Origin of the sequence: Tissierella simiarum, from assembly GCF_018917865.1 — a bacterium.
Taxonomy (GTDB): Bacteria; Bacillota; Clostridia; order Tissierellales; family Tissierellaceae; genus Tissierella_C; species Tissierella_C simiarum.
Genome location: NZ_JAHLPM010000004.1, coordinates 57,672 through 173,014, shown reverse-complemented (window position 1 = coordinate 173,014; position 115,343 = coordinate 57,672). Strand labels below are relative to the sequence as shown.

The window sequence follows — 115,343 nt, the reverse complement described above, 5'->3', positions numbered from 1 at the left end:
TTGATTATAATATTTCTTCCAAAATATTGGAGGAAATAAATCAACAAATAAATATACAAAATAAGGATGAAACAACTATAAAAAATATTATTAGATATAATCTGATGGAATATTTGGGATATCCAAAATCCTTAAGTATTGATGAAAATCAAAAAGTAATATTTTTTGTAGGTCCAACAGGTGTAGGGAAAACTACTACATTAGCTAAAATTGCAGCTAAACTAGTTTTAGAAAATAAATATAAGATAGGACTAATAACTTGTGATACTTATAGAATATCTGCTGTTGATCAACTTAAAACTTATAGTGATATTTTAGAACTTCCTTTAGAAATTGCTTATAATCAAGAAGATATGATGAAATCTTTAGCGTGCTTTAAAGATAAAGATATTATACTTGTGGATACAGCAGGAAGAAATCATAAAGATGTGGACCAAAGAGAAGACCTAAAAAAAATAATAGAAACAGCTAATAAGAAAGAGATTTATTTAGTTTTAAGTGCGGCTACAGAGTTAAAAACTTTAAATTCTATAGTCAATAATTATAGCTTTATAGAAGACTTTAAGATAATATTTACTAAGGTAGATGAAACTGAAACATATGGTAATTTATTTAATATTAGATACATTACCAAAAAAGAGCTTTCTTATATTACTACAGGACAAAATGTTCCAGATGATATTGAAGTACTAGATAAGAAAGTTATTGTTGAAAAGTTGATTGGGGAGAACGAGGATGATAGATCAAGCAGATAAGTTAAGGAGATTAATGAAAAAAAGTAAGAATGAAAAATCAACTGAAAAAAATAAAAGTGAGAAAAGAGCTAAGGTATTAGCCATAACTAGTGGCAAAGGCGGTGTAGGTAAAACAAATTTTGCTTTAAATTTTTCTATATCACTACAGAAACTTGGATATGAAGTAATTATCTTTGATGCAGATGTAGGGTTAGCTAATGTGGAAATACTGTCTGGAGTAAACTTAAAAAGTTCTATATCTGATATTATTCTTTTAAATAAAGATATAAATGAAGTAATAGCCAAAGGACCTGAAGGAATAAAAATGGTTTCGGGAGGTTCGGGTCTAAAGGAACTAGCCTTACTAAATGAAGAAAATATGCTAAAAATGTTGAAAGAAATTAAAAAGCTTCAATCTACTGCTGATTTTATAATTATCGATACTGGAGCAGGTATTTCATCTGTAGTTTTAGACTTTGTTATGGCTTCTGATGAAGTTATTATAGTAACTACGCCAGATCCTACATCTATAATGGATTCATATACTTTAATAAAATCCTTATCATCTTATGGGTTCAAAGAAAAACTCAATATTATAACTAATATGGTTGATGACAAAAGTGAAGGTAAAGAAGTTTTTAATAAACTTAACAATGCTACATTTAATTTCCTAAGGATTCAGCTTAATTATTTAGGGTATATAGAAAGAACAAATATTATTAATAATGCAGTAAGAAATCAGATCCCTTTTATAGTATCTAATCCAAATTCTATAGTTTCAAAGAAGTTAAACAACATGACTATTAATTATACAAGCAATAGAGTGATTAAAGAAGATAATGAGAATAAAAGTTTTGCAGAAAAATTGCTGCATATTTTTTCTAGAAGAGGTGAGAGATAGTTATGAAAATGCAAAGTGATCTCTTCAATATTGGTAGTAAAATAGAAATAGAAAGAATAGGTGATGACAAGAACTTATTGTATCCTAGTCAGATCTTGGACATAATAGATGAAAAAAATTTTTTAATTAGCGGGCCAATCTATAAAAATAATTTAGTATTATTACATAAGGAAGAAGATATCTATCTTTTTTATATTATTGAAAATAAGGGTAAATACTCTTTTAAGGCTAAAGTTTTAGAAAGAGATTATACTTCTATATACAAATTAAAGGTTCAAAGAATTTCAAAAATAAACAGAATACAACAGAGGGAATTTTTTAGGTTTCCTGTATGTTTACAAGTAAAAAAAGAATATTTAGCTAAAGATGGTAAAAAAATCATAAACATTAAGGAAAACTGTGAAACTAAAGATATAAGTGGAAATGGGATGAAGCTATTATGTAATTTTAAACATAGTGTAGGAGATAAAGTAAGATGTTCTATAAAAATCTATCATAAAGAAATCAAAGTTGAAGGTCAAGTATTGAGAGTAGGAGAAATTGATGCTTTTAATTATAAATATAGTTTAGGCATTACCTTTACTGATATAGATGAAGATGAAAGAGAACTAATTATTAAATTTATTTTTGAACAGCAAAGAATTATGAGAGATAAAGGATTGATTTAAATGATAAAAGTATTAATTGTTGATGACTCTGCTTTAATAAGAAAAGTACTTACAGATATTCTGAAGGAAGATAAAGAAATAGACATAGTGGGTACTGCTAGAAATGGAAAAGATGCTTTAGAAAAGATTCCTTTATTAAATCCAGATATTATAACACTTGATGTTGAAATGCCAATAATGGATGGATTAACTACATTAAAAAATATTATGTCGACTTATAAATTGCCAGTAATAATGATTAGTAGTTTAACTAAAGAAGGAGCAGATTTAACTTTAAAGGCTTTAGATGAAGGAGCTGTAGATTTTATTCCGAAACCTAAAAATGTATTTAATATGAGTGAAAGTGATATTAAACGTGAGATAATAGATAAAATAAAAATTGGTGCTAAGACTAAAGTGGAAGTGACTACTAACTTATCCTCTTTGGTAAAACCAACTTTTTCATCTGATAAAAAGTTAATAAAAATAAAAAAAGATTTCAGTCATATTGTTGCTATTGGAACATCAACAGGAGGTCCTAGAGCCTTACAAAATATACTGCCTCTATTGCCTCATGATATTAATGCTTCTATAGTAGTAGTACAGCATATGCCTCCTAAGTTCACAAAGTCTTTAGCCGATAGGTTGAATTCCATGTCAAATATTAATATAAAAGAGGCAGAAGAAGGAGATATATTGAATAGAGGTTGGTGTTATATAGCTCCTGGTGATTATCATATGGAGGCGGTTAAAGAGGGAGGCAGCCTAGTTATAAGGCTTAATCAGGAACCGCCTACTATGGGGCTTAGACCTACTGTGGACATCCTTATGAAATCAGTGGCGAGTATTGAAGAATACGCTAAAACTGGAGTGATTTTAACAGGTATGGGTTCTGATGGTGCAAGGGGAATTAGTGAAATGAAGAAAAGAGACAGCTATACAATTGCACAAGATGAGTCAACTTCAGTAGTTTTTGGAATGCCAAAGTCTTCAATTGCCACTAATAATATAGATGAAATCTTGCCACTTAACAGAATAGCCAATAGAATTATTAATATAGTGGGGGTGTAACAATGGATTTAGATATAAATCAATATATTGATGTGTTTGTAGAAGAAGCTAGAGAACATTTACAAAATATGAATGATGTTTTATTAGAATTAGAAAAAAATTCTTCAAATTTAGAGCTTGTTAATGAGATTTTTAGGGTAGCTCATACAATTAAAGGTATGTCAGGTACAATGGGATTTAATAATATGGCCAACTTAACCCATGAAATGGAAAATGTTCTTCAAGCTGCTCGTAGTAATGAAATTAGTATCAATGAAGAAGTCGTTGATATTTTATTTGAGTGTTTTGACGCCCTAGACTCATCGGTAAATAGCATTATTGAAGGAGGTAAAGAAAGTCAAGATTCTAACGATAGTTTAATTGAAAAGTTGTGGAAGATATTAAATAAAGATCAGTCAAATAAATTAGACGGTAAAAGTCGTAGTGAGAGTTGCAAATTAAACGAATATACTGAAGAGATTATCTATAAAGCTTCTATGGAAGGGTTGAATGCTTTTGAAATAGATATTAAGTTAAGCGAAACTTGTATGTTAAAGTCAGCTAGAGCATTTATTATATTTAACACTTTAGAAAGTTTTGGGGAAATAATTTACTCTAATCCTTCTGTAGAAGATATTGAAGATGAAAAATTTAAATTAGAATTCTCTGTTATTTTAATCACACAGCTAGAAAAAGACATGGTCTTTAAAGAATTAAACCAAATATCAGAAATAGAAAGTATTACTATAGATCATTTGGAAAAAGGAAAGGTAGCAGCAGCTGTTACTGCTGAGGAGAATGTAGAAATTAAATTAGAATCTACTGAATCTTCAAATGAAGAAAATCATAAGACAGAGAAAAATATTCAGAACCGTAGTGGAAAAGTTGGAAAAACTGTAAGAGTAGACATAGATAGATTAGATAATTTAATGAATTTAGTTAGTGAACTCATTATAATAAAAACAAGAATGGATGATTTGAGTGGTTCCAACAATGGTGAAAATATGTCAGAAGCCATTGAATATTTAGAAAGAATTACAACTAATTTACATGATGCAGTAATGAAAGTTAGAATGGTTCCAATAGAAAGAGTTTTTAATAGATTTCCTAGAATGGTAAGAGACTTAGCTAAAGAATTGGATAAAGAAATTGATTTGCAAATGAGTGGAGAAGAAACAGAAGTTGATAGAACTGTAATTGATGAGATAGGAGATCCGCTAATACATCTTATAAGAAACTCTATAGATCATGGTATTGAGATACCATCTGAAAGGTTAGAACATGGAAAACCAGAGCAGGGAACTGTTGTACTTAAATCTTATCCAGATGGGAACAATGTTGTAATTGAAGTAGAAGATGATGGAAAAGGTATTGATTATAATAAAGTTAAGAAAAAGGCTATACAAAAAGGAATTGTTACTGAAAGAGAAGCTGATACTTTATCTAATGAGGAAATAATAAGGCTTTTATTTGCACCAGGATTTAGTACTTCTGATAAAATATCTGATATTTCAGGGAGAGGCGTGGGTTTAGATGTAGTAAAAAGTAAAATCGAATCCATTAATGGAACTATTGAAGTAGAAAGTGAACCTTATAAAGGTACTAAATTCATTATAAGAATACCTCTAACATTAGCAATAATACAGGCGCTATTGGTAAAGTTAGATGAAGAAATATTTGCAATACCTTTAAGCTCTATAAATGAGATAACTAATGTAGATAGCAGTAATATTAGGGATATACAAGGGCAAGAAATAGTTTTATATAGAGGAAAAACTTTGCCTATTATTAGATTAAATGAAATATTAGGAACTAAACCTAGGGATGATAATGAAGAACTGATAGTAGTAATAGTTAGAAAGGGAGATAAACAAGCTGGTCTAATAGTGGACAATCTATTGGGGCAACAGGAAATAGTTATAAAATCCTTGGGGAAATATTTAAGTGGCGTAAAATATCTATCTGGAGCTACTATTTTGGGTAATGGGAATATTTCGTTAATACTAGATATAAATTCATTGATATAAAAGGGGGAACCAGTATGCATTCTGAAATTGACAATAAATATGTAATTTTTAAGTTAAATAAAGAGTATTATGGAGTACCAATTAACCAAGTTATTTCCATAGAGAGAATGCAAAAATTCACTAGAATACCAAATGGACCCCATTATGTGAAAGGGGTTATTAACCTAAGGGGAGAAGTAATCCCTATTATAGATTTAAGAGATAAGCTTAATATGGAAATAAAAGAGGTTGACAACAATTCTCGCATAATAATAGTTTCTAATGAGGATATTGTAGCAGGGTTAATAGTAGACTCTTCCTCGGAAGTATTAGAAATCAGCAGAGAAAACGTTGATAAGCCACCTAATACAGCAGAAAATGATTATATGGAATATATATATGGTATAGGCAAGTCTGATGAAAAGTTGATAATTTTATTGGATTTATCAAGAATATTAGAATATTAGAGAGGTGCTGAGATGGCCATTAATGTTGATGATTTAAATACATTTATGATTGATGTTCTTAAAGAACTTGGCAACATAGGATCTGGGAATGCAGCTACTGCTCTTGCTAGTATGATATCTAAGAAAGTAGACATGGGAGTTCCTGCTGTAAAGATATTAGAATTTAAAGATGTGGCAGAGATTTTAGGTGGAGAAGAAAATTTAGTGGTAGGAATCTATTTTGAGTTAATGGAAGATATAGTTGGAAACATGATGTTTGCTCTAGATTTGGATTCTGCCATAAACTTAACAAATCTTTTATATGGCAGACAAAAGGATACCAAAGATCTAGATGAAATGGATATATCAGCTCTTTCTGAAGTAGGGAATATTTTGGCTTCTTCTTATGTTAATTCTTTGAGCGCTTTAACAGGTCTAAAAATATTTATCTCTATTCCATCTATTTCTGTAGATATGGCAGGAGCAATATTGAGCGTTCCAGCTATTCAATTTGGACATGTTTCAGACCACGCTTTAATGATAGAAACTATTTTCGAAGAAGATGCTAAAAAAGTAGTAGGTAATTTATTTTTATTACCAGATATTAATTCCTTTGGGAAAATATTAAGTGCATTAGGGGTACAGTAGTATGAGTATATTAACGATAAAAGTTGGAATGGCAGATTTGAATGTGACCAAATCACCTAATATTTTAACTACGTTAGGCTTAGGTTCATGTGTCGGAATAGCTTTATACGATAAGGTGAATAAAATAGCTGGACTTGCTCATATTATGTTGCCTTCTAGCAAGGAGATTAAAAATAATCAAAATAGAGCTAAATTTGCGGATACTGGTATAGAAGAACTAGTAAAAATCATGTTAAAAGAAGGTGCTAATAAAAATAATTTAGTAGCAAAAATTGCTGGCGGTTCACAAATGTTTTCCTTTAGTTCAAACAATGATATATTAAAGATAGGAGAGCGAAATGTTATAGCTACTAAAAATATATTAAAAGAAATGAATATAAAAATTATCTCTGAAGATACAGGCGGAAACTACGGAAGAACTATAGAACTAAACTCTTTAGATGGTTCGTTATTTATAAGAACTATCGGCCATGGAGAGAAGACTATATAGATTCCATGGGAGGTAATTAATGTGAATGTAGAAGATCTGTGGATAAAATATAATGAAACAAAAGATAAAAAAATTAAACAAAGCTTAATTGAAAACTATATAAGTTTAGTAAGGATTGTTGCAGGAAGAATGTATAATTACTATGGAAGTAAAATTGAATATGATGATTTAGTTAGTTTTGGAGTTATGGGTCTTATAGATAGCATTGATAAATTTGATATTGAAAAGAATATTAAATTTGAAACTTATGCACAAATAAGGGTAAAGGGAGCTATGATTGATAATATCAGAAAATTAGACTGGATTCCTAGATCTTTAAGAAAAAAATCAAAAGATGTACAAAATGCTATTTATAAATTAGAAAATCAGCTTGGAAGAAGTCCAACTAATGAAGAAACTGCCAAGTACCTAGAGATGCCATTAGAAGAATTAGAAATATTATTATCAGACATTGCAACCTTCAATGTATCTTCATTAGAAGAAATGTTAATCAATAGAGGAGATTACTCTTTTGATATAAAGCAAGACAGCAATACACCAGAAGAAATTTATGAAAGCAAGGAAATAAAAAGACTCTTAGCCGTAGCCATTGATTCACTACTTGAAAATGAAAAAATGGTTATTTCTTTATACTATTATGATGAATTAACTTACAAAGAAATTGGACATGTTATGGAACTTTCTGAATCAAGAATTTCACAAATACATAGCAAAGCAATATTAAAAATGAAAAATTTTCTTATAAAGGAAGGCATAAGAGAAAGCTAGTAGGGGGTGTAATATGAAAAAGAGAGAATCAAATATTTTATTAGATATTACAAAAGATGGCTTATATGCTTATATTACTTTGTTAGATAGTAATGATGAAACTGAAGAGGCACAATTTGACTACTCATTAATATTAGAAGAAGTAAAGGAAACGGTAAAGTATGGACTTAAAGAAGAACTTTTAAAATCTTTTTTAGAACACAAGTTTTTTAATGAACAAGTATGTATCGCAGAAGGAGTTGCTCCAATCCCTGGTGAAGATGGTTCTTTAAAATATTATTTTGATACTAACAAGCAGCTTCTACCTAAACTAAATGAAGATGGTACCGTGGATTATAGAGAATTAGATGCTATTAATAGTGTAAAAAAAGGAGATAAGTTAGTTGAAATTATTCCACCAAAGGAAGGAAAGGATGGAGTACGAGTTACAGGGGAAAGAATACAGCATTTAAAAGGAAAGGAGCCACGACTTAAATTTGGGAATAATGTAAAACTTTCAGAGGATGGCAGCTTCTTGTTGGCGGAAGAAAGTGGTTTAGTAGAAATAAAAGATGGAAGAATAAGTGTTTCTAAGGTTTTAGAGATACCAAATGTAGATACTAGTATAGGCAATGTATACTTCGATGGAAATGTTATAATTAAAGGACATGTATTAAATGGTTTCCAAGTAAAGGCTCACGGCTCTATAGAAGTAAGGGGTGTTGTTGAAGGCGGTTGCATTAATTGTACAGGGGATATTTTGGTAAGACAGGGAGTTCAGGGCTATAATAGACAGACTATTTTTACAGAGGGTAATTTAGCAACAAAATTTATAGAAAATTCTATTATTCAAGTTAATAAGAATATTACTTCTGAAGCCATAATGCATAGCCAAGTAACTTCAAAAGGTAATATATTAGTTTTGGGTAAAAAAGGGTTAATAGTTGGGGGTGTATGTAGAGCTCAAAGGGAAATAAGGGCAAGAATCGTAGGTTCTACTATGGCTACAAATACAGTATTAGAGGTTGGTGTTGATCCGGATATAAAGTTAAGACATGAAGAATTAGGTGAAGAACTTAAAAATGTAAAAGAAAACTTAGAAAAGATTACTCAATCTTTGAGTATGCTTGAAGTGTTAAAGCGATCTAATAAGCTGGATAGCAACAAAAGTGAACTTTACAGTAAGTTAACTAAGACTCAATTAACCTTAAGTTTAGAGCTAAGAAAAATAGAAAGACAGTATAAAGAAGTAGCGGAACAAATTGAAAATTTATCTAAAGGACAAATTAAAATAGCAGATACTATTTATCCAGGTGTAAAAATAGTTATTGGTAACAGTGTCATGTATGTAAGAGATGAAATGAAGCGTTGTACCTTTTATAAAGAGAATAGAGATATTCGAGTGGGACCTTATTAAGAGGTGAATTAAATGGCCATAAAACCTATAGATTATAATGTTTTACTTCCAAAGACTCAAGAAGTCTCCAATATGAAACAGGTAGAGAATTTTAAAAACAGAAATTTACTACACAATGGATTTGTACAACAGAAAAAGCTCATAAAGAATAATAGTAAAAAGGTTATAGATCCTAATAAAAGTGAAAATACTAAAATTAACATAAATAATAGGTCGAAAAATCAAGATAATTCAAAGAATAATAAGAAAAATAGATCAAAACAATCAAAGGAAGACGAAAATAAAGAGACATTAAAAAAAGGTCTGGGAAGTAATGTAGATATTCGAATATAACTGAGGTGTGAAATGTTAAGTATTATTTTAAATATATGTGGATTATTTTTAATTGTTTTTTCTATTTATATGATTAATAAGGATTTAAAAAGAGAAAATACTACTATAGAAGAATTGATATCTATAGAAGGAAGAATAAAAGATTACTATGGCTTAATAGAAAATACTATTGAAGACTTTGGGGAATTTATAGATCTAACCTTAAATAAAATAAATAATATAGATAATAAAGTTAATAAAAAAAGTGAGTCTTCTTATATTGAAGAATTTGGAGATAATACTAATAATGAGAATGATAATTCCTTATATATAAAAATAATAGAGTTGAAAAGAATAGGTTTGACGAAGGAAGAGATAGCCAAAAAATTAAATAAAGGTGTAAGAGAAGTTGATATAATATTAAAAATGTATAGTAATAATAAAAAAATAGATAATAATATAAAAAATATTGATTAAAAAGTACCCTTATGTTATACTACTATAGTGATTACACACATTCTCTGATATTTAAGGTTGTGCCTTAAGGTTCCTTAAGTATATGAAGGGGATGGAGGAAAAAAACGCGGAGGTGAATAGTATGTCAGTAATTACAATGAAAGGTTTATTAGAAGCTGGAGTTCATTTTGGACATCAAACAAGAAGATGGAATCCTAAAATGGCACAGTATATTTTTACAGAGAGAAATGGAATCTACATTATTGACTTACAAAAAACAGTTAAAAAAGTAGAAGAAGCTTATGACTTCATGAAAGAAGTATCTGCTAATGGAGGAGAAATTTTGTTTGTAGGTACTAAGAAACAAGCACAAGAGGCCATTGAGGGTGAAGCAAAAAGATGTAATATGCATTATGTAAATCAAAGATGGCTTGGTGGAATGCTTACAAACTATAAAACTATTAGAAAGAGAATTGACAGACTACATGAATTAGTTAAAATGGAAGAGGAAGGTTTGTTTGAAGTCTTACCGAAGAAAGAAGTTATTCAATTGAGACATGAGGCAGAAAGACTTGAAAAATTCCTTGGTGGAATTAAAACTATGAATAGAATTCCAGATGCTCTATTTGTAGTGGATCCAAGAAAAGAAAGAATTGCTGTAAAAGAAGCTCAAATACTTGGAATACCAGTAGTCGCTATAGTGGATACTAACTGTGATCCAGATGAAGTTGATTATGTTATACCAGGAAATGATGATGCAATTAGAGCCGTAAAATTATTGACTGAAACCATTGCTAATGCTGTTTTAGAAGGCAAGCAAGGGGAACAAATAGAGAGCAGAGAAGAGTAATTTAGAAGGGTAAGGGCTTCTAAGGGATAAGTCGTCCCTTATGCTCTTACCATTTTTAACAATTCGAGGAGGGATAGAATGAATATAAGTGCTGCACAAGTTAAGGAATTAAGAGAAAGATCTGGAGCAGGTATGTTAGATTGCAAAAATGCATTAATTGAAACTAATGGTGATGTTGAAAAGGCTATTGACTTATTAAGAGAAAAAGGATTGTCAAAGGCTGCTAAGAAATCAGGAAGAATTGCCGCTGAAGGTTTAGTAGATGCTTACATACATGGTGGCAGAATTGGTGTTCTTATAGAAGTTAACTCAGAGACTGACTTTGTTGCTAAGACTGATGAGTTTAAGCAATTTGTTAGAGATATGGCTATGCAAGTGGCGGCTGCTAGTCCAAAGTATGTAAGCAAAGAAGAAGTTCCAGCTGAAGAAGTTGAAAGAGAAAAAGAAGTTTTAATGCAACAAGTTGTTAATGAGGGTAAACCAGAACATGTAGCTTCTAAAATAGTTGAAGGTAGATTAGAAAAGTTCTATGAACAAATATGCTTGTTAGAACAACCTTTTATTAAAGAGCCAAGTGTTAAGGTAAATGAATTATTAAATGAAAAGATTGCTAAAATAGGTGAAAACATTAAAATTAGAAGATTTGTTAGATTTGAAGTTGGAGAAGGTCTAGAAAAGAAAGAAGAAAACTTTGCAGAAGAAGTAGCGAAGCAAATGGGTATGTAATTAAATGGAGAACACTTGTTGTTCTCCATTTAAATAAGAGTATATTTGGATATAGACAAGGGAGTGTATAAGATGGAGCCCATATTTAAACGAGTAGTTTTAAAACTTAGTGGAGAAGCTTTGGCTGGAGACAAAGGTTTAGGGATAGATGGAGATACTGTAGTTAGAATATCTGAAGAAGTTAAAAAACTGCATGAAAAAGGCGTAGAGGTAGCTATAGTGGTCGGTGGAGGTAATTTCTGGCGAGGGCGAAGTGCAAAAGAAATGGACAGAACTACGTCAGATTATATGGGTATGCTAGGAACGGTTATGAATGCTTTAGCACTACAAGATGCCTTAGAAAACATTGGAGTAATTACAAGAGTTCAAAGTGCTATTGAAATGAGACAAGTTGCCGAGCCATACATAAGAAGACGAGCTATAAGGCACTTAGAAAAAGGCAGAGTTGTAATATTTGCAGCTGGTTCAGGAAACCCTTATTTTTCAACAGATACAGCTGCTGCATTAAGGGCTGCTGAAATTGAAGCAGAGGTAATATTATTAGCTAAAAAGGGTGTAGATGGTGTTTATGACTCGGATCCTCAAATAAATTCTGAAGCTAAGAAGTTTGAGTCGTTAAAGTATATAGATATATTAAATTTAGGACTTGGGATAATGGACTCAACAGCCACTTCTCTGTGTATGGATAATAAAATTCCATTAATAGTATTTGGTATTGATGAACCAAATAATATTATAAATGTTGTTTTAGGAAAAAAAATAGGTACACATGTAAAGGAGGATTAAGTATGAATTTGGATCTTCATAAAGAAGCTGAGGAGAAAATGATTAAGACTATATCAGTTTACAGAGAGGAATTACTAAGTATACGTGCAGGAAGAGCTAATCCAGCATTACTTGATAAGATAACAGTAGATTATTACGGTCAAATGACTCCTCTTAAACAGGTAGCTAGTGTTTCAGCGCCAGAACCGAGATTGCTGGTTATTCAGCCTTGGGATGCAAAATTAATACCTGTAATTGAAAAGGAAATTTTAAAATCTGATCTAGGATTAAATCCTTCAAATGATGGAAAATTAATAAGATTAGCAATTCCTCAATTAACAGAAGAGAGAAGAAAAGATTTAGTAAAATTGGTAAGAAAAAATGGTGAAAATGCTAAAATAGCTATAAGAAATACTAGAAGAGATGCAAATGAAAAATTGAAAAAAATGGAAAAAAATAAAGAAATTAGCGAAGATGATAAAAAATTAGCAGAAGATGAAATGCAGAAGCTAACTGATAAATTCATTGAAGAAGTTGATGAAATAACAAAGAAAAAAGAAGAAGAGTTAATGGAAATATAAATGGAACCCCTTCTTAAGTAGGAAGGGGTTTTTAATGATGGGAGGAAATATTATGGGAAATCAAGAATTAAGTATAGAAGAGCTTAAAAATGAAATTGATATAAAAAAACTTCCTAAACATATAGCTATAATCATGGATGGTAATGGAAGATGGGCAAAAAAGAGATTTCTTCCCAGAAATGCAGGGCATCAAGAAGGAATGGAAAGAGTAGTAGAGATTGTAGAGGTGGCAGCAGACTTAGGTATAGAATATTTATCTCTTTACGCTTTTTCCACAGAAAATTGGAAGAGGCCTATGGAAGAAATTGAAGGTCTTATGAAAATACTTGTATTTTATATAAAGAGAGAATTGGATAAACTTCATAAAAATAATATAAAGATTCAAATAATGGGTGATATTAGCAAACTTCCGACAAAACCCAGAGAAGAAGTACTTAGAGCTGTTGAAAAGACTAAAAATAATACAAGAATGATACTTAATATAGGATTAAATTATGGTGGCAGAGATGAAATTATATATGGGATTAAAAATATTTTAAAAGATATAGAATTGGGTAAAATGGATATAGAAGAATTAAATCCAAATAGTTTTTCTAATTATCTATATACAAAAGGACAACCGGATCCAGATCTCCTTATTAGACCAAGTGGAGAATTAAGGCTTAGCAACTTTATGTTATATCAAATAGCATATGCTGAATTTTGGTTTTCAGATATTAATTGGCCAGATTTTAAAGAAAAGCAATTTTATCAAGCTATACTAGACTATCAAAAAAGAAACAGAAGATTTGGGGGAATATAGGTGAAAGACTTTGGAAAGAGGACTTTAAGTGGAATAGTAGGAATTATTCTATTAATCATTGTGGTTGCTAAAGGGGGAGGATATTTATCTTTTGCCATATATTTATTATCAATAATTGGATTAAGGGAATTTTATAAAGCTTTTGAAAATATTAATATTATACCAGTTGAAATTGTAGGATATATTGGATGTACTGGATTGTATCTAAATTTATTAGGATTAAAATTTATATCTATGGATTTTGTTCTTACGGCAATAATTGTTTCATTGATGATTCTTCTGATAACAAAAAAGGAAGTTACGATAGAAGGCATATCTGTAACAGTATTAAGTTTAATTTATATTCCATTTTTATTTTTTCATATTGTTTATTTAGATAAAAGTAAGTATATTTGGCTAATTTTTATTATTGCTTTTGGTACTGATACCTTTGCTTATTTATCAGGTAATTTATTTGGAAAGAGAAAACTATGCCCTAAATTAAGTCCTAACAAGACCATAGAGGGATCTTTAGGAGGAATAATTGGTAGTATAATATTAACAGTCCTTTATTCTATGTATTTTGGACTAGAGCCTATTTGGAAATTAATTATATTATCTATTGTTTGTTCTGTGATTGCTCAGTTAGGTGATTTAGCGGCTTCAAAGATAAAAAGAATTTCAGGAATAAAAGATTATGGTTTTATTATGCCAGGACATGGTGGCGTATTAGATCGTTTTGATAGTATACTATTCACTGCTCCAGTTGTATACTATTACGTTAGCTGCTTTTTACTTTAAATTGAATAGGTGGTGTTTAAATTGTTAACATTAATAGCTGCAATATTTGTATTCCTAATGGTTATTTTATTCCATGAATTTGGGCATTTTGCCGTAGCGAAAATGGTAGGAATACGAGTTAATGAGTTTTCCATAGGAATGGGTCCTAAACTATACCAAAAGAAAAAGGGTGAAACTGACTATACCCTAAGATTACTTCCTATTGGAGGGTATGTTAGAATGGAGGGGGAAGACGAAGCATCTAATGATCCTAGAAGCTTCAATAAAGTGCCAGCAACATCTAGAATAGCTGTAGTTGCCGCTGGAGCTATAATGAATTTTGTTTTAGCTATATTGGTGCTTACTATAGTTTCCTATGGTGCAGGTATGCCTACAAATGTAATTCAAGAAACTATAATTGAATCTCCAGCACAACAAGCAGGAATAAAGTCTGGAGATGCTATTATAAGCATAAATGATGAGAATACTAGTAGTTGGAATAAAATAGTTAAATCTATTAATGCATCTGATCCGAATGAAGAAATGAAGATCACGGTTTTAAGAGATCACGAAAAAATAAATTTTAAAGTTAAGCCTGTTGTAGAAGAAAACAAAACAATTATAGGCATTGTGCCGAAATCTGTTCAATCCATTGGTTATGCTATAAGAGGTGGTTTTGAAAAGACTGGAATGTTCTTAAAATTGATGTTTCAATTTGTTGGTATGATTTTTAAAGGTCAAGTCAGCACAAAAGATTTATCAGGTCCAGTAGGAGTAATCCATGAAGTAGGGCAGGCGGCAAAATATGGATTTTTAAATTTATTGTATATAATGGGCTTTATAAGTGTTAACTTAGGATTTTTTAATTTACTTCCTATACCAGCTTTAGATGGTAGTAGAATAATGTTTCTTTTAATTGAAATTATTAGAGGAAAGCCAATAGATCCCGAAAAGGAAGGATTTTTCCATTTCGTAGGTTTTGTACTTCTTATATTATTGATGATAGTAGTAACTTATAGAGATATTATAAAATTTCAATTATTTAGAGGATGATATTATGGAAAGAAGAAAAACTAGAGTAATTAAATTAGGGAATGTTCTTATTGGGGGGGATAACCCAATTACTATTCAATCTATGACGAATACATTTACAAAGGACATAGAATCTACTGTAAACCAAATAAAAACTTTAGAAGATGAGGGTTGCAATATAATTAGAGTAGCTATTACAGATTTTGATGATGCTAAGGCTATTAAGGAAATAAAAAATCAAATTAGTATTCCGATTATAGCTGATATTCAATTCGATTATAGGTTGGCTCTTGAATCCATAAAATATGGTGTAGATGGATTGAGAATTAACCCAGGTAATATAGGCTCTCTAAATAGGGTAAGGGAAGTTGTGAATTCTTGTAAGGAACATCAAGTCCCTATTAGAATAGGCGTAAATTCTGGGTCTATTAAAAAGGAATATTTGGAAAAATATAATGGAGTAAATGAAGATTCTATGGTATATAGTGCTTTAGAGCAAGTAAGACTTTTAGAAGATATGGACTTTTATGATATAAAAATATCTCTAAAAGCTAGTAGTGTTCCTTTAACTATTAAATCCTATGAAAAAATATCTAATATGGTGAATTATCCTCTTCATTTAGGTATTACTGAAGCTGGGCCGATTTGGAAAGGCACTATCAAATCTTCTGCTGGTATTGGTGCTTTATTATCTATGGGTATTGGTGATACATTACGAATATCTTTAACAGGAGATCCTATAGAGGAAATAAAAGTTGCTAAAGAAATATTAAAATCTTTTGGATTACTTAAAGAAGGAATCGAGATTATTTCTTGTCCAACCTGTGGAAGAACAAATATAGATCTTATTAAATTAGTGGAGCAAGCGGAAGAAAGACTAGAAGGCATTACTAAACCTATAAAAGTTGCTATTATGGGATGTGCAGTAAATGGTCCTGGTGAGGCCAGGGAAGCAGATATTGGAATCGCAGGAGGAAAAGGAGAAGGCTTGATTTTTAAGAAAGGTGAGATAATTAAGAAGGTAAAAGAAGAAGATTTATTAGATGAATTGATAAATGAAATAAGAAAGGATTTTATATAATTATTTTAAATCAATGAAATCTTTTTGAAATAAACTTTAGTCAAATTATATCCTAGATAAATTTATACTCTCTTATATATTACAAAAAATATGAAATAGATTGGAGTTGTATAATTGAATTATAAAAAGGTGATATTCAGACTTTTATTGTCTCTTATATTATCAAGTCTTATAGGCATGGATAGAGAAAGTACTAAAAAGCCTGCAGGACTTAGAACGCACATTCTTGTTTCATTAGGATCAACTTTGGTTATGCTTCTATCCATATACTTACATGAAATGTTTGCAGAAGGTTCCACTTATTATTCTGATCGGTTGACGGCTCAAGTAATAAGCGGCATTGGTTTTTTAGGGGCTGGAACTATTTTACATAGAGATGGAGGAATAGTTACGGGTTTAACTACTGCTGCTAGTCTATGGGTTGTTGCTTGTATAGGGCTGGCTGTTGGTGCAGGTTTTTATCTAGGAGCTGTAATAACAACTTTGTTAGTTATTATTACTTTAATATCCTTTTATAGAGTAAGTAAAAAAATAAAGATAAAAGGACAGATTGTTTTTATAACAATAATTTCTTTAGATCAACCTGGGCAAGTAGGAAAGATAGGGCAGGTTATTGGTGACTATGGGGTTAATATAATAAATATTGACTTAGAGCATAAAGAAGAAGGACTGATAAAAATCAATCTTGAATTGAGTATTATAAATCCTATTATCAAATATGAACTATTAAGTACATTATCTAAAATAGATAATGTACTAGAAATATCTCAACAAGGATAAGGGGGTATAACTTTTAATGATAAATAATGGAATTAAATTAGCTGAACTAAATATTGATAAAGAATATACTCATCTTAAAAAATTGGATTTAGTTATATCTAAGGTTGAAGTAGTAAAAGAAAAAATGGATTTAAATGTTTATTTAACATCTAATAGAATTGTAGAGTACTTAGATTTAGAACTTATAAGTAAAATGTTCAATGAGATTTTCAAGGAATTTAATGTGAAAATTATGATTAGCTATTCTATATCAGGAACGAATAAGGAATTAATTGATTCATATAAGGAAAATTTATACTATATTATTGAAAAAGAAATTCAATCTAGCAGTTCTTGGATTAAAGAACTGGAGTGGGAGGTTGCTGGCGATTCTCTTAATATTTTCCCACCTAATCAAATAGCGTTGTTTTCTTTAGAGAAATATAATATAGTTGATGAAATTAGAAATAGACTTTTTTATGAGCTAGGTCTAAATGTAAGTGTGAATCTTTGTGATTCTAAGTATAAGATAGATGAAATGGATTTCATGGAGCAAACTTTAAACGAAGAAAAGCAAATATCTATAGAAACCCTAAACAATGTTGCCACTAATGATAAAAAGTCTCCAAAATCTGATTTACAAGTGTCAAATAATTATATATATGGTAAAAGAATCGTTGAACTTCCGATGAAAATTAAGGATATAGATCTTCAAACAGGGTTAACTGTTATTGTTGGTGAGGTTTTTCAATTAGAATCTAGACCAATTAAAGGAAATAAGAAACTTATCACATTTCATGTATCAGATTTAACTGATGCAATGACAATAAAAGTTTTCTTAACAGATAAACAAGCGGAAGAGTTTGAAACTAATGTTGTTAATGGAGCTTATGTAAAAATAGAAGGGGATGTTGTGTTTGATAATTACTCTAAACATTTAGTTGTTATGTTAAAATCTTTAAATAAATTAGAAAAGGAAGAAAAAATAGATAATGCCCGTGAAAAGAGAGTAGAACTTCATTTACATACCCAAATGAGTTCTATGGATGGAATTTCTACTCTGAAGAAATTAGTAGAAAGAGCAAAAAAATGGGATCATAAAGCAATTGCAATTACGGACCATGGAATTGTTCAAAGTTTCCCAGAGGGCATGGAATTAGGTAAAAAATTGGGGATAAAAATCATATATGGTCTAGAAGGCTATTTGATTAATGACAAGAAGGGAATAATAACAAATTATGATCCAAGTAAAGAATATGATACTTTTGTAGTTTTTGATTTAGAAACTACAGGATTATCAGCTATAAACGATATGATAACAGAAATTGGTGCTGTAAAAGTAAAGGATGGAGTTATTATAGATACATTTAGCCAGCTCATTAACCCAGAAAGATTAATTCCAGAAAAGATAACTAGTATTACTGGTATTACTAATGAGATGGTAAGAGATAAACCTACAATTAAAGAGGTATTACCGGATTTTAATAAATTTATTGAAGATTCTGTGCTGGTTGCTCATAATGCTACTTTTGATATTGGTTTCATGAGAGAAAAAATGAGATTGAGTAATCTAAGTCTCCATAATCCTATTTTAGACACATTAGAATTATCTAGAGCAGTATTTCCAGAGCTAAAGAGTCATAAGCTAAATATAGTAGCAAAACATTTAAATGTATCTTTAATAAATCATCATAGAGCTGTTGATGATGCTACTGCTACAGCTGAAATATTTTTAAAGACAATGGATTTATTAAAAGAAAATGGAGTAACTAGTTTTAAGCAAATTAATAGCTTAAATTCTAGAAAAGATATGACAAAGGATGAAACTTTTCATATTGTTATTTTAGCTAAAAATTTAGTCGGATTAAAAAACTTATATAAACTAGTGTCAGAATCACATATAAACTATTTTCATAGAAGACCAAGGATACCAAAATCTTTATTAGAAGCAAATAGAGAAGGATTAATTATTGGAACTGCTTGTGAAGCTGGCGAATTATATAAAGCTATATTAAAAAGTAAAAGTGCTAATGAAATAAGAGATATAGTTAAATTTTACGATTATTTAGAAATTCAGCCAATTGGTAATAATATGCACTTAGTTAGGAATGGACTAGTAAAAGATGAAAATGAACTTAGAGAAATAAATAAGAAAATATATAACTTAGGTCAAAAGTATAATAAGTTAGTAGTTGCTACTGGAGATGTACATTTTCTAGATCCAGAGGATGAAATTTATCGAAGAATATTAATGTCGGGACAAGGTTTCTCAGATGCAGATTTACAGCCGCCTTTGTATTTTAAGAGTACGGAAGAAATGTTGGAAGAATTTAAATATCTAGGTGAAGAAAAAGCAAAAGAGGTAGTAATAACAAATACTAATATAATAAGTGATATGATTGAAGATATAAAACCTATTCCTGAAGGAACTTTTCCCCCAATTATAGAGGGAGCTGATGAAGAGTTAAAGAAAATAACTTATAGTAAAGCTGTAGAGATATATGGGGATCCATTGCCGGATATAGTACAAAAAAGGTTGGATAGAGAATTAACCTCCATTATTAGTAATGGGTATGCTGTTATGTATATTATTGCTCAAAAACTAGTGTGGAAGTCGTTAGAAGATGGATATTTAGTTGGTTCAAGGGGATCTGTAGGATCTTCTTTTGTTGCAACTATGAGTGGAATAACTGAAGTAAATCCTTTGATGCCTCATTACGTCTGTCCAAGTTGTAAATATAGTGAATTTATTGAGGATGGTTCTATTGGATCAGGGACAGATTTACCTGATAAATTATGTCCTAAATGTGGAGATAAGTTTAATAAAGATGGGCAGGACATACCTTTTGAAGTATTCTTGGGTTTTGAGGGGGATAAGGAACCAGATATAGATTTAAATTTTGCAGGAGAATATCAACCAACGGCTCATAAATATACTGAGGAGTTATTTGGAGAAGGTTATGTATTTAGAGCAGGAACTATAGGTACTATTGCTGAAAAAACTGCGTATGGGTTTGTAAAAAAATATTTTGAAGAAAGAGATATTACTGTTCATCCTGCAGAAATTAACAGGTTAGTACAGGGATGTACTGGAATTAAAAGAACTTCTGGACAGCATCCTGGTGGAGTTATGATAGTTCCTAAACACAAAGATATATTGGATTTTACTCCAATACAATATCCAGCTGATGATAAGACTTCTGGAGTTATTACTACCCACTTTGATTATCATTCAATAAGTGGTAGAATACTAAAGTTAGATATATTAGGCCATGATGTTCCTAGTATTATAAGAATGTTAGAAGATATTACAGGTATTGATCCAAGAAGTATTCCTTTGGATGAAGAAGAAACAATGAAAATATTTACAAGTACTGAACCTTTGGGTATTACTAAAGAAGATATTAATTGTGAAGTTGGGACTTTGGGGATACCGGAGTTTGGAACAAAATTTGTTAGACAAATGCTAGTAGATACTAAACCTACAACTTTTTCAGAACTAGTAAGAATTAGTGGACTTTCTCATGGTACCGATGTATGGCTTAATAATGCACAGAACTTAGTTAGGAATAATGTAGCACCTTTAAGTAAAGTAATATCTACAAGAGATGATATAATGCTTTATTTAATATATGCCGGTCTTGATAAAAAGAGATCTTTTAAAATCATGGAAAAGGTACGAAAAGGAAAAGGACTATCGCCAGAAGATGAGGAATATATGAGGAGTTTTAATATACCAGAATGGTATATTGATTCTTGTAACAAAATTAAGTATATGTTTCCTAAAGCTCATGCTGCAGCATACGTTATGATGTCCTTTAGAATAGCATATTTTAAGGTCCACTATCCTGAAGCTTTTTACGCCACTTATTTTACAACAAAAGCTGCAGATTTTGATGCTAATTTAGTTTTACAAGGAAAAGAAGTTGTAAAAAATAAAATTAAAGAGCTAGAAAGTTTATCTAACAATATGACGGCTAAGGAGAAAAATTTATTGACAGTTTTAGAAGTGGTTTTTGAAATGTATGCTAGAGGCTATAATTTTGAGAAGGTAGATTTATATAAATCTGATAGTGATAAATTTTTAATTGGTGAAGAAGGAATACTACCACCATTAAAGGGGCTGGAAGGTGTTGGAGAAACTGTGGCAAGGAAAATAGTTGAAGAAAGAAATATATCTAAGTTTATTTCAGTTGAGGATTTAGTAAACAGAGGGAAAGTTAGTAAACCAGTTTTAGAAGCTTTAAGACAGCATGGATGTTTAGATGGATTACCTGAGAGTAATCAAATAAGCCTTTTTACTATTTGATTTTTTGTAAATTTATGATATAATTATTATGACAATAATAAGGATTTTCTTGGCAAAGAGTGGGTTTCCCCACTCTTCATTTATTTAAGTAGAAAGAATTATTAATTAGTATAATTATTCTTCAATTATAAAAAAATACATATAAGCTATGGGGGTGATATCAATGAACAAAAAAGAAATACTCAAGGTTATTAACAATCTCTGTGAACCAATTACTAAAGAAATTGGCTATGATTTAGTAGATGTTGAGTTTGTTAAAGAGGGCTCAAGCTATTTTTTGAGAGTATATATAGATAAACCAGGGGGAATAAATTTAGATGATTGCCAAAAAATGAGTGAGTTACTTAGTGATAAACTAGATGAGGTTGACCCTATCAGTGTAAGCTATTATCTGGAAGTTTCATCTCCTGGATTAGATAGGCCTCTAAAAACTGATAAAGATTTAAAGAGAAATATTGGTAAAGATATAGAAGTCAAGTTATATAATAACTGGAATGGTAAAAAAATTTTTGTAGGTGTATTAGAAAATTTCAATGAAAAAGAAGTTATTATTATGGAAGAAGAAATGGGAGAGGTCAATATTCCTAAGGAATCCATATCTATAATAAGATTGGCAGTTAAATTTTAAGGGAGGTTTAATTAATGAATGCAGAGTTTATTGAGGCCCTTCTAGAGATAGAAAAAGAAAAAGGGATATCAAAGGATGTTATTTTTGATGCTCTCGAATCTGCACTTATCTCAAGCTATAAGAAAAACTTTGGGTCATCACAAAATGTAGAAGTGGAAATTGATAAGGTAACGGGTAAAGTAGGAGTATATGCTAATAAAACTGTAGTAGAAGATGTAGAGAATGAGTATTTAGAAATAAGCTTAGATGATGCTAAACATATAGATAATAAATACCAAATAGATGATATTGCAAAAGTAGAAATAACTCCTAAGAATTTTGGACGTATTGCTGCCCAAACAGCAAAGCAAGTTGTTATTCAAAGGATAAAGGATGCTGAAAGAGAAGTAATATATGATGAATTTATTAATAGAGAAAATGAAATCATAACTGGTATGATTCAAAGAATTAGCAAAAATAATGTTTATATAGATTTAGGAAAAACAGAAGCTGTTCTACCTCCCACTGAGCAAATTGAAGGGGAAGAATATGAGCAAGGGGATAGATTGAAATTATTCATATTAGAGGTTAAAAAAACCACTAAAGGACCTCAAATAGTGCTTTCTAGATCTCACCCTGGATTAGTGAAAAGACTATTTGAATTGGAAGTTCCTGAGATAAACGATGGTATCGTTGACATTTATGCTATATCGAGGGAGGCTGGATCTAGAACTAAAATTGCAGTACACTCAAAGGACCCAAATGTAGATCCTCTAGGAGCTTGTGTTGGTTTTAAGGGAAGTAGGGTAAAAGCTATTGTAGATGAGTTAAATGGAGAAAAAATAGATATAGTAATATGGAGCAAAAACATTGCAGAATTTATAGCTAATAGTTTGAGTCCTTCCAAGGTATTAAAAGTAGAAGTAAATGAAAAAGAAAAATCTGCTTTAGTAGTAGTTCCAGATTATCAACTATCTTTAGCAATAGGTAAAGAGGGACAAAATGCTAGATTAGCAGCTAAGTTAACTAATTGGAAGATTGACATTAAGTGTGAGAGTCAATATGAAGGAGAAATTTAACTATAGAGGGGTGATATAGTGAAAGTTAAAAAGATTCCTCTAAGGAAATGTATAGCTTGTGGAGAAAGCAGACCTAAAAAAGAACTAATTAGGATTGTTAGGAATAAAGAAAATGAAATTAATGTAGACCTTACAGGTAAAATGAATGGTCGTGGAGCTTATATTTGTTTTAAAAATCAGTGTTTTGAATTAGCAAAGAAGAATAAAAAGTTATCAAAAGCTTTAGAAACTGAAATCACCGATGAGGTATATGAAAGACTAGAAGATGCTATTAAGTTAAATCAAGAACAATGATAGCAAATATCACCTGTAAATAATATAGGGGGTGTATAATTTGACAAAAATTAGGATTTATGAATTAGCAAAGGAATTAAAAATGAGCAGTAAAGAATTAATTCAAAAAATAGAGGAATTGAATATAGATGTAAGCAGCCACATGAGTTCTATAGAAGGTGAAGAGGCAGAACTTATAAAAGAAATTATTGAAGAGGAAAAGAAAGGACCAAAGAAGGAAAATAAACATAATAATAAACAAGAAAAAAAGAAAGAAGAAATCATAAAAATTGAAAAAGAAGAAACACTAATAAAACCAGAAGGGAATGAAGAAATTATAGAAATCGAAAATAATATTATTGTAAAAGACTTGGCTGATAAAATAGGAGTAAACGCTTCTCAAGTAATTACTAAATTAATTGGTTTAGGTGTTATGGTAAATCAAAATCAATCTATTGATTTTGATATTGCTAGCATTGTAGCTGACGAATTTGGAGTAACTGTTACTGCAAAGGAAGAGGATATTGAAGAAGAAATAGATGAATTTGATTTAGACTTTGAGGATAAATCTGAGGATTTAAAATCTAGACCTCCTGTAGTAACTGTTATGGGACACGTTGATCACGGTAAAACTTCTTTATTGGATGCCATTAGAAAAACTAGTGTAACAAAGCAAGAAGCAGGTGGAATTACTCAGCACATAGGAGCCTATACAATTAATGTTAATAATAAGAAGGTTGTTTTTTTAGATACACCTGGTCATGAGGCTTTTACTTCTATGCGTGCTAGAGGGGCTCAAGTTACTGATATTGCCATATTAGTTGTTGCGGCTGATGATGGTGTTATGCCACAAACTATAGAAGCTATTAATCATGCCAAAGCAGCTCAAGTACCTATTATAGTTGCTATTAATAAAATAGATAAACCTACTGCTAATATTGATAGAATAAAGCAAGAACTAACAGAATATGGATTAATTCCTGAAGATTGGGGTGGCGATACTATTACTGTGCCAGTATCTGCACTGAACCATGAAGGTATTGATGAACTACTTGAAATGATACTTTTAGTTGCAGAGATGCAAGAACTAAAAGCAAATCCAAATAGAAATGCTATTGGTACTATAGTAGAAGCTCAACTAGACAAAGGTAAGGGACCCCTTGCAACGGTATTAGTACAGAAGGGGACGTTACACGTAGGCGACATGGTTGTATCTGGTACATCTAGTGGTAGAGTGAGAGCTATGCTAGACGATAAGGGAAAAAGAGTTAAAAAAGCTGGACCTTCTATACCAGTTGTTATATTGGGATTATCTGAAGTTCCAAATTCTGGAGATTTTCTATATGCTGTAGAAGATGAAAAAACAGGAAGAGCTTATGCAGAGAAGAAAAGAGATGTTATTAGAGAAGAGCAAATGAAATCCAATCAAAAGGTTTCTTTAGATGATTTGTTTGAAAAAATAAAATTAGGAGAAATAAAAGATTTAAATATTATAATTAAGGCTGATGTTAGAGGATCTATAGAAGCTTTAAAACAATCTTTAGAAAAACTAAATACAGAAGAAGTTCAGACTAATGTGATTCATGGCGGAGTTGGTGGAATTACAGAAAGCGATATAATGTTAGCTTCTGCTTCTAATGCTATAGTTATTGGATTTAATGTAAGACCAAATTTAAATGCTTTGGATGTTGCTAAGAGAGAAAAGGTAGATGTAAGAACTTATAGAGTCATTTACGAAGCAATAGAAGATGTTCAAGCAGCTATAAAGGGTATGCATGCTCCTACTATAGTTGAAGAAGTTATTGGTAGGGCTCAAGTAAGAGCAACTTTTAAAGTTCCAAATGCAGGTACGGTGGCTGGAATTTATGTATTAAACGGAAAGCTTACTAGAAATGGAAAAATAAGACTCCTTAGAGATGATGTAGTAATTTTTGAAGGTGGAGTTTCCTCGTTAAAGAGATTTAAGGATGATGCAAAAGAAGTGTTGGCAGGATATGAAGCAGGATTAGGCCTTGAAAATTATAATGATATTAAAGAAGGGGATGTTTTAGAGGCTTATATTTTGAAAGAAGTAGAAAGATAAGAGGTGATCCATTATGGATAATAAAAGATTGAATAGAATTTCTGAAGAAGTAAGAAAAGTAATTTCGGAATTAATTTATAATGGACTAAAAGATCCGAGGGTTAATCCTATGACTAGTGTTACTAAAGTAGAAGTAACTAGGGATTTAAGATTTGCAAAGGTTTATATATCGGTATTAGGAGATAAGGAAGAAAAAGACGAAACACTAAAAGGATTAGAAAGTGCCAAAGGATATATAAGAAAGGAAATCGGGAGTAGAATTGATTTAAGGTATGTTCCAGAGCCAATATTTACTTTAGATGAATCTATAGAGCAAGCTATATATATGTCTAAATTAATTGACAAAGTAAATAAAGTAGATGAAGATAAAAGAGGTAATGATGATGAATAATGATTCACTAGATAATCAAATGGATCTATCTATTGAGCTTATTAAGCAAAGTAAAAAAATATATATTGGATCTCATATTCAACCTGATGGCGATAATATAGGATCTATTTTAGCATTGGGATTAGCTTTAAAGAAGATAGAAAAAGAGGTTTTCATTGTGAAAACTGATGAAATACCTTCAGATTATACTTTTCTTCCTAATATAGATATGATTAAAGATTATGATGAAAAGGATAATATCATAGATTTATTTATTGCACTAGATGCTAGTGATTTAGATAGATTAGGTTCTAAGAAGACTATGGTTTTGAAAGCCAATAAAGTTTTAAATATTGATCATCATAAAAGCAATACCTATTTTGGAGATGTAAATGTTGTATCAGAAAACTCATCAGCAACTGGAGAATTAGTTTATAGATTAATAGAGAAGATGGGAATTGAATTAGATAAAGACATAGCTGCCTGTATTTATACTGCCATAAGTACAGATACAGGTAGCTTTATGTATGATAGCACTACTTATGAAACTCATGAAATCGTAGCAAAATTATTGAAAACAGGTATAGACAAGAATAATATTAATATTAACCTTTATCAAAATAGAAGTTTAGAAAGAACCAAACTTTTCATTAAGGCTCTAGACGGTTTAGAAACCTGCTTTGATAATAAAGTTGCTATTGTGAAAGTTACTCAGGAATTATTGAAAGAGAGTAAGGCTAAGATGGAAGATACAGAAGGCATAGTTTCCTTTATTAGGGATATTGCTCCAGTAGAAGTGGCTTGCCTTCTAAAGGAATTTGAGAAAAATCAAATTAAAATAAGTGTAAGAAGTAAAAGGTATATTGATGTTTCTCAGATATGTGAGAAATTTAATGGTGGCGGACACAAAAGAGCTGCTGGTTGTACAATATATGAAGATGTGGAAAAGGCCAAAGAATTGATTTTAGAAGAGATAAAGGAATCTTTTAGGTGATTATATGGATGGAGTAATAAATTTATTTAAACCAAAAGGTATGACTTCTCATGATGCAGTAAGTATTATGAGAAGAATTTTAGGGACTAGAAGAATTGGTCATACTGGGACTTTGGATCCTAATGCAGCAGGTGTATTGCCTCTGTGTATTGGAAAGGGGACTAGAATAAGTGAATACTTGCTTGATGTAGATAAGGAGTATATTGGAGAACTTACTCTTGGTTTAGAGACTGATACACAAGATGAAGAAGGAAGAGTAATTAATACTTCTTCTATTAAGGTAAATGAACAAGAGATAATTGAAACCTTTTCCAAATTTACGGGAACTATAAGCCAAGTTCCACCAATGTACTCTGCTTTAAAATATAAAGGTAAAAAGCTTTATGAATTAGCTAGGGAAGGCAAAATTATAGAAAGAGAACCTAGAAGCATAAATATTTATGATATTAAAGTTATGAATATTGAAGATAATAAAAAGATTCTATTTTATACTAAATGTTCTAGGGGTACCTATGTAAGAACTTTATGTAATGATATAGGCAGAACTTTAAATACCTATGGATATATGTCATATCTGCTTAGAGTAGGTGTTGGTAATTTTAAAATTGAGGACGCTCTTAGTGTTGATTACATAGTCTCTCTAGATAAAGATAATATTAAAAGTTTTATAACTCCAATGGATAAAGCTTTAACTCATTTTAGTACTATAAATGTTCCTGATTCATTTTTTTCAAAGATAGTCAATGGAGTTCACCTGCCTGTTAATTATAATGATGAGAATAAGAACAGTAGTTTATTGCGAGTGTATTGTAAAGATAAATTCATTGGAATTGGAAGAATAATAAATAAGGATAATGAACAATACTTAAAGATGGATAAAGTATTAATATAGGGTGGTATATATGGAAACTATAGATATATCAAAATATGAAGAAAATAGATTTAATACGGCTGTTGCCTTAGGAAACTTTGATGGAATTCATATAGGTCATCAACAATTAATTAAAACTATGGTAGAGAGATCTAAAGAGTTAAGCTTAAATAATTCCCTTTTGTTGTTTAGAAATCATACTAAAACTGTTATTGATCATAATAGGCCTAAAGTAATAACAAATAATGATCAAAAGCTTAAAATTGCTAAAGATTTAGGAGTAAATTTAATTTATACAATGGATTTTAATGAGGAAGTTATGAAATTATCTGGAGAAGAATTTGTGAAGAATATTCTTCTAGATAGAATAAAGGCAAAGCTTTTAGTAGTTGGTTTTGATTATAGATTTGGATATAAGGCTTCTGGTAATGCAGATTATTTGAAAGAGTTGGGAAACAAGTTTAATTTTCAAGTTGAAGTAGTTAGGCCAGTTTATGAGAATGACCAAATAGTTAGTAGCACTACTATTAGAAACCTTATTTCTGAAGGACGTATCAGAGAAGCAAACAACATGCTTGGAAGAGACTATACATTAATCGGAACTGTAATTTCAGGTAAAAACAGAGGAAACAAGTTAGGATTTCCTACTGCAAATATAGATCCTATAGATAATTATGTACTTCCTAAAACAGGGGTATATAAAACAAATACTATAATTGATGGATGTAAATATTTAAGTGTTACAAATATAGGATATAATCCAACTTTTAATGAGGATATATTAAAAATTGAAAGTCATATACTAGAGTTTTCTGACAACATATATGGGAAAAAGTTGGAAATAGAACTTATAGATTATATTAGAGAAGACATTAAATTTACCAACAAAGATGAATTGATTTATCAAATTAATAAAGATATAGAGTTGGCAAAAAAAACATATTAATATTTACATTTTAAATTTATTGTGTTAAAATGGTAATGATAAAGATTACCTTTTGCTACGTTTAGCCGTATCCTCGGCGGTTTACTTAGCTAATGGTGTATTTAAAATTAATAGGAGGTGTATTTAGATGTCTTTAACTAAAGAACAAAAGAATCAAATTATTGAAGAGTACAAATTACATGAAGGTGATACAGGTTCACCAGAAGTTCAAATTGCACTTTTAACTTATAGAATCAATTTGGTAAATGAGCATTTAAAAGCTCATAAGAAAGACCATCATTCCAGAAGAGGGTTACTTAAGATGGTAGGACAAAGAAGAGGTCTTTTAAAATATTTAGAAAACAATGATATTGAAAGATATCGTTCTTTAATTGAAAAATTAGGAATCAGAGGTTAATAAGAGCGGGGTAATCCCGCTCTATTGATTTATTCTAGTGTTTTTAATTTAAAATAGGATATAATAAGTATTATATATAAAAAATAAGGAGGTATTGCATGGAAAAAAAATTCCAGTATAAACTTGCTGGTAGAAACCTTACTGTAACTACGGGAAAAGTAGCAGAGCAAGCTAGTGGTTCCTGTCTAATCCAATATGGAGATACTGTGGTTTTAGTAACTGCGACAGCATCAAAACAGCCAAGAGATGGAATAGATTTTTTCCCATTGAGTGTTGATTACGAGGAAAAATTATATTCAGTAGGCAAAATACCAGGTGGTTTTATTAAAAGAGAAGGAAGACCTAGTGAAAAAGCGATTCTAACATCTAGACTTATTGATAGACCAATTAGACCTTTATTTCCAGATGGCTATAGAAATGACGTACAAGTCATAGCGACTGTTTTATCTGGAGATCCAGATTGTTCACCAGAAATAACAGCAATGATTGGTTCTTCAGTAGCATTATCAATTTCTGATATTCCTTTTAATGGACCAACAGGCTCAGTATTAGTTGGTTTAATTGATGGGAATTTTATTATAAACCCAAACAGCCAAGAAAGAGAAAAGTCAGAGATTCATCTAGTGGTATCGGGAACAAAGGATGCTATTATGATGGTAGAAGCAGGTGCTAACGAAATTTCTGAGTCTGTTATGTTGGAAGCTATTATGTGTGCTCATGAAGAAATAAAGAAAATATGTGATTTTGTAGAAAAAATAGTTAAAGAGGTTGGAAAAGAGAAGCAGGAATATACAGTATTTAAAGCTAATGAAGAAATTGAAGCAAAAGTCAGAGAATATGGAACGGAAAAAATTATTACTGCAATAAATACTGTAGAAAAACAAGCAAGAGAAGAAAATTTAGAAAATGTAAGGGTAGAAATAGAAGAATTATTTTTGGAAGAATATCCTGATATGGAAAAAGATATCAATACAGCAATAGAATATATAATCAAAGAAGAAGTAAGAAGGCTCATATTAGAAGAAGGAATAAGACCTGATAATAGAAAGGTTAATGAAATTAGACCAATTACTTGCGAAGTAGGATTGCTTCCTAGAACTCATGGATCAGGCTTGTTTACTAGAGGTCAAACTCAAGTATTAACTGTTGCAACTTTAGGTGCATCTGGTGATGTTCAGATAATTGATGGTATTGGTGAAGAAGAATCAAAGAGATATATGCATCATTATAATTTTCCTCCATATTCAGTTGGAGACACTAGAGTATTAAGAGGACCTGGTAGAAGAGAAATTGGGCACGGGGCATTAGCAGAAAGAGCATTGGAACCTGTGATACCTAGTGATGATGTATTTCCATACACTATAAGATTGGTATCTGAAGTTTTAAGTTCTAATGGTTCTTCATCTCAAGCAAGTGTTTGCGGAAGTACTTTAGCATTACTTGATGCAGGTGTACCTATTAAATCTCCTGTAGCAGGAGTAGCTATGGGGCTTATTAAGGCTGAAGGTGAAGATAGGGTAGCTATTTTAACAGATATTCAAGGAATGGAAGATCACCTAGGAGATATGGACTTCAAAGTTGCTGGTACTGAAAAAGGTATAACTGCTATTCAGATGGATATAAAAATATCTGGTATAAATAAACCTATTTTACAGGAAGCTTTAGAAAGAGCAAGAGAAGGAAGACTATTCATTTTAAATAAGATGTCTGAAACTATTTCTACACCTAGAGAAGAACTATCACCTTATGCGCCAAGAATATATACAATGCAAGTTAATCCAGATAAAATTAGAGATATTATTGGACCTGGTGGAAAGGTTATTAATAAAATTATTGATGAAACTGGTGTAAAAATAGATATAGATGAAAAAGGAAAAGTTTCCATAGCGGCTGATAATCCTGACAACGGACAGAAAGCTATAGATATGATTACAAAGATTGTTAAAGAAGTTGAAGTTGGAGATATATATTTAGGTAAAGTTACTCGTATTACAAACTTTGGAGCTTTTGTTGAAGTCTTAAATGGCAAGGAAGGATTAGTGCATATATCTAATATTGCTAGAGAGAGAGTTAATAAGGTAGAAGATGTTTTATCTATTGGTGATGAAGTCTTAGTTAAAGTAATAGATATAGATAATCAAGGCAGAATAAACTTATCAAGAAAAGCAGTATTGCCAGAAGAGCCAAAATCAGAAGAATAAATTTAAATTAATGCATGAACCCAAAATTGGTTCATGTTTTTAATTTTTTGTATAAATTTAGTTCCTTTGAATATATATATAAATAGAGTATATTTGGAGGGATGTATATGAAAATATTAGTTCTAAACAAAAGAACAGTAACTACATTATTAGCAATACTAGCTATTATATTGGTGGTTTCTGTGTTTTTAGTATTATATAATAAGGCAGAAGAAACTTTTAATACAGATGTATATTATCAGGGAAATGTAGATGATAAAATTATTGCTTTTGCATGTAATGTAGATTGGGGAAATGAATATATACCAAAGATGCTAGAGTTATTTGAGAAAGAAAACATAAAAATTACTTATTTTGTTACAGGAAAATGGACAGAGGGAAACAATGATATATTGAAGCAAATTTATGATAAAGGTCATGAAATAGGAAATCATGGTTATAAACATATAGATTATGATAAATTAGATTATGAAAGAAATAAAGAAGAAATTATAAAAGGTCATAATGCTATTAAAGATGTAATTAAGGAAGATGTTAAATATTTTGCACCACCTTCAGGTGCCTATAATGATAGTACAGTTAAAGCTGCTAAAGATTTAGGATATCAGGTTATTATGTGGAGTATAGATACAATAGATTGGAGAAAAGACAGTACTAAGGATATAATTGTTAATAGAGTTACTGAAAAGGTACATAACTCTGCCATAGTTTTAATGCATCCAACAGAAGAAACTGTAAAGGCTTTACCAGATATTATAAATTTCTTATTTAAAAAAGGATATAAAATTGGTACAATAAGTGATGTAATACAAAATAATTAGAACTTAGGAGGACAGAATGTACGTATTTAATAGATTGGATAATGGCATTAGAGTTGTCATGGAGAATATTACCTATGTCAACTCTGTCTCTATTGGAGTAATTATAGGAAATGGATCCATAAAAGAGGACAAGCACATAAATGGAATTTCTCATTTTATTGAACATATGTTATTTAAAGGCACTAAGAATAGAAATGCTAAAGAGATTGCAGAAGCTATAGATAATATAGGAGGTCAATTAAACGCATTTACAGGAAAAGAATATACTTGTTATTATGCACAAGTATTGGATAATCATCTTTCTATAGCTATCGATGTTTTAGGGGATATGCTTAATAATTCTTTATTTCTAGAAGAAGATATTGAAAAAGAAAAAGGCGTAGTTATGGAAGAGGTTAGTATGTATCTCGATTCTCCAGAAGACTTGGTATATGATTTATTGAATGAAATAATGTTTGAAAACACTTCTTTAGCTTACCCTATTTTAGGAACAGAAGAAACAATAGATAGATTTAGAAAAGATGTTTTATTAGATTATTTTTATGAAAATTACACCCCAGAGAATATTGTAATTTCCTTAGTGGGTAATTTAGATATTAAACATACTATAAAATTATTAAATCAATATTTTGGAAGTTTTAATAAAGAAAGAAAAAAAGGTTCTATTAAAAATAAATCTAATTTTAGATTTATTCAAAATATAAAAGGATTAGAGAAAGATATAGAACAGTTAAATTTTTGTTTAGGTATGGAAGGTGTTGAAAGAGGTTCTGATGATATGTATCCTTTGTTAGTAATGAATAATATCTTTGGCGGAAGCATGAGTTCAAGACTATTTCAAAAAATTAGAGAAGATAGGGGTCTTGCTTATTCGGTTTATTCTCATCCTTCATCTTATGAGGATATTGGAACTTTTACTATATATGCAGGATTAAATTCTGAGCAAATGGTTAATGTAGTAAAGCTAATTGATGAAGATATTAAATATATAAAAAAGAATTTAATATCAAAGGATGAACTTATTAAGTCAAAAGAACAGTTAAAGGGAAATTATATATTAGGTATGGAAGGTACATTCAGCAGGATGTTTGAAATCGGTAAGTCACTTTTAATGTTAAACAAGGTTCAATCTCCAGAAGAAGTATTAGATCAAATAAATAGAGTAACTATAGAAGATGTGGAAAAGATAGTTAAACAAATATTTGATAAAAATAAATTTAATATTGCTTATGTAGGAGATTTGGAAAATAGTGAAAAAGTAGAAAAGCAAATAAAGGATATATTATTTAATTGAGGTGATAAATATGAAAGTGAAAATAATTAATGAGAGTTCATTCTCCTTACCAAAATATGAGACCAATGGTTCTGCGGGATTAGACCTACAGGCAAGTATAAAAGAACCTATTGAACTAAAACCTTTAGATAGGGTTTTAGTTCCTACAGGTATATTTCTTTCTATACCGAAAGGTTATGAGGGGCAAATAAGAGGAAGAAGTGGTCTTGCTTTAAAGCATGGAATAACATTAGCTAATGGTATAGGAACTATAGATAGTGACTATAGGGGAGAAATTAAAATAATTCTAATAAATTTAGGAAAAGAAAATTTCATTATAAACCAAGGAGATAGAATTGCTCAACTAGTATTTATGAAATACGAGAAAGTAGATTTTGAAGAAGTTGATTTTTTAGATGATACACATAGAGGAATAGGTGGTTTTGGGCATACAGGAATTTAATATCATAAAAAATCTTATCATAAATGATAACTCATAATTTCTAACTAATTTCATATAATTTAATAATTAACTATAAGAAAAATGAGGTGATTATATGAGACTAAGTGAATTAGGAGGAAAAGAAATAGTTAACTTAAACGATGGTGGCAGATTAGGGATTATTGCAGATTCAGATATTATTATTGATGAAATATCTGGAAGAATATTGACTTTATTGGTCCCTGAAAGAAGGATACAGATTAGTAGATTGTTTGGTGGGGAAAGTGAAGGAATTGAAATCCCTTGGCACACAATTAGAAAAATTGGTAATGATATGATCATAGTAGAATTAGATATGTATTAAGATTAATACTATCACAACATACCTCCAAACTCATATTATGGACTAAGATTATTTTTCAGAGGTGATGTACCTAATGAAGATTATAGTTCAAAAGTTTGGAGGTTCTTCTGTGGCAACAAAAGAAAGTAGAAAAATGGCTATTGAAAAAATTATAGAAAAATATAATGAAGGCTATGGGATAGTAGTCGTAGTATCAGCTATTGGAAGAAAAGGAGATCCTTATGCCACCGATACCTTTTTAGATTTAATAAATCAAGAGATATTAGATAAAAGAGACATTGATCTTTTAATTTCATGTGGAGAAATAGTATCATCTGTATTACTGTCAAATGAAATTAAAGAGAGAGGTTATAATACTTGTGTCTTTACTGGAATTCAGGCAGGTATACTAACAGACAATAATTTTGGAGAAGCAAGTATTTTAGAAATAAATCCTACCTCTCTTATAGAGAGCTTAGAGAGAGGAAATATAAATATTGTTGCAGGATTTCAAGGTGGTACTAATGATATGGAAATTACAACTTTAGGTAGAGGCGGAAGTGATATTAGTGCTGTAGCTTTGGGTAGAGCTATTAACTGTGAAAAGGTAGAAATATTTACTGATGTAGATGGAGTTATGACTGGAGATCCAAACATGATTCCTAAGGCTAGGTTATTAAAAACTATGAGTTTTTATGAAGTATATCAGCTTGCAAAAGAAGGAGCTAAAATAATCCATCCTAAAGCTATTGAAATTGCATTAGAAAATAATATACCTATAGTTATTAAAAATACTTTTACCAATAGCGATGGAACTATTTTAAAAGCTTTTAACAGTTCTAGCTGCAAAAAGAAAGAAGAAAGTCTTAGAAAAAGGTTAGTAAGTTCTTTAACTTATCAACAAAATAGAGTTCAAGTAAAAATCCTTAATAATAATATTAATAAAGTAAAAGAAACTTTAGAAGAAATAGTTAAAGAGAAAATCTCATTAGATTTTTTTGATTTATCCAAGAATACTTTTGTTTTTAATGTAAATATTAATAATAGTAAAAGGCTGAAAAAAATCCTAGATAATAATAGTTTAGATTATGAAATCATTCCAGACTGTAGTAAAATAAGTATTGTTGGTAAAAATCTATGTGATAATCCAGAGGCTTTGTTAAGGATATTGGATGTATTTTATCATAACAAAATAGAAATCTTTCAAATATCTGCTTCTCATGATTCGATTTGGTGTCTTATTAATCAAAAAGATTTAGAGTCAAGTTTAAATTTAATTCATGATGAATTTAAGTTATATGAAGAATCTTAGCATAATTGTGATTTGGAATTAGGCTTAATACTTTAAAGTTTATATTTTTTAATGCTGATTTTTAAAACGTTAAAAATTTCTAAAATAATAATTAAAAAATATTTTCGATTGTTATTGATGATTTTTCTAGCATATCATTAGCAACGTGAGAAAAGTATTTATTGTCATTTTTACATCATGTTCTAAGAGCTTAGCAACTGTTTTAAAATCATTTTTGTTTGCTATTAATATTGTTCATAAGTATGCCTAAAATCGTGTACAGAATATCATATCTTAATTTTTTATGGTATTCAGATATTCTAGCACTCATGCTAAAAGAATCCTTGTTAAGTAGAACCCTATTATTTATATCTGTAGGGTTTTCTTTTTTATATTTTTTAAGTTCTAATATCGTATTAGAGGACATCGGTTATTTCTGAAGTCTATATCACCCTAGGTTAGCCTTAATATCTCCTCTAATCTAAAATCCGCCTTCTCTGCTATTAATGTAGCTATATAGTACTTTTTATTAGTTATTTTATTTAATAGATTGTTAAGTTCAGAATTTGTTAAAGTTTTAATTTTATCGTCTTTCTCTATTATTTGCACTTTAATTTTCTTAAATAGAAGCAGAACAAAAAAATAAAGAAATAGATTTGTTGACTATACGAGAAGTATAGTCCTTTTAAAGGAAATTAAAGAAATCCTTCAGGAACATAAAGAAATTCAGAAGATTTATGAAGGTCCTGCATACAGATTGACAAGTGGAATAATATTTTCTACAGATGTTATTAAAATAACGCAGGATAATGTGAATCTTTTAAAAAATAGCTTTGATTATATGTTATCAGAATTACAGCTTTGGGAACCTTGTTTTGCTAAAGTCGTGAATGGAAATGCGGTGTCTATATGTTTCCGTTCACGTATTACTAATGAATGCCATGAGGCAGAGGTAGAAACTTTACCCGATTTTCGTGGAAAAGGATATGCTGCTGAGGTTGTTGCGGCTTGGGCAGCAGCTATTTATGAAATGAATAGAATACCGACCTATAGTACTTCATGGGATAATGCTGCATCACAATCGGTGGTGAGAAAGCTAAAATGCGGCTTATACGGTGTAGACCTTTCTATCTATTAAAATAAATGTTAGTTTGTACTTTGATAATTATTGTAATTATGATAATTAGTTTATTGATTGGACGTGGTAATAATGCTATGAATAAGGTGTATAATGATAATAGTAAAATAGACAATGCATCTAATACTTTTGGATTAGATGAAAATGAGGAAATAATAGAATTAGGAACATATAAAGGAAGATTGAGATTAAGTGGAAGTGGAACTATTAGACATATAAAATTAGTAGGTTATGAAAAGAGACTGTTTTGATCTGACCCCCAAAAGTTGGACGGATAAATTAACTTACTATTAAGGATTGAGTTCTATACTGAATAGGACTTAGTCCTTTTAGTTTGCTTTTAATTCTATATTTATTGTACCATTCAATATAATCTATTAATTCTTTTTTAAAATGCTCTATATCCTCGAATTCTTGTAAATATAGTAATTCTGATTTTAATAAACCAAAAAAGTTCTCCATAACTGCATTATCCAGACAGTTTCCTTTTCTGGACATGCTTTGTTTTATTCCTTATTTGACATAAAAAATTCGTTAAAAATAAATTTATAAATTTGATGCTGTTTAAAGTATTTTGTGTAACTAATCTTAAATGCTGATTTGTACTATTTTTGTACTGCTTTGTTTTTATGTGTTTTTTAAGAAAATAAATGAATATTACAATTTGTAATTATGCTATTTAAATTACTTCCTTAGCATATTATCGATAAAATAGTAAAGACTATAATTGATAAACGCTTATAAATAAGGAGGTAAACGATGAATATTAAAGAAGATATAGAAAATACGAAAAACATAGAAGAAAAAGAGAGCTTAGAGAGTATTAAAGAAATGGGAACGCCTAATACTCCTGAATTTAAAAATGATATTCAGTTTTTAACTATTATAGGTGAAGTGGAAGGACACACTTTATCCCCTTCGGATAAAAAAACTACTAAATATGAACATATTATTCCTATGTTAATAGCTGCTGAGCAGGATCCAAAAATTAAGGGTATATTTATAATATTAAATACAGTTGGTGGTGATGTAGAAGCGGGGTTAGCCCTTTCAGAAATGATTAACAGTGTGACTAAGCCAAAGGTATCTTTAGTTCTAGGAGGAGGTCATAGTATAGGAGTACCTCTGGCTACTTCCACAGATTATTCTTTTATTGTTCCTACGGCTACTATGACTATCCATCCTATAAGAACAACAGGATTAGTTATAGGAGTACCTCAAACCTTTAGATATTTCCAAAAGATGCAGCAAAGAATTATTGATTTTATATTGAGAACTTCGGATATAGATAAAAAATCTTTACTTGAATTAATGTATGCCACAGATGAATTAGCCAATGATGTCGGAACTATATTAATTGGTAAAGAAGCAGTAGAATACGGTCTTATTAATGAAGTAGGAGGTTTTAATAAAGCATTGAAAAAACTTCATGAACTTATACCAGATAAATAGAAATAGTATAAGAATTTAAATTGTGCTATAATAACAGGAGCACATATTTTATAAGGGGGGGTTGTCTTGACTTTAATTCAAGCAATTATTTTAGGAATATTTCAAGGTATAGCTGAATTTTTACCTATCAGTAGTTCAGGACATTTAGTCCTATTACAACATTTTTTTAACATAAAAGAAGGAAATTTATTCTTTACAGAGATGCTTCACTTCGGCACCTTAATATCCATAATAATCGTTTATTTTAATGATGTAGTAAAAATAGTAGTAGAGTTTTTTAAATTAATTGGCAACATTATCAAAAATAAAAAAGTTAAACCTCTTAATACATATCAAAAATTAGGATTGTTGATTATTGTAGGTAGTATACCAACAGCCATTATTGGGTTGCTTTTTGAAGATTTTTTTGAAAAACTTTATTCATCAGTTTTGCCTATAGGAATAGCTTTTCTAATAACAGGTGTATTGTTATGGATCGCTGAAAATAAAGCTGATGAAAATAAAAATATAAAAAATATGACTTTTTTAGACTCAATAGTTATTGGAACCTTTCAAGGTATTGCAATAATCCCAGGAATATCTAGATCAGGTTCTACAATAGTTGCAGCTTTAATGAGAGGATTAAACAGATCCTTAGCTACTGAATATTCTTTTTTACTAGCCTTACCTGCTACTTTTGGAGCTGGATTATTAGGTATAGTTAAAGTGATAAAAAGTGGTAGTGAAGTATCCTTTACCATGCCATTACTTATTGGAATGTTACTTTCAACTATAGTTGGTATTTTTTCAATTAAAATATTGGTAAAAGTTTTGAAGAAGAATAAACTTCACTATTTTTCCTATTACTTATGGATTGTAGGATTGCTTACAATTATAAGTAAAATATTTTTTTAAAAGAGGATTTTATGCTAATTTGTAGAATTTCTTCAAGAGGTGATCTTCTTGAGTAAAAAAAAGAAAAATATTAATAAAAAGAACAGTAAAAGAGAATATAATAAGGATATATTTGGAGTAGCGATAATTGCCATAGGGATACTTTCTATGGTAAGTTTGTTTAGTTCTAAGATGGGGATCGTTGGTTCTGTTTTAAGGGGAACCATCTTTTCCCTTATGGGTTTTGGAGGTTACTTTTTCCCCTTATGTATTATTACTATAGGCATATTGTTTATTGTTAATAGATTCAACGTAGAAGAAGGAGGGAAATCTGGCTTTCTTTTACTAATTTTCTTATGTTTTATAATAATTCTTGATGTAAGGAATCCTAAAGCTACAGGATTTATAAATAAAATCAATGCTTCTATTGAGTTAAGTGAGCTTGGCAAAGGTGGAGGAATTATTGGAAGTTTTTTTGGGTATTTTTTTAATAAATTATTTGGTCCCATAGGAACTTATTTAGTTATCTCTTTTATTACAATTATAAGCATATTAATACTTACAGATATAAAACTTAAAGAAATTTTTAAGAGAATAAATAAGATAAAGTTTAATAAACCTTGTATTGTTGAGAAGAAACCCCGTATTGTTGAGAGAAAACCCGAAAAAAATAAATTAAAGCCTGAAGATCTATTGGAAATCTCTAAAGAGGATATAAAGATCTTAGATTATACTAAAAATGAACCTAAAATTTTAAATAAAGACAATAACACTACCAAAGAAGTACAATCTATTGAGCAAGAAATAAAAATTAAACAAAGTAAAAGCCATACTAATAGCTATAGTATTCCACCTTTGAATTTGCTAAAGTCTCCTGATATTAAGCAAGATGGTAGTGATAAAAAGGAAATATTGCACAATGCTAAAACTATTGAAGAAACTATGAAAAATTTTGGTATTGATGCAACTATAATTCAAATAAACAAAGGTCCAACAATAACTTGTTATGAGTTGCAACCAGCGCCGGGAATAAAGGTAAGCAGAATCGTTTCTCTATCTGATGATATTGCATTAAGCCTTGCTTCTTCTGATATTAGAATTGAGGCTCCTATCCCAGGTAAAGCTGCTGTAGGCATCGAAGTACCAAATAAAATGAAAGATAATGTAGTATTAAAAGAAATCTTACTCTCGGATGAATATGAATCTATTGATTCAAAAATACCATTAGCTTTAGGTAAAGATATATCTGGAAAGCCTATAGTATCTACTATTGATAAAATGCCTCATCTACTTATAGCTGGTGCTACGGGTTCTGGTAAAAGTGTTTGTATAAACACTATTATTATGAGTATTTTGTATAAGTCGTCACCAGACGATGTAAAGTTACTTTTAATAGATCCAAAAGTAGTAGAATTAAGTATTTATAATGGTATTCCTCATTTATTAATACCTGTAGTTACGGATGCTAAAAAAGCTGCATTTGCTTTAAACTGGGCTGTTGAAGAAATGGAGAAAAGATATAAATTATTTGCTCAAAATAACGTAAGAGACATTACTTCCTATAATAATAAAATTAAGGATAGTGATGATGAAAAACTTCCAATGATGGTAATAGTAATTGATGAATTGGCAGATTTAATGATGGTTGCTGCTCAAGAAATAGAAGATTATATCTGTCGATTAGCTCAAATGGCAAGGGCAGCAGGTATGTATTTAATCGTTGCTACCCAAAGACCTTCTGTAGATGTCATAACAGGAACTATAAAAGCTAATATACCTTCTCGAATTTCTTTTGCAGTATCTTCACAAGTTGACTCTAGAACAATACTAGATATGGCTGGAGGAGAAAAACTTTTAGGGAAAGGAGATATGCTTTTTTATCCTTCTTTCTATTCAAAGCCTTCTAGACTTCAAGGAGCTTTTATTAGTGATGAAGAAGTAGAAAGAGTTGTTACTTATTTAAAGGATCAAAATATTACTGAGTATGATGAGGATATAATTGAGGTAATACAAAATCCTAAAGAAATTGCCTTAGATGATAGTGATGAACTTTTGCCAGAAGCCATTAATCTAGTAGTAGAAGAAGGACAGGCTTCCATATCTTTACTTCAAAGAAAATTAAGAATAGGATATGCTAGGGCAGCCAGAATTGTAGATGAAATGGAAGAACGAGGAGTAATTGGAGGATATGAAGGCAGCAAACCACGAAAAGTGTTGGTTTCAAAAGATGAGTTTGATTCAATGTTTAAGGAGAGATAAAGAATGAATTTTAAAAAAGTATCTATAGTAACCTTAGGATGTTCAAAAAATGAAATAGATTCAGAACTGATGACTAGTCTGCTTAAAGGAAGTGATTATGAAATAGTTTCCAATTTAGAAGAGGCAGAGATAATTATAGTTAATACTTGTGGATTTATAGATATGGCAAAAGAAGAATCTATTGAAACTATTTGGGAAATGACTAAATATAAAGAAGAAGGAGATTGTAAGTATCTAATTCTATCAGGTTGCCTTGCAGAGAGATACTCTAAAGAGCTAATGGAAGAAATTGAAGAAGTAGATGGAATTATAGGTACTGGTAATGTTAAAGAGATAGTGAATGTAATTAAGAAATTAGAGAAAGAAAAGATTACTAAAGTGGGTAACGTAGATGTAGATTATTTGGAAGAAGTTAAAAGAATTAATTTCTCAAAAACTGCCTACGTAAAAATATCTGAAGGATGTAATAACTTTTGTACTTATTGTATTATACCGAAATTAAGGGGTAAATATAGAAGTAGAAAAATAGAAGACATCGTAAGAGAAGTTGAATATTTGGTAAGTAATGGGGTAGAAGAGATCATATTAATTGGCCAGAATACTTCCGATTATGGCATAGATTTGTATAATCGTTATAATCTAAATGAATTATTGGATAGATTAAATTTAGTAGAAGATCTTAAATGGATAAGAATATTATACCTATATCCAGATAACTTTAGTAATGAATTAATATCTGCTATTAGAGACAATGATAAAGTATTGAAATATGTAGATATTCCTCTACAACATATAAATAATGAAATATTAAAAAGAATGAATAGAAAAACCTCAAAGGAAGATATTGTTTTATTAATTAAAAGATTGAGGGAAGAAATTCCAGAGATAGTCATTAGAACAACATTTATTGTAGGCTTTCCAGGAGAAACTGAGGAAGAATTTAAAGAATTATATGATTTTGTATCTCAGGTTAAATTTGATAGATTAGGAGTATTTACTTATTCTCAAGAAGAAGATACTCCTGCTTATAAATTACCTAACCAAATAGAAGAATATATTAAAATTCAAAGAAGAGATAAAATTATGGAAATTCAAAAAGATATTTCCGAAGATTTAATGAGTAAAAATGTAGGTGAATTATATGAAGTATTAATTGAAGAAGAAGTTGGGGATAATGTTTATATAGGTAGATCTTATATGGATAGTCCTGAAATTGATGGTGTAGTTTATGTAACTGCTAATAATAAATTAGAACTAGGAAGTTTTGTTAAAGTAAAAATTACGGACTATCTAGAATATGACTTGATTGGAGAGATGGATTATGAATTTGGCCAATAAGATAACATTAATAAGAGTTTTATTGGTTCCAGTTTTTATGGTAGTATTTTATTTGGACTCTGCCTATAGTACTTATATTGCAGCTGCAATATTTATTATTGCATCATTAACAGATACTTTAGATGGCTATATTGCAAGAAGTAGAAATATGGTTACTAATTTTGGAAAATTTGTTGATCCATTGGCAGATAAAGTGCTGGTTTCAGCTGCTCTGATATCCTTAGTTGAGCTAGGAAAAATTCCTGGATGGATTGTAGTAGTTATTATAGCTAGAGAGTTTACTATCACTGGATTTAGAGTTATTGCTGCTTCAGAAGGTATCACTATAGCTGCTAGTCCTTTAGGAAAATTTAAAACCATCACCCAATTAATCGCTATAATTGCTTTACTTATAAATAATTTTCCATTTAGTTATATTAGTTTACCTTTTGATTTAATAATGCTTTATGTGTCTTTGTTCTTTACTATCATATCTGGAATAGATTATATTTATAAAAATAAGCATGTTTTAAGAATAGGAGAAAAATAGTAGGAGATGAAATTATGAAAGCAGAAATAATTTCTATAGGGACTGAAATAACAACAGGTAGCATTTTGAATACCAATACCAAATATTTATCTACCAAACTTTTAGAGAATGGAATAGAAGTTTCTTATCATACATCTGTTGAAGATAATGCTGATATGATAAAAGAAGTATTTAAGATAGCTTTAAAAAGAGTTGATTTAATTATAACTACTGGTGGATTAGGTCCTACAGATGACGATTTAACAAAAGAGATTATCGCTGAAACTTTGGGTTTAAAATTAATTAAAGACAAAGAAATGGAAGATAATATAAAAAATATGTTTAATTCCTTAAACAGACCTATGCCTACAAATAATAAAAAGCAAGCTTTGGTACCAGAAGGCGGGAGATTTATTGCTAATGAAATAGGTACCGCTCCGGGAGTCTATATATCAAAAGATAATAAAAAGATAATCATGCTTCCTGGACCTCCAAAAGAAATGAAGATAATGTTTGAGAAATATGTAAGACCTATAATAATGCAAGACTTTTTTATTATTACTAAATCTATAAATACCATTGGAATTGGAGAATCTGCTTTAGAAATGGAAATAAAAGATATTATTTTAAATGAGAAAGATATAACCATTGCTACTTATGCAAAAGAGGGAGAAGTAGAAGTAAAAATTATAGCTAAAGGTCAAAGTAAAGATTTTATTGAAGAAAGATTAAATAAAGTTATAGAAAAAGTAGAAAATAAAGTTGGAACCTATATTTATGGATTTGACAATACAACAATTGAAGAGACAGTATTTAAGCTATTAAAGGAAAAAGGTTATAAAGTTGGATTTTGTGAATCGTGTACTGGAGGATTAATCAGTAGTCGATTTATTAGAATACCAGGTGCATCTGAAGTCTTGGATAGAACAATAGTTACTTATAGTAATAAATCAAAGATAGAAGAATTAGGAGTCAAGAAAGAAACTTTAGAACAATACGGGGCTGTAAGCAAAGAAACGGCTTTAGAAATGGCAGAGGGTCTCTTAAAGAAAGGTGATTTAGATCTAGTGTTATCTACTACTGGTATAGCAGGACCAGCGGGTGGCAGTGAAGAAAAGCCTGTAGGATTAGTTTATATAGGCATAGCAACTAAAACTAAAAATAAAGTTTTGAAATGTAATTTTAATGGAGATAGGGAATCTATACAGAATAGAACTACGACTAGATCTTTTGCTGAAATTAGGAATCTTTTATTAAATTAATTATTTGACTTAATAAGAAATATATTATAAAATGTATCTAGAACTTACGTTCGAATAAGTGAAAGGGGTGAATCCAGTTTAACTGGAATATTATGGTTGATATAAATGAAAAGAAGAAAGCCTTAGAAGTAGCTTTAAGTAAAATTGAAAAAGATTTTGGAAAAGGTTCCATAATGCGTCTAGGTGAAAATACTAAAATGAATATAGAGGTTATTCCCACTGGAGCTTTAGATTTAGATATAGCGTTAGGAATAGGCGGATTACCTAGAGGTAGAATTATTGAAATTTATGGACCTGAATCTTCTGGTAAAACCACAGTAGCTCTTCATGTAGTTGCTGAAGCTCAAAAAACTGGAGGTATAGCTGCTTTTATTGATGCTGAACATGCCCTTGATCCTGGATATGCTAAAAAGCTAGGAGTGGATGTAGAGAATTTAATAGTTTCTCAACCAGATACAGGAGAACAAGCTTTAGAAATAGCAGAAGCTTTAGTTAGAAGTGGTGCTGTAGATGTAATAGTTATAGATTCTGTCGCTGCTCTTGTTCCAAAAGCAGAAATTGAGGGAGAAATGGGAGATAGTCATGTAGGTCTCCAAGCTAGACTTATGTCCCAAGCATTAAGAAAGTTAGCTGGAGCTATAAACAAATCCAATACTACTACTATTTTTATAAACCAACTTAGAGAAAAAGTAGGAGTTATGTTTGGAAATCCTGAAACAACTACTGGTGGTAGAGCTCTTAAGTTCTATTCGAGTATAAGGTTAGATGTTAGAAGAATAGAAACTCTTAAACAAGGAGATGAAATGATAGGCAATAGGACTAGAGTTAAAGTTGTTAAGAATAAGGTTGCTCCTCCCTTTAAACAAGCTGAGTTTGATATAATGTATGGTGAGGGAATTTCTAAAGAGGGGAATATTTTAGATACTGGCGTAGTTGCGGAAATTATTAATAAATCTGGATCCTGGTATAGTTATAATGAGCATAAACTAGGTCAAGGAAGGGAAAATGCAAAAGACTTTTTAAAAGAAAATGCTGAAGTTGCTTTGGAAATTGAATTGAAGATTCGCCAGAAGTTTGGATTAATTGAAAACAATACTAACTCCAATGAAGCTAATGATGATTCTAAGGAGAAAGATAAAAAAACCAAGTAACCTCCTTATTCTATAAGGAGGTTTAACGTTAGGAGTGTTTATTTTGAAACTATTGTTCTTCACAGATACCCATATTAGAGGAACTACCCCTAAAAATCGGAAAGATGTATTAGTTGACACTTTGGAAGAAAAGTTTAGAGAGATATGTGATATAATAAATCTTTATCAAGTGGATTATGTACTCCATGGGGGAGATTTATTTGATAGACCTGATATTTCTATTTCTATAGTAAGTAGATTTGCTAAAATTTTAAATCATATTAAAGTTCCTATATACATAGTTAGTGGAAATCATGATATTTATGGTCATAATCCTGAGACTATAAATAGAACGATGCTAGGTTTACTTAATGCTTTAGGAGTAGTGAAAATTATTGGAACTAAAGAAAAAGTATTTCTGGAAAAAGATAATATTAAAGTTCAATTAACTGGTCAACCGTATGTATATGATGTTGATGACGTTTCTAATAGAAGTTATTATTTATTAGATGAAGTAGATCAAAATATTGATTATTCAATTCATATGGTTCATGGGATGCTATTGAATAAACCTTTTGTTAAAGGTATTCCTTATACTTTAATAGAAGACATAAAGGATACAAAAGCAGATATTACTTTATCAGGTCATTATCATTCAGGATTTGGTGTTGTTAAAATAGATGAAAAATATTTTATAAATCCTGGCAGCATAGTTAGGATAACCAATAGTCTAAGAGAAATAGAAAGAATACCTCAAGTAGTATTAATTGATTTAACGGATAAAATAAAAATAGAGTTAATACCTTTAAAAACTGCTGCTCCAGGAGGAGAAGTCTTAGATAGAGAAGAGATAGAAAGACATATTTATAAAAATGAAAGAATGTATGAATTTAAACAGACGATAGATGCAGCTCTCAACTTTGAAAAAATGGATATTAATGATGTATTAATAGAAGTATCAAATGCCCAAGGAGTTTCTGAAGATGTAAAAAGGGAAGCTTTAAGAAGAATTGCCTTATCTCAAATGAAAGGCTTAGGAGATGAGTAATAAATGGTATATATTAAAAAAGTAATCTTAGAAAATTTCCAGTCTCATAAAAATACAACTTTAGATCTGGATAAGCATTTAAATGTTATTGTTGGCCCTTCAGATAATGGTAAAAGTGCAATTATTCGTGGAATTAAATGGGCTCTTTATAATGAGCCTTCTGGAGATTATTTTATTAGAGAAGGTGAAAAGGATTGTAGTGTTACTTTGATATTTAATGATGGTACTAAAATTAAAAGATATAGGAGTAAAAGTAAAAATTCTTATTATCTTTACGACAGAGAAGGTAAAGAAACCATTTTTGAAGGTTTTGGGACTACTGTTCCACAAGAAATTATTGACAAAACAGGGATTAAGAAAATTTTATTAGATAGTGATCAGTCTAATTCTATAAATATTGGAGAACAATTAGAAGGTCCTTTTTTATTATCTGAAAAAACTTCAACTAGAGCTAGTGCTATAGGTAGACTGGTTGGAGTTAATATTATTGATGTTGCTTTAAGAGATACGTTAAGGGATAATAGAAACTTATCTATTAATAAGAAAAACATTGATGAACATATAAATAATCTAGAAGAAGATCTAAAACAATATGAATATCTAGATGATTTAATTAAGAAAGCTAAAGAAATAGAATTGTTGCGAAATAAAGTTGTAGAAAAAAACAATAAGTTAGATAAGTTAAAATCTATATTAAACGACTTAAATGATACAAAGAAGGAAATAGATTTAATTAAAGAATATCTTAACAAGCTAATTGGAATTAGAGAAGTAGAAATTTTAGTTAAGCAATTATCTACTGTTATTAAAAAGTATATTTATATTGATAGTCAACATAATAGATTGAATAAGATTATTAAACAAAAAGATGAAAGTTTTGAAATTATTAAGGCTTTAAAAAATATAGATAAAGCAAATGTAAATATTGAAAAACTTCCTTTATTTAACAATAAAAGAGAAAAAATGATAGAGCTACAGATTAAGTTTAGTAAAGGAAATGGAGAAATATCTAAATATAAAAATATATCAAATCAATTATCCCAAATAGAAAATGTAGAACTCAAAGTAAAAGATTTTCAGAACAAGTTAAATAAACTAGAAAAATTAAATGTAATACAAGAAAAATTAGAAAAGTCAAAGAAAAGTATATCAATTGGCAAGGTATACATAGATAGACTCCAGAATGTTGATGATATAGGCCTTATATATACTAATCTAAAGAATAAAATAGATCAATATAAGAAGTTAGATGTCATAGTTAACAGTTATCAATCTATTGGTCTGGAAAAATCTAAGGAGAATATAAATATAGGCAAATTAAATAAAACAATAAAAAAGTCTTTAGAAGAATATAGAGAAATATTGATAAAATTGGAGATATGTCCTTTATGTTTTAGTAATATTGATAACGATACGATTAATCATATAATAAGTCATTATGACTAGGAGGGTGCTGTTATGGATTATGAAAAAGAATTAAATATTTTAAAAGATAACTTAGAAAAAGCTAAATCTTTAAAATATAGAGCTGAAGCTAGATTGGATCAATTAAATCAGCAGCAAGAAGAAATTATAAAGGAACTAAACAGTTTAGGGGTAAATCCTGAGGATTTAGAAAAAGAAATAGAAAATTTAACAAAGGAAATAGACGATCTTTTCAAAGAAGCTAATGCCTTGCTTCCTAAAGATCTAATAGAAAAGAAGGGATAAAATGATAAAAGATATACAGGAGTTAGATAGCTGTTTAGAACAGTTAAAAGAATTTATATCTAGAGAAGAAGGTAAAAGAGATAAAATACTAGAACAGATAAAAGAAAATAAAAAAATTGTTGAAAAAATAAATGTGGATATAGAACTTCTTGAAAAAGTTAGTATGTTATTTCAGAAAACTTCTGAATTTGCTAGGGAGCAAGCTAAAAAACAAATTGAAACATTGGTTACTAAGTGTTTACAGTATGTTTTCGAATCTGACATAGAATTCATTATAGAACTTGATGAGCTAAGGGGTAAAGCTAATGCGGAATTTTATGTTATAAATGAAGTTCAAGATACTATTATAAAAACTAAACCAGAGTTATCTCGAGGTGGAGGCGTTGTAGATATAATTTCTCTGGCTTTGAGGATAGCTTTTCTTCAAATTCACAAGCCTAGAATAGAAGGTCCTGTTATTTTAGATGAGCCTGCAAAGCATGTGAGCGAAGACTTTATTTTTAATGTAGCGGATTTTTTAAAACAAACCTCAGAAATGTTTGATAGACAGATTATAATGGTAACTCATAATCAACATCTTTCTTCTATTGGTACTAATGCTTATAGAGTTGAACTAAAAGGGTCTGAAACTAGTGTTCATAAGGTGACCACCTAATTACATCTTGACATTATTATGTAAAAGTAATAAAATTAAAGCGTATGTAGCCATACAAACGTATAGTGTAGACTCCATAAATCCGAAAATATTCGGTTTATATTTTTATTGAGAAAATGCGAATGTAGTATGGAACTTGATAATTAAATAGAATAGGAGGTGCGTCGTTATTGAAATTTTATTTGTAATTCTTGGTGCAGTTTTTGGAATTTTCGCTGGATATTACATTAGAAAGACTATAGGCGAAGGTAAAATAAATAATGCAGAAGAATTAGCTAAAAGAATTGTTGAAGATGCAGAGAGAGATGGTGAAACTCAAAAGAAAGAACTTCTTCTTGAAGCAAAGGAAGAAATTCATAAATTGAGAAGTGAAGTTGAGAAAGAGAACAGAGAGCGTAGAAATGAGTTACAAAAGCTAGAAAGGCGAATACTTCATAAAGAAGAAACTATTGATAGGAAAAGCGATTCAATAGAAAAGAAAGAAGATCTCCTTATAAGAAAAGGAAGAGAATTAGAAGAAAAGGAGAACTTAATTAATGAACTTTATGAGAAACAAGTGTTAGAATTAGAAAGACTTTCTGGTCTAACCTCTGAAGAGGCGAAAGAGCTATTATTAAATGATATTAGAAAAGAAATTATCCATGAATCTGCTATCATGATTAAAGAAATGGAAAACAAGGCTAAAGAAGAAGCTGAAAAGAAAGCTAGAGAAATTATTTCAGTAGCAATACAAAAATGTGCTGCTGACCATGTTGCTGAATCCACAGTAACTGTTGTACCATTACCTAATGATGAAATGAAGGGTAGAATAATTGGTAGAGAAGGTAGAAATATTAGGACTTTAGAAACTTTAACCGGAATTGATTTAATTATTGATGATACTCCAGAAGCTGTAGTTTTATCAGGATTTGATCCTATTAGACGAGAAGTGGCAAGAATTGCTCTTGAAAAGTTAATTGTAGATGGAAGAATACATCCTGCTAGGATTGAAGAAATGGTAGACAAGGCTAAAAAAGAAGTTGATAATATAATAAGAGAAGAAGGAGAACAAGCTGCTTTTGAAGCAGGAGTTCATGGTCTTCATCCAGAAATTATTAAGCTTTTAGGTAGGCTTAAATATAGAACAAGCTATGGTCAAAACGTTCTCAGACATTCTATAGAAGTAGCTCATTTAGCTGGTGTAATGGCAGCAGAATTAGGTGCTGATGTAAAGATAGCTAAGAGAGCAGGCCTGCTACATGATATTGGTAAGGCAGTGGATCACGAGATAGAAGGACCTCATGTTGATATTGGTGTTGACTTAGCTCGTAGATATAAAGAATCTAAAGAAGTTCTTCATGCAATTGCAGCTCATCACGGAGATATTGAGCCACAAACTGTAGAAGCGGTATTAGTACAAGCTGCAGATGCTATATCAGCAGCCAGACCAGGTGCAAGAAGAGAAACTTTAGAGGCTTATATAAAAAGGTTACAAAAACTTGAAGAAATAGCTAATTCCTTCGAAGGAATTGAAAAATCTTTTGCTATTCAAGCAGGTCGAGAAGTTAGAATAATGGTTAAACCAGAAGAAATTAATGATGATCAAATACTTCATACTGCAAGGGAAATCGTTAAGAGAATAGAATCTGAATTAGATTACCCAGGTCAAATTAAAGTTAATGTTATAAGAGAAACTAGGGCTATTGAATATGCAAAATAGCACTTTAGAATAAATTTTGGATAAATTTACAAAAAAATAATAAAAATTTTCCAAATAAAAGAGGATTTTTAAGTTGTCTGTAGAATAAAGTATATAAATAAAAGAATATATTTAAAAATATAGTTAGAGGGGGCTATTTTAATGGATGTATTAAAAGTATCAGCAAAATCAAGTCCAAATTCTGTTGCAGGAGCACTTGCTGGGGTTCTAAGAGAAAAAGGTGCTGCTGAAATACAAGCAATTGGGGCAGGTGCTTTAAATCAAGCAGTTAAAGCAGTAGCAATTGCAAGAGGATTCGTTGCTCCAAGTGGAATCGATCTTATTTGTATACCAGCCTTCACAGACATCGAAATAGATGGTGAAGAAAGAACCGCTATCAAATTAATTGTTGAACCAAGATAGCTTTTAAAAAACCTGCCAGGTCATGGCAGGTTTTTTATTATTTATGATTATGGCAATACTATGTATATTAAGGAGATGAGGAATGTGATTTTTGATTTACATGTACACACTAACCATTCTGATGGAATATTAAGTCCAGAAAGAGTAGTGGATTTAGCAGTAAGTAAAGGTCTAAATGGTATAGCCATAACGGATCATGATACTATAACGGGAATTGAAATAGGAATTAATCATAGCTTAAAATATAAAAATTTTAAAGTAATACCAGGAATTGAATTCAGCTCTGTATTTATGAATGAAGAAGTCCATATACTAGGTTATTTCGTTAATTATGATTTATCTGATATAATAGATATTACAGATAAATTAAGAAGTTCAAGGATCACACGAGGTCTTGAAATTGTTGAAAAAATAAATAATTTAGGTATGGATTTAACCATAGAGGAAGTAAAAGCTTTTTCCGGAGAAGATTATATTGGCAGACCTCATATAGCAAGAGCTCTTATAAAGAAAGGATATGTTTTGACTATTAAAGAAGCCTTTGAAAAATATTTAGACAGAGGTAAGTCTGCTTATGTTGAAAGATATAAGATAGCAATAGAGGATACCATTGATTTAATAAAAAAATCTGGAGGTATTTCAGTTTTAGCTCACCCTGGTTTACTTAAAAATAAGGATATCATTAAATACTGTATTTCTAAAGGTATTAACGGACTGGAATGTATTCATTCTAAACATAAAAAAGAAGATGTTTTATACTTACTAAAAGTTGCTAAGGATAACAATTTGATAATTACAGGGGGATCAGACTGCCATGGAGATATAATACACGGAGATACTTTGCTTGGAAAATATTATGTTAATTTAGATGATATTCCACAAATGAAAGGAAGGATATAATTGAGTATTTATAAAGGAGAAAGACAAAGACAGTTTCCCTCTAAAATAAGCACTACTTCTTTTGTTAAGCTATATATACTACACTTATTGAATGAAAGAAGTTATTATGGAAACGAAATTATAGATGAAATAAAGGAGAGGTTAGATAACAAATGGGAACCTAGCCCTGGAATGGTTTATCCGCTACTTAGGGAATTAGAACAGGAAGGATATATAGATGGATGGTGGGAAGAACCCGATAAAAGATCTATTAGAAGGTATAAATTAACAGACGAAGGCTATAGGCATTATAAAGTTATTTTACTACAGTATAAATCGACCTTCGAAGATTCTTTACATATTGTTAAAAATGTGTTAAAAGATATATATAAAGAAAAATTTTAATCTATAGATAAAATTATAAAAATACTTAACTGGAGGTATTAACATGGATTTTAAATTATCAAAAAAAGGTTTAGAAATTTCTCCATCAGTTACTCTTGAAATAACTGCAAAAGCTAAAGCTATGAAAGATGCTGGTATAGATGTAGTAAGTTTCGGAGCTGGTGAGCCAGACTTCAATACCCCTAAAAACATACAAAAAGAGGGCATTAGGGCAATAGAAGAGGGACTTACTAGATATACCCCTGCTTCAGGTATTGTAGAACTTAAAAAAGCTATATGTGAAAAATTACATAAAGAAAATAATTTGGAGTATAAACCTAGCAATATTATAGTATCTAGTGGTGCAAAACATTCTATATATAACACTTTAATGGCAATATTAAATCCAGGAGATGAAGTAATTGTAGCTGTTCCTTATTGGGTTAGCTATCCTGAATTAATAAAAATATCTGGCGGAAATCCAGTATATATAGAAACAAAAGAAGAAAATGACTTCAAATTTACAATATCTGACTTAGATCATGTACTTACACATAACACAAAAGCTATTATATTAAATAGTCCAAGCAATCCTACTGGAAGTATTTATAGTGAAGAAGAACTAAAAGCAATTGCAGATTGGGCTGTAAAAAATAATATTTTTGTTATATCTGATGAAATTTATGAAAGATTAGTTTATGATGGTGAAAAACATATAAGTATTGCTTCATTTAACGAAGATATTAAAAATTTAACGATAGTCATCAATGGAATGTCAAAAGCTTATGCTATGACTGGATGGAGAATAGGGTATACAGCAGCTCATGAGGACATAATAAAGGTTATGAGCAACCTACAGAGCCATACTACATCTAATCCATGTTCCATGTCTCAATATGCCAGTGTAGAAGGATTACTAGGAGATCAAAGTAGTGTGGAAGATATGAAGAAACATTTTGAAGAAAGAAGAAACTACATGGCAGATACCATAAACTCTATAAAAGGACTAAGTTGTAGAAAACCTAAAGGTGCTTTCTATATAATGGTAAATTATACTCAACTTTTAGGTAAGACAGTAAAAGGAATAACTATTAACTCATCTTTAGATTTTGCAAAGCTATTATTAGAGGAAGGAAAAGTAGCAGTTATACCAGGAATTGCTTTTGGTGATGATAAATACATTAGATTATCCTATGCAACTTCTATGGAAAATATTAAGAAGGGCCTAGGTAGAATTAAAGAAATAGTTGAATAAATTTGAAATTAAATAGAACAGGCCTATGGTTTACATAAAATAATTATGTGAACCATAGGCCTGCTTATTATAAAGGGGAATATGATGAAAAGGATAATTTTTGGGGGACTTCTTTTTATTGGAGGATTATCAGGTATATTGTTAATTATAGCATTTTCTATTGTATATCCATGTTCAATTAATGGCATAACTGGATTTAGAGGATTTTTAATAAGCTATGATATAATGTTGTTTTTTATAACGTTCTGTATTTTGGTTTTGGGTGGAATAATAGTTTTAGCAATAGAAGCGTATAAGAAAAAGTGAATCTTTATTGACATATTTAAAAAGATTGATATGCTGTAATCAGATGGATATACTTACATTCATTGGATATATGAAAATAGTTAAATAAAATAATTAAAGAATAAATATAAATGCATCGAAAAGGAGTTGACATAATTATGTCAACTCCTTTTTTATTAAAACAAATGAAAACAAGAAAGGAGGTGGATCTAATGAAAAACTATAAAAAATATATAACAGTATTTATGGCTTTTCTATTAATTTTCACCTTAGGGGAAAATATAGCTACTGCAAAAGATGAAAAAGTTACAAAAGAAGTTATTGAAGAACATCATAAAACTATAGAGCAAAATAAAGAAGATATAATCGTTCAAGGTTATGATTGTCCAATGTGTGGTTCTAATACTAGAACTTATAAAGTATCCACTACTGAAAGATATGTAGATGTAGCAGTTAATCCTCCGGGACATACACCAGGAACCTATAAACAGTATGAAGTAACTAGTCGTTATCAGATGGAATGTCTAAATTCATCTTCATGTGGATTTAAAACTGATTTTGATGTTTTTGAAGACTATAAGTATGTGAGAGTATAACGATGTAAAAAGCAAAGAGTTGACATAAAATCATTATGTCAACTCTTTGCTTTTTGTGAAAAAATAAAAAAATTTCTTAAAAAACGCCCTTTAAAATGCCTTAAAACTTATATAAATGATATTGTTAGAGGTATTCTATGCTTTGACTTTTAAAAGCTTTTATAGGGCTTTTAAAGGGGTTAGATGAGTGATGAAATTTATAAAGCAAAAATGATTTAATGAAAATAAGAAAAAATTAAAATTGTAACCTTATTTTGTTAAAAATATATAAAAGGAATCTATATTATGTGTTATTTAATTAATATAATTAAAACAATAAAATATTCTTTGAAAAAAAGAAGGTTTTTCAGAACTTTTGTAGAAACAATATATTAGTCACAAAATAGTTATTTTGTGACTAATATATACAGAAAAAGAGGGATACAATGTACGAAATACCAATTATTCTTGAAGACTATCTTAATTATATGGAAACAATTAAAGGAACTTCCCCTAACACTGCAAAAGAATACTTTTTTGATTTAAGGACTTTCTTTAGATTTATTAAAACAAGATATAAATTAGTAGATCCAACTGTACCTTTTGATGAAATTGAAATTGATGATATTGATTTAGATTTAATCAAAAAATTAAACATTCAGGACCTTCATGCCTATATCTCTTATGTAGACAAAAAAAGAGATAATGGAAATTATGCTAAGTCTAGAAAGGTTGCTAGTATTAGATCTTTTTTCGATTACCTGTATGGTAAAGTTAGCTTAATAGAAAAAAATCCTGCAGAACATTTAGAATTTCCCAAAACCGATAACAGACATCCTGTCTATCTTACTTTAGAAGAATCAGAAAGATTATTAAATACAGTTCTAGAAAACAAAAATGAAGAATATAGAAAAAGAGATTATGCTATTATGATGTTATTTTTAAATTGTGGATTACGTTTATCAGAGCTATCTAGTATAGATTTTGATAAGATTAAAAATGATGATACTTTAACCGTTATAGGAAAAGGAAATAAAGAAAGAACCGTTTTTTTAAATGATGGTTGTGTTGAAGCTATAAAAAGCTATCTAGCTGTAAGACCAAAAGATTCTAAAGATAAGAAAGCACTTTTCATCAGTAAAAGAAAGCAACGAATCAGTAACCGAGCTATACAACATATGATAGATAGATATTTAGAAAAAGCAGGTTTAGATACGGAGATATATTCTACTCATAAACTAAGACATACAGCGGCTACATTAATGTATAAATACGGTAATGTCGACATATTGGCTTTACAAGAAATTTTAGGTCATGAAAGTGTATCTACTACTCAAATTTATACCCACATAGATAACGAAAGACTTAGAGATGCTATAAAGAGCAATCCTCTATCTAATAGAACATCTAAGAGCAATAACAAAGAGCCATCCAATTAAGATGGCTCTTTGTTATTGCTCTATTGGTATCTTTATAATGTCTCCAGGATAAATATAGCTACTTTCCATTTCATTGAACTGTTTAATTTCAAATATTAACTTTCTTAAATCTTGTTTTTCTTGTAGATGTTTTAGAGCTATATTCCATAAAGTATCTCCTTCTTTTATTGCCACTTCTATGTATGCAGTCTTGTAATTAGAGCTATAGGCTTTATTATTAGATAATAATGATAGGAAAATTATAGCAATGACGACTAATAAAGAAATTAAAAACGCGTAAAACCTTCTTTTGTTTACTATTACATACTTTTTCTTTTTCATAACAGCACCTCGCACATTAGTTCTAAACATTTGTTCGAATAACAACATTTTACACAAACGTAAGTTCTGTGTCAATAGATATTTCAAAAAAATCGAACCCACGTTTGATTATTTATTTTCTATATGGTATAATTACTTAAAATGATTCTGACTAATAAATATTTACTAGTGTTATAAATATTATATGTGAGGTGTTAATAATGTATGAAGATTTAACTCAAAAACAAATTGAAATATTATTATATATTAAGAATGAAATTCAACGCCAAGGATATCCCCCTGCTGTAAGAGAAATATGTAAAGGTGTTAATTTAAAATCTACTTCTACAGTTCATAGCCACTTGGAAAAACTGGAGATGAAAGGATACATAAGAAAAGATCCTACTAAACCTAGAGCTATAGAAATACTTGATCGTGAAGATGATTTCCTATTTGTTCAAAAAAAGACTGTAGATATACCTATTATAGGGAAAGTTACAGCCGGTACTCCCATCCTAGCTGTAGAGAATATAGAAGATACTTATCCTGTTCCAAAAGAGCTAGTAGAAGGCCATGATGTATTCATGCTTAAAGTTCAAGGTGAGAGCATGGTTGAAGCAGGTATATTAGATGGAGATCTAGTTTTGGTAAAGGAACAAAAATCTGCAATTAATGGAGATATTGTAGTTGCTCTATTAGAAGATGAAGCAACTATTAAAAGATTTTTTAAAGAAAAAAATCAAATTAGGCTACAACCTGAAAATCAATTTATGAGTCCTATATATACTAATAATGTTACTATACTAGGTAAAGTTATAGGTTTGTTTAGGAAAATATAATAAAGAGTATTGCATATAATAAAAGACATTTAATATCATTATTAGAATACGATATTAAATGTCTTTTATTATTATTTCAGTATTTTACTATTATCTATTAGATTGTTTTTATATAAATTATTTAAGGATTTTAACACACCTAATTTGCAATGCTCGTAAGTAAGTCCTCCTTGGTAATATGCAAAATAAGGTTCTCTCATTGGTCCATCTGCACTTAATTCTATAGAAGAACCATCTACAAAACCACCAGCTGCCATAATAACCTTATCTTCATATCCAGGCATATCCCAAGGCTCGGGAGTTACATAGGAATCTACTACAGAAGCACTTTGGATTCCTCTGCAGAATTGAACTACTCTTTCTGGATTATTAAGTTCTATTGCTTGTATAATATCACTTCTTACATCATCTATATCGGGTATTACCTTGAATCCTAAGCCTTTATATACGATAGCTGCCAACAAAGCTCCTTTTACCGCTTCTGATACTATATGAGGAGCTAAAAATAAACCATGAAGAGTATTACGAGTAGTCCCAAAAGTTAAACCGCAGTCTTTTCCTAGACCTGGAGCCGTGCTTCTGTTAGCTACTTGTTCTACTAAATTGGCTTTTCCTGCAATATAACCACCAGATAGAGCTAATCCTCCTCCAGGATTCTTAATTAAAGATCCCGCTATTATATCTACACCCACATCTGTAGGCTCTTTCATTTCTAAGAATTCCCCATAACAATTATCTACCATTATTATTACATTTTTATTAAACTCCCTAATACCATTTACCGCTTCTTGTATCTCATCTATAGTTAATGCACGTCTATCACTGTAACCAGTAGATCTTTGAATTAAGAGCAACTTAGTTTTATTGGTAATATTATTCTTTACTTCGGGTATATCTATTTTTCCATCTTTTAAAGGTACTTCTTTATAACTTATTCCATATTCTATTAAAGTACCACTCATATCTCCCTTAGTACCAATTACTTTTTGTAAGGTATCATAAGGGCTACCCGTAATGGCTATTAGCTCATCATTAGGTCTTAAAAGTCCAGATAGAGTTAAAGTTATAGCATGAGTTCCTGAAGCTATTGTAGGTCTTACCAAGGCATCTTCTGTATTAAAGACTTTAGCATATATTTTCTCCACTTTTTCTCTGCCTACATCACCATATCCATAACCTGTAGTCCAGTAAAAGTCTGTAGAACTTAGTTTACATTCTTGCATAGCGTTTATAACTTTGTATTGATTAAATTCTTTTATCTCATTAATTTTATTGAATTTATCCAAAATAAGTTTTTCTTTACAGTTTACATATTCGATAATTTCTTCTTCTAATTCAAAATGTTTACATAATGTATTTATTGTATACTTATTCATCTAATGTCACCTTTCTATCAATCATATTAAACACAAAAGCCTCTGATACACTCAGAGACATTTGTAAATTTAATTAATTCTCATCTATATTTTTAGGCGTTAAATTTATTTGTTTAACAGGCACTATAGTTGAAATTGCATGTTTATATATCAGCTGTTGCTTACCATCGCTTTCCAAAATAATGGTATAATTATCAAATCCTTTAACTGATCCTTTAATTTGATAACCATTTACTAAGAATATTGTAATACTAATATTTTCCTTTCTAGCTTTATTAAGAAAAACGTCTTGCAAATTTAATGTTGCTTTCAAAATATCCCCTCCTTTAATTATTTAAACTAATTGATTCCTTAACATAGTTCGTAATATATTGACTAATGTCTTTTATATGATGAAAAGTATCAACATCAATCCATTTTATTCTATTATCTCTTCTAAACCATGTCAATTGCCTTTTTGCATAATTTCTACTTCCTTTTTTAATCAGTTCTATTGCTTTATCTAAAGAGATATCTCCTTGAAGATAATAAACAATTTCTTTGTATCCTATTCCCTGCATAGATACTAAATCCTTGGTATATCCCATTTCTAAAAGCATTTTAATTTCGTCGATTAGTCCTTTTTCAATCATTAAGTCTACTCTTTGATTTATTCTATTATACAGTAAAGTTCTATCCATGTTAAGACCAATCATCGATAAATTATAATTTTCTACAGGTTTTCTAAAATCTTTATTATATTCAGACATTGTTTTTCCTGTTTCATAATAGATTTCTAATGCTCTAATTATTCTTTTTCTATCCTTAGGGCTAATTTTTTGTGAACTATATAAATCAATTTTTTTAAGCTCATCATATATATATTGATTTCCATATTTATCAGCTAAATCTTCGTATTTCTTTCTGAATTCTTCATTTGGACAAACTTGAGTAAAATTCAATTGGTATACTAAAGAATTAATGTAGAGCCCGGTACCTCCTACTACCAAAGGCAATTTTTCTCTGTTATTTACCTCGGTAATATGTTTAGTTGCAGCTTTTTTATAATCCGATACTGTAAAATCCTCATTAGGATATACAATATCTATAAGATAATGGGGGATACTTTCCATCTCTTCTTTAGTTACCTTAGCTGTACCAATGTCCATGTATTTATAGATTTGCATTGAGTCAGCTGATATAATTTCTCCATTTAAATTTTTAGCTAAATCTATTGATAGAGAAGTTTTTCCTATAGCTGTTGGTCCAATTAAAATAAACAAATTTTCCTTTTTATCCATTTAATCATCCTTCTAATTAATTCTAAGAAACTTTTTTTCCATGTCCTTCTTGGTTATCTCTATCATAGTAGGTCTTCCATGAGGGCAACTATGTGGATTCTCACATTTATTTAATTGGTTAATTAAACTTTCAATTTCAATATTACTTAGAGAATCTCCACCTTTAACTGCTTTAGTACAAGCTATTTTCATTATCTTTTCAATTTTCATTTCATAGTTACTTTTAATGTCTTGTTTAAGATTATCCAATATATCAAAAAATAAATTTTTTATATTAGGTTTTCCAAAAACTAATGGAACTCCCCTAATTATTATACTACTAGATCCGAATTCTTCAATATCAAAACCAAGCTTATTATACAATGTTATATTTTCCAATAAATTAGACATTTCAATATTGGTTAACTCAATAACTTCTGGTACTAAAAGTTGCTGAGTTACTATGGTTTCTTTTTCAAATTCTTCTTTGAATTTTTCATACATAATTCTTTCGTGAGCTGCATGTTGATCTACAATATATAATTTATCCTGTTCTCTATCTTCAGCCAATATATAGGTTGAAAATACGACTCCTATAGGACTTATATTTAAAAGTACTTCATTTATAGGATCTCTTCGTATTTCGTCTATTTCTATAACTTGTTCTTCTATAGACTCACTAGTAATATCTTTCTTAGTAATATGATTAGTATAATCTGCAGTAATGGGGTTTTTATATTTAACATCGTCCTCATTTTCATTATCTTTGTAGTGTGTTGTCATATCCTTTACTACAACATCTTTATATATATCTATTGAAGGTTCTTCAAAAAGTAAAGGAAGTTCTTCTTGCTTCTTTACATCTTTTGTATTATCAAAAGTTACTCTTGGAATCACAAGAGATGGATTTAAAGAGTCTCTAATAGTGCTACTAATAATATTAATCACTTCTTCTTGATTAACAAACTTTACCTCTTGCTTTGTAGGATGAATATTTACATCTAAATTCCCAGGATTCATTTCAATAAATAACGTAAACACAGGAAATCTATTAATAGGAATAATAGATTTATATTGTCTTTCTATTGCATCTGTAATAATATTATTATTTATATATCTATTATTAATATAAAGATATTGATGACTTCTATTACTTCTATATAAGTTATTATTGGATATATATCCATTTAATTTGAAATCATCTTTTTCAAAAGATATACTAATTAAATTTTTAGCAATATCCTTTCCTAATATAGTATATATATTGGTTATTAAACTATTATTATTGGACGTTTTAAGAATAACCTTGTTATCCTTTATTAGCTTAAAAGAAGTATTATAATTACCCAAAGCCAATTTATAGACAATATCACTTACATGATTAAATTCAACTAAATCACTTTTTAGAAATTTTTTTCTTACAGGTAAATTATAAAATAAATCTTTAACTATCATTGTTGTTCCTTTGGGACAGCCAACTGTATCTTTAGAAACAACTTTACCTTCCTCTATAACAGCATGAATCCCCCCTAAAGAATCTTTAGTTTTAGTCATCACTTGGACTTTAGATACATTGGATATACTTGCTAGAGCTTCTCCCCTAAAGCCCAAGGAAATTATATTATATATATCGTCTATAGTAGAAAGTTTACTAGTAGAATGTCTTTCAAAAGCTAAATCTAAGTCATCATCTGTAATTCCGTCGCCATCATCCGTAACTCTTATATAAGATTTTCCACCATTGTTAATTTCAACTACTATATTTGAAGAATTTGCATCTAGTGAATTTTCTATCAACTCTTTAACTATAGAAGCTGGTCTTTCTATGACTTCACCAGCAGCAATTTTCTGTATAGTTAAATTATCTAATAATTTTATCTTACCCATTAAGCTCTCTCCTTAAGCTTTTTAGCATCCTCTATAAGATTATAAAGTGTATTCATAGCCTCTATAGGCGTTAAACTTGATATATCTATATTTATTATTCTGTCAAGATAATAGTCTTTTTTGTAATCCATCATATTTAATTGTTTGTTATGATGAGTATTAGAACTATTATTTATACTTAATTGATGATTTCCTTCAATTGAGGACAATATTTCATTAGCTCTATCAATAATTGCTTTATTAATACCAGCTAATTTTGCTACCTCTATACCATAACTCCTATTAGTGCTACCTTCTACAATTTTTCTTAAAAAAACTATATCGTCACCTTTTTCTTCTACTAATATAGTTAAATTCTTGATCTCAGAAAACTTTTCCTCTAGTTCTGTTAATTCATGATAATGGGTAGCGAATAAAGTTTTAGCTTTTATATTTTTTACTATATGTTCTACAACAGCCCAAGCTATACTCAAACCATCGTAGGTACTAGTACCTCTACCTACCTCATCTAGAATAATTAAACTATTAGGTGTAGCACTTTTAATAATATTAGATACTTCATTCATCTCAACCATAAAGGTACTTTCACCTTGAGACAGGTTATCAGAAGCACCTATTCTAGTAAATATACGATCTACTATACCTATATTTGCTTTCTTAGCAGGAACAAAAGATCCTATTTGTGTCAATAAAGTTATTATAGCTACTTGTCTCATATAAGTAGACTTTCCAGCCATATTTGGTCCAGTTATGATCTGAACCATATTGTCTTTAATATCTAAATAGGTATCATTAGGTATAAACAGATTACTTTCTATAGTGTTCTCAACTACAGGATGTCTTCCTTCTTCTATATGAATTATTCCTTTGTTATTAAGATCAGGTTTTACATAGTTGTTCTTGTAAGCTACTTGACTAAAAGAATTTAATACGTCAATCTTTGAAATAACTTTACTTGTTCTTTGGATTCGTTCTGTCTCTTCTTTAACCCTATCTCTAATATCCTGAAATAAAGTGTATTCTAAGTCTAAGACTCTTTCTTCAGCCCCTAGTATCTTTATTTCCATTTCTTTTAATTTCTCAGTATAATATCTTTCAGCATTAGTTAAAGTCTGCTTTCTAATAAAATAATCAGGTACTAAAGGAAGGTTTGATTTGGTTACTTCAAAATAGTATCCAGTTTTCTTGTTAAAACCAATCTTTAGGTTCTTAATATTTGTTTTGTTTCTTTCTTCTAACTCCAAAGCTGCTAGCCACTCTTTACCACCTAAACTACCTTTTCTCAAAGCATCTAATTCACTATCATATCCTTCTTTAATCAACCCTCCTTCTTTAACGGAAATAGGTGGATTGTCACATATAGATTTATTTATTAAGTTATAGACATCTTCTAAAGAATCTATTTCTAGACTAATTTCCACTAGCTCTTTACAATGAGATTGCTGTAAAGATTTTCTTAATTCAGGTAGAACTTCTATGGAATTTTTAAGAGATATTAGATCTCTACCATTACAATTTCCATAGGATATTTTACTAGAAAGTCTTTCAATATCATATATTCTTTTTAAAAGTCCCTTTATATCATCCATTGCCATAAGGTTATTGACAAAATAATCTACTACTTTTTGACGCTTTTTTATCTCAACACTATTAATTAAAGGTTGTTCTAGCCATTTCTTCAACAATCTTCCGCCCATAGCAGTAGAAGTTTTGTCTAATAACCAAATTAGAGCTCCTTTTTTATCACGACTCATAATGGTTTCATGTATTTCTAAGTTGGTTCTCGTACTAATATCCAATATCATATAATTATTAGGATGATAATAAGATAGGTGATTAATATGATCTAATGAGTTCTTTTGTGTTAAATATAGATAATCTATTAATTTTCCTGTAGCTAATATTGAAAATAATTTATCTTTAATATCTAATTTATCTAATATATCAACTTTAAAGTGGTCTAAAATAACTTTTTCCCAATCATCATTATTTATACTAGAATCCTCATAAATATTAATATAAGGATTAATTCTATTTTTAATGATTTTCATAGCTCTTTCGTTGAGTGAAAAAGCTTTGTTACATATAATTTCTGAAGGAAATATCTTTCCTAGTTCATCTATTACAAAGTTATAACTATCTATTTCTTTTCCTAAATACTGAGTAGTGTACATTTCACCAGTTGAATTATCAACATAACACAGACCTATGCCCATATTATCTAAATAAACAGATACTAAAAAATTATTTGATTTTTCATCTAAAATAGTTAGGTCTGTAATAGTACCAGGTGTAACAACTCTTATTACATCTCTTTCTACTAGCCCTTTTGCCAAAGTAGGATCTTCCACTTGTTCGCAAATGGCCACCTTATATCCTCTTTCAACTAACTTCCCTATATAAGAATCAACTACATGATGAGGCACACCGCACATAGGAGCTTTTTCTTCCCCACCACAATCTCTTTGCGTCAAAGTTATCTCTAATTCTTTCGAAGCAGTTAAAGCATCATCAAAAAACATCTCATAAAAATCACCAAGTCTAAAGAAAAGAATACAATCCTTATATTGATTTTTAATATTCATATATTGTTTCATCATTGGTGTTAAATTTTCCAAAATTAATCCCTCCATTAAAGATAAGGGAAGATTAAACTAGGCTTCCCTCTAAAGTAAAAGTTTTAACCGTAGTAATTTTAACATTTACTAATTGTCCGATTAAATTTTTATCACCTTCAAAATGCACTAATTTACCTGTTCGAGTTCTTCCAGTTAGTACATTTTCATTGTTTTTACTTATATCTTCTACTAAAACTTGTACTATTTTATTTAAGCTTTTTTTATTTTGTTCTAAAGAGATAGGATATAGCGTATCCAATAATCTTTGGAATCGATCATGTTTTGTTTTATCATCTATTTGATTTTCCATTTTAGCAGCTATTGTACCTTCTCTTATAGAATAAAGAAAAGTATAAGCTGAATCATATTCAACTTGTTTCACTAAATTTAAAGTATCATTAAAATCTTCCTCTGTTTCTCCTGGGAATCCTACAATCAAATCTGTAGTTATTGCAATATCAGGTACTGCCTTCTTTAATTTTTGAACAAGATGTAAATAATCTTCTCTAGTATATTTCCTATTCATAGATTTTAACACTTTATTACTTCCAGATTGCACAGGTAAATGTAAATGTTCGCATAACTTATCTAGTTTAGTATAAGCTTCTATTAACTCTTCTGATAAATCTTTTGGATGAGAAGTCATAAATCTAATTCTTTCAATTCCATCAATTTTGTTTACGTCAGCCAGTAAATCAGCAAAAGTATATTTATAATCTAAAGTTTTTCCATAAGAGTTAACATTTTGCCCTAATAAAGTAATCTCTTTACAACCTGTTTTTGCTAGACCTTCTATTTCTTTAAGAATATTCTCTGGTTCTCTACTTTTTTCTCTTCCTCTAGTGTAAGGCACTATACAATAGGTACAGAAGTTATTACATCCATACATAATATTGACAAAGGCTTTATAAGAATATTTTCTGTTAGCATCAATATCTTCTATTATTTCCCTATCATCTTCAATTATATCAACTACAGTTTTTCCTGTCTCTAAATAATTGTTAACAAGCTCCGGTAGTTTGTGTATATTGTTTGTTCCAAATATTATATCAACATGTTTATGTTTGCTTGTAATCACTTCTCTTACATCTTCTCTTTGCATCATACATCCACAAACAGCAATGATTAGATCGGGTTTTTTTCTTTTTAATTCTTTTAATGCACCTAGTTGACCATAAACTCTTAATTCTGCATTTTCTCTTACTAAACAAGTATTATATATTATAAAGTCGCTTTCTTCTTTATTATCAGCCAAAACATATCCCATTTTTTCTAATATCCAAGATATTTTTTCAGAATCATGTTCATTCATTTGACATCCATATGTTACAGTGAGACGTTTTCTTCTCTTCCCAGTTTTTGCAAAGTATTCATCGTTCCTAGCTTTTACTTCCATAATAGCTTCCCAATCTATTTTTCCATGTGTTTCAGCCATATCTTTTAATTGTTGTTGTTCTTCTTTTTTCATTTCTCTTTCCATGTTTTCCACCTCATATTTATTTTAATGTTGTTATTTGCTATTTTTATATTACATTTATATTATAGCATATATCAATGTTTTTAAAATAAGCAAGATTTGAAAAAGAAAACATGGGATTACTTTCGATTATTTAATATACTGAAGAATAAAAAAGACTCTAAGAATTTATTTTAGAGTCTTTCTATTATAATTTTTTTAATTTGCTTAATTTTATTTTAATTAGCTATATTTTATAATTATATATTTACAAAACTAATCATCTACTTACTTTTTAGGAATCCATATTTAATAGTTTTGTATTTATATTAATCCATATACCTAAAGTTACTTAAATCAAATCTGTTAATATAGGTTAACGTTGAATTGACCCATCTATCTCTATATTTGTCAGCATAGGAGGAAGTAATTAAATTAGCTAAGAGTATCTCTACGTCCTTCTCATACCATTTTCCTACTTCTAGCCCTTTTTCTTTTAAAAAACTAGGGTCTGTTGGTGGGTAATAAATAATTCTTAATGTAGACCTTCTACCACAGGTTTTGTTTTCTCTTCTATATCTAATATTTTTAATCCTTCTAAGCTTGTTCTGCTTTCTCCTTTATTAATAGACTTAACTTTATCAACTATCTCCTTTTTTGCGCCCTCTCTTGTAACAAAACCATATGGGTCTAATTCAGAATTACTATTTGTTGTTAATGCACCTAATAAGTATAAAGTCACCATTTCTTTTTGTGACTCTTCTGTAATCATATAAATATCTTTAATATGTCCTGCATATTTCTCCCAATATAAAAGTTTATAGAATTTATCATCTATATTCATTAATTGTCCTTGTCTCAGATTGTGCACAGTGTTATAATTTCTCTCAAGTCCTTCTACTGCATAACTTGCTGATAATAAACCTCTTTCATCTAATATATAAGTATCAATTACCCTTGCTGTAATTTGTGCTGCTTCTTTTCTTAAAAGTGGTTTATCATATGAGCCATATTCAGCAGATGATTTTACATATTTCTTTTCATTAGCATATTCAACGTTAGTTTTACTTTCACCTGATGCCTTTAATAACATTTCAGTAAACTCTCTAACAGTTACAATGTTGTTAAAATCTACCTCCTTAATTGATTGTTCTCCATACTTATCAATAAAGTATTTAGTGAACTTAAGCATTGATTCTTTTTGTTTTCCCTCAAATTTATCATGTTCTATATCAAAATTACCTATCATTTCAACTGCAAATGCTCCTGTATTCCATCCTTTTATACTTGCTGGAGCTATATTAAAAGGTCTACCAGTTACCCATTTTCCATCAGGTGTAAGTGTGACGTGCTGCCCAATATCACTCCATCCATTTACATGATAGTTATACATTCCTTGTTGAAGTGCTAAATGATTACTTCCATTAAAATCTTTATGTTCTGGTTTCCAGGACTGAACTAGATAATTTTTTATTAATAAATCCATTCATTATACCAGTTAAGTAATCCATTATTATGAATATAGCTAATATCTTTAATGAAGTATTCCATCCTCCAATTAAGTAAGTCAGTGCTGTACCTACAGTTGCTATAACTCCGTATATATTCTATTAGTTGTTATAGTAAAATCAATATCTTCCATTTGCTTTTTTAGCATTTCTATTTCATTTTTTAGGTACTTTAATTCTGATAATTGTTCTTTGTTCATTCTCCTACTCCACTTTCCTTTCTGCTTCAATTTGTTTCATTACTATATCTATATTAAGCTTGGTACTATATATAAATTGCATATTTGATTCATACAAAGTTTCAGCTATACTCTATTCATTTTTAGCTCTGCTATCTTCTCATTTCGTCTACATAGGTCTGATATTATTGTAATTGGCATACCTTCTGATCTTAATTTTAGTATCTCTTTTGCTAATGCTACTCTATAATCTCTCTCAGCTATTGCTTTGGTTTTTCCTCTTTCTTTTATAATAGTGATAGCTTTATTAAGGTCACTTCTAAGATTATTTAATTCTTGCTGCAAATCCTGCATTGAATTCCTCTTTACTTGACCATCACTCTATCAAGTGCTTTTACATTTTTACTGACTTTTATCAAGTAATAAAAAAGGACACCTCAACTACAATTAAGTAGCTAAAGTGTCCGCTGTAAGTACAGTAGGACTATCTAGTTAATTCATCAATTGACTATTATCTATTGCATATTTTATATACTCTGCATGACTTGATACATTTTTCATTAGTTTTCTTAACTGTGTATTTTCTTCCCTCAATGATCTATTTTCTTCTTTTAACTCTTCGATTTCTATATTATTCATTAATACACCTTCTCTCTATCTATTCCATTTGATATCTTTTTTATATTGTTCAAGAGTTGGCCAATATTTATACATCAATATACCTTCTTTGTATCCCTCAACCTATAGTCCATCTGTAAATTTCCCTGATGGCTGCTAATTTCTATATAGAGATAATCAAGTTTATCCTCTTCATTTGTTTTATCTATTGCTACATTTATAAATTTGTTTATTTCATGTTTGAGCTTCTCTTTCTTCTCCATAGCTGTCTCCTAAATCTCATTACAACATAAAAATACCGTAAAATTCTTTTCTGAATAATACGATATTTCAATTAAATATTTAATTTTAGTAATCATTACGTTTAATATAAATAATGTGTCATAACTTTAAACATGTTTATGCCATCTCATTAGCTGTATTTACACAAAAAATTGATTTTATCTGATTACTTTATGAGTCTAGATTTTATCCAATCAATCAGCATAAAAATCGAAAAACTCACAATATATGAAACTACGAAATATAAAACACTTTGCTTTAACAATGAAGGGTATGTTTCGTTGTACAATTTAGGAAACACCATTCTTGGAATAACTGCTCCGCCTAAAGTTATACCTATACTTACACCAATTGCTGATTTTAACGACTGTTTTGCTTTGTTCATCTACACACCTCCACTAAATACATGATATATAAATAATCTTTATTGCACATTTATTTACTGTTACGAATTACTCATATACAAATATAATAGCATATATATTATATTTACCATAAATTTATTTGCATTATATGGTAAATGTTTTTATTTTCAATACCGTATTATTCAGTTTTCAAAGAACATTATTTATAATTTAAATATCATGTTTACGTCTCATTATCTTCATATTTTCCTCTATGCTATCTCATATAACTTTTTCTTAACTTGATTAGATATTCTTTCCTCAACTTTAAATACACATTTTTCTTCAAAGGTTACTTTATTATGCAATTCTAATGCCTGGCTTTTATATATTTCTGCTATATGATATTCCTGGTTTAAATTTCTTATTATACTTCTTAAACAAAGCTCTAACACCTTGTCCAATTTATCCCTACTACTTAACTGCTCTTAAATTAAACATATCTAGCTGTTTGGCTCCTGGCTCTAACTCTTTCCAAATGATATCATCATCTATCAAATTCTTTATTTCTGCTTTAGTTGTTTCCCAGTCTTTGCCTAATGTGCCCACCATATTGCTCCAATCTTCTATATCATGCGGTTGTAAATCTCCATATTCATCTATGTGCCTAAGCTCATGATATATTAAAGCTATTATCTGCTCTCTATTCATTCTTTCTATAAAGTAATTTTTAGTTTCTAAGATATAGTCATATCCTGTCATTGCGGAAAATTGTTTATTAGCCTTTGATACTTTAGCCTGCCACTGATTTCTTCCGCCACTTGGTTTTTCATATTCCATATCTTCTATGAACAGAATTCTTAAAGGATTAATAGGTGCTAGTTCATCAAACTTCTCAATTAGCTTTTTAGCTATAGGTCTATATACAAAGTTTTTAATCCAATACCTGTCTCCGAATTTAGCATTATCTAATTCCCTTATGTGCTTTAATCTTCTAATGTTATTCCTCCATACTTGTACCAATTTTTCATAAACTCTATTTGATGTTCTTGTACATTGCTAAGAGGAAATCTTGTTTCTTCTTTAGTTTCTTTTGCATCAAAAGCTATAGATATTGATTCATATACTCCTTGTAGTCTAGTGTGCTTTTTTCTTCATAGTAAGCTGTTACTATTTGTTTTCCTCTTCTAACTGATTTCATTGCTGTTACTATTTGTTTTCCTCTTCTAACTGATTTCATTGGTGTAGCTATTTTTTGTACTAAGGCTATTCCTTTTCTTTTATACGTTCTATTTGATATGTTAATTGTTTCTTCAAAAGCATCTCCTTTATGCACGTATATCTCCCTTTCTTCTAACTGCTTTATATAAATCTTTTAAGTTCTCTTCTGCTATAGCTATTAAGTAGATTGCAAAGTCTATTTCTTTTTCTGACTCAGCATAATCAAACCTGCATCTAGCTGTATCAAGTTCTTTTTCAGTTTGTTTTATTTTCTTTAAAAGATCCATAATCCTTTACCTCCTTTGCTTTCTCAATTGCATCTTTAACATTTATATTTTCACTAAAATATATTCTTTCAGCTTCTTTAGCTATAGCTGCTATTTCTTTGTTAATCATCATTTATCACTTCTTTCAAAAATAATTAATCTTAAACATTAACACTTTTCTCCAACCTGCATAGACTGTTAAGGAGAGTTTAAATAAAAAATTTTCACTTCAAATCCCTTGTTTTTCACATTACTTTTATACTTAATGTTAACAATTTATTAACAGCACTCATATCTTAATATGAGGGTTCTTGTTCACAATTTTTTATTAGGAGGTATTGTTATGGTAGATGGTCAAGGTCGTGGTGGATTTTTCGGTGATGGATTTTGTATGGATGATTCATTACTATTCTTCTTCTTGCTACTAGTAATTTTATTCTGTAACTGTGGTGGATTTGGTAGATGCTAAATCACCACATAGATCGGGGCTTGCCCCGATTTTTTCTTTTTTGATTATTTTTCATTTCCTTTTAGAGAAATTTACTTTAAATGTTAGCAATTCATCAATAATTTCATACTATATATTAGGATTCAAAAAATCCTTTCCTAATAATCTTTCTCACTTTTTAATCCTCATTTATCGATATGTTAAGAAGGTGCTATTATACCTAATAAGTAAGGTCGTGGTGGATTTAGTGACAGATCAATAATATTAATATTTTTAATATTGATATTTTTGTTCTGCTGTTTCTGCAACTAATATTACAATCTTTTTATAAGAATCTATTTATATATACTCACTAGAAACCATCTTTTATTATTCTATAGGAGGTGTTTATTATGGAAGGCAATGAAGTACGCAACACTTGTTTTGATGATGGCTGTGACACAGGCAGTTCACTGTTATTTTTCTTTTTATTACTAGTGATTATATTCTGCAACTGCGATTTCTTCTAATCCATAGTAATAGTAATTGAGTCGGGGCTTATCCCCGATTCTTTTATGCCCATCTACTTTTTCCTTTCATCCTTGATATTGCTCCATTCACATATCCTATATATTCCTGTTCTTCAGTGTCTTTTGATTTAAAACAGTTTTTATATTCAATATACTTTTCACATCCACTATGGCAATTAAAATGTCTATTTTTACAGTACAAGCATGGTGAATTCATATGGAAAGGGTAAAAAATTCGATAGTATAAAAATTTCTGAAATCAAAACTGAAAATGAAAGTTTTGATACAGGTCATCCTTTCTATATAAAAAAGGATACGATCAATTATAAAGATATTAATGATAGCAATAAAAACAAGTCTAAAATCTTTACTAAATGTTGTAAAAAATGATTTAAAATTTAAATTGTAATTACTAGAGCCTTAACAGGCTCTTTTATATAAATCTAATAAAGAACATAAGTTTAAGAAAGGAGAATTAGTATGGCTGGATAAAGAGTTTATGGGATTATGTTGTCAAGAGCTGAAAAAGAACTTTGGAATGGTGCTCCAGTTCCTCTAGGATATGATTTTGACGAAGAAATAAAATTTCCTGTAATCAATGAAAGAGAGGCTAAGAAGAAAAAACTAGAAAGGGCCCTTAAAAGACTACAGGATTTATACTTATTTTCAGATGAAAGTATGTCCGAAAAAGATTATTTGCTTAGGAAACAAGATATTGATGAAAAATAGGTGAGATTAATAATAAAATAAAAAATAGAACATTAGAGTTCTCCAAGGACCTCCTTGGACATGATCTTAATTTTATTAAAAAAGCTACTCAATATCTATTAACCCAAAATCTTGTTGGTGATAGATCTATTAATTATAATAAAATTGTAAAAATAACCGATAAAAAATTACTGCAGGACTTTATGCAAAGTGTTATTAAAAAAATAACTGTTAAAGAGGACAAGCGTATATTATCTATTGAGTTTGTTAATGGAATTACTCATAGGTTTATCTATAGAGAAGAAGGAGAATTTGACACTAATAAAGTAAAATAAAAATTAAGAACTGGAAAATTAAAATGCATCTCACTACATTCATTTGATATCCATAGGTTTGAATAAAATAGGTTTTTTTATTATAAATGTCTTTGTATTTCAATTCATTTGGTGTTCCTATATTTTTATTGTTATTTTCCATTATTACTCTCTCCTTTATAGCACATATGAGTGTCTTTAAAATCATTTCAACATCTAAATTAATTAGATCATTACTTGAGATAAATAAAAGGTATGGTTCATTTCATTATTACCTCTATTGTAAGACAAAAATAAAGTCTTAAGATTATCCTGAAATATTATTTTTGTAATTCAAGATAATATAAGACTTTTTTTCGAAGTGGAAATTGATTTAGTTTATATCAATATTAAAATATATCTTTGTTTAATTAATCTTTAATTTAACGGCAATAAAATAGTTATTATATTATTTTCCATAAAGATGGTGCATTTATAGGTTCCCATCCTATTATTGATGTATGCTCTTGTAAACATTCATACTGATTACCTTCATATATAATTATATCACCTGGTTTATAATTTGTATTTAACTTCCACTCATCTCCTATAGGATTATTAGCCTCTTGTCCTATTGCAGCAGAAACTTGTACTAATCCTGCTCCATAATGATTTGAATTCCCTAAATATTTAGCAGTACTTACTAACCTTTGACGAAGCTGCTGATTATTTAAACTTGGATTCGCCTTCCAAACCAATGCTGCAGCCCCAGCTACGTGCGGAGAAGCCATAGAGGTTCCACTCATATTTCCATAACGATTGTTTGGAATAGTACTATAGATACTTACACCAGGAGCAGATATTTCGACAGTAGGCCCAGTACTAGATGTGCTAGCGCGTCTATCATTTGAATCTGTTGATGCAACTGCCATAACTGAAGCATATTTTGCAGGATAACCTACAGTATCACCTGTTCCAGATGAATTTCCACTATTTCCTGCAGCCGCTACTACTAAAATACCAGAATTGTAAGCCAAGTCACACCATTGTTTTAAAATATCTGAAGGCTGGGAAGATCCCAAGCTCATATTTATGATATTCATATTATTTTGAATTGCCCATTCTAACCCCTTGGCAATTCCTGAAAGTGAACCGCTTCCTTGACTATTTAATACTTTTACTGCATATAATTCTGCATCATATGCTACACCTACTACACCTACTGAATTATTTAAAGCAGCTATTGTACCAGCTACATGAGTACCATGTCCATTTCCATCATAGTAAGGACTATCATTAAATACTGAATATCCTCCTCTAACATTTAAGTCCTCATGATTAGCATCAATACCTGAATCAAGTACAGCTACTTTAATTCCATTTCCCGTATGTCCATTTTGATGCGCATTTGTTGCTTGCACCTTACTAATTCCCCATGGAATAGTTTGAGCATAAGCTTCAAACATAATATTGGGTTCAATAGTTTTTATATTAGGATTATTTTTAAGTTCTTCAACTTGCTTCTCAGTTAGTTTTAAACAATAAACTGGAAATAAATCATAAGTTTCTAGAATGTCATTTTTTTCAACATTAATAGATTTTAATGTATCTAACTGCATATTAGTAAAAACATCTTTTGATAAACTTTCTTGTTCTTTAATATCAAACTGTACCATATATTCTTGTTTCTCATAATCTTGTTTTTCCCATTCTGCATAAGCTGTAAACCCAGTTAAACTTAAACACAATGATAAGACTAACAGCAATACTAAACATCTCTTCATCCAAAGTTCCCCCTTTAATTTTTTAATTTTAGACCTTTGATTTTCTTCCCTCATAAAATTGTTTTCCACTTCAAAAATAAAAATAATAAATAAAATATATATAAAAAATAAAATTTTATATGGGGAATTGTTTCTTTACTGTAAATGTCTTTATGTCTGTGTCTATCTATAAAGTTTTTTGAGCATCAATGTGGGTCAATTTACTTATACAACTTATAGTTTATTTTTATATTAAAAGTATATCAGATAAATTTCAGTTGTCAACCATTTTATTTCAAATATGTAAATAATTTCATTTCAATATTTTGTAACCTAAATATAATCATTAGACATTTCCTTTTTAATAAGAAAATACTTGTATTATTTTTTATAAATCTATATATTCTATATAAAAGCTTATATTCCTTTTACTTCCTTATAAGAAAAATAATCGAAATTTTCACACACTATTATCTTATTTTAGATATATATAGTTTTTTAGATAAGAAAGAACATAAAATATTGTTGTATTAGGTAGGAAAATTTTTCTTATTTAAGAAAATTCAAAAAATATTAATAAGATTAAACTCATTATTAATAATATTCCTATCTATTTATAACTCAAATAATAATTTATGATAGCTACCATTTGAAATAGTTTTATGATATCATAGATATGTAAATATAGTATAAGTAAATATAAAGAAGGAGGTCATTATATGAGATTTTCAGAAAGAATAATAGCAATGCAGGAATCTCCTATTAGAAAGTTAGTTCCAGTAGCAGATGAGGCAAAAAGAAACGGCAAAAAAGTATACCACCTCAATATTGGACAGCCAGACATAAAGACTCCAGAAGAGTTTTTTGCTGCCGTTAGAGGATTTAATGAAAATGTTTTAGCCTATGCTCATTCACAAGGTATTTCTGACCTAATAAATAGTTTCATCCAATACTACGAAAAACATAACATACATTTAGAAAAAGATGAAATAATTGTCACAAATGGCGGTAGTGAAGCTTTAATTTTCTCAATGATAGCTGTATGCGACCATGGTGATGAGGTACTTATCCCAGAGCCTTTTTATACAAACTATAATGGCTTTGGAAGTATGGCAGGTGTTAATGTAGTTCCAGTTACTACAAAAGCTGAAAACGGTTTCCACTTGCCAAATAAAGAAGAAATCACCAAACTAATTACCTCAAAAACTAAAGCTATATTAATAGCTAACCCAGGGAATCCAACTGGTACAGTTTATACTAAAGAAGAAATTTATATGTTAAGAGACATAGCAAAAGAACATAATCTTTTTATTATAGCAGATGAAGTTTATAAAGAATTTGTTTATGATGGACTTGAATTTATGAGTTTTGCTCATCTTGAAGATATAAAAGATAAAGTAATTATTACAGATAGTATTTCAAAGAGATATAGTGCTTGTGGCGCTAGAATTGGATGTATAGCTTCAAAAAATAAGGATTTAATAAAACAAGTTATGAAACTTGCCCAAGGTAGACTATGTGTAGCTACTATTGAACAAGTTGGAGCAGCCAGTTTAATAAACGTACCTGATAGTTATATAGAAGAAGTTAAAGAAGAATATTGTAAGAGAAGAAATGTTGTTTATAATGCACTTAAGGAAATGGATGGAGTAGTCTGTGAAGAACCTAAGGGAGCATTTTATGTAATAGCAAAATTACCAGTTCAAAATGCAGAAGATTTTGTAGTGTGGTTATTAAAAGATTTCCACATAAATAATGAAACTGTTATGCTAGCTCCTGCAGAAGGTTTTTATGCCACTGAAGGATTAGGTAAAGATGAAGTTAGACTTTCCTATTGTCTAAATGTTAATGACCTAGAGAAAGCAATGAACATATTAAAAGAAGGATTAAAGGCATATCCCAATAAAAAATAAAGATTAAAAAGGTGGAATGATTCCACCTTTTTAATCTTCCTGTATAAGTAAGTTTTCAAAAAGCTCACATTTTTCTTCACTACATAATCCAGATATATTATTTAGACATGTTATTGCACCACATTTTTTATATATAATCTTTCGTTTTAATTTTGATTTAATGATATTTCTTTTCATTGCTATCGCCCCTTATTGTTTCTTATATAAATTATATCATCTATATAAGTGTAAGGCAAGAAATTTATCAGAAAAATGAAATAAATAGAATTAAAACTTGCAATTAAACTTGCAACAAGTCAAAAAAAGCATAAAATATGAATTAAAAATTTCAAATTAATTCAAGTTAACTATGTTTAAATATTTTCTTAAAAAATCCACCTTGTTGCTCCTCGGCTTTTTTTAACTTATTATTTAACTCTGTGATTTCATAAGTTTTTTCTTTGATTTTCATTTTTAATTTTGCATTTTCACATATTAAGACATCTCTCTCTTTAGAATTTAGTTCATTTCTTAGCATAACTACTTCATCTTTTAATTCTTCAATTATTTTTATGCTCTGTTCATTGCCTTGACTAATATGGCAGAATAGTTTATCAAAAAATTCTTCTTCAAGGGTCATACTTATTTCTCTAGCTAATTGATAAGTATCTAAATAGCTATTTTCATTAACAGTAGCTAAGCTAGTTTCTTCTTGATTACTTAGCATGAGCTCTGGAGAACTAATAATTAGTTTTATCTGTTTATTGCTGAATCCTTTATCTTGAAGCATTTTTATGTATTGAAGTAATTCAATTTCCTTATATGTATAATATCTATGGTTTGAATCATTCCGTGGAACCTCTAAATCAAATTCTTTTTCATAATATCTTAATACATGAGGAGCATAGCCAGTAAGATCAGATACTTCAGATATGGTATATTCTTTGTTTAAATCTAACATAACTTGGCCTCCTTAAATTAAATCTATTATAATATAATTCTTTAATAGAATCATAAATCCTCTATATTAAAGATAAAATTATAAAACAAATATCATCAAAATACGAGAAAATATCCCTTTTATTTACTAAATAATTTAAAATAGTAAAAAAGAACTGATAATTCAGTTCTTTTTTACTATTTTAAATTATTATTTTCAATCTGTTATAAATCGAAATTGCTTTCTAAAAATCTAATTAAAAGTTTAGTACAATTAACAATATCATTTTTAGAAGCCATTTCAACTGTTGAATGTACATATCGAGTTGGGATGGAGATTACTCCTGAAGGAACCCCTTCTCTAGTTAAGTGAATAGCACCTGAGTCTGTGCCACCAAATTCTAAAACTTCCATTTGGTAAGGGATTTTATTTTTCTTTGCTAAATCAACAAGTAATTGTTTTATCTTAGGATGAGCTATAATTGAATTATCTTTTACTTTAATGGCAGCTCCTTCATTTAAACTAACAGCAAAACGTTTTGCCTTAGGTGTATCTCCGTTTGATGTAACATCTAAAGCTATACCTACCTCTGGACTTATTTTATAAGCAGCAGTCTTTGCACCTCTTAATCCTACTTCTTCTTGAACAGAGAAAACAAAATATAAATCATTTATAGGATTACTAATTGATTTAATAGCTTCTATAGCTATATAGCACCCTACTCTGTCATCTAAATATCTGGTAAATATAACATTTTCATTTTCACTAAACTCTGATTTATAAATACAAATATCTCCTATGCTAACAGACTTTTCAGCTTCTTCTTTGCTAAAAGCTCCTATATCTATATACATATTTTCTAGCTTTAATTTTGATGGATCGTCAATTGGCTCTGAATAGATAACCCCTATAGTTCCGTTTTCAAATACCACTTGTTGGCTTAATGAAACTAATGGAGATATGCCGCCTACATTTGTAAATCGTATAAACCCTTTTTCATCAATATCTATTACCATTAATCCAATTTGATCCATGTGAGCAGATATCATTACTTTTCTGCCATTACCTTTTTTATGGGCGACTAAATTACCTAAAGCATCTATTTCTATATCATCTACATGATCTTTTATTTTTTCAGTAATATAACTTCTTACTAAATGTTCGTTACTTGCAGGTCCATATACACTCACTAACTCTTTTAATAAGTTACTATTAAAATTCATTATAATTCCTCCCTTTCAAATTCAGCTAGAATTGCTTTTAATAAAGCATAGGTATTATTATAATCACTTTGGCTCATTACCGATGCAGGAGAATGAATATATCTGCATGGCACAGAAATAGTTGTAGTAATGGAACCACCTTTAGTAATATGAATTTTCCCTGAGTCATTTCCTCCCATTGATGTTTTTCTATATTGATAAGGTATATTGTTTCTTTCTGCAATGTCTATTATTTTATTTCTTAAAGTAGCATTAAATACAGTAGTTCTATCAATTAGAGAAATCGCTGGTCCTTTATTAATATAAGTTGGTATTAAGTGGCTGTCCAGTTTAGGCATATCATAGCATAAAGTACCTTCTAGTACAATCGAAATATCAGGATTTACTTCATAAGCAGCAGGTCCAGATCCAACTAAACCAATTTCCTCCATAACAGTAAAAACACCATAAAAACTAATATCATTTACCTCTTTAATTAAATTTATTAAAAGATTACAACCAACTCGATTATCTAAAGCTTTAGCCTTTACTAAGCCATCTCCAAACTCTACATAATCACTATAAAAACTCACATAATCACCTATATTAACAAGTCTTTCGGCTTCTTCTTTAGATTTTGCTCCAATATCTATGTATAGTTCATTAATATTTAAAGCTCTAGTCCACTCTTCTCTTTTTTGTAAATGAATCGGCTTTGCACCAATAACACCTTTTATTTTATCTCTACCTACAGCTACAGGTTTTGAAACCAGTATTCGTTTATCGACACCTCCAACTGTAGTAAATTTTAATAAACCTATGCTATCAATATCTGTAACCATTAACCCTACCTCATCCATGTGAGCAGTAACCATTAGGGTTTTTGAAGTATCTCTGCCTTTTTTATAAGTTATTATGTTACCTAATCTATCTATTTTTAAACTATCAACATGGTTTTTTATTTCAGAGATTATTATATCTCTAACCTCTTTTTCATTACCCGATACACCAGAAGCCTCTGTTAATCGTTTTAATAACATAATAATCCCTCCAAACTATCATTAGAAATAGAAGCAATGAAAAATGCTAGTAGTTTAGCAGTATGTTTTATATCGACCATATCTATAACCTCTACAGATGTATGCATATATCTTAGTGGAATAGATAGACATAAGGAAGGAATACCTTCTCTGGTTATTTGCATTGCCCTTGCATCAGTTCCAGTAGGCCCAGGACTTATCTCCATTTGGAAAGGAATATTGTATTCTCGTGCAACTTCTGTTAACTTTTGCCTTAATCTAGGGTGAATGTTTCCTCCTAAAGTTATGCCAGGACCTTTTCCCAGCTCAATAGTATCTGATTTTGACAGTTCAGGTGTAGTACCAAATCCTACATCAACCGCAATGCCTATATCAGGATTTATTTTATAAGCACCAGTTAAAGCACCTGCCATACTTACTTCTTCTTGAACTGTAGAAACAAAATACACATCTGCTTCATGCCTAATTTTTCCTAGTTCTTTTATACATTCAAATAAAACAGCAATACCAGCTCTATCATCTAATGCTTTACTAGCCACTCTATCTCCCTGTAAGTTCAATAATTCTCTTCTTATAGTTATAGTATCACCAATATTTACTAGCTTTTCTACTTCTTCCTTCGAATAACCAATATCAATCGTCATATCTTCCATTTTTATAGCTTTATCATGCTCTGATGGATCTTGAAGATGAGGTGGCTTAGAACCTACAACACCAAATAGATCCTTTTTTCCATGAACAATTACTTCTTGGCCTAATATGGTTCTTGGGTCAATGCCACCTATGTTGGTAAACCTAATAAACCCATTATCTTCAATATCTTTTACCATAAGACCAATTTCATCCATATGTCCTGCTAACATGATTTTTATATTATCCTCTTTGGTAGAACCTTTTTTTAGTGCCAATACATTACCTAAATTATCTACTGAAATCTCATCAGAATATTTGTCAAAGGCTGATACTATAGTGTCTTTAATAGTATATTCATATCCTGATACTCCTTTACCATTACATAATAGTTCTAGCAATGTTTTTGTGTCCAAACTTTAGCCCCCCTTTATATAATATAATTATAATTTATTTAATTATCTTTTCATAAAAAAAAGTTTTTACAGGTTTATATTTATATTTTTCTGGCATTATAATTTGCTCTGTACTTCCTACAAATAGAATACCATTATCACTTAAACTTTTATAAAACTTATCATATAATAATTCTTTAGCTTCTTCAGTAAAGTAAATCATAACATTACGACAAGTAAGCAAATCAACATATGTAGGAAAGGAATCTTTTAATAAATCCATCTTTTTAAATTCTACACATTTTTTAATTTCCTCATTAATCTTATAAGAATTTTCTATCTTGGTAAAAAATTTTTCTTTGAAACCTTTTGGTAAATTTGAAAGAGATTTTTCACTATATAATCCAAGTCTAGCTTTGTTTAAAGCTTCATCATCAATATCTGTTGCTAGTACTTTAATATCTTTTAAAGGAAAAAAATTTGTTAGAAGCATAACTAAAGAATAGGGTTCTTCCCCTGTTGAACAAGCAGAACTCCAAACCTTTAAAGTTTTTTTATCTCTATTTATTATTCTAGGAATAATGTCTTTTTCTAATACTTGCCATTGTGATGGATTTCTATAGAACTCAGAAACATTTATAGTAAGATAGTTTACAAATTGGTTAAGGAGCTGCTTATCTTTTTTCAATCCATCAAAATAATCTTCAAAATCTTTAAAGTTATTTCTAGCAACTAGAGATGATATTCTTCGTTTCATTTGTTTTTCTTTATAATAATTTAAATCAATATTGATTAAATTATTTACTTGTTTTTTAAACACTTCATACTTGTCCATAAAAACCCCCTATTAAAAACATTTAGATAATATAAAAAAGTTCTGTGGTAATTTACCACAGAAATAATGTAAAGGGGGTCTTGATGTATCATCGGTCACACATTTTATTCTTTGCAATATAAATTAATTTTATACATCAAAACCTCAGCTATCTTTACATTATTAGTTTTTAGCAACTATATCTTCAATAGTTACTTCACTCTCGTCTTTTTTTATAGGCTCACTCACTTCTATATTATCTTCTAATGTATCTTTGATACTTAGACTGATTCTTCTTTCCTCTTCATTAATATCTATGATTTTAACAGTTACTTTATCACCAATTTTTAATTTATCAGCTGGTTTATTTATATGTTCTTTAGATATTTGAGAAACATGTACTAAGCCGTCAACACCTTCTTCCAATCTAACAAAAGCGCCAAAGTCTAATAGATTTACTACCTTACCTTCCGTAACATCCCCTAATTTTCTATTTTCAGAAAAAAGTTTCCAAGGTTCAGGTAAAGTCTGTTTTAACCCTAATGAAATTCTATTTTTTTCCTTATCAAAATTTAGTATTTTAACTTGAACTCTATCACCAATCTTTACTACTTCTGATGGATGTTTAACTCTAAACCATGATAGATCTGAGATATGAATTAAACCATCTACTCCACCTAAATCAACAAAAGCGCCAAAATCAGTTAATCTTTGAACTATACCTTCAACAATACTATTAACTTCTATACTTGCCCATAGTTCTTTTCTTTTATTTAGGACTTCTTCACTTTCAACTTCTCTTCTAGATAAAATTACTCTCTTTTTCTCTCTATCAAAGTCTATAATTTTTCCAATTAAAGTTTTTCCTTTATATACATTTAAATCACTAACAAAATTAACAGATACTTGAGAAGCAGGCATAAATCCATTTATTCCGTTAACTAAAACAGCTAATCCACCTTTTACACTATTTAAAACCTTGCATTCAATTCTTTCTTTATTATTAAAGGCATTTTCTAATTCATCCCAACCTTTAATAGCATCGACTCTTTTAGTAGAAAGTACTACATTGCCTTCACCATCATCAAGTCTAACTACAAATACTTGGATTTCATCTCCTTCTTTATATAAATCTCTAGGCTTAACATCAGGATCATTAGATAGTTCATCTCTATCTATAATACCATCAGATTTATAGTTAATATTAACCATAACTTCGTTATTGGTTACAAATATTACTTTTCCTTTTATAATGTCACCTCTGTGAATTCTAGTGAATGAATTTTCAATAGCCTCCATCATTTCATTGTTATTTAGATTATCCATTGTTTCAACAACCTCCTTAATTATCCAATCAGGTGTAGAAGCACCTGCGGTTATTCCTATTGTATTAAATTTTAATAGTTCTTGTAAAGGTAAATCTTTATATGTTTCTACATGAAATACATTTTTACAATATTTTTTGCTAATTTCTACAAGTTTGTTTGTATTTGAACTATGATAACCGCCTATAACTATCATAGCATTTACCTTTTTTGATATCTCTTTACATGTTTCTTGACGTAGATTAGTTGCATTACATATTGTATTGAATATTATAACTTCTTTTCCTTTATTTTGTACCATCTTTGATAAAGAATTAAATTTTTCTTGAGTATTAGTAGTTTGAGATACTATACAAATTTTATCCATGTCAGCTAATCTAATTGCATCTTCTTCACTATTAATAATATAAGCAGTATTATTACACCATCCATTAATCCCAATAATTTCAGGATGATTTGGATCGCCTATTATTACTATATGGTAACCTTGTTTATAATAATCTCCAACTTTTTTGTGTATAGATTTTACATATGGACAGGTACAATCAATCATTTCCAGATTAGATTTTTTAATTTTATTATCTATGTCCATAGGAATACCATGAGATCTAATAATAATTTTACCTTTATTAACTTTTTCAGGGTTCTCTATAATATCTAATCCTTTCATCTTTAACAATTCTACAGCCTGTGCATTGTGTATTAAAGGACCTAGTGAGTATATGTTATTATTTGAAGTTTCTAATTCTTGTAATGATATATCTATGGCTCTCTTAACTCCAAAACAAAAGCCAGCATTATCAGCAATAATTATATTCACTTTGATTCCTCCTATTTTGATTTTAAAGAATAAATAGATTTTAAAATATCTTGGCTTAATACTCGATATTCTTCTGTAGTTAATTTTTTATTATAACTATCAGAAAAATCAATAGGCTCACCAAAGGTTATTTTTATCTTATTAAAAATTTTATAATTGCTTTGTATATAAACTGGTAGTATCGAAGACCGAGATTTTACTGACAATAGTGCGATACCAGGTTTAGCATTATTAAGATCAATTTCTTTAACTCGAGTTCCTTCTGGAAATATGCCAAGTATTTCATTGTTTTTTAATACTCTTAATGCAGTTTTTATAGCTGTTAAATCTGAATCGTGTCTATCAACAGGAAATGCATTAAGCTTATTCAATATATAAGATAAAATTTTACTCTTAAATAATTCTTTCTTAGCCATAAAACTAATTGGTCTTGGACATATAATAGCCAAGACAATCGGATCTAATAAGCTAGAATGATTAGCACATATTATAATTCTACCTTCTGTTGGTATATTATCTTTTCCTGTAACTTCAAATCTATAGAGAACTTTAAATATTATATTTCCTAAAACTTTTACTAAGTTATAAAAAAACAAGGACTTACCTCCCCTCAATAATGCTAATTATCTCTTCTACACATTGGCTTATTGTTTTGCTAGTAGTATCTATAGAATAAGCATCAGGACTTTTTCTTAAAGGAGAGACTTCTCTTGTGCTATCTATTTGATCTCTGCTTTCAATTTCATTTTTAATTCGATCATAGGTAATATTCTTTTCACCCTTATTTACTAGTTCTAGATATCTTCTTTTAGCTCTTTCTTCAACAGAAGCTGTTAGAAAAAATTTATAATCTGCTTTCGGAAATACAACAGTGCCGATATCTCTGCCATCCATAATAACACTTTTGGTTTCAGCTAATTTTTGTTGTAACTTAACCATACCTTCTCTTACTTCTTTGATTTTAGCAACATAAGAAACATTATTATTTACTATATTTTCTCTTATAAGTTTGTCCACATTTTTTCCATCAAGAAAAATATGATTATTTTTAAAATCTATTTCTGTATAATTCATTAAATTTATAATTGCTTTTTCATTATTAGGATCAATATTATTATTTATGGCTTTCAACGTTAATGCTCTATACATAGCTCCTGTGTCGATATATTCAATTGACAACTTTTCTGATATTTCTTTAGCAATAGTACTTTTTCCTGCACCAGCAGGACCATCTATAGCTATAACAAACTTTTCATTTTTCATATTGTTCCTCCTAATAAAACAATAACCACCTTTGGGTGGTTCGTAACATTATTTAGTTAAATCTGGTCTTAGAATTTTTGCTCCCTTTAAATATATATGATTAACATTTTTTTGTTCTATGTCAGATTCATATAAAATCATTACTCTTATACATTTTCTCAGACTATTTTCAACTTCCATCTCATGAAAGCACATTAAACTACACTGAGTATAACCAAGATCTCTAGCAGCTTTAGCTGGATAAGCCTTATTTAAATCATTAGTACAAGAAAACAAAATGCTAATAACCTTTTCTTTGTCAATTATATTGTTATTATTAATTTCTGTTAACAACTCTTTTGTGGATTGAAGAATATCTAAGACAGAATTTTCGTTAACAGTAATAGCACCTCTTATGGATATCACACTCATCTAACCACTTCCCTTAATAATTATATATTAAAAGTTATGAGGAAACAAGCTATTTTAGTTTAACTCTTCCTAATATTTCTATACTTTGAAAAGTTGAAATTTCACTATCTAAATTAGGATATTCTAAGTTGCTACTAATCCCTACAACTGTTACAACTATATTTTCTTGATATTTTGTGCCATCAATTTCAATAATATCATTTTCATATACTTCTAAACTAATCTCATCATTTTTCTCGAAAGAATCTATAGGATCTCCATTAAGAAGCACTTTTGTATCTTTAAATTCACTATCTTTAAGTTTTAATATAACTACAGCTCTTTCCATATCTTGACTTGGTGGTAAGAATTTAGAAGTATATGAAGTATTTATTGAGGTATTATCATCATAATTAATAAATTGAATAAACAATAGTAAAACTAAGGATACAAGTGAAATTAATAATATTAACTTTTCAGTAACTTTAAACATTCTACTCATGATTACCTCCTAATAATTCACTATTTAATAAATATTTATGCTTATTGTTACCAAATAATGAAATTATTATAAGGTATAATTTTACATGTTCATTCCTGCTAAATATCCAGTAGAATAAGCAATTTGTAAATTGTATCCACCAGTTAAAGCATCTACATCTATTATCTCACCTGCGAAAAATAATCTTTGCTGTAATTTAGACTCCATAGTAGATGGATTTATTTCTTTGGCAGATATACCACCAGATGTTATTATTGCCTCTTCTATAGACCTAAAGTTTTTAAAAGTCATTGGTAAACCTTTGATTATGTTCACTAAATTACCTCTTTCTTCCCTAGTAATTTGATTTATAGGTTTTTCAGAATCAATACGTGCTAAATTAATAATTACTGGAATTAGTTTTTGTAACAATAAATCATTCAATCCATTTTTAATTTGCCTATTATTATAAATCTGAAAATCTCGTAATAGTCTATCATCCAACTTTTCTATAGATAGAGCTGGCTTAAGATCAACAAATAGTTTGATTTTTTTATTAGTATATTGATGTAAATGATTACTCATTGAAAGAACTATAGGTCCAGAAATACCATAGTGTGTAAAGACCATTTCACCAAATTCTTCATGAACTTTTCTATCTCTAACAAAAGCAGTCAAGGTTACATTTTTTAAAGATAACCCTTGTAAAATTCTAGTCCATTCTTCATTTATTTCTATAGGAACTAAAGAAGGCCTCAAAGTCTTTATTTCATGTCCAAACTTTTCAGCAAATTTATATCCATCTCCTGTAGAACCAGTAGACGGATAAGATTTTCCTCCAGTGGCAATAAGGATTTTATCAAAGTACATTTTATTTTCACTAGTAATCACAATAAATTTATTATTCGCATAATTAATATCTAAAACCTTTGTATTTAGCATTACATCTACATTATGTGTACTAAGAAACTTTTCCAATGCTTTAATAACGTCACTTGATTTATCACTTAATGGAAAAACTCGATTTCCTCTTTCAACTTTAGTCTTTAAACCATATTTTTCTAGTAAATTTAAAATATCCTTATTCGTAAAAGAATAAAAACTACTATACATAAAGTTTCTATTAGTAATTACATTATCAAAAAAATCTTCTATAGGTGAAGCATTAGTGATGTTACATCTGCCTTTTCCAGTAATAAAAAGTTTTTTACCCAGCCTTTCATTTTTTTCAATTAAAGTAACTGATTTATCTTTTGAACCAGCAATACCTGCAGCTATAATACCTGCAGGTCCTCCTCCAATAACCCCAATCCTTTCTTTCATATATTAATACAACTCCTTTAGATGACAAGTATCATTAAATAAGGTTAATACTCTATTATAATCTCTACATTCTATAATGCTTAAGCTCACATTATTTAAAGAAATCTTATTATAAAAAGATAAATCCATATCTAATAGCCCCAATATTAAAGTTTTTAATGTAGCACTATGCGATACTATAGCAATATTTTTATCATTATTCTCCAATAGAATAGGTTCTATGCATTTCATAGCCCTTTCTCTTAATTCTTCTAAAGTTTCTAATCCCTGCATTTTTAAATTATGTGGTTCTTTCATCCAAATTAAATGTTCTTCTTTAAATTGTTTATGCAGTTCTCCTGTAGTAAGGCCTTCCCAAGGACCAAAATTTATTTCTCTCAAGTCTTTAATTGGAATGACATCTTTATCGATTACTTCTCCAATAATATTGGCAGTTTCGAAAGCTCTAACTAGATCACTTGAATATATTATATCTATATTTTCATCAATTAATCTTTTTCCTAATAGGCTAGCTTGTTTTTTACCTTTTTGAGTTAATAAAGTATTTTTCTGACCTTGAATTTTTTTAAGCTCGTTCCATTCTGATTGTCCATGTCTAATTAAATACAGTTTAATCAATTTATCACCTCTTAAGTAGTAAGTATTATTTTAAATATAATTATATTATATCAAATAAATTAAATAAAAGTATTTATCAATTATGATAACATTAATTATGATAATCTTGCATTAAATATAAATTATAAAACTACGCTTAAGGTTCTAAACCTTAAGCGTAGTTTTATAAAACATTTAGTTATCTTTACTGTTTACATCATAAACATTATATTTTTTCCAGATCTTTTCTAAATCTTCAAAATAACTAGTTATATCATTTCTTTTTTCCATACCTATAGCGACTATAAAAGCATTTATTAAGCTCATTGGTGCAACTAAAGAGTCTACAAAAGAAACCATATTACTACTTGCAAGTAGAGTTACATCCGCATTTTGAGCAGCAGGAGAAATCAAACTATCTGTTATACTAATAATTTTACATCCCTTTCCTTTTCCATACTCTAATGCTTCAAGAGTCCTTTTAGAATATCTAGGATAACTAATACCAATTATAATATCATTCTTATCAGCCTTTAATAATTGTTCAAAAACATCATTTGGACCTGATGTTACAATTTTAACATTGTCGAGCAAAAAATTTAAGTAAAAACCTAAATATCCTGCTAAAAACGATGAGCTTCTCAATCCCAAAACATATATACTATCAGCATTTAGTATTAATTCAACGGCTTGTTCAAAGGTATGAAAATCTATTTCATTTATTGTTTTTTCAATATTGTCTGTATCCTTTTGCATAACTTTTTTCAATGCATTTTCTCTTGTAGAAAATTCATTAGCTAAAGTTAGTCTCTGAACTGTAGTCAGCTTATTTTTAATCAATTCTTGAAGTTCTTTCTGTAGTTCTCTATAACCATCATAACCAAGAGTATTAGCAAATCTTACTACTGTTGACTCACTAACACCAACAGTTTGACCTAAAGTAGCTGCCGTCATAAATGCAGCTTTATCATATTCATTGATTATGAATTCAGCAATTAATTTTTGCCCTTTACTAAGTTTATTAAAATTATTTTGGATAATTTTAATTAAATCAACATACTTCTCCATAGCATACTTCCTTATGATTTTTTATTAAATTAAAACCTTCTTCTAAGGCCTGTTTATTTAGCTCTTCTGTTCCTCTAGGTACTCTAGCTAAAACTGCTTTCTCTAAAGAATCTCTACTAACCACTTTAGTCAACTCAAATATACTTCCTAAAGCTACAATATTAGCTACCATCGGTTTTCCTAAACTTTCAGAGGCAGTTTCAAGTATTGGAACGGTATATACAACAATATCTTCTCTTTCAGGTTTTATAGTTACACTACTGTCTAAAATTAAAATACCTCCAGACTTTAATGAATCTATATATTTATTACAAGCCACTTGAGTTAAAGAAAGTAAAATATCACAATCTTCAACCTTTGGATAGTTGATTTCCTTTTGACTTATAATAACTTCAGCTTTACTTGCTCCACCTCTAGCTTCTGGACCATAGGACTGAGACTGAACTACATTCTTACCATCATGTAAAGCTGCTTCAGCTAAAATGATTCCCGCCAATATTAAGCCTTGACCTCCAGAACCACTTAACCTTAATTCTTGACGCTCCATATTATCTCTCCTTTGAAAAAGATTCTATTATTTTATTATACTCCTCAGTATACTCAGGTTTACTTCCTTTATACAATTCACCTATAACAAACTTTCCTTCCTTTTGTTCGTCAGTTAATTTATCATAAGCAGCTACATTTACTGCATTTTCTTTTAAATAAATCATCATATCTACTGCCTCACCTTTTTTATTCTTTCTTCCATAGTAAGTAGGACAAGTAGTGATTGCCTCAATAAAAGAAAATCCTTTGTTTTTTATACCTTCTTCTACTTGTTTAATAAGCATATTTGGATTGAATATTGTTCCTCTACTTACATAGGTTGAACCAGCAGCTTTTGCTAAGTTACAAAGGTCAAAATTCATATCTATGTTTCCATAAGGTGCAGTGGTTCCTTTATCTCCTGTTGGTGTAGTAGGTGAATACTGTCCTCCAGTCATACCATAAATATTATTATTAAATACTACTGTCGTGATATCAATATTTCTTCTAGCAGCATGAATAAGATGATTCCCACCAATGGCAGAACAATCTCCATCACCAGTTATTACAATTACATTTAATTTTGGATTTGCTAGCTTTACTCCCGTTGCGAAAGCTAAAGCTCTACCATGAGTCGTATGTAAAGTATTAAAATCTAAATATCCTGAAGCCCTTGAAGAACAGCCTATACCCGATACAATACAAACATCATCTTTATTTAAGTTTAAATTATCTATAGCCTTAATGATAGCCCTTGTAACGATTCCATTTCCACAACCTGGGCACCAAATATGTGGTAAGTTTTCAGTCCTAAAATATTCATTAACTAATTGACTTGGCAATTTTAACCCTCCTTAATAAAAGAAACAATTTCTTCTGGAGTGATTAGCTCCCCATTAACACGCCCATATTTTTCTACTTTTGAATTTTTACCCGATATTCTATCTACCTCTAAAAAATATTGTCCCATATTCATTTCTACAACTACTATTCTATCCACTTTGTTTGATAATTGTAAAAATTGTTTTTCAGCCATAGGCCATATAGTAATAGGTCTGAACAATCCAACTTTCATTCCTTCTTCTCTTAATATTTCTACTGCAGATTTTGCAGAACGAGCAGTGGAACCATAAGCTACTATTGCTATTTCAGCGTCATCTAAAAGATATTCCTCATATTCTACTATATCATCTACATTTTCTTCTATTTTATTGAAAAGTCTTTTAGTTAAAGCTTCCGCAACTTTTTCATTACCAGTAGGAAATCCAGTCTCACTATGAACTAATCCAGTAACATGAAATCTATATCCATCTCCAAAGGCAGCCATTTCAGGAACCAAATCCCCTTCCTTTACTTTATAAGGTTTATATTCCTCAGGTAAACAATTAGGCTTTCTTCTATTTACTATTTCAATTTCTTGATCTTCTCTAAATTCAATTTTTTCCCTCATATGTCCAACAACTTCATCCATAAGTAAAATAACAGGTGTTCTATATTTTTCAGCTAAATTAAAAGCTCTTATTGTAGTATCATAAACCTCTCTAACTGTTGATGGATACAGTGCAATGATAGAGTGATCTCCATGAGTTCCCCACCTAGCTTGCATTATATCTCCTTGTGCTGGAGATGTAGGTAAACCTGTACTCGGCCCCCCTCTTTGAACATTTACTATAACACAGGGAGTTTCAGTTATAATAGCATAGCCTATACTTTCTTGTTTTAAAGAAAACCCAGGTCCACTAGTCGCAGTCATGGATTTTGTTCCTGCTAAAGATGCACCAATAATAGCACTAATTCCTGCAATTTCATCCTCCATCTGAATAAATTTACCACCAATACGTGGTAGTCTTTCAGCCGATAATTCTGCTATTTCTGTAGAAGGAGTTATAGGATATCCTGCATAAAATTTCATACCAGCAGCTATAGCACCTTCAACACAAGCTTCGTTTCCTTGCATTAATTTTACTTTTTTCTCAGCCATTTTATTTACCTCCTAAATAAATAGCATAATCAGGACATCTTAACTCACATTGCCCACACTTAATACATGCTTCTAAATCTTTAATATTAACCTTCCCATCCTTTATCTCAAGTACATCTTTGGGACAAAATGCAACACAGATTCCACAGCCTTTGCACCACTTTTTGTCTACATTAAGAGTTTGCTCGGTCTTAGTTGACAACTTTATTTCCCCCTTATGAAATATTTGCTACTTCAATCATAGCAAACAAAAATATATTTTGCAAGATTTATTTCATTTTTTTGGTATTCAAATTATATTTGCAAGTTTTGTTTCATATCCATAAAAAAACAAGCCTAATGGCTTGTTTTTTTACACTGGATAAGTTTTAAATTCTTCATTTAAAAGATCACTATCTATTTTATACTTTTCTGCTTGTCTTTGTTTAAAAAAGTTTAAAGCTACCTGCGGAAATAATGCATAAGTCAACACATCTTCGTCTTGTTCTATATACTCTTTAATCTCTTCTTTAAACTGGCTTAATTGAGGTTCCATAAGATCAGCAGGTCTACCAGTAAATACTTGCTCATCTCCTATTATTTTAGCTTTTATTTCTTCTTTAATGGGAACTGTTGGCTTTCCATAAAGACCTTTTACATAATTTTTAGCTTCATTAGGAACCATCTTATATCTTTCCCCTAATACTATGTTGAATACAGCTTGTGTACCTACCATTTGGCTCATAGGTGTTACAAGAGGAGGATATCCAAAATCTTCTCTTACTTTTGGAACTTCTTTTAAGACATCTTCAAATTTATCTAAAGCCCCTTGACTACTTAGTTGAGAAACTAAGTTAGAAAGCATCCCTCCTGGAACCTGATACTTTAAAGTATTAACATCAACATTAAGTACTTTCGTATTTAATAAGCCTTCTTTTAAGTATCTATCTCTTAATCCTTTAAAGTAATCAGAAATTTCTAGAAGCAGTTCCATATCTATTTCTGGATAATAAGGTGAATCTTCTAAAGAAGCTATCATAGATTCAGTTGCCGGCTGACTAGTTCCCATTCCTAATGGAGATATAGCAGTATCTATAATATCTGCCCCAGCTTCTACAGCCTTCATATAAGTTTGATTTGCTATACCACTGGTAAAGTGAGAATGAATTTGAATAGGAATATTAATAACCTTCTTTAATTCTCTCACCAACTCTTCTGCAGCATAAGGTAATAAAATTCCAGACATATCCTTAATACAAATAGAATCTGCCCCCATACTTTGCATTTCTTTTGCCAATTTAATATAATATTTATTATTATGTACTGGACTCGTAGTATAGGAAATCGCAGCTTGAGCATGACCACCATATTTCTTTGTTGCTGCTATAGAAGTTTTTATATTTCTAGTATCATTTAAAGCATCAAATACTCTAATTATATCAATTCCATTTTCTATAGATTTTTTTACAAATTCCTCTACTATATCATCTGGATAATGTCTATATCCTAATAAATTTTGACCTCTTAAGAGCATTTGTAATTTAGTATTTTTAAATGCTTTTCTTAATACCCTCAATCTTTCCCAAGGGTCTTCATTTAAAAAACGTAAACAAGAATCGAAAGTGGCTCCTCCCCACACCTCAAGGGAATGAAATCCTACCTTATCCAATTTTTCAGCAATTGGTAACATATCTTCAGTCCTCATTCTTGTAGCTATTAAAGACTGATGGGCATCTCTTAAAACAGTTTCTGTAATTTTAACACCTGCCATCTTAATCCCTCCTAAGTTTGGATTTTTCTACGCCATAAAGAACTGGCGGATTATTTATCTGATTAATAAAATCATATTTTAAAACATTAAATTCTTTTTGATTTAATTTACTTAAAAATTCTTCAACAGAATTTTTTTCTTCCATTCCACCTTCATGACCAACATAACAAGTAATTAGAAGTAAACCATTTTCTTTAAGTAGATCCAATGACTTTCCTATACTCACTAAAGTAGTACTAGGTTTTGTCTTAATATTCTTATCTCCTTTAGGCAGATAACCCAAGTTATATATTACAAAATCTAACTTTTCCTCTATGTATGAATCAATATTTTCATGCCCATCTTCTATCAAAACTACTCTATCCAGTAACTCTTCATCAATTAGCCTTTGTTTCGTAATCTCTATTGCCTTTCTTTGAATATCAAAACCGTAAACTTTTCCCTTATCTCCAACAAGTTTTGCCAATAGTATTGTATCATTTCCATTACCTACTGTACAGTCTAAAACTACTTTTCCTTCTTTAATATGCATATAAATAAATTCTCTTGTTATCTCAATGGTATTGATAATATTTTTATAAGTCATTTAAGTCACCACAGCTTTTACATGATCTATTAAGAAAAGTAGGAATATGAATTTGTAATTTTAAATTAGAATCTATACTGTACTCAAAACCTTTCTTTAGTAAGTAATTATTTTCACTAGAATAAAAAATTTGTTTAATCCCTATGGAATTTAGTTTATTTAATAATGCTCTAAGCAGACCATCTCCTAAATTTGAACCTCGCTGATCCTTAATTATTAATAAGTAATCAAAGATTCCATAATCTTTTACAATAGTAGCTTTAGCTGCTCCAATAATCCTCTCATTGTCGTACATTACATATATTATATCATTATTTGTTATATTGTTAACAATATTTTCATCTTTTAATAGACCTGTTATTAAATATATTTCACTTTCATTTATTTCTCGTAACACTAGCATAAACACCCTCCTATGTAAAAAATTAAGCATCGCAATAATTGCAATGCTATAACTTTTTTAAGTATTCAATTTCTTGCTCAGTAAGATATCTCCACATACCTAATTCCAAGCTGCCAAGCTCTATATCTCCGATTGCAATTCTCTTCAATTTCTTTACAGGATGATTTATTGCTTCACACATTTTCTTCACTTGTCTATTTCTGCCTTCATGAATTCCTATTTCTAAAGCAGATTCATTTTCATATCTCTTTGCTATTCTAATAAATGCTTCAGCAGTAGTCTTTCCATCAATCATAAGACCTTTACTGAACTTTTCTAATTCCCATTTATTTGGAATTCCTTCTACTATAGCAATATATCTTTTAATGATTTCATGACTAGGATGGGTTAATTTATATGCCAAATCTCCATCATTAGTTAAAAGCAGTAATCCAGTAGTATCTGCATCTAATCTTCCAACAGGATAAATCCTTTCTTTTATTCCTTCAATTAAATCTGTAACTATTCTTCTATTTTTCTCATCCTTTAAGGTTGTTACAAATCCAACAGGTTTATTCAACATAATATAGACTTTTCTTTTTTCTAATCTTACTCTTTTGTCCTTTACTTTAATAATATCTTTCTCAGGGTCTACTGTAGTGCCAAGCTCTTTTACAATCTTATTATTCACTTTAACTTTTCCATCTAAAATCATTTCTTCAGACTTTCTTCTAGAAGCAACCCCACAAAGAGCCATGTATTTTTGTAATCTCATCTAAATACTCCTTTCAGTTCTTATATTAACCATTCTAACTCTTTTAAAATGAAATGTAAATTTAAATTAATTGTTTCTCATAAACACCTATTAAATTCTCACTTTTAACTTTTTCTTCTATGACTGATAAATCTGTGGTATATAGATTTTTCTCCTTCATTCTAGTAAAATACGTACTACCTGCAAAAGTATATCTATCTCTTATACCTTCCTCAGTTTCTTTCATTTCGTTTTCGAAACTAATTATATCTCCTACAGCTAACGTATTTGGTAACTCCAATAATTCCATGTCAGCTAAATATCTTACACTGTTATGACCAGCCAAGCTTCCTGTGGTTATAGCTTCTGTATGACCTACAAATAGACCAGCTTTTTCACCACCACAAAATAGATTATTTAAACCTCTTACTTTCATAAAATTATCTCTTGGTGCTAAAGATAAATATCTTACAGAGTTTCCCTTCCCTCCTGAATAAGGATCTTCATACTTAGCATTCTCCATTCCTTTTATTTTTCTCAACTTTTCTAAAGGATAAAAGGAAGTCATTAATTTACAGTGACCTGTATCCAAAAGAATTATATTTTCTGCATATTCTACTAAAGCATATTGCTGACATACTTTCTTATTTAACTTATCTAGCTGGATATCTTCTTTCGGAATAGGTATTACTAATACCCCCTCTTTATCTAGTATTTCTCTTATTTCTTGACTTAATGAATCTTTATTCAACTTACATGAACCACTCATTGCTCCATAGGATCCATCCTTTTTCTTTCCCACTAAATCTTTAACTCCTGCTTTTTCACTAATACTGACTCGAGGACCATAAGAAGGACACCTTAATATGCACATAGCACATCCATTTCCATAATTATAGCAGTTTCCCATAGGACCAGTAGAGCCAGTAGTATCGATAAATACTTCGCCATAAATTACATCATCATTGTTTAAAATTATGGCTTTTAACTGACCATTTTCAACTACAACATCAGTAGCCCTAGTTTCTAATAAAATTTCTATTCCCATACTTACAAGAAACCTCTTTATCTCAGGCTCTATTTTTGTAACATCATATAAACTAGCATGATTATGTCCTGGAAAAGTAATATTTTTGTGTCTAGACAAATCATCTGTTATTTTAAAAAGTTCCTTTGCACCCATTAATATATTCTCTTCAGTAGCTGTAAATCTTCCATTATTTCTCATTATACCGCCAACATTACCTAATCCTAACAATAAATCTGTTTTTTCTATTAATGTAACTTCTGCTCCTGCTTTCTTGGCTGAGATACTTGCAGCAATTCCTGCCCAACCTCCACCAATTATAACAACTCTATTCACAAATCCACCCCCTATTAATAAATTAAATTCGGATTTATTATAGCCTTACAACTCTTTATTCTTTTACCATTTTTCATCTTCCTAGTACAAGAGCCACATATACCTTCACCACAACAAATTAAATTATTATTAGTTGCTGCGAACTTAATTTCCTTATTAATATTTTTAATAATATTGGATATTTTCCTATGAAGAACATCAGCTCCTGCACTAAAAACTAGATTAATCTGATTATTTATTAAACAATCTTCAATTTGTTTCTGACCTTCTTCTGATAAAACATCTAATTCGATAATCTTTAAATTACTTACATCTGTTATTAAATCTATATAATTTAAATTTATTTTCCCTTTATCCAGAAAAATCACTATTTCATTATTTTTTTCAGCTAATTTTTTTAAAGGTATACCGATGGAAGATTGACCTATACCTCTAGTAATAATTGCACAATTAGAATTAGCTAAAGAATCTATATTATTAATTCCTATAATTCCATTCCAATATGGTCCCCTAATACCTAAATTCAACTTTTCATTAAGTTTTTTAGTTTTTACCCCTATTTCTTGATACACTATATAAATATGGTTTTCATCTAAATCAAATATAGACATAGGTGCCTCAAAGTAATGTATATCACTATTACCTTTTATAAAAACATACGAACCAAATCTATTTAATTGATCAATTAACTCTTTTTCAACTTTGATCTTTAATAGAATAACTCTTTCCGAGAGATTCATTTTTTTCTCAACATATCCTTCAAATATTTTTCTTTGTTCTTTAGATTTATAGTTATTCATTCTATATTCATAAAAAATACATACACCATTCCAATTACAATCACAAAATTTTTCTCCCCTAAGTATTGAACAAGATATACAGCTATCATTGTCCGCTAGATGACAGGGGCAGTATTTACTTCCTCCATCTATACATTTATATAAATCAACCATAACAATCCCCCTTTTAATGCTATATTATATAAGATACTTAATATATTAATAAAAGGTTACAAAAAAAGCCCTAAGGCTTTTATTAGTTTTTGAATATATTTATTATTTTATCTATAAAACTAATTTTATCTATTGACTCCTTTACAACTAAATTATCTTTACGTATTAACTGTCCATCCAAATATGTTTGTATTGATCCTAATACTTTGCCTTTCTCTATGGGAGCTTCTAAGATTGTAGGATTATCTATACTAATTTTTACTTTACTTTTTTCACCCTCCTTTAAAGGATAAGTAAGGCTATTTTCTGCAACTAAAATTACATATTCTTTTTTACCATTTACAACAGGCACTTTAGTTATATATTGATTTTTATCGTAGATTATATGGGGAGTATATTTTTCAAAACCATAATTTAATAGTTTATAGTTGTCATTAAACCAATCTCCTGCATTTAGGACTACTGCTATAAGTTGCATTCCTTTCCTGGTGGCACTAGATACTAAACATCTACCTGCCCTCATTGTATATCCAGTCTTAACTCCATCTCCCCCTTCATATTCCCAAAGGGTTTGATTTTTATTATAAAAATAATTATTTTCATCTCTCTTAGCAGTCCAAGTTTTCGCTTTAACAATATTTTTAAATTCTTCATGTTTTAAAGCTTCTCTAGTTATTAAAGCCAAATCATAAGCTGTAGTATAATGATTGTCATTTGGAAGACCATGAGGATTCATAAAATTAGTATCTACGGCTCCAACTTCTTCTGCCTTCTTATTCATTAACTCTATGAAATTATCTACCCCTCGCCCCACATAGTCAGCTATAGAAACAGCTGCATCATTTCCCGATCTAAGCATTAATCCATATAGTAAATCCCTTAAAGAAATAATTTCTCCCTCTCTTAAGTATATACTAGAACCTTCTATACCTACACCAGTCTTTTTAATATTTATTTTATCTTCTAATTTTCCATTTTCAATAGCTACTAAAGCAGTCATAATCTTTGTAGTGCTTGCCATAGGCATTTTTTCATGTGAGTTCTTTTCATAAAGTATCCTACCTGAATTCCCATCTATTAAAATTCCACTTATTGCACTTAAACTAAGATTATCTCCATAAGATATGCTAGTAGTTAAAACCATAAGTGTTATCAATATTATAACGGAGATTTTTCTTTTCACTTAAAACCCTCCTTATTAATTTAATAGAAGCAAGATATAGAATCTTGCTTCTATTCATCTTTGAAATATTCATTTAGCTTTCTATATCTGTTTCTATATTCATATTTTCACATTTTCCATTTTTATTTTTCTTAAAAGATTGTTGCATATTATCTGCCATTTTACCAACAAAATCAAACAAATTGGTTAAGGCACTATTGCCTTCATCTACAGTTAACAACTTAACTTGATTATTTCCTACTACAATAAAACCAACAGGCTGTACTGAAACCCCAGCTCCACTACCTCCTCCAAAAGGAAGTTTTTCCTCATCCATTGAATCGTTGTTTTTTCTACATTTATTAAATTCACTACCCCCTGAAGCAAAGCCAAAGGAAATTTTTGAAACTGGTATAATAACTGATCCATCTGGAGATTGTACTGGATCACCTACTATTGTGTTAACATCTACCATCTCTTTTAAACTATTCATGGTCGTTTTCATAAGACCTTCAATTGGATGCTCTGGCAAAATTTTCACCACCTTCTTTTTCTTTTAATATCCTTATATATGCAGTAATAATATAAACCAAATTTAATTTAATTATACAATTTAGATGTATTTGAAATATATTTTCATTAAATATAGGAAGTACATTTATTTCTCTACTTATAACTTTGTCTATATCCTTATTCATAAATAAAATGCTTAATATAATATTTATAAGACTCCAACATACTCCAGTAGTTATCCCTAATAAAAAAGGATCGCTTATTCCTATGGTTAAGGTTAAAAATAACTTTTCAATTTTTCCTTTATCAAGAAAATATTTAATGTATTCTTTAGAAGATACTTTTTTGCTACCGTTGTTAGTGTCTTTACATTTATTTTCTTTGTTATTAGAATCTATTTCCTTTTTAACTAGGCCAAACAAATAACTAAATATTATTTTATAATTACTTCCATCCAGATATGTATAATCTATTTTAATTTTTAAAGGTATTAACAATAATACTATTAATAATATTATTATTATGGTAATAATAATCACAAAATAATCCATGAATTCACCTCGTACTTATAAATTCTTTTTATTATCTTTCCAAAAAAAAGAAAAATAATACTAAAACTCTTAGTATTATTTTTCTAAGTCTATATCATCTAATTCTCCTTCGTTTATCTCTCGTAAAGGAGGTAACTCTTCTAAAGTCTCTAAACCAAAATATCTTAAAAATTCATTTGTAGTTCCATAAAGAATAGGTCGTCCCGTTCTCTCTAACCTACCTTTTTCTTCTATTAACCCTCTTTCAACTAAAGTTTCAATGGCTTTATCACATCTAACGCCTCTAATAATCTCAATATCACTTTTAATTATAGGTTGTCTATAAGCTATAATGGATAAAGTTTCAATAGCTGCATTGGATAAGCTCTTTGCCATTCTAGGATTTGACAGTTTTTTAAGCCACTCAAAGTGTTCTGATCTTGTCCCTAACTGATAGGTATCTTTAATCTTTATAATCTTTAGTCCTCTTCTATTGTAATCAAAATCATCTATCATTTCTTCTAATATACCTTTTACCTCTTTTTCCTCAATTTCTAAGATAGAGGCTATATCCTTTAATTCTAAGGGATCTCCCCAAGTAAATAGCAAAGATTCTATTATTGATTTAATTTCCCTTACATCCATATGTTAGTGCACCTCTTTAATTCTTTTATTGATAATTAAGTCTGAAAAATTTTCTTCTTGATTTACATAGATATACTTCATTCTGATTAATTCTAAAACAGATAAAAAGTATGTTACAATCTCTTTTCGGTTACATTCTTCGTCTAAAAGAGAACTAAATTTTATAGTCTCTTGATTTTCTAATTGAATTTTTATATCATTTATGCACTCTTCTAAGGTATATTCTTCTCTTTGCATTTCATTAATATCTATAGATTTACTAGTTTTATTTCTTTTTTTTAAAATATTGTTTAAAGATTTAATTAAAAGATTTAAATCTAATCCTTCTAAGTCAATTTCTTTATCTTCATAAAGAGTTAAGTCTTCTTTAGGTTTATAATAAATTTTACTTTGAATCTCTTCATAAAATCGTAACTCTTTAGATATATTTTTATATTTTTTATACTCTACTAATCTTCTAACCAATTCCATTCTTGGATCAACTTCTTCTAATTCTAATTGTATATTATCATTTTGATCCGTTTTTTGTTGAGGAAGTAGCATCTTAGATTTTATTTCAAGTAAAGTTGCTGCCATAACTAAAAAATCGCTAGCAAGTTCTAAATTTAATTCCTCCATTTGATAAATATAATTTATATACTGCTCTGTAATATCATTAATAGGTATATCATAAATATCAATTTGAGCTTTTTCAATTAAGTGTAATAATAAGTCTAAGGGTCCTTCAAAGGACTCTAACATTATTTTATACTCCATATAATCTACTCCCATTCCTAACCTAATATCTTAATTAATAAATTTAATGTAATATCAATTAAAGGACTTAAAATACGATCAATAGTATTAGTTCCTATCAATATAATTAAAATAAGATAAAAATACTTTTCATATTTATAAAAATAATATTCATATTTACTTGGTAGTAAACTTGCTACTATCTTTGAACCATCTAAAGGAGGAAACGGTAATAAATTGAAAACTCCAAGCATTATATTATACCATAAAGTAATAAGTAAAATCTGAAAAAGTACGTAATTAGAAATAATATTCAATGATAATATAAATCCTATAATTACTGCTATAATGAAATTAGTAAATGGCCCTGCTAAGGATACTAAAATAGTATCTCTTTTTCTTTTTTTAAAATTAAAAGGATTTATAGGAACTGGCTTAGCCCAACCAAACTTGAAAATTAATAAAAATATGAAACCGACTAAATCAATATGTTTAAAAGGATTTAAAGTTAATCTACCTAAATCTTTTGCTGTATTATCTCCTAACCGATAGGCTGCTAAACCATGAGCTAACTCATGAAAAATAATAGCTATAAATAAGCCTGGTAAACTTATTAACATATCCATATAAATAACCCTTCTTTCTATAATTATCTATACTTAAACATTATACAACCTCGACATGTTAAAGTCGAGGTCATTATATAATTTATTCTGTATTATCAAAATTATCAAGGTATATTATCCCAAGCCTCTGAGATTTGGGTGGTTCGATGTACCAGCTAACCCTGTTAGCATTACTAGAACACTCGGGATTGTCATTATGATTTTTGCCATTTCATTGGTTCAACCTAAAAAGAAAAAAGATTTAACTATGGTGTCAAAAGAAGAAAAGAAGGTTAGTAAAATCACTTGGATAATTTTAGGTGTTTTATCCGGATTTTTACTACCATTGCAAACTACTACTAATGGAAAACTTCGTACTGCAACGGGCTCTCTTTTAGGGGCGAGCTTTATTTCTTTTTTTGTTGGCATGATTATCTTGATTATTTTGATATTGATTACTAACATCGCTTAGAGTTTCCTTTGTATGACACTCAAAAAATCGTATTCCTATTTGGATATATATGGGCGGTATATTTGGCATATTTATTGTAACAGGCAACATTGTCTTGTTACCTGTACTTGGATCGGTTTTAACTACTATGATTTTCCTATTGGGACAAATGATTATGGCATTAACAATCGATCAGTTTGGAATGTTTAATTTACAAAAAAGAAAAATTGATAGTAGAAGAATTACTATCTAGTATTGATGATTATTGGAAACATATTTGTTAAGTTCTTGTAATCTTATATGTTAGACTAAGCATGTATTCAATATATTCGAAAAAACTACCAAGTTATGCTTGCTTGGTAGTTTTTTCTTAAAGTAACAATCCCTTATAGTTAAGATTTTTATTTTTATAAAAAACTATAATAATAAAGATCTTATTTTTTTATAGTAGGTCATTGTAGTAAAAATAAAAACCATAATAACCTATCTACCCATTAAGAGCCCCTTTAATGTCTTTTTAAGAATATTAGCTAAATTAGCTTTTTCCACATTAGATTTAGCAACTAATTTAATCTTATCAACTTCTTTCCCCTCTAATCTTACTATAAGTAATCCAACCTCATCTCCAGCATTTATTGGAGCATTTACATGTTCTGGTAATACTATTTCTTTATCTATTTTTCCTTTATCACCTTTAGGCAATAATATATAACTATCTTTTTCTAGCATTGCCTCAATAAAAGCTGATTTTCCTTTTTCTACAGAAACTTTTCCCAAAATATCCCCTTTTCTACCAACAGTTATAGAATCATAGTTTGCAAAACCGTAATCTAATAGTCTTTTACTTTCATCAAATCTAATCTTAGACGTTTCAGACCCCATAATTACTGCAATCAATTGTAGATTACCTCTCTTAGCTGATCCTGATAGACAAAATCCTGCTTCATTAGTGGATCCAGTTTTAATTCCATTAGCTCCCTCATATTCTTTTATGAGCCTATTAGTATTTACCATGGTTTGAATACTGCTTTTAGTTTTACCAACTTTTAAATCGTACATATATATAGTTAACCAGTCATGAATTTTATTATATTTTAATAATTCTTTTGACATTAAAGCTATATCATATGCAGATGTATAATGATTTTCACTAGGTAATCCACTACAATTCATAAAATTAGTATCCTTCATTCCTAAAGCTTTAGCTTTATCATTCATCATTTTAACAAAGATTTCTTCACTACCAGCTATATGCTCTGCCAAAGCTACTGAAGCATCATTGGCTGATCTTAAGCAGATAGCTTTAAATATCTCTTCAACTTTTTGAATTTCTCCAGCTTCTAAAAAAACTTGGCTACCTCCCATTCCTGAAGCATGATCACTTACTGAGACGTCATCGTTAAGTTTTATTTTTCCTGTTTCTAATGCTTCCATCCCTAATAATAAGGTCATTATCTTTGTAACACTTGCTGGAGCCAATCTTTCATTTAAGTTTTTCTCATATATTATTTCTCCAGTATTATAGTCCATCAACACAGCTGACTTAGCATTAATATTTAAATCTCCTTCAGCAAATGCCATTGCTACAGAAGACAAGATAAAAACTACTAAAATAATGGATGCTATTTTTCTTTTCAACCTATTACCTCCAATCCATATGTTTACTTTTATATTATCCATTAAATGTTTACTTATACTTAGTATAAATCATTTACAATAAATGGATAGATTATTCATTAATTATTTAAATTGTAAAATAACAAATTAGGATAAAAAATAAAGAAGCTATAGTAATTTTCACTATAACTTCTAAAATATTAAAGATGTTGTATTCCACTACTGCTAATTTCTTCATAAATTAGCTTTTTAGAAATAGGATTTTTTTCACCTATTATATATAGTTCCTTTAATCTTTCCTCAGCAATTTTAACTTTTTCTAAATCATTTGAGTGAATATATGCCAAAACATCTCCCATGAAAACTTTATCATCTACTTTTTTATTTAATACAATACCAGCTGCTAAATCTAATTCACTGTCTAAAGTTTCTCTACCAGCACCTAAAATTAAAGCACACTTTCCAACTTCTTCAGCATTTAATGCTTTAACATAACCTTCTTTAGAACTTTTGACTTCTATTATATATTTAGCTGTTGGAAGTAAATGTGGATTCTCAATAGATGAAATATCTCCATCTTGATATTTAACCAATTCTATAAGTTTGCTATAAGCTTTGCCGCTATTGACAACTTCTATTAAAAGGTTTCTACCTTCTTTTTCAGTACTAACCCTTTTCGCAAGAACTAACAACTTAGAACCTAAAACTAAGCATAATTCATATAAATCCTCAGGTCCATCACCTTTTAATGTTGCAATCGCTTCCTTCACTTCTAAAGCATTTCCTATCGCATTTCCCAACGGTTCGTCCATATTAGTAACTACAGCTACAGTTTCTCTACCATATCCACATCCAATTTCTACCATTTCTTTTGCTAGATTAATGGAATCATCAATACTCTTCATAAAAGCTCCACTACCAACTTTAACATCTAAGACTATAGCATCTGACTTAATTGCTAGTTTTTTACTCATAATACTACTAGCAATTAATGATAGGTTTTCTACAGTAGCTGTCACATCCCTTAAGGCATAAAACTTTTTATCTGCTGGAGTAATATTGGCAGTTTGACTGCAAATAGAAATGTTTATCTTATTAGCATTATTAATAAACTCTTCTTTACTTAAAGCTACTCTAAAATTACTTATTGATTCTAATTTATCTAAAGTTCCACCAGTATGTCCTAAACCTCTACCTGACATTTTTACAAAAGGAACATCACAAGCTGCTACCATTGGTCCTAGTATTAGTGTAGTAGTATCTCCTACACCGCCAGTTGAATGTTTATCAACTTTAATTCCCTTTATACTAGACAAATCTACTGTATCTCCTGAATTAATCATAGCACTAGTCAAATCCAAAGTTTCTTTTTTATCCATTTTGTTTAAAAATATTGCCATTAATAAAGCAGACATCTGATAATCTGGGATATTACCATTTGTATAATTGTCAACAAAAAAGTTTATTTCTTCTGTAGATAAAATATTTCCATCTCTCTTCTTCTTAATAAGATCGTACATCCTCATTTTTACCACTCCACTTATATGTTGTATAATATTTCTATTAATAATTTTTCAAAATTATCTTTAACTTTTATTGATGTTTCAATTACTTCCTCATGATTTAATGGTTGATCTAAAATACCCGCTGCCATATTTGTAATACAAGAAATACCTAGAACGTTAATCCCTTCATGATTAGCGACAATTACTTCTGGAACAGTAGACATACCTACAGCATCTGCTCCTAAAGTTATAGCTAACCTAATCTCAGCAGGAGTCTCATAAGTAGGGCCTGTAAACCACATATAGACACCCTCTTTTAAGTTCATATTAAGTTTACTTCCCGTTTCTTTAGCAATTCTTATTAAATCTCTATTATATGCTTTAGTCATGTCCACAAATCTTGGTCCCAGCTCATTTAAATTTTCTCCAATTAAAGGATTTTGTCCAGTAAAATTAATATGGTCTGTAATAATCATTAGATCTCCAGGTTTAAAGCTTTTGTTTGATCCTCCAGCTGCATTAGTTACTATTAAATTTTTAATACCTATTCCAATCATTACTCTTATAGGAAAAGTTACATCTTTTAAAGGATATCCTTCATAATAATGAAATCTTCCTTGCATAGCCACAACAGTTTTATTTCCTAGCTCCCCTATTACAAGTTGACCCTTATGACCTTCAACAGTAGAAACTGGAAAACTAGGTATGTCTCTATATTCAATAATCACTGGATTTTCAATCCTATCAGCTAAACTACCTAGACCAGAACCTAAAATTAAACCTATTGTAGGTTTAGTTTTAATCTTTGAAGTAATAAATTCAACACTTTCTTTAATTTTATCCATATAGTTCATATTATACCCTCCTATGCTCTTGGATGTGATTTATTATAAACTTCTCTTAATTCCTTGTTATTTGATGCAAAAGAATAAATTTGAGTAGTAGATATATCTGAATGACCAAGCATTTCTTGTACTGTTTTCATATCTGCTCCATTTTCTATAAGATGGACTGCAAAAGAATGCCTCAGAGTATGAGGAGTAATGGTTTTATCAATATTAGATTTTTTAGTATACTCTTTGATTATTTTCCAAAACCCCTGTCTAGTTAATCTGTTTCCACTATAATTTATAAATATAGGATCTTTATAACTTAGCCCCTCTTCATTTCTATAGGATTTTATATAATGGAATAAACTTTTTAGAGCAATGGTACCTACAGGAATTATTCGTTCAGTACCGTTATTATCTTTTAAGTGAATATATCCTACATCTAAATCTACATCTTCTATATTCAATGAAATAATTTCTGAAACTCTAACTCCAGTAGCATATAGTAATTCTAACATAGCCTTGTCCCTTGATCCCTTAAAATCCCCTAAATTAGGTTGAGATAGTAGCAAGTCTACCTCTTCTTTAGTTAAAACATTAGGTAATTTTTTTTCACATTTAGGTGACTTTAAATTTAGAGTGGGGTCTTCTTTAATAAAATTATTATTTAATAAGTATTGATAAAAGCATCTAATCGAAGCTAGGTTTCTAGATATCGTGGAAGTAGCTTTTCCACTTTTCTGCAAATACATTAAATATGTAATAATTATGGTTTTATTACCATCCATAATTGTTTGTATGTTATTCTCATACAAATAATCTTCAAATTGTTTAATATCTCTTATGTATGCTTCTAAAGTATTAGATGTCAATCCCTTCTCATTACTTATATAATCAATATATTCTTTCATAATCCTATCAGACATTTATAGTTCTCCTTTGTAAAAAAGTTATAATATAGTTAATTCAACAAAAACGCTAAAAATCCTGCATTATTTTGGAGATTGTTGGTATTTAAAAATAGCTTACTACCATATTTAAAAAAATTGGGGAAATAAATGCTTCTATTAAACATCCTCCCAGCATTACAACGCATAAAATCAAAATTAAAATAGAATAATTTCTAATATTTCCATGAAACTCATTCTTAGTATACTTTATCCTTTTGTTTTTAATATTCCCAAGAGAATAGGACATGCCAATAGCTGCTATCACTAGTATGCTAGGAATAAACAATAAATTTTGAGGCAATATTCCTAATATAGAAAATAAAAATCCTTTAACTCCAAATTCATTCACTAAAAACCCAACAGTAAATCCAATAGCAATACCTCTTACAGCAACCACAATAGGTATTATAGGTATGCCTAAGATAATAAAACCTGTAATCCAAAGCATAAATACAGTTTTTAGATTATCTAATAAAGAATTTTTTAATATTCCCATATTATTTAATTTTTTTTCTCCCATAGATTTAAAAAAAGAATTGAGAAACTTTATTATACCACTTTTCTGCTCAATATTTAATTCTTTTATTAAAATAGACCCTAAAATTATACCTAAAACAAAAAATATCATTAAAATAAAATATAAAATAAAATTAGTTTGGAAATGCCTTTTAAATAAATTTTTAATTTTGTAGGGCAATAATATATCCTCCCTTCTTAATTATACAAGCCTTATAAGAAATACTATGCAAAGAAGGAGGATATTATCACCAGATTATTTTTCACTTAAATATTTTTTTGCCATAAAAATACCAACTATAGTCTTACTATCTACAATTTCTCCTCTATCAATCATTTTCATTAAATCATCAATATTTACCTTTATTACTTCAATAAATTCGTCACTTTCAGGTACAGCATCACCTTCAACTAATCCTGTAGCTAAAAACAAATGCATTTTTTCATTAGAAAATCCAGGAGAAGTAAAAAATTCAAATAAATATTCCATTTTATTTGAAACATACCCTGTTTCCTCCTTTAATTCTCTATTAGCTGTTTCTCTAGGTTCCTCATTAATTTCAAGTTTACCTGCTGGAATTTCTAATAGAGATTTTTCTACTGGTTTTCTAAATTGTTTTACCAAGATAATACAGTTATCATCCGTAACAGGAACTATAGCCACAGCTCCAGGATGTTCGACAATTTCTCGTTTTGAATATTTTTTGTCTGGTAGTTCAACAGTATCAATCCTTAAGTTAAGAATTTTCCCCTCATAAATTTTTTCTGATTTCATGGTCTTTTCTTCATAAATCATAAAATAACCTCCCCTAAGTAAGCAGCTTATTAATATGTTTTCCCACTGCCCCTAAAGTAATAAAATAATCTAAATCTTCATCTATTGTTCTTCCCATAGTAGTTATATTTAAGTCAAAATACTTCATGGCTTCAATAATCTCTTTCCCATTTTCGATAATGATATTGTGTAATATGTCTAATTTATATTTTTTGATTTGATTATTTATTAATTCAAACTTATTACAATCTAAATACGGAATTACAACATCGCTAGAAGTTTTTGCTATTTCAGATAATACAGTTATAGTATGATGGCTTATTCCTCTATGTCTTTCTCTGCTATCCTTAAAACTAATTCTAGGAACTGTTATAGGCTTACCGCCTAAGCTATTTATAGCATCAATTATCTGACCTTGCTCAATACCACTAAAACCGTATTTGGTTCCAGTACCTACAATACCTGGTCCCATGGAGATAATAGTAACATCTCCCTTTAAAATTTCTTTAGCAGCAATAAGTCCAGTATAAATATTCGTACATTCTAAATCTCCACCAAAAGCATGTCCTATAGTTATAGTCTTATTAATTATATTTTTTTCTTTCAATTCTTTTACGGTTTTACTAAAATAAATAGGTAAAGAGCCACCATCTGTCATTATATAATTAATTGAAATATCTTTGTTTAACCATTTTATCATGGAAGAAATAGGTCCAATCATACTATGAAGTGTACATACAACAAATTTATGCCCATCTAGAGACTCGAAATTATCATAAACACTTCTATAGGGACTACTTTCTTCCTCTGCTACTAAGCATTTAATTTGATATGGGGTATATCTTAACTTCATTATATGACCTAATCCTTCTAAATCTATTTTTTCTATATCACAATTGTACATAACAAAATGATATCCTCCAGTTCCTAAGGACAATTCTACAGCTGTAGTATTTAAAACTACAGTATTACCAATTTTCACTTTTCCAGTTAAATCATTATAATTTACAGCAGGATATAAATCCCCATCTATGCCTACTTCAATCCAAGAAATATGCTTATCATCATTTGTTATGGATACAACTTTTCCTTTTTTATAACTAAACAGAAAATCATCCCCTATCTTCCTATACTATCTATATATTTTAAAATTGGATTTTTATCTATAACCTTAGAAAAAGAAATTTTTTCAGCTAAAATATGAATACCTATCAATAAAAACAAGATTATTAACTTCCCTATAAAGCTATAAGTCACAGCACATACAATTCCTAGAGTAAGACCAATAATGTTAGATCCTACATCACCCATCATAGCTTTAGCTTTAAAATCTAAAGACATATACGGTAAAATTAAACCATATAGTGAATAAATAATATAATTATAATTTTTGTTTATATTAGTAAAAACAAAAATTAAAGATATAATTATAAAAACTTTTATAGCTCTTCCAGGGCGTAAATCAAATAAGTTAATTAAATTTGTGAACAGTGCAATAACAAAAGTATTTACCAATATCTCCCAAATATCTTTAGATATTAAAATACTAATATATAAAGATATAAAAAAACCAATTCCAGCCTTAATTGCACCAGTAGTCAAAGTGCCTTTAAAGAAAGACTTTATATGCCCTTTTAGTCCTTTAACTTTTTTATCACCTATTAAATCATCTAATAAACCTACTAATCCCATAAAAATATAACTATATAAATATAAATCTGTTATATTTCCAGTTAAATTAAACCCAATTCTAATTAAGTTAATAGTAATAGACTGTACAAAAACGAACAGTAAACCTAAAGACATAGGTATTTTTTCACCTTTATAATTTTCGCATAAAGTATTGCTATTTATTAACATTTTGTTAATCATAGGCAATCCAATATAAGATAAGATTAAACTTATAAAAAAACTAAACATATTAATGTATATCATAAGCTCACCTTCTAAAATACATAATAATTAAGGTTTTAAGTATATCCCAAAATTGTTTCCCTCTATGAATAAAACCTTTTAAATTTCTTTGGCTATATCTATGTTTCATAGTAACTGGTACTTCCAGAATAGAAAATCCATTATTAAAAGTTTGAATAGTCATCGCTACCTCAATTCCGTATCTATCAGGTATATAGTCCATCTTTTCTACAACTTCTCTTTTATAAACTCTTTGACCTGATAAAGAAGTATTTATTTCTTTTTTTGTATAAAAATAAACACCTTTTTTAGCAAGTCTTTTAACCAATCCAAATCCACCTTTAATAGACGCTGATGAAAATTTCGCTATAGTAACATCTGTTTTCCCTTCAAGAACAGGCAATATTAAAGATTCTACTTGTATACTCGTATCTCCTACATCTCCATCAACAAAAGCAATATAATCATAATCTAAAGTGTCTATTGCTCTTTTCATTCCATAACCTTTTCCATGGTTCTTGCCTAAATCTATAACAGTAACATTAAGATTATTTACTACATTCATAGTATTATCCGTTGATCCATCATTTACTACAACAATTTCATCTATTAATTGGATTTTTTTTAAATTATCTATGGTTTTTTCGATTATATCTCCTTCATTATAAGCGGGAATAACACATACAAGCTTTCCCTTTTTATCCATATTATCTCTCCTTAAGTTATTCTACTGCAAGATTTTCTAAATTAGATATAACCTTCTCAGCAGAAGGTTTTATTCCATAATGACCTGGTCTATTATCCATAGCTAAAATTACTGCTACTTTTCCTATTATTGTGTCAGTATTGTCTACTGTTGGAATTCTAAAAGCTTTATATGATTCAATATATGAATAATTTACAGTAGATTTTTCAACACCTATAACTGGTATGTTCAAGGCTTTAACTGTATTAATAATTGTTTTATCTACTTTATTAATTCTATTAGGATTGCCATCTAAACTACCACCACAGATTATTACATAATCTATAGGCTCATTATATTCCCCTACTGCATATATTAAACCTTCTTCTTTCAACTTTTCTACTAATGGATATTCTTCTCCTTTGACTATAGACTCAGTAATGCTATTAATAGCTTTTGTAACAAGATCACCATTAACATTTTCCTCTAGACTAGCAAAAATATCATTAAGTTTTAAAGTATCGGTTATATTCTTATTTAAGGTAGTAACATTTACTACCTTTGCTCCTGCATTTTCTAACTCTTTACCAATTGATGAATAGACATAATCAGGGTTAGTCTCAATGATAGCTATATTTAAATCTTCTAATTTATTCTTAATAATTTCTTCATAAGTAGATTTTATAAATATATCTTTGATATCATTTTCATCTTTTAACTCCGCTACATTTACTTTAAGACTTTGATTCTCACTTCTTAAATCTTCAAATTTTTGTTCCAATTTAGTTGCCAGATCCTCTTTTTGTTCAATAATTAAATTTTGTGCATCCATGGCTAACCCAATATAGATGCCAATTCCAAGAGCTGCAAAAATTGAAACAATAGAAATAACATAAAATCTCATACTTGGCAGCAATAAAATCACCTCTTATAATCCAAACAATAGTTTAAATCTAATTTTAAGCAATACCAAAAAACTTTTAGTAACTGGATGTATTAAAGTTAATATAATAATAGGAATAAGAGCTCCAATTATAATAGAAGCTAAATGCTTAGCCTTAACAGGACTATGATATAGTTTGTTTACTCCTTTAGCGTCAACTAATTTATCTCCTACTTTAAGCCTAGCTAAGAACGTACTAGACATTCCACTTCTACCTTTCTCTAAAAAATCAATCATGTTAGTATGTGTTCCAACAGCTACTATCAAATCTGCATGGTTAGCATAAGCTAATAATAAAGCTATATCTTCACTAGTTCCAGGTGAAGGATAAATTACTGGTTCTATTCCTAGATTCCTTACCCTATCTAATCCAGGAGCTCTACCATCAGCATAAGCATGGACAATAACTTCTTTTGCTTTTAGCAAACAATTATCAGAAACACTATCCATATCTCCAATAATAATATGAGGTGTATAACCAAAATCTAATAATGCATCGGCACCTCCGTCTACTCCAATTAAGACAGGTTTAACTTCATCTATATAAGACTTAATAGTCTCCAAATCTCTTTTATAATCTTTTCCCCTAACTACTATTAATGCATGTTTTTGATTAATAGTAGTCTTAATTTTAGGGATTGGAATTTTTCCAGTTACTAGTCCTTTCTCTTTTTTTGCATAATCTAAAGTGTTTTCAATAAACTTATCTAATTCTTTTTCTATATTATCATAACCTATGTTTAATAATTCTTCAATCTTTGCTTCATCTAGATAATGACAGATTGCAGCATCTTTTCCCTCATAAACAATTTTATCTTCTATAATTTCAATAGTATCGCCCTCTTTAAAATCATCAAAAATAGAAGGCTCCTTTACTTCAAAAATTGGAATATTTTTTTCCAGAAGAATTAAGGGACCTTGATTTGGATATCTGCCACTTATTGTTTTCTCTGTATTAATCACACATCTAACCTTCTTTTCTGACAGTGATAGTGCAGCTATTTCATCCAAGTCTTTATGAGAAATTAAAGCAATATCTCCTGGCTGCAATCTACTAGTCAAATTTTTTGTTTTTTTATCTTTTTTTACAATACCTTTAATGTACATGCGAACCCTCCAAATTATATCTCTTACCATTATTGCCCAATGTTATTAATATCATAATAGTAGGATAAATATATTATATCACATTAAATATATAACATGAAAAACATCCTTCACTTAATTTTGAAGGATGTTTTTCATGTTATATGCTACTTTCCATTATTTCCTGCTCCAATCTTAATTTATCTGCTACCATTGCGATAAATTCACTATTAGTAGGTTTCCCCTTATCTGTATGAACAGTATATCCAAAGATCTTATTAATAGTATCCACTTTGCCTCTACTCCAAGCTACTTCAATAGCATGTCTAATTGCTCTCTCAACTCTACTAGGAGTAGTATTAAACTTTTTAGCTATATTAGGATATAATTCCTTGGTTACTGCCCCAAGTAATTCCATGTCATCAATTACCATAGAAATAGCTTCTCTTAAATATAAATAACCCTTAATGTGAGCAGGTACTCCAATTTCATGGATAACATTAGTAATTTTAGCCTCTAAACTTTTTTCTGTATTACTATGAGCTTTAGGCATAGGTATAGTTACATATTCCTTTCTTCTTTCCACTTCTTTTTCTGTGCCAGATACTTGTTTAAGCCTTTTAATAAACACATTAAAGTCAAAAGGTTTAACTACATAGTAATCTGCACCTAATTCTATTGCTCTTTGTGTAATCTTATCTTGTCCAACAGCAGATAAAATAATTACTTTTGGAAAATAATCTATCTCATTGTCATGGAGACGTTCTAAAACACCTAGTCCATCTAAGTGTGGCATTATTATATCCAATATTAAAACATCAGGCTTCTCTTTATCTATTATATCTAAAGCCTCTATTCCATCCTTAGCAATTCCAATAACATGAAATTCTTCGTGAAGTGCAAGAAATTGTTTTAAAATTTCACAAAATTCTCGGTTATCATCTGCAATTAAAACTTTAGTCTTTTCCAAAATGATTACCCCCCTATATTTGTAAAAAATATGTAATTAAACTATTCGACAAATAAATGAAATGTCCTTCTTTAATTCTCATATTTTTTCTTTTTAAAAAAGATAAGCCCATAAGGCCTATCTTTTTAATTATTAAAAATCCGCTTGCTCCAACATCCATTCTATAAATATTCCATAACCTTTTGTAGGGTCGTTAACAAAAACATGAGTAATAGCTCCAACTAATTTTCCATCTTGTATGATAGGACTACCACTCATTCCTTGAACTATACCACCAGTTTTTTGAAGTAATTTTTTATCAGTTACTTTTATTACCATACTTTTTTGGTCAGCATTCTGTTGAGGTTGTATTTTTACAATTTGGATTTCAAATTTTTCAACTTTATTATCATCAATCGTAGCTAATATATGCGCTTTTCCTTCTTTTACTTCCTCTTTAAATCCTATAGGTATGGATTTTAACTTAGATGATTTAGTAAAACTATCTTTTATTTTACCATATATTCCATATATGCTGTTTTTTGTAATATCTCCTAATATATTATCAGTTTCATAGAATACTCCTCTTATTTCTCCAGGAGTTCCTCTTTTTCCTTGTTCAATATTAGATATTTTGGCATTCATTATTTTTCCTTTTTCTACACTTAGCAAGTTTCCAGTATCCATATCAGTTATACCATGACCAAGGGCACCGAATACCTTAGTTTCTTCATCATAAAAAGTTAATGTTCCAATACCAGCAGTTTTATCTCTTACCCATATTCCTAATCTGTAACAGTTATCTTGTATACTTTGAATAGGAGTTACATCTGTTATAAACTCTGCTCTATTTCTTTCAATAACTATTTTTACTTTTTTTCCCTCTGTATTATTCAAAAGTTCAACCACATGCTCCGCATCTTTTACTTTTATTCCATTTATTTCAACAATGCTATCTCCCACTTTTAAACCAGCTTCTTTAGCAGGATTACATCTTCTTCCATCAATGCCAATCACATCAGTAACTGCAACTACTAAAACACCTTTTGTATTCAATTTTACTCCTATTGCATTGCCTCCTGGTACTAACATTGGTCTATCTATTACATTAACATTTACACTTTTTATTGGTATTAATCCAAGAAATTTTAACTGAAATGTGGCTTCTCCTTCATCTATTCCATTTAAGCTATAAGATTTTTTAAAACCATGATTTTCATGTTGGCTATAAGTGGTTTGCACTATATTTTCTTCATCTTGTATTGAAGATAAGGAGAAAGGGAATAATATATCTAGATTCTTATTTTCTCCTTTAATAACTTTTATTTTTGCCGGATTATATATAAAGTTTTTCGTTTGTACAGTGGAAACTAAACCGACTATTATTAAAACTATTATTAGAACTTTTTTCCTAAATTTTATTTTATCCAAGTACAATCACTCTCCTAATTTTGCCTTTGTCACACTCACCTCCAAAAAGTATTGTGCAAATATAATTTAGCCTTTTTGATAACTAATTATTCTCTGTAAAAAATATTTAAAATGTAAAGTAAATATTTCTTTTCCAATAAATAAAAAGCACTTTAAAAAATTTTCAAAGTGCTTTAATTAATCTGCTTTATTTTTTTTGACATTTCTATCATTTCTTCAGCATGCTTAATAGTTGTATCTGTCAAATCTACTCCACCCAATAATCTAGCCATTTCTTTTACTCTGTCTTCTTTTGATAACTTTACGATATTAGTTCTGGTTTTTTCTCCAATAATATCTTTAGTAATAGCAAAATGACTATCAGCTAAAGCAGCAATCTGTGGTAAATGAGAAATACAAATAATTTGATGGTTTATAGATATACTGCTAATTTTTTCTCCAACAATTTGAGCCGTCCTTCCACTAATGCCAGTATCTATTTCATCGAATATTAAAGTGGGAATTTGGTCATAATAAGCTAGAATACTTTTAAAAGCTAACATTATTCTGGACATTTCTCCGCCAGATACAATTCTTGATAAAGGTTTTAATTCTTCGCCAGGGTTTGTAGAAATTAGAAATTCTATTTTGTCAAACCCATTTTCAGAAAAATATTGATTTTTTTCAAAATTCACTTTAAAAAATACTTTTTCCATATTTAATATTTTTAATTCCTCTGTAACCCTTTCTTCAAGAATTTGACTTATGTATTTCCTTTTATTAGAAAGATTAAAAGATAAGTCTGTAAGTACTTTCTCTAAGCCCTCAATATTTTTATTTACAATCTCAATTTCCTTTTCATTATTTAATAATTCTTCTAAACGACAATAAATACTCTCCCTGTATTCTAATATTTCTGCAATTGTATTACCATATTTTTTCTTTAATTTATTTACTGTATTAAGTCTTTCATATAAATAGTCTAATCTTTCATCATCAACATTAATATTATCTAAATAGTGTCTTAAATCTTTGTTTAAATCCTGTAGTTCATATCTTATATTTTCTAAAACATTTCCAAAGCTTATTAAATATTCATCATATCTCTTCAAGTTATGTATTATAGATATATTTCTATTAATTAAATCCATAATACTTTTATTTTCATAATCTGAATTATTAATAACTTCTATAATCTCACTAATACCAAAACTTATTTCTTTAATATTAGAAAGTTTTCTATATTCATTATCTATTTCTTCTTCATCTTCATTTGTTAAATTAGCATTATCTATTTCTTCTAATTGATATCTTAAAAGATCTATTTCTCGATCTCTTTCAATGCTATTCATAGACAAATCTTTTAATTTT

Annotated in this window: 130 protein-coding genes and 2 pseudogenes (2 of these 132 cut by a window edge); 66 read left to right on the top strand and 66 right to left on the bottom strand. The window is 29.4% G+C overall.

Annotation, left to right across the window (positions count from 1 at the left end):
- The 37 genes from KQI42_RS21645 to dapG form a co-directional block, all read left to right on the top strand.
- On the top strand, positions 1 to 755 hold the 3' portion of the coding sequence (locus tag KQI42_RS21645) for a flagellar biosynthesis protein FlhF (protein ID WP_216518034.1). 346 nt of this gene lie to the left of the window's left edge; only the last 755 of its 1,101 coding nucleotides appear in the window; its start codon lies beyond the left edge, outside the window; it ends in the stop codon at positions 753 to 755.
- On the top strand, positions 736 to 1,635 hold the full coding sequence (locus tag KQI42_RS06700; RefSeq protein ID WP_216518032.1) for a MinD/ParA family protein: 900 nt from the start codon (positions 736 to 738) through the stop codon (positions 1,633 to 1,635). Before KQI42_RS21645 ends, KQI42_RS06700 begins: the two co-directional genes overlap by 20 nt.
- Before the next feature lie 2 nt (positions 1,636 to 1,637).
- On the top strand, positions 1,638 to 2,303 hold the full coding sequence (locus KQI42_RS06695) for a flagellar brake protein (protein ID WP_216518030.1): 666 nt from the start codon (positions 1,638 to 1,640) through the stop codon (positions 2,301 to 2,303).
- Positions 2,304 to 3,353 carry a protein-glutamate methylesterase/protein-glutamine glutaminase gene (locus tag KQI42_RS06690; protein WP_216518028.1) on the top strand — a complete coding sequence of 350 codons (1,050 nt, stop codon included), beginning with the start codon at positions 2,304 to 2,306 and terminating at the stop codon, positions 3,351 to 3,353. It abuts the gene before it with no gap.
- 2 nt (positions 3,354 to 3,355) lie between these two features.
- Positions 3,356 to 5,359 carry a chemotaxis protein CheA gene (locus tag KQI42_RS06685; RefSeq protein ID WP_216518026.1) on the top strand — a complete coding sequence of 668 codons (2,004 nt, stop codon included), beginning with the start codon at positions 3,356 to 3,358 and terminating at the stop codon, positions 5,357 to 5,359.
- A gap of 14 nt (positions 5,360 to 5,373) precedes the next feature.
- Positions 5,374 to 5,805: a chemotaxis protein CheW gene (locus KQI42_RS06680; RefSeq protein ID WP_216518024.1), complete on the top strand. Its 432-nt coding sequence runs from the start codon at positions 5,374 to 5,376 to the stop codon at positions 5,803 to 5,805.
- A 12-nt stretch (positions 5,806 to 5,817) separates the two neighbouring features.
- Complete coding sequence (locus KQI42_RS06675; RefSeq protein ID WP_216518022.1) at positions 5,818 to 6,432, top strand: chemotaxis protein CheC; 615 nt, start codon at positions 5,818 to 5,820, stop codon at positions 6,430 to 6,432.
- A 1-nt stretch (position 6,433) separates the two neighbouring features.
- Entirely contained in the window at positions 6,434 to 6,922 is a 489-nt protein-coding gene (locus KQI42_RS06670; protein WP_216518020.1) for a chemotaxis protein CheD, read from the top strand.
- A 21-nt stretch (positions 6,923 to 6,943) separates the two neighbouring features.
- The gene (locus KQI42_RS06665; RefSeq protein ID WP_216518018.1) at positions 6,944 to 7,690 is read left to right on the top strand and encodes a sigma-70 family RNA polymerase sigma factor; all 747 of its coding nucleotides are present in this window, start codon (positions 6,944 to 6,946) and stop codon (positions 7,688 to 7,690) included.
- 13 nt (positions 7,691 to 7,703) lie between these two features.
- On the top strand, positions 7,704 to 9,086 hold the full coding sequence (locus KQI42_RS06660) for a flagellar assembly protein A (RefSeq protein ID WP_216518016.1): 1,383 nt from the start codon (positions 7,704 to 7,706) through the stop codon (positions 9,084 to 9,086).
- Between the two features lie 12 nt (positions 9,087 to 9,098).
- Positions 9,099 to 9,419, top strand: coding sequence for a hypothetical protein (locus KQI42_RS06655; RefSeq protein WP_216518014.1), 321 nt, complete (start codon positions 9,099 to 9,101; stop codon positions 9,417 to 9,419).
- 12 nt (positions 9,420 to 9,431) lie between these two features.
- Positions 9,432 to 9,875, top strand: a complete 444-nt coding sequence (locus tag KQI42_RS06650; protein ID WP_216518012.1) for a DUF6115 domain-containing protein — start codon at positions 9,432 to 9,434, stop codon at positions 9,873 to 9,875.
- Positions 9,876 to 9,996: 121 nt separating this feature from the next.
- Positions 9,997 to 10,704 carry a 30S ribosomal protein S2 gene (rpsB, locus tag KQI42_RS06645; RefSeq protein WP_216518010.1) on the top strand — a complete coding sequence of 236 codons (708 nt, stop codon included), beginning with the start codon at positions 9,997 to 9,999 and terminating at the stop codon, positions 10,702 to 10,704.
- 78 nt (positions 10,705 to 10,782) lie between these two features.
- Positions 10,783 to 11,430, top strand: coding sequence for a translation elongation factor Ts (gene tsf / locus KQI42_RS06640; protein WP_216518008.1), 648 nt, complete (start codon positions 10,783 to 10,785; stop codon positions 11,428 to 11,430).
- Positions 11,431 to 11,502: 72 nt separating this feature from the next.
- The gene (gene pyrH, locus KQI42_RS06635; RefSeq protein ID WP_216518006.1) at positions 11,503 to 12,216 is read left to right on the top strand and encodes a UMP kinase; all 714 of its coding nucleotides are present in this window, start codon (positions 11,503 to 11,505) and stop codon (positions 12,214 to 12,216) included.
- 2 nt (positions 12,217 to 12,218) lie between these two features.
- The gene (gene frr, locus KQI42_RS06630) at positions 12,219 to 12,776 is read left to right on the top strand and encodes a ribosome recycling factor (protein WP_216518004.1); all 558 of its coding nucleotides are present in this window, start codon (positions 12,219 to 12,221) and stop codon (positions 12,774 to 12,776) included.
- Between the two features lie 52 nt (positions 12,777 to 12,828).
- Positions 12,829 to 13,578 carry an undecaprenyl pyrophosphate synthase gene (gene uppS, locus KQI42_RS06625; protein ID WP_216518002.1) on the top strand — a complete coding sequence of 250 codons (750 nt, stop codon included), beginning with the start codon at positions 12,829 to 12,831 and terminating at the stop codon, positions 13,576 to 13,578.
- On the top strand, positions 13,579 to 14,358 hold the full coding sequence (locus KQI42_RS06620) for a phosphatidate cytidylyltransferase (protein ID WP_216518000.1): 780 nt from the start codon (positions 13,579 to 13,581) through the stop codon (positions 14,356 to 14,358).
- Between the two features lie 21 nt (positions 14,359 to 14,379).
- A complete protein-coding gene (rseP, locus tag KQI42_RS06615; protein WP_216517998.1) occupies positions 14,380 to 15,390 on the top strand; it encodes an RIP metalloprotease RseP in 1,011 nt (336 codons plus the stop codon).
- 4 nt (positions 15,391 to 15,394) lie between these two features.
- On the top strand, positions 15,395 to 16,450 hold the full coding sequence (gene ispG, locus KQI42_RS06610; protein WP_216517996.1) for a flavodoxin-dependent (E)-4-hydroxy-3-methylbut-2-enyl-diphosphate synthase: 1,056 nt from the start codon (positions 15,395 to 15,397) through the stop codon (positions 16,448 to 16,450).
- Between the two features lie 114 nt (positions 16,451 to 16,564).
- Positions 16,565 to 17,230, top strand: a complete 666-nt coding sequence (locus KQI42_RS06605; RefSeq protein ID WP_216517994.1) for an MgtC/SapB family protein — start codon at positions 16,565 to 16,567, stop codon at positions 17,228 to 17,230.
- 16 nt (positions 17,231 to 17,246) lie between these two features.
- Positions 17,247 to 21,518 (top strand): PolC-type DNA polymerase III, encoded by a 4,272-nt coding sequence (locus KQI42_RS06600; RefSeq protein ID WP_216517993.1) that lies wholly within the window; start codon positions 17,247 to 17,249, stop codon positions 21,516 to 21,518.
- A gap of 163 nt (positions 21,519 to 21,681) precedes the next feature.
- Positions 21,682 to 22,146 (top strand): ribosome maturation factor RimP, encoded by a 465-nt coding sequence (gene rimP / locus KQI42_RS06595; protein ID WP_216517991.1) that lies wholly within the window; start codon positions 21,682 to 21,684, stop codon positions 22,144 to 22,146.
- 14 nt (positions 22,147 to 22,160) lie between these two features.
- On the top strand, positions 22,161 to 23,204 hold the full coding sequence (nusA, locus tag KQI42_RS06590) for a transcription termination factor NusA (RefSeq protein WP_216517989.1): 1,044 nt from the start codon (positions 22,161 to 22,163) through the stop codon (positions 23,202 to 23,204).
- A gap of 18 nt (positions 23,205 to 23,222) precedes the next feature.
- Positions 23,223 to 23,498, top strand: a complete 276-nt coding sequence (gene rnpM, locus KQI42_RS06585) for an RNase P modulator RnpM (RefSeq protein WP_343231655.1) — start codon at positions 23,223 to 23,225, stop codon at positions 23,496 to 23,498.
- Positions 23,499 to 23,580: 82 nt separating this feature from the next.
- A complete protein-coding gene (gene infB, locus KQI42_RS06580; protein ID WP_425519752.1) occupies positions 23,581 to 25,560 on the top strand; it encodes a translation initiation factor IF-2 in 1,980 nt (659 codons plus the stop codon).
- A gap of 13 nt (positions 25,561 to 25,573) precedes the next feature.
- Positions 25,574 to 25,951 carry a 30S ribosome-binding factor RbfA gene (gene rbfA / locus KQI42_RS06575; protein ID WP_216517985.1) on the top strand — a complete coding sequence of 126 codons (378 nt, stop codon included), beginning with the start codon at positions 25,574 to 25,576 and terminating at the stop codon, positions 25,949 to 25,951.
- Entirely contained in the window at positions 25,920 to 26,924 is a 1,005-nt protein-coding gene (locus tag KQI42_RS06570) for a DHH family phosphoesterase (RefSeq protein WP_246566189.1), read from the top strand. Before rbfA ends, KQI42_RS06570 begins: the two co-directional genes overlap by 32 nt.
- A gap of 4 nt (positions 26,925 to 26,928) precedes the next feature.
- Positions 26,929 to 27,816, top strand: coding sequence for a tRNA pseudouridine(55) synthase TruB (gene truB, locus KQI42_RS06565; protein ID WP_216517983.1), 888 nt, complete (start codon positions 26,929 to 26,931; stop codon positions 27,814 to 27,816).
- Between the two features lie 10 nt (positions 27,817 to 27,826).
- Positions 27,827 to 28,741 (top strand): bifunctional riboflavin kinase/FAD synthetase, encoded by a 915-nt coding sequence (locus tag KQI42_RS06560; RefSeq protein ID WP_216517981.1) that lies wholly within the window; start codon positions 27,827 to 27,829, stop codon positions 28,739 to 28,741.
- A gap of 127 nt (positions 28,742 to 28,868) precedes the next feature.
- Positions 28,869 to 29,138, top strand: coding sequence for a 30S ribosomal protein S15 (gene rpsO, locus KQI42_RS06555; RefSeq protein ID WP_216517979.1), 270 nt, complete (start codon positions 28,869 to 28,871; stop codon positions 29,136 to 29,138).
- A gap of 98 nt (positions 29,139 to 29,236) precedes the next feature.
- Positions 29,237 to 31,339 (top strand): polyribonucleotide nucleotidyltransferase, encoded by a 2,103-nt coding sequence (pnp, locus tag KQI42_RS06550; protein ID WP_216517977.1) that lies wholly within the window; start codon positions 29,237 to 29,239, stop codon positions 31,337 to 31,339.
- 107 nt (positions 31,340 to 31,446) lie between these two features.
- The gene (locus KQI42_RS06545) at positions 31,447 to 32,160 is read left to right on the top strand and encodes a polysaccharide deacetylase family protein (protein ID WP_216517975.1); all 714 of its coding nucleotides are present in this window, start codon (positions 31,447 to 31,449) and stop codon (positions 32,158 to 32,160) included.
- 16 nt (positions 32,161 to 32,176) lie between these two features.
- The gene (locus tag KQI42_RS06540; protein ID WP_216517973.1) at positions 32,177 to 33,454 is read left to right on the top strand and encodes a M16 family metallopeptidase; all 1,278 of its coding nucleotides are present in this window, start codon (positions 32,177 to 32,179) and stop codon (positions 33,452 to 33,454) included.
- A 10-nt stretch (positions 33,455 to 33,464) separates the two neighbouring features.
- Entirely contained in the window at positions 33,465 to 33,896 is a 432-nt protein-coding gene (gene dut / locus KQI42_RS06535; protein ID WP_216517971.1) for a dUTP diphosphatase, read from the top strand.
- A 94-nt stretch (positions 33,897 to 33,990) separates the two neighbouring features.
- Positions 33,991 to 34,239: a YlmC/YmxH family sporulation protein gene (locus KQI42_RS06530; protein WP_216517969.1), complete on the top strand. Its 249-nt coding sequence runs from the start codon at positions 33,991 to 33,993 to the stop codon at positions 34,237 to 34,239.
- Between the two features lie 64 nt (positions 34,240 to 34,303).
- Positions 34,304 to 35,530: an aspartate kinase gene (gene dapG, locus KQI42_RS06525; protein ID WP_343231664.1), complete on the top strand. Its 1,227-nt coding sequence runs from the start codon at positions 34,304 to 34,306 to the stop codon at positions 35,528 to 35,530.
- A gap of 432 nt (positions 35,531 to 35,962) precedes the next feature.
- Here dapG and KQI42_RS06520 read toward each other — a convergent pair whose 3' ends face one another.
- Complete coding sequence (locus KQI42_RS06520; RefSeq protein WP_216517965.1) at positions 35,963 to 36,118, bottom strand: hypothetical protein; 156 nt, start codon at positions 36,116 to 36,118, stop codon at positions 35,963 to 35,965.
- Positions 36,119 to 36,395: 277 nt separating this feature from the next.
- Here KQI42_RS06520 and KQI42_RS06515 point away from each other — a divergent pair, with 277 nt between their 5' ends.
- Complete coding sequence (locus tag KQI42_RS06515; RefSeq protein ID WP_216517963.1) at positions 36,396 to 36,647, top strand: GNAT family N-acetyltransferase; 252 nt, start codon at positions 36,396 to 36,398, stop codon at positions 36,645 to 36,647.
- Between the two features lie 38 nt (positions 36,648 to 36,685).
- The gene (locus KQI42_RS06510; RefSeq protein WP_216517961.1) at positions 36,686 to 36,898 is read left to right on the top strand and encodes a hypothetical protein; all 213 of its coding nucleotides are present in this window, start codon (positions 36,686 to 36,688) and stop codon (positions 36,896 to 36,898) included.
- A gap of 28 nt (positions 36,899 to 36,926) precedes the next feature.
- On the opposite strand, the pseudogene KQI42_RS06505 reads toward KQI42_RS06510, so the two are convergent.
- A pseudogene (locus KQI42_RS06505) lies at positions 36,927 to 37,160 on the bottom strand (transposase); the annotation flags it as partial.
- 246 nt (positions 37,161 to 37,406) lie between these two features.
- Between KQI42_RS06505 and KQI42_RS06500 the strand changes: the two are divergent.
- From KQI42_RS06500 to KQI42_RS06410, 19 genes are all read left to right on the top strand, one after another.
- The gene (locus KQI42_RS06500; protein WP_216517959.1) at positions 37,407 to 38,099 is read left to right on the top strand and encodes a ClpP family protease; all 693 of its coding nucleotides are present in this window, start codon (positions 37,407 to 37,409) and stop codon (positions 38,097 to 38,099) included.
- Between the two features lie 66 nt (positions 38,100 to 38,165).
- Positions 38,166 to 38,993: an undecaprenyl-diphosphatase UppP gene (gene uppP / locus KQI42_RS06495; RefSeq protein WP_216517957.1), complete on the top strand. Its 828-nt coding sequence runs from the start codon at positions 38,166 to 38,168 to the stop codon at positions 38,991 to 38,993.
- Between the two features lie 48 nt (positions 38,994 to 39,041).
- A complete protein-coding gene (locus KQI42_RS06490; protein ID WP_246566188.1) occupies positions 39,042 to 41,231 on the top strand; it encodes an FtsK/SpoIIIE family DNA translocase in 2,190 nt (729 codons plus the stop codon).
- 3 nt (positions 41,232 to 41,234) lie between these two features.
- Positions 41,235 to 42,569 (top strand): 30S ribosomal protein S12 methylthiotransferase RimO, encoded by a 1,335-nt coding sequence (rimO, locus tag KQI42_RS06485; protein ID WP_216517955.1) that lies wholly within the window; start codon positions 41,235 to 41,237, stop codon positions 42,567 to 42,569.
- Positions 42,553 to 43,098 (top strand): CDP-diacylglycerol--glycerol-3-phosphate 3-phosphatidyltransferase, encoded by a 546-nt coding sequence (pgsA, locus tag KQI42_RS06480; protein ID WP_216517953.1) that lies wholly within the window; start codon positions 42,553 to 42,555, stop codon positions 43,096 to 43,098. Before rimO ends, pgsA begins: the two co-directional genes overlap by 17 nt.
- 14 nt (positions 43,099 to 43,112) lie before the next feature.
- Positions 43,113 to 44,339 carry a competence/damage-inducible protein A gene (locus KQI42_RS06475; protein WP_216517951.1) on the top strand — a complete coding sequence of 409 codons (1,227 nt, stop codon included), beginning with the start codon at positions 43,113 to 43,115 and terminating at the stop codon, positions 44,337 to 44,339.
- Between the two features lie 92 nt (positions 44,340 to 44,431).
- Positions 44,432 to 45,490, top strand: coding sequence for a recombinase RecA (gene recA / locus KQI42_RS06470; RefSeq protein ID WP_216517950.1), 1,059 nt, complete (start codon positions 44,432 to 44,434; stop codon positions 45,488 to 45,490).
- Positions 45,491 to 45,524: 34 nt separating this feature from the next.
- Positions 45,525 to 46,517, top strand: coding sequence for a metallophosphoesterase family protein (locus tag KQI42_RS06465; protein WP_343231654.1), 993 nt, complete (start codon positions 45,525 to 45,527; stop codon positions 46,515 to 46,517).
- A 3-nt stretch (positions 46,518 to 46,520) separates the two neighbouring features.
- Positions 46,521 to 47,963, top strand: coding sequence for an AAA family ATPase (locus tag KQI42_RS06460; protein WP_216517945.1), 1,443 nt, complete (start codon positions 46,521 to 46,523; stop codon positions 47,961 to 47,963).
- Positions 47,964 to 47,975: 12 nt separating this feature from the next.
- Positions 47,976 to 48,227, top strand: coding sequence for a hypothetical protein (locus KQI42_RS06455; RefSeq protein ID WP_216517943.1), 252 nt, complete (start codon positions 47,976 to 47,978; stop codon positions 48,225 to 48,227).
- A gap of 1 nt (position 48,228) precedes the next feature.
- Complete coding sequence (locus tag KQI42_RS06450) at positions 48,229 to 48,882, top strand: AAA family ATPase (RefSeq protein ID WP_216517941.1); 654 nt, start codon at positions 48,229 to 48,231, stop codon at positions 48,880 to 48,882.
- Between the two features lie 169 nt (positions 48,883 to 49,051).
- Positions 49,052 to 50,581, top strand: coding sequence for a ribonuclease Y (rny, locus tag KQI42_RS06445; RefSeq protein WP_216518207.1), 1,530 nt, complete (start codon positions 49,052 to 49,054; stop codon positions 50,579 to 50,581).
- A gap of 141 nt (positions 50,582 to 50,722) precedes the next feature.
- Positions 50,723 to 50,983, top strand: coding sequence for a stage V sporulation protein SpoVS (gene spoVS / locus KQI42_RS06440; protein ID WP_072744385.1), 261 nt, complete (start codon positions 50,723 to 50,725; stop codon positions 50,981 to 50,983).
- An 84-nt stretch (positions 50,984 to 51,067) separates the two neighbouring features.
- On the top strand, positions 51,068 to 51,883 hold the full coding sequence (locus KQI42_RS06435; RefSeq protein WP_216517939.1) for a PHP domain-containing protein: 816 nt from the start codon (positions 51,068 to 51,070) through the stop codon (positions 51,881 to 51,883).
- On the top strand, positions 51,884 to 52,267 hold the full coding sequence (locus KQI42_RS06430) for a PadR family transcriptional regulator (RefSeq protein WP_216517937.1): 384 nt from the start codon (positions 51,884 to 51,886) through the stop codon (positions 52,265 to 52,267).
- Positions 52,268 to 52,310: 43 nt separating this feature from the next.
- Positions 52,311 to 53,501: a pyridoxal phosphate-dependent aminotransferase gene (locus KQI42_RS06425; RefSeq protein WP_216517936.1), complete on the top strand. Its 1,191-nt coding sequence runs from the start codon at positions 52,311 to 52,313 to the stop codon at positions 53,499 to 53,501.
- Positions 53,502 to 53,585: 84 nt separating this feature from the next.
- Positions 53,586 to 53,807, top strand: a complete 222-nt coding sequence (locus KQI42_RS06420) for a hypothetical protein (protein ID WP_216517934.1) — start codon at positions 53,586 to 53,588, stop codon at positions 53,805 to 53,807.
- A gap of 191 nt (positions 53,808 to 53,998) precedes the next feature.
- A complete protein-coding gene (locus tag KQI42_RS06415; RefSeq protein WP_216517931.1) occupies positions 53,999 to 54,382 on the top strand; it encodes a hypothetical protein in 384 nt (127 codons plus the stop codon).
- A 425-nt stretch (positions 54,383 to 54,807) separates the two neighbouring features.
- A complete protein-coding gene (locus KQI42_RS06410; protein WP_216517929.1) occupies positions 54,808 to 55,800 on the top strand; it encodes a tyrosine recombinase XerC in 993 nt (330 codons plus the stop codon).
- Positions 55,801 to 55,812: 12 nt separating this feature from the next.
- Here KQI42_RS06410 and yneA read toward each other — a convergent pair whose 3' ends face one another.
- On the bottom strand, positions 55,813 to 56,121 hold the full coding sequence (gene yneA, locus KQI42_RS06405; RefSeq protein ID WP_216517928.1) for a cell division suppressor protein YneA: 309 nt from the start codon (positions 56,119 to 56,121) through the stop codon (positions 55,813 to 55,815).
- 200 nt (positions 56,122 to 56,321) lie between these two features.
- Here yneA and lexA point away from each other — a divergent pair, with 200 nt between their 5' ends.
- Positions 56,322 to 56,939 carry a transcriptional repressor LexA gene (gene lexA, locus KQI42_RS06400; RefSeq protein ID WP_216517926.1) on the top strand — a complete coding sequence of 206 codons (618 nt, stop codon included), beginning with the start codon at positions 56,322 to 56,324 and terminating at the stop codon, positions 56,937 to 56,939.
- Positions 56,940 to 57,010: 71 nt separating this feature from the next.
- Here the strand turns inward: lexA and KQI42_RS06395 are convergent, their stop codons facing one another.
- From KQI42_RS06395 to KQI42_RS06310, 17 genes and pseudogenes are all read right to left on the bottom strand, one after another.
- A complete protein-coding gene (locus tag KQI42_RS06395) occupies positions 57,011 to 58,315 on the bottom strand; it encodes a methionine gamma-lyase family protein (protein WP_216517923.1) in 1,305 nt (434 codons plus the stop codon).
- 73 nt (positions 58,316 to 58,388) lie between these two features.
- A complete protein-coding gene (gene hfq / locus KQI42_RS06390) occupies positions 58,389 to 58,628 on the bottom strand; it encodes an RNA chaperone Hfq (protein WP_216517921.1) in 240 nt (79 codons plus the stop codon).
- Positions 58,629 to 58,641: 13 nt separating this feature from the next.
- Positions 58,642 to 59,595 (bottom strand): tRNA (adenosine(37)-N6)-dimethylallyltransferase MiaA, encoded by a 954-nt coding sequence (miaA, locus tag KQI42_RS06385; protein WP_216517919.1) that lies wholly within the window; start codon positions 59,593 to 59,595, stop codon positions 58,642 to 58,644.
- 12 nt (positions 59,596 to 59,607) lie between these two features.
- Positions 59,608 to 61,461: a DNA mismatch repair endonuclease MutL gene (mutL, locus tag KQI42_RS06380; RefSeq protein WP_216517917.1), complete on the bottom strand. Its 1,854-nt coding sequence runs from the start codon at positions 61,459 to 61,461 to the stop codon at positions 59,608 to 59,610.
- Positions 61,461 to 64,079 (bottom strand): DNA mismatch repair protein MutS, encoded by a 2,619-nt coding sequence (mutS, locus tag KQI42_RS06375; RefSeq protein WP_216517915.1) that lies wholly within the window; start codon positions 64,077 to 64,079, stop codon positions 61,461 to 61,463. Before mutS ends, mutL begins: the two co-directional genes overlap by 1 nt.
- Positions 64,080 to 64,110: 31 nt before the next feature.
- The gene (gene miaB, locus KQI42_RS06370) at positions 64,111 to 65,475 is read right to left on the bottom strand and encodes a tRNA (N6-isopentenyl adenosine(37)-C2)-methylthiotransferase MiaB (protein WP_216518205.1); all 1,365 of its coding nucleotides are present in this window, start codon (positions 65,473 to 65,475) and stop codon (positions 64,111 to 64,113) included.
- 595 nt (positions 65,476 to 66,070) lie between these two features.
- Positions 66,071 to 67,021, bottom strand: a complete 951-nt coding sequence (locus KQI42_RS06365; RefSeq protein WP_216517913.1) for a peptidoglycan recognition protein family protein — start codon at positions 67,019 to 67,021, stop codon at positions 66,071 to 66,073.
- On the bottom strand, positions 66,969 to 67,094 hold the full coding sequence (locus tag KQI42_RS21780) for a phage holin family protein (RefSeq protein WP_425519751.1): 126 nt from the start codon (positions 67,092 to 67,094) through the stop codon (positions 66,969 to 66,971). The genes KQI42_RS06365 and KQI42_RS21780 overlap by 53 nt, the downstream gene beginning before the upstream one ends.
- A gap of 254 nt (positions 67,095 to 67,348) precedes the next feature.
- Entirely contained in the window at positions 67,349 to 67,576 is a 228-nt protein-coding gene (locus tag KQI42_RS06355; RefSeq protein ID WP_216517911.1) for a hypothetical protein, read from the bottom strand.
- Between the two features lie 138 nt (positions 67,577 to 67,714).
- Positions 67,715 to 67,861: a hypothetical protein gene (locus tag KQI42_RS06350; RefSeq protein ID WP_216517909.1), complete on the bottom strand. Its 147-nt coding sequence runs from the start codon at positions 67,859 to 67,861 to the stop codon at positions 67,715 to 67,717.
- Positions 67,862 to 67,935: 74 nt separating this feature from the next.
- A complete protein-coding gene (locus KQI42_RS06345; RefSeq protein WP_216517907.1) occupies positions 67,936 to 68,103 on the bottom strand; it encodes a hypothetical protein in 168 nt (55 codons plus the stop codon).
- A 185-nt stretch (positions 68,104 to 68,288) separates the two neighbouring features.
- Positions 68,289 to 68,507 (bottom strand): hypothetical protein, encoded by a 219-nt coding sequence (locus KQI42_RS06340; RefSeq protein ID WP_216517905.1) that lies wholly within the window; start codon positions 68,505 to 68,507, stop codon positions 68,289 to 68,291.
- Positions 68,508 to 68,738: 231 nt separating this feature from the next.
- Positions 68,739 to 68,930, bottom strand: coding sequence for a hypothetical protein (locus KQI42_RS06335; RefSeq protein ID WP_216517903.1), 192 nt, complete (start codon positions 68,928 to 68,930; stop codon positions 68,739 to 68,741).
- 10 nt (positions 68,931 to 68,940) lie between these two features.
- The gene (locus KQI42_RS06330) at positions 68,941 to 69,489 is read right to left on the bottom strand and encodes a putative metallopeptidase (protein WP_216517901.1); all 549 of its coding nucleotides are present in this window, start codon (positions 69,487 to 69,489) and stop codon (positions 68,941 to 68,943) included.
- Positions 69,453 to 69,802, bottom strand: a pseudogene (locus tag KQI42_RS06320) (Holliday junction resolvase RecU). Before KQI42_RS06320 ends, KQI42_RS06330 begins: the two are co-directional and overlap by 37 nt.
- Positions 69,795 to 69,974, bottom strand: coding sequence for a hypothetical protein (locus KQI42_RS06315; RefSeq protein ID WP_216517896.1), 180 nt, complete (start codon positions 69,972 to 69,974; stop codon positions 69,795 to 69,797). Before KQI42_RS06315 ends, KQI42_RS06320 begins: the two are co-directional and overlap by 8 nt.
- Positions 69,943 to 70,086: a hypothetical protein gene (locus KQI42_RS06310; RefSeq protein WP_216517894.1), complete on the bottom strand. Its 144-nt coding sequence runs from the start codon at positions 70,084 to 70,086 to the stop codon at positions 69,943 to 69,945. The genes KQI42_RS06315 and KQI42_RS06310 overlap by 32 nt, the downstream gene beginning before the upstream one ends.
- A gap of 210 nt (positions 70,087 to 70,296) precedes the next feature.
- On the opposite strand from KQI42_RS06310, the gene KQI42_RS21300 reads away from it, so the two are divergent.
- Entirely contained in the window at positions 70,297 to 70,422 is a 126-nt protein-coding gene (locus KQI42_RS21300; protein WP_281420326.1) for a hypothetical protein, read from the top strand.
- Between the two features lie 531 nt (positions 70,423 to 70,953).
- On the opposite strand, the gene KQI42_RS06305 is transcribed toward KQI42_RS21300, so the two are convergent.
- Positions 70,954 to 71,112 carry a hypothetical protein gene (locus KQI42_RS06305; protein WP_216517892.1) on the bottom strand — a complete coding sequence of 53 codons (159 nt, stop codon included), beginning with the start codon at positions 71,110 to 71,112 and terminating at the stop codon, positions 70,954 to 70,956.
- A gap of 2 nt (positions 71,113 to 71,114) precedes the next feature.
- On the opposite strand from KQI42_RS06305, the gene KQI42_RS06300 reads away from it, so the two are divergent.
- From KQI42_RS06300 to KQI42_RS21295, 3 genes are all read left to right on the top strand, one after another.
- Complete coding sequence (locus KQI42_RS06300) at positions 71,115 to 71,300, top strand: hypothetical protein (RefSeq protein ID WP_216517890.1); 186 nt, start codon at positions 71,115 to 71,117, stop codon at positions 71,298 to 71,300.
- 117 nt (positions 71,301 to 71,417) lie between these two features.
- Positions 71,418 to 71,639, top strand: coding sequence for a hypothetical protein (locus KQI42_RS06295; protein ID WP_216517888.1), 222 nt, complete (start codon positions 71,418 to 71,420; stop codon positions 71,637 to 71,639).
- A gap of 182 nt (positions 71,640 to 71,821) precedes the next feature.
- On the top strand, positions 71,822 to 71,953 hold the full coding sequence (locus KQI42_RS21295) for a hypothetical protein (protein WP_281420325.1): 132 nt from the start codon (positions 71,822 to 71,824) through the stop codon (positions 71,951 to 71,953).
- Between the two features lie 422 nt (positions 71,954 to 72,375).
- On the opposite strand, the gene KQI42_RS06290 is transcribed toward KQI42_RS21295, so the two are convergent.
- On the bottom strand, positions 72,376 to 73,695 hold the full coding sequence (locus KQI42_RS06290) for a S8 family serine peptidase (protein ID WP_216517886.1): 1,320 nt from the start codon (positions 73,693 to 73,695) through the stop codon (positions 72,376 to 72,378).
- Positions 73,696 to 74,393: 698 nt separating this feature from the next.
- Here KQI42_RS06290 and KQI42_RS06285 point away from each other — a divergent pair.
- Positions 74,394 to 75,587 carry a pyridoxal phosphate-dependent aminotransferase gene (locus tag KQI42_RS06285; RefSeq protein WP_216517884.1) on the top strand — a complete coding sequence of 398 codons (1,194 nt, stop codon included), beginning with the start codon at positions 74,394 to 74,396 and terminating at the stop codon, positions 75,585 to 75,587.
- Between the two features lie 30 nt (positions 75,588 to 75,617).
- On the opposite strand, the gene KQI42_RS06280 is transcribed toward KQI42_RS06285, so the two are convergent.
- The 30 genes from KQI42_RS06280 to KQI42_RS06130 form a co-directional block, all read right to left on the bottom strand.
- On the bottom strand, positions 75,618 to 75,764 hold the full coding sequence (locus KQI42_RS06280; RefSeq protein ID WP_216517882.1) for a hypothetical protein: 147 nt from the start codon (positions 75,762 to 75,764) through the stop codon (positions 75,618 to 75,620).
- Positions 75,765 to 75,930: 166 nt separating this feature from the next.
- Positions 75,931 to 76,527: a helix-turn-helix domain-containing protein gene (locus KQI42_RS06275; protein WP_216517880.1), complete on the bottom strand. Its 597-nt coding sequence runs from the start codon at positions 76,525 to 76,527 to the stop codon at positions 75,931 to 75,933.
- Between the two features lie 203 nt (positions 76,528 to 76,730).
- Positions 76,731 to 77,729, bottom strand: a complete 999-nt coding sequence (locus tag KQI42_RS06270; RefSeq protein WP_216517878.1) for a M42 family metallopeptidase — start codon at positions 77,727 to 77,729, stop codon at positions 76,731 to 76,733.
- Positions 77,729 to 78,748: a M42 family metallopeptidase gene (locus tag KQI42_RS06265; RefSeq protein WP_216517876.1), complete on the bottom strand. Its 1,020-nt coding sequence runs from the start codon at positions 78,746 to 78,748 to the stop codon at positions 77,729 to 77,731. Before KQI42_RS06265 ends, KQI42_RS06270 begins: the two co-directional genes overlap by 1 nt.
- A complete protein-coding gene (locus tag KQI42_RS06260) occupies positions 78,739 to 79,794 on the bottom strand; it encodes a M42 family metallopeptidase (protein WP_216517874.1) in 1,056 nt (351 codons plus the stop codon). The genes KQI42_RS06265 and KQI42_RS06260 overlap by 10 nt, the downstream gene beginning before the upstream one ends.
- A 34-nt stretch (positions 79,795 to 79,828) precedes the next feature.
- Positions 79,829 to 80,608, bottom strand: coding sequence for a CheR family methyltransferase (locus tag KQI42_RS06255; protein ID WP_216517872.1), 780 nt, complete (start codon positions 80,606 to 80,608; stop codon positions 79,829 to 79,831).
- A gap of 162 nt (positions 80,609 to 80,770) precedes the next feature.
- Positions 80,771 to 82,732 (bottom strand): bifunctional 4-hydroxy-3-methylbut-2-enyl diphosphate reductase/30S ribosomal protein S1, encoded by a 1,962-nt coding sequence (locus KQI42_RS06250; protein ID WP_216517870.1) that lies wholly within the window; start codon positions 82,730 to 82,732, stop codon positions 80,771 to 80,773.
- 11 nt (positions 82,733 to 82,743) lie between these two features.
- On the bottom strand, positions 82,744 to 83,328 hold the full coding sequence (locus KQI42_RS06245; protein ID WP_216517868.1) for a lysophospholipid acyltransferase family protein: 585 nt from the start codon (positions 83,326 to 83,328) through the stop codon (positions 82,744 to 82,746).
- A gap of 4 nt (positions 83,329 to 83,332) precedes the next feature.
- Entirely contained in the window at positions 83,333 to 83,995 is a 663-nt protein-coding gene (gene cmk / locus KQI42_RS06240; protein WP_216517866.1) for a (d)CMP kinase, read from the bottom strand.
- Positions 83,996 to 84,043: 48 nt separating this feature from the next.
- Positions 84,044 to 84,406: a chorismate mutase gene (gene aroH, locus KQI42_RS06235; RefSeq protein WP_216517863.1), complete on the bottom strand. Its 363-nt coding sequence runs from the start codon at positions 84,404 to 84,406 to the stop codon at positions 84,044 to 84,046.
- Positions 84,407 to 84,455: 49 nt separating this feature from the next.
- The gene (locus tag KQI42_RS06230; protein ID WP_216517862.1) at positions 84,456 to 84,887 is read right to left on the bottom strand and encodes a hypothetical protein; all 432 of its coding nucleotides are present in this window, start codon (positions 84,885 to 84,887) and stop codon (positions 84,456 to 84,458) included.
- An 81-nt stretch (positions 84,888 to 84,968) separates the two neighbouring features.
- A complete protein-coding gene (locus KQI42_RS06225; protein ID WP_216517860.1) occupies positions 84,969 to 86,189 on the bottom strand; it encodes a BaiN/RdsA family NAD(P)/FAD-dependent oxidoreductase in 1,221 nt (406 codons plus the stop codon).
- A 3-nt stretch (positions 86,190 to 86,192) separates the two neighbouring features.
- Complete coding sequence (locus tag KQI42_RS06220) at positions 86,193 to 86,807, bottom strand: histidine phosphatase family protein (RefSeq protein WP_216517858.1); 615 nt, start codon at positions 86,805 to 86,807, stop codon at positions 86,193 to 86,195.
- 174 nt (positions 86,808 to 86,981) lie between these two features.
- Positions 86,982 to 87,854 (bottom strand): MurR/RpiR family transcriptional regulator, encoded by an 873-nt coding sequence (locus KQI42_RS06215; RefSeq protein WP_216517856.1) that lies wholly within the window; start codon positions 87,852 to 87,854, stop codon positions 86,982 to 86,984.
- Positions 87,838 to 88,401 (bottom strand): 2-oxoacid:acceptor oxidoreductase family protein, encoded by a 564-nt coding sequence (locus tag KQI42_RS06210; protein ID WP_216517854.1) that lies wholly within the window; start codon positions 88,399 to 88,401, stop codon positions 87,838 to 87,840. The genes KQI42_RS06215 and KQI42_RS06210 overlap by 17 nt, the downstream gene beginning before the upstream one ends.
- 1 nt (position 88,402) lies before the next feature.
- Positions 88,403 to 89,224: a 2-oxoacid:ferredoxin oxidoreductase subunit beta gene (locus KQI42_RS06205; protein ID WP_216517852.1), complete on the bottom strand. Its 822-nt coding sequence runs from the start codon at positions 89,222 to 89,224 to the stop codon at positions 88,403 to 88,405.
- 2 nt (positions 89,225 to 89,226) lie between these two features.
- On the bottom strand, positions 89,227 to 90,363 hold the full coding sequence (locus tag KQI42_RS06200; RefSeq protein WP_216517850.1) for a 2-oxoacid:acceptor oxidoreductase subunit alpha: 1,137 nt from the start codon (positions 90,361 to 90,363) through the stop codon (positions 89,227 to 89,229).
- A gap of 1 nt (position 90,364) precedes the next feature.
- Positions 90,365 to 90,565, bottom strand: a complete 201-nt coding sequence (locus KQI42_RS06195) for a 4Fe-4S binding protein (RefSeq protein ID WP_216517848.1) — start codon at positions 90,563 to 90,565, stop codon at positions 90,365 to 90,367.
- Between the two features lie 150 nt (positions 90,566 to 90,715).
- Complete coding sequence (locus KQI42_RS06190; protein WP_216517846.1) at positions 90,716 to 92,113, bottom strand: oxaloacetate decarboxylase subunit alpha; 1,398 nt, start codon at positions 92,111 to 92,113, stop codon at positions 90,716 to 90,718.
- 1 nt (position 92,114) lies between these two features.
- Positions 92,115 to 92,699: a tRNA 5-(aminomethyl)-2-thiouridylate-methyltransferase MnmM gene (gene mnmM / locus KQI42_RS06185; protein WP_216517844.1), complete on the bottom strand. Its 585-nt coding sequence runs from the start codon at positions 92,697 to 92,699 to the stop codon at positions 92,115 to 92,117.
- Positions 92,689 to 93,102, bottom strand: a complete 414-nt coding sequence (locus KQI42_RS06180; RefSeq protein ID WP_216517842.1) for a GNAT family N-acetyltransferase — start codon at positions 93,100 to 93,102, stop codon at positions 92,689 to 92,691. The genes mnmM and KQI42_RS06180 overlap by 11 nt, the downstream gene beginning before the upstream one ends.
- 46 nt (positions 93,103 to 93,148) lie before the next feature.
- On the bottom strand, positions 93,149 to 93,856 hold the full coding sequence (locus KQI42_RS06175; RefSeq protein WP_216517840.1) for a pseudouridine synthase: 708 nt from the start codon (positions 93,854 to 93,856) through the stop codon (positions 93,149 to 93,151).
- A gap of 61 nt (positions 93,857 to 93,917) precedes the next feature.
- Complete coding sequence (locus KQI42_RS21640) at positions 93,918 to 95,198, bottom strand: FAD-dependent oxidoreductase (RefSeq protein ID WP_343231653.1); 1,281 nt, start codon at positions 95,196 to 95,198, stop codon at positions 93,918 to 93,920.
- Positions 95,199 to 95,212: 14 nt separating this feature from the next.
- On the bottom strand, positions 95,213 to 96,151 hold the full coding sequence (locus KQI42_RS06160) for a sulfide/dihydroorotate dehydrogenase-like FAD/NAD-binding protein (RefSeq protein ID WP_216517838.1): 939 nt from the start codon (positions 96,149 to 96,151) through the stop codon (positions 95,213 to 95,215).
- Between the two features lie 82 nt (positions 96,152 to 96,233).
- Positions 96,234 to 97,334, bottom strand: a complete 1,101-nt coding sequence (locus KQI42_RS06155) for a D-alanyl-D-alanine carboxypeptidase family protein (protein WP_343231652.1) — start codon at positions 97,332 to 97,334, stop codon at positions 96,234 to 96,236.
- A gap of 73 nt (positions 97,335 to 97,407) precedes the next feature.
- A complete protein-coding gene (gene ytfJ, locus KQI42_RS06150; protein WP_216517837.1) occupies positions 97,408 to 97,845 on the bottom strand; it encodes a GerW family sporulation protein in 438 nt (145 codons plus the stop codon).
- Complete coding sequence (locus KQI42_RS06145) at positions 97,826 to 98,377, bottom strand: DUF2953 domain-containing protein (protein WP_216517835.1); 552 nt, start codon at positions 98,375 to 98,377, stop codon at positions 97,826 to 97,828. Before KQI42_RS06145 ends, ytfJ begins: the two co-directional genes overlap by 20 nt.
- A 75-nt stretch (positions 98,378 to 98,452) precedes the next feature.
- The gene (scpB, locus tag KQI42_RS06140; RefSeq protein WP_216517833.1) at positions 98,453 to 99,001 is read right to left on the bottom strand and encodes an SMC-Scp complex subunit ScpB; all 549 of its coding nucleotides are present in this window, start codon (positions 98,999 to 99,001) and stop codon (positions 98,453 to 98,455) included.
- 3 nt (positions 99,002 to 99,004) lie between these two features.
- Positions 99,005 to 99,757 (bottom strand): segregation and condensation protein A, encoded by a 753-nt coding sequence (locus KQI42_RS06135; protein WP_216517830.1) that lies wholly within the window; start codon positions 99,755 to 99,757, stop codon positions 99,005 to 99,007.
- Between the two features lie 17 nt (positions 99,758 to 99,774).
- Positions 99,775 to 100,362, bottom strand: a complete 588-nt coding sequence (locus KQI42_RS06130) for a site-2 protease family protein (RefSeq protein WP_216517828.1) — start codon at positions 100,360 to 100,362, stop codon at positions 99,775 to 99,777.
- 196 nt (positions 100,363 to 100,558) lie between these two features.
- Here KQI42_RS06130 and KQI42_RS21290 point away from each other — a divergent pair, with 196 nt between their 5' ends.
- The gene (locus KQI42_RS21290) at positions 100,559 to 100,813 is read left to right on the top strand and encodes a DMT family transporter (protein WP_216517826.1); all 255 of its coding nucleotides are present in this window, start codon (positions 100,559 to 100,561) and stop codon (positions 100,811 to 100,813) included.
- Positions 100,814 to 100,844: 31 nt separating this feature from the next.
- Complete coding sequence (locus KQI42_RS21285) at positions 100,845 to 101,045, top strand: DMT family transporter (RefSeq protein ID WP_343231663.1); 201 nt, start codon at positions 100,845 to 100,847, stop codon at positions 101,043 to 101,045.
- Between the two features lie 230 nt (positions 101,046 to 101,275).
- Here the strand turns inward: KQI42_RS21285 and KQI42_RS06115 are convergent, their stop codons facing one another.
- The 14 genes from KQI42_RS06115 to recN form a co-directional block, all read right to left on the bottom strand.
- Entirely contained in the window at positions 101,276 to 102,430 is a 1,155-nt protein-coding gene (locus KQI42_RS06115) for a D-alanyl-D-alanine carboxypeptidase family protein (protein ID WP_216517822.1), read from the bottom strand.
- Positions 102,431 to 102,609: 179 nt separating this feature from the next.
- A complete protein-coding gene (locus KQI42_RS06110; RefSeq protein ID WP_216517819.1) occupies positions 102,610 to 103,935 on the bottom strand; it encodes a pyrimidine-nucleoside phosphorylase in 1,326 nt (441 codons plus the stop codon).
- Positions 103,936 to 103,949: 14 nt separating this feature from the next.
- Positions 103,950 to 104,768 carry a purine-nucleoside phosphorylase gene (locus KQI42_RS06105; RefSeq protein WP_281420323.1) on the bottom strand — a complete coding sequence of 273 codons (819 nt, stop codon included), beginning with the start codon at positions 104,766 to 104,768 and terminating at the stop codon, positions 103,950 to 103,952.
- 11 nt (positions 104,769 to 104,779) lie between these two features.
- Positions 104,780 to 105,670, bottom strand: a complete 891-nt coding sequence (xerD, locus tag KQI42_RS06100) for a site-specific tyrosine recombinase XerD (protein WP_216517817.1) — start codon at positions 105,668 to 105,670, stop codon at positions 104,780 to 104,782.
- Positions 105,671 to 105,758: 88 nt separating this feature from the next.
- Positions 105,759 to 106,391, bottom strand: coding sequence for a stage II sporulation protein M (spoIIM, locus tag KQI42_RS06095; protein WP_216517815.1), 633 nt, complete (start codon positions 106,389 to 106,391; stop codon positions 105,759 to 105,761).
- A gap of 75 nt (positions 106,392 to 106,466) precedes the next feature.
- A complete protein-coding gene (locus tag KQI42_RS06090; RefSeq protein ID WP_216517812.1) occupies positions 106,467 to 107,006 on the bottom strand; it encodes an NUDIX hydrolase in 540 nt (179 codons plus the stop codon).
- Positions 107,007 to 107,019: 13 nt separating this feature from the next.
- The gene (locus KQI42_RS06085; protein ID WP_343231662.1) at positions 107,020 to 108,039 is read right to left on the bottom strand and encodes a DUF3866 family protein; all 1,020 of its coding nucleotides are present in this window, start codon (positions 108,037 to 108,039) and stop codon (positions 107,020 to 107,022) included.
- Between the two features lie 65 nt (positions 108,040 to 108,104).
- Entirely contained in the window at positions 108,105 to 108,920 is an 816-nt protein-coding gene (locus tag KQI42_RS06080) for a phospho-N-acetylmuramoyl-pentapeptide-transferase (RefSeq protein WP_216517810.1), read from the bottom strand.
- Between the two features lie 4 nt (positions 108,921 to 108,924).
- Positions 108,925 to 109,605 carry a glycosyltransferase family 2 protein gene (locus KQI42_RS06075; RefSeq protein ID WP_216517808.1) on the bottom strand — a complete coding sequence of 227 codons (681 nt, stop codon included), beginning with the start codon at positions 109,603 to 109,605 and terminating at the stop codon, positions 108,925 to 108,927.
- Between the two features lie 16 nt (positions 109,606 to 109,621).
- Entirely contained in the window at positions 109,622 to 110,500 is an 879-nt protein-coding gene (locus tag KQI42_RS06070) for a copper transporter (RefSeq protein ID WP_216517806.1), read from the bottom strand.
- A gap of 12 nt (positions 110,501 to 110,512) precedes the next feature.
- Positions 110,513 to 111,634 (bottom strand): putative cytokinetic ring protein SteA, encoded by a 1,122-nt coding sequence (gene steA / locus KQI42_RS06065; RefSeq protein WP_216517804.1) that lies wholly within the window; start codon positions 111,632 to 111,634, stop codon positions 110,513 to 110,515.
- Between the two features lie 139 nt (positions 111,635 to 111,773).
- Entirely contained in the window at positions 111,774 to 112,583 is an 810-nt protein-coding gene (spo0A, locus tag KQI42_RS06060; protein ID WP_246566184.1) for a sporulation transcription factor Spo0A, read from the bottom strand.
- A gap of 132 nt (positions 112,584 to 112,715) precedes the next feature.
- Positions 112,716 to 113,993, bottom strand: coding sequence for a SpoIVB peptidase (spoIVB, locus tag KQI42_RS06055; RefSeq protein ID WP_216517802.1), 1,278 nt, complete (start codon positions 113,991 to 113,993; stop codon positions 112,716 to 112,718).
- Positions 113,994 to 114,166: 173 nt separating this feature from the next.
- On the bottom strand, positions 114,167 to 115,343 hold the 3' portion of the coding sequence (gene recN / locus KQI42_RS06050; protein WP_216517800.1) for a DNA repair protein RecN. The gene runs 524 nt beyond the window's last position; only the last 1,177 of its 1,701 coding nucleotides appear in the window; its start codon lies beyond the right edge, outside the window; its stop codon occupies positions 114,167 to 114,169.

Coding starts and splice junctions, on each gene's coding strand:
- KQI42_RS06425 (WP_216517936.1), top strand. CDS start 52,311: ATGGATTTTAAATTATCAAAAAAAGGTTTAGAAATTTCTCCATCAGTT.
- KQI42_RS06365 (WP_216517913.1), bottom strand. CDS start 67,021: ATGGATTTATTAATAAAAAATTATCTAGTTCAGTCCTGGAAACCAGAA.
- KQI42_RS06190 (WP_216517846.1), bottom strand. CDS start 92,113: ATGGCAGGTGTTAAAATTACAGAAACTGTTTTAAGAGATGCCCATCAG.
- KQI42_RS06315 (WP_216517896.1), bottom strand. CDS start 69,974: ATGGATCTTTTAAAGAAAATAAAACAAACTGAAAAAGAACTTGATACA.
- miaA (WP_216517919.1), bottom strand. CDS start 59,595: ATGGATAAAAAGGAAAATTTGTTTATTTTAATTGGACCAACAGCTATA.
- frr (WP_216518004.1), top strand. CDS start 12,219: ATGAATTTGGATCTTCATAAAGAAGCTGAGGAGAAAATGATTAAGACT.
- steA (WP_216517804.1), bottom strand. CDS start 111,634: ATGTACATTAAAGGTATTGTAAAAAAAGATAAAAAAACAAAAAATTTG.
- KQI42_RS06660 (WP_216518016.1), top strand. CDS start 7,704: ATGAAAAAGAGAGAATCAAATATTTTATTAGATATTACAAAAGATGGC.
- KQI42_RS06530 (WP_216517969.1), top strand. CDS start 33,991: ATGAGACTAAGTGAATTAGGAGGAAAAGAAATAGTTAACTTAAACGAT.
- KQI42_RS06540 (WP_216517973.1), top strand. CDS start 32,177: ATGTACGTATTTAATAGATTGGATAATGGCATTAGAGTTGTCATGGAG.
- KQI42_RS06345 (WP_216517907.1), bottom strand. CDS start 68,103: ATGGAGAAGAAAGAGAAGCTCAAACATGAAATAAACAAATTTATAAAT.
- KQI42_RS06675 (WP_216518022.1), top strand. CDS start 5,818: ATGGCCATTAATGTTGATGATTTAAATACATTTATGATTGATGTTCTT.
- KQI42_RS06460 (WP_216517945.1), top strand. CDS start 46,521: ATGGTATATATTAAAAAAGTAATCTTAGAAAATTTCCAGTCTCATAAA.
- KQI42_RS06090 (WP_216517812.1), bottom strand. CDS start 107,006: ATGATTTATGAAGAAAAGACCATGAAATCAGAAAAAATTTATGAGGGG.
- tsf (WP_216518008.1), top strand. CDS start 10,783: ATGAATATAAGTGCTGCACAAGTTAAGGAATTAAGAGAAAGATCTGGA.
- KQI42_RS06280 (WP_216517882.1), bottom strand. CDS start 75,764: ATGAAAAGAAATATCATTAAATCAAAATTAAAACGAAAGATTATATAT.
- KQI42_RS21290 (WP_216517826.1), top strand. CDS start 100,559: ATGATTTTTGCCATTTCATTGGTTCAACCTAAAAAGAAAAAAGATTTA.
- rimO (WP_216517955.1), top strand. CDS start 41,235: ATGAATTTTAAAAAAGTATCTATAGTAACCTTAGGATGTTCAAAAAAT.
- KQI42_RS06670 (WP_216518020.1), top strand. CDS start 6,434: ATGAGTATATTAACGATAAAAGTTGGAATGGCAGATTTGAATGTGACC.
- rbfA (WP_216517985.1), top strand. CDS start 25,574: ATGGATAATAAAAGATTGAATAGAATTTCTGAAGAAGTAAGAAAAGTA.
- KQI42_RS06680 (WP_216518024.1), top strand. CDS start 5,374: ATGCATTCTGAAATTGACAATAAATATGTAATTTTTAAGTTAAATAAA.
- KQI42_RS06270 (WP_216517878.1), bottom strand. CDS start 77,729: ATGAATTTTAATAGTAACTTATTAAAAGAGTTAGTGAGTGTATATGGA.
- KQI42_RS06105 (WP_281420323.1), bottom strand. CDS start 104,768: ATGAACTATATGGATAAAATTAAAGAAAGTGTTGAATTTATTACTTCA.
- pyrH (WP_216518006.1), top strand. CDS start 11,503: ATGGAGCCCATATTTAAACGAGTAGTTTTAAAACTTAGTGGAGAAGCT.
- KQI42_RS06700 (WP_216518032.1), top strand. CDS start 736: ATGATAGATCAAGCAGATAAGTTAAGGAGATTAATGAAAAAAAGTAAG.
- KQI42_RS06560 (WP_216517981.1), top strand. CDS start 27,827: ATGGAAACTATAGATATATCAAAATATGAAGAAAATAGATTTAATACG.
- scpB (WP_216517833.1), bottom strand. CDS start 99,001: ATGGATGTAAGGGAAATTAAATCAATAATAGAATCTTTGCTATTTACT.
- KQI42_RS06695 (WP_216518030.1), top strand. CDS start 1,638: ATGAAAATGCAAAGTGATCTCTTCAATATTGGTAGTAAAATAGAAATA.
- KQI42_RS06080 (WP_216517810.1), bottom strand. CDS start 108,920: ATGATATACATTAATATGTTTAGTTTTTTTATAAGTTTAATCTTATCT.
- lexA (WP_216517926.1), top strand. CDS start 56,322: ATGTATGAAGATTTAACTCAAAAACAAATTGAAATATTATTATATATT.
- KQI42_RS06455 (WP_216517943.1), top strand. CDS start 47,976: ATGGATTATGAAAAAGAATTAAATATTTTAAAAGATAACTTAGAAAAA.
- aroH (WP_216517863.1), bottom strand. CDS start 84,406: ATGAGTGTGATATCCATAAGAGGTGCTATTACTGTTAACGAAAATTCT.
- KQI42_RS06145 (WP_216517835.1), bottom strand. CDS start 98,377: ATGGATTATTTTGTGATTATTATTACCATAATAATAATATTATTAATA.
- KQI42_RS06135 (WP_216517830.1), bottom strand. CDS start 99,757: ATGGAGTATAAAATAATGTTAGAGTCCTTTGAAGGACCCTTAGACTTA.
- dut (WP_216517971.1), top strand. CDS start 33,465: ATGAAAGTGAAAATAATTAATGAGAGTTCATTCTCCTTACCAAAATAT.
- KQI42_RS06685 (WP_216518026.1), top strand. CDS start 3,356: ATGGATTTAGATATAAATCAATATATTGATGTGTTTGTAGAAGAAGCT.
- pnp (WP_216517977.1), top strand. CDS start 29,237: ATGGAAAAAAAATTCCAGTATAAACTTGCTGGTAGAAACCTTACTGTA.
- KQI42_RS06290 (WP_216517886.1), bottom strand. CDS start 73,695: ATGAAGAGATGTTTAGTATTGCTGTTAGTCTTATCATTGTGTTTAAGT.
- KQI42_RS06510 (WP_216517961.1), top strand. CDS start 36,686: ATGATAATTAGTTTATTGATTGGACGTGGTAATAATGCTATGAATAAG.
- KQI42_RS21300 (WP_281420326.1), top strand. CDS start 70,297: ATGGTAGATGGTCAAGGTCGTGGTGGATTTTTCGGTGATGGATTTTGT.
- KQI42_RS06690 (WP_216518028.1), top strand. CDS start 2,304: ATGATAAAAGTATTAATTGTTGATGACTCTGCTTTAATAAGAAAAGTA.
- miaB (WP_216518205.1), bottom strand. CDS start 65,475: ATGGAAGTAAAAGCTAGGAACGATGAATACTTTGCAAAAACTGGGAAG.
- KQI42_RS06255 (WP_216517872.1), bottom strand. CDS start 80,608: ATGGACAAGTATGAAGTGTTTAAAAAACAAGTAAATAATTTAATCAAT.
- KQI42_RS06545 (WP_216517975.1), top strand. CDS start 31,447: ATGAAAATATTAGTTCTAAACAAAAGAACAGTAACTACATTATTAGCA.
- KQI42_RS06415 (WP_216517931.1), top strand. CDS start 53,999: ATGAAAAACTATAAAAAATATATAACAGTATTTATGGCTTTTCTATTA.
- infB (WP_425519752.1), top strand. CDS start 23,581: ATGAGCAGTAAAGAATTAATTCAAAAAATAGAGGAATTGAATATAGAT.
- KQI42_RS06395 (WP_216517923.1), bottom strand. CDS start 58,315: ATGAATAAGTATACAATAAATACATTATGTAAACATTTTGAATTAGAA.
- KQI42_RS06230 (WP_216517862.1), bottom strand. CDS start 84,887: ATGAGTAGAATGTTTAAAGTTACTGAAAAGTTAATATTATTAATTTCA.
- KQI42_RS06130 (WP_216517828.1), bottom strand. CDS start 100,362: ATGGATATGTTAATAAGTTTACCAGGCTTATTTATAGCTATTATTTTT.
- KQI42_RS06420 (WP_216517934.1), top strand. CDS start 53,586: ATGAAAAGGATAATTTTTGGGGGACTTCTTTTTATTGGAGGATTATCA.
- KQI42_RS06450 (WP_216517941.1), top strand. CDS start 48,229: ATGATAAAAGATATACAGGAGTTAGATAGCTGTTTAGAACAGTTAAAA.
- KQI42_RS06295 (WP_216517888.1), top strand. CDS start 71,418: ATGTTGTCAAGAGCTGAAAAAGAACTTTGGAATGGTGCTCCAGTTCCT.
- KQI42_RS06300 (WP_216517890.1), top strand. CDS start 71,115: ATGGTGAATTCATATGGAAAGGGTAAAAAATTCGATAGTATAAAAATT.
- KQI42_RS06265 (WP_216517876.1), bottom strand. CDS start 78,748: ATGTTATTAAAACGATTAACAGAGGCTTCTGGTGTATCGGGTAATGAA.
- ispG (WP_216517996.1), top strand. CDS start 15,395: ATGGAAAGAAGAAAAACTAGAGTAATTAAATTAGGGAATGTTCTTATT.
- KQI42_RS06410 (WP_216517929.1), top strand. CDS start 54,808: ATGTACGAAATACCAATTATTCTTGAAGACTATCTTAATTATATGGAA.
- uppS (WP_216518002.1), top strand. CDS start 12,829: ATGGGAAATCAAGAATTAAGTATAGAAGAGCTTAAAAATGAAATTGAT.
- yneA (WP_216517928.1), bottom strand. CDS start 56,121: ATGAAAAAGAAAAAGTATGTAATAGTAAACAAAAGAAGGTTTTACGCG.
- KQI42_RS06475 (WP_216517951.1), top strand. CDS start 43,113: ATGAAAGCAGAAATAATTTCTATAGGGACTGAAATAACAACAGGTAGC.
- KQI42_RS06175 (WP_216517840.1), bottom strand. CDS start 93,856: ATGAGATTACAAAAATACATGGCTCTTTGTGGGGTTGCTTCTAGAAGA.
- KQI42_RS06075 (WP_216517808.1), bottom strand. CDS start 109,605: ATGGATAAAAAGGGAAAGCTTGTATGTGTTATTCCCGCTTATAATGAA.
- KQI42_RS06355 (WP_216517911.1), bottom strand. CDS start 67,576: ATGCAGGATTTGCAGCAAGAATTAAATAATCTTAGAAGTGACCTTAAT.
- KQI42_RS06310 (WP_216517894.1), bottom strand. CDS start 70,086: ATGATGATTAACAAAGAAATAGCAGCTATAGCTAAAGAAGCTGAAAGA.
- KQI42_RS06500 (WP_216517959.1), top strand. CDS start 37,407: ATGAATATTAAAGAAGATATAGAAAATACGAAAAACATAGAAGAAAAA.
- KQI42_RS06650 (WP_216518012.1), top strand. CDS start 9,432: ATGTTAAGTATTATTTTAAATATATGTGGATTATTTTTAATTGTTTTT.
- KQI42_RS06110 (WP_216517819.1), bottom strand. CDS start 103,935: ATGAGGATGTACGATCTTATTAAGAAGAAGAGAGATGGAAATATTTTA.
- rimP (WP_216517991.1), top strand. CDS start 21,682: ATGAACAAAAAAGAAATACTCAAGGTTATTAACAATCTCTGTGAACCA.
- KQI42_RS06225 (WP_216517860.1), bottom strand. CDS start 86,189: ATGAAAGAAAGGATTGGGGTTATTGGAGGAGGACCTGCAGGTATTATA.
- KQI42_RS06210 (WP_216517854.1), bottom strand. CDS start 88,401: ATGGAGCGTCAAGAATTAAGGTTAAGTGGTTCTGGAGGTCAAGGCTTA.
- KQI42_RS06340 (WP_216517905.1), bottom strand. CDS start 68,507: ATGAACAAAGCAAAACAGTCGTTAAAATCAGCAATTGGTGTAAGTATA.
- mnmM (WP_216517844.1), bottom strand. CDS start 92,699: ATGACTTATAAAAATATTATCAATACCATTGAGATAACAAGAGAATTT.
- KQI42_RS06180 (WP_216517842.1), bottom strand. CDS start 93,102: ATGCTAGTGTTACGAGAAATAAATGAAAGTGAAATATATTTAATAACA.
- KQI42_RS06655 (WP_216518014.1), top strand. CDS start 9,099: ATGGCCATAAAACCTATAGATTATAATGTTTTACTTCCAAAGACTCAA.
- KQI42_RS06350 (WP_216517909.1), bottom strand. CDS start 67,861: ATGAATAATATAGAAATCGAAGAGTTAAAAGAAGAAAATAGATCATTG.
- KQI42_RS06285 (WP_216517884.1), top strand. CDS start 74,394: ATGAGATTTTCAGAAAGAATAATAGCAATGCAGGAATCTCCTATTAGA.
- KQI42_RS06600 (WP_216517993.1), top strand. CDS start 17,247: ATGATAAATAATGGAATTAAATTAGCTGAACTAAATATTGATAAAGAA.
- KQI42_RS06275 (WP_216517880.1), bottom strand. CDS start 76,527: ATGTTAGATTTAAACAAAGAATATACCATATCTGAAGTATCTGATCTT.
- KQI42_RS06215 (WP_216517856.1), bottom strand. CDS start 87,854: ATGGAGAAGTATGTTGATTTAATTAAAATTATCCAAAATAATTTTAAT.
- spoVS (WP_072744385.1), top strand. CDS start 50,723: ATGGATGTATTAAAAGTATCAGCAAAATCAAGTCCAAATTCTGTTGCA.
- KQI42_RS06160 (WP_216517838.1), bottom strand. CDS start 96,151: ATGGTTGATTTATATAAATGTATAGATGGAGGAAGTAAATACTGCCCC.
- truB (WP_216517983.1), top strand. CDS start 26,929: ATGGATGGAGTAATAAATTTATTTAAACCAAAAGGTATGACTTCTCAT.
- mutL (WP_216517917.1), bottom strand. CDS start 61,461: ATGGGTAAGATAAAATTATTAGATAATTTAACTATACAGAAAATTGCT.
- nusA (WP_216517989.1), top strand. CDS start 22,161: ATGAATGCAGAGTTTATTGAGGCCCTTCTAGAGATAGAAAAAGAAAAA.
- dapG (WP_343231664.1), top strand. CDS start 34,304: ATGTACCTAATGAAGATTATAGTTCAAAAGTTTGGAGGTTCTTCTGTG.
- rpsO (WP_216517979.1), top strand. CDS start 28,869: ATGTCTTTAACTAAAGAACAAAAGAATCAAATTATTGAAGAGTACAAA.
- cmk (WP_216517866.1), bottom strand. CDS start 83,995: ATGAAAAATGAAAAGTTTGTTATAGCTATAGATGGTCCTGCTGGTGCA.
- recA (WP_216517950.1), top strand. CDS start 44,432: ATGGTTGATATAAATGAAAAGAAGAAAGCCTTAGAAGTAGCTTTAAGT.
- KQI42_RS06200 (WP_216517850.1), bottom strand. CDS start 90,363: ATGGCTGAGAAAAAAGTAAAATTAATGCAAGGAAACGAAGCTTGTGTT.
- KQI42_RS21295 (WP_281420325.1), top strand. CDS start 71,822: ATGCAAAGTGTTATTAAAAAAATAACTGTTAAAGAGGACAAGCGTATA.
- pgsA (WP_216517953.1), top strand. CDS start 42,553: ATGAATTTGGCCAATAAGATAACATTAATAAGAGTTTTATTGGTTCCA.
- KQI42_RS06570 (WP_246566189.1), top strand. CDS start 25,920: ATGAAGATAAAAGAGGTAATGATGATGAATAATGATTCACTAGATAAT.
- xerD (WP_216517817.1), bottom strand. CDS start 105,670: ATGTCTGATAGGATTATGAAAGAATATATTGATTATATAAGTAATGAG.
- rpsB (WP_216518010.1), top strand. CDS start 9,997: ATGTCAGTAATTACAATGAAAGGTTTATTAGAAGCTGGAGTTCATTTT.